Raw genomic sequence first — 115,343 nt, forward strand, 5'->3', positions numbered from 1 at the left:
GTCAACGCCGAGGTCGTCGGGCTGCTCGCCACCATGGTGGCCGGTTCGACGCTCGTGCTCGACAAGCGGTTCCGACGCACCGGCTTCTGGGAGCTCCTGGCCGAGCGTCGCATCACCTGGCTCAACGCCGTGCCGGCGGTCCTCGCCGTCCTCGCGAAGACGGGGCCGCTCGACCTCCCCGCGGGTCTCCGGTTCGTCCGGAGCGCCTCCGCCCCACTTCCCGACCCGGTCCGAGCGGCCCTCGGTGCGACGCCGCTCGTCGTGAGCTGGGGGATGACCGAGGGTGCCAGCCAGATCACCGCGACCCCCCTCGGTTCAGCGCCCCGACCCGGTTCCGTCGGCGTCCCCGTCGGCTCCGAGGTCCAGGTCCGTGGAGAGGACGGCGCGCTCCTCCCGGCCGGCGACGTCGGTGCGCTGTGGATCCGCGGACCCGGGGTCGTGAGCCGGTACCTGTTCGGCCGGGCCTCCGAGCGGTTCGACGCCGAGGGCTGGTTGTCCACCGGCGACCTCGGCTCGATCTCCGCAGACGGGTGGGTGTCGCTCGCCGGCCGATCGGACGACGTCATCAACCGCGGAGGCGAGAAGGTCTACCCGTCCGAGGTCGAGGACGTCCTGCTCGGCGACGCGCGCGTGCTCGAGGCCGTGGTCGTCGGGCGCCCCGACCCGATCCTCGGGCACGTTCCGGTCGCCTACGTCATCCCGCAACCGAGCGAGGACACGGCGGCCGCGTCGCTCGTCGCCGACCTGACCGCCCGCTGCGCGGCGCAGCTGACCCGGTTCCGCCGGCCGGTCGAGATCATCGTCGTCCCGGACCTGCCCCGGGCGCCGACCGGCAAGGTGCAGCGCGCGCGCGTGCGGGCGATGGCCTCGGTGGAGTAGTCACCGCCTGCGGGACCTTCATCGGATCACGCCGTAGCCTTGAGCGGTGCAATCCGCCCCCGCCGCCACCGACACGAACGTCACCACACCGACACGGCAGAACGGCCGCCCGCGTCACCTGTACGAGGTCGACGTCCTGCGGATCCTGACCTTCGCGTGTGTGATCGGCGTCCACACGACGAGCCACACGACCGCGTCGGACAACCACTTCTACTACGCCCTGCTCGCGCTGTTGCACTTCACCCGCCTCGTGTTCTTCTCGCTGACGGCGTTCGTCCTCGTCTACAGCTACACACTGCGACCGAAGCCGATGTCGCAGTTCTGGCCGAAGCGGTTCCTGCTCGTCGGTGTGCCGTACCTGGCGTGGTCCCTCGTGTACGTCGGGTCGGCGTGGCTCCTCAGCGCGACCGAGCGCGGGGACGTCCCGCTCCTGGTGACGGACCTCGCGCACGGGATCGTGACCGGCACGGCGATGTACCACCTGTACTTCCTGCTCGTGACCATGCAGGTGTACCTGCTGCTCCCGGCGATCATGTGGCTGGTCCGACGCACGCGCCGTCATCACGTGCTGCTGACGGTCGTCGCGCTCGTGGTCAACCTGGTCGTCTACGGCGCGTACAAGTACTGGCCGCACTCGTTCGACTGGATGCACGGGTACAGCAAGCAGTTCTTCTTCATGTACGTCTTCTTCATCGTCTCGGGTGCCGTCGCCGCGGACCACGCGGAGGCGTTCCTCACCTGGATCCGGGTGCGTCGGCGACTCATCGGCTGGGGGGTCACCGGGGTCGGCGTGCTCACCCTCGCCGTGTGGGCGGGGCAGGTGCTCCTCGGCCAGTCCCTGTACGCGGCCGGCACCCCGCTGCAGCCGATCGAGGTCGTCTGGAGCGCCGCGATCGGGATGGGCTTCCTCGCGCTCGGCGCGGCGTGGGCCGACCGACGCGACCCCTCGACCCTCCTGGCGCGCGTCATCGACTACGGGTCCGACCGGTCGTTCGGCATCTTCCTGAGCCACCCGTTCGTGATCTTCCTGCTGCTCTACGGCGACAGCTGGCTGGAGCGGCATGTCGCGCAGCCGTGGCTCACGCCGGTCACGTACGTGCTCGTCATCGTGCTCGCCGTCGCGATCACCGAACTGTTCCGCTGGACGCCGCTCAGCATCCCGCTCACCGGGCGTCCGTCGCTCGGGTCCCGGAGCGCTCGGGAGGCCCGGCGCCGCGGACGGGAGCGGCTCGCGTCCGCGGGCGGTACGACCACGACGACGGCTCGTGCCGTCCGCGACGCGGGACGCGAGCCCTCGAGCGAGGCCGTCGAACCGGATGACGCGCTCGTCGGCGAGACGGACGACGTCGGCGGGTCGCACGTCGAGCGGTGATCCGCGAACGGGCCGTCCCACCCAGGTGGGACGGCCCGTCCGTCGTGGTCTCAGGCGATGCGTTCCGCCGCCGGGACGCCGATCTCGAGCACGCCGTCGGTGACCGTCAGGCGCCTCGGGTTCATGAACCAGGCGACGATCGCGGCGCCGAGGAGGAGTGCGACGGACAGGGCGAACGGCCACTGCCACCCGGACACCCCGACGAGCCACCCGAACACGATGGGGGAGAACACGCCGGCGAAGCCGTAGCCGGTGTTCATCATGCCGCTCGCGGTGCCCGACCACTGGGGGGCGACGTCCATCGGGATGGCCCACAGGTTGGCGTTCGTCAGCTCGAGGAAGAAGAACGAGAGCATGAGCGAGGCGGACGCGAGCCAGAGGTGGTGCGAGAACAGCAGCGGGAGCAGGCACACCGCGGAACCCACGAGCCCGATCAGGAGGACCGTGCGACGGGCCTTGCGCGCGTCACCGGCACGACGGATGAGTCGGTCCGAGACGATGCCACCGACGGTGTCGCCGATCACGCCGGCGAGGAGGATCACCGACGTGTAGCCGGCGTACGTCGTGAGCGGGAGGTGGTAGGAGTCGGCGAGGAATGACGGGATCCAGGTGAGGAACACCCAGAGCGTCCAGCCGTAGCCGAAGTCGACGAACGAGACCGGCAGGATCTGCTTGATGAGCTGGCGCCACGGGACCGGCGGACGCGTGGCGCGCACCTGGGCGGGCGGGAGTTCGTCCAGCTCCCGCTGCGAGATGCCGGGTGCGGTCTCCGGACGATCGCGGAAGAGGAACCACCAGAATCCCGCCCAGATGGCGCTGAGCAGGCCGACGTAGATGAAGGACTCGCGCCAGCCGGCGGCGGCGATGATCGCCGCGACGAGGAGCGGGGCGAGGGCGTTGCCGAGCCGCGAGGCGGAGTGCACGATCCCCTGGGCGAACCCGTTGCGGTCCCGGGGGATCCACCGGCTCATCGCCTGCGTCGCGGTGGGGAACGCGGATCCCTCGGTGAGGCCGAGGAGTGCGCGAGCGAGGAAGAGACTGAGGACGCCGCCCGCGAGGCCCGTCCAGATCGTCGCGACGCCCCAGAGGACACCGATGGCGAGGAGCGACCGACGCGGGCCGATCTTCTCGCCCAGCCAGCCGCCGCCCATCTGGACGAAGGCGTAGGGGAGCGCGAACGCGGACACGATCGCACCCTGCGCCGTCGTCGACAGGTCCAGGTCCTTCGCCATCTCGGGGAGGGCGGTCGAGATGTTCGTCCGGTCGATGTACGAGATCGCGTACATGACGCAGAGCAGGAGCAGGACCCGTCCGCGGAGGCGTCCACGGAAGGGGCTCGCCTTGACGGGTACGGGGGCCGCGGCCGGTTTCGCTGCGGTGGTCATCGCGGGTCCTGTTCTTCGGAGTGAGCGGGGGAGCGGTGGAGCCGGCGACCTGAGCGCCTCCCCACGGTCGATCACGGTATCGCCGGTCCCTATCAGCCATCTTGGAGCGTGATCACACCAGGATACGCGCGAGCGATCAGCCCGCCGCGAACCAGTCGGGCCGCTGTCGGTCGTCGCGCTTAGCATCGACGGCATGACCACGATGATCGAACCCACCCGAGCCCTCCGTCGGTTCGAGGTCATCTCCGAGTACGAGCCCAGCGGTGACCAGCCGGCCGCCATCGCGGAACTCGCGGGGCGGATCAACGCGGGCGAGACGGACGTGGTCCTGCTCGGCGCCACGGGGACGGGCAAGTCGGCGACCACCGCGTGGCTCATCGAGCAGGTGCAACGGCCGACCCTGGTGCTCGCCCACAACAAGACGCTCGCCGCGCAGCTCGCCAACGAGTTCCGCGGTCTGCTCCCGAACAACGCGGTCGAGTACTTCGTCTCGTACTACGACTACTACCAACCCGAGGCGTACGTCCCGCAGACCGACACCTTCATCGAGAAGGACTCGTCGATCAACGCCGAGGTCGAGCGGCTCCGGCACTCGACGACGAACTCCCTGCTGAGCCGCAGGGACACCGTGGTCGTCTCGACGGTGTCCTGCATCTACGGCCTCGGTACGCCGGAGCAGTACATGAACGCGTCCCTCGCGCTGCAGGTGGGACAGCAGATCTCTCGGGACACCCTCGTGCGCCGCTTCGTGGCGATGCAGTACCAGCGCAACGACGTCGACTTCGCCCGGGGCACGTTCCGCGTGCGTGGCGACACGATCGAGATCATCCCCGTGTACGAGGAACTCGCGATCCGCATCGAGATGTTCGGCGACGAGATCGAGGCCCTGACGGCGCTGCACCCGCTCACGGGCAACGTCGTGAAGGAGCTGCCCGCGGTGACCGTGTTCCCCGGCTCGCACTACGTCGCCGCCACCGACGTGATGCACCGCGCGATCGGCACCATCAAGGAGGAACTGGCAGAGCGCCTGGCCGAACTCGAGCAGCAGGGCAAGCTGCTCGAGGCCCAGCGGCTGCGCATGCGCACGACGTTCGACATCGAGATGATGGAGCAGATCGGGTTCTGCAGCGGCATCGAGAACTACTCGCGTCACATCGACGGCCGCGCCCCCGGCGAGGCGCCCCACTGCCTGATCGACTACTTCCCGGACGACTTCCTCGTCGTCATCGACGAGTCGCACGTCACCGTGCCGCAGATCGGCGCCATGTACGAAGGCGACGCGTCACGCAAGCGCACGCTCGTGGAGCACGGATTCCGGCTGCCGAGCGCGATGGACAACCGCCCGCTGACGTGGGAGGAGTTCCTCGACCGCGTCGGTCAAAAGGTCTACCTGTCGGCGACGCCCGGCCGCTACGAGCTGGGTGTGACCGACAGCGTGGTGGAGCAGATCATCCGGCCGACGGGGCTCGTCGACCCGCAGATCGTGATCAAACCGAGTGAGGGGCAGATCGACGACCTGCTCGAGGAGATCCGCATCCGTGTGGACCGGGACGAGCGCGTCCTCGTGACCACCCTGACCAAGCGCATGGCCGAGGAGCTCACGGACTTCCTCGGGAACGCGGGCGTGCGTGTCCGCTACCTGCACTCGGACGTCGACACGCTGAAGCGCGTCGAGCTGCTGACCGAACTGCGGCAGGGCGTGTACGACGTGCTCGTCGGCATCAACCTGCTGCGCGAGGGGCTCGACCTGCCCGAGGTGTCGCTCGTCGCGATCCTCGACGCCGACAAAGAGGGCTTCCTCCGGTCGTCCACCTCGCTCATCCAGACGATCGGTCGTGCCGCCCGCAACGTCAGCGGTGAGGTCCACATGTACGCCGACAAGATCACGGACTCGATGCGGCAGGCGCTCGACGAGACCGAGCGGCGTCGCGAAAAGCAGATCGCCTACAACACCGAGCGTGGGATCGACCCGCAGCCGCTCCGCAAGAAGATCGCGGACATCACCGAGGTCCTCGCGCGCGAGGGCGCCGACACCCGCGAGCTCCTGGAGCGCCGCGGGGCCGGCGACGCCCGTCGCTCGCCCACGCCGAACCTCCGCCGCGAAGGCCTCGCGGCCGAGGGTGCGAGCCAACTCGAGTCGACGATCGCGGACCTCAACGAGCAGATGCTGCAGGCGGCCGGCGAGCTGAAGTTCGAGCTGGCCGCGCGGCTCCGTGACGAGGTCCAGGACCTGAAGAAGGCCCTGCGACAGATGGAGGCCGCCGGACATGTCCGGTGATCCGGCGGTCCGGCGCACCGTCGTCGTGACGGGGGCGAGTGCGGGCCTCGGGTACTTCACGGCCGAGCAGCTCGCCGTGGCGGGGCACCGCGTCGTGCTCGCGTGCCGCGACCGGGAGCGCGCTGCGCGAGCCGAGCAGGCGATCCGTCGTGCGGCACCGGACGCATCGATCGCGCAGGTCCTCGTCGACCTGGCCGACCTCAGGAGCGTCACGGAGGCGGCCGACGCCATCGCCGGTCTCGGACCGGTCGACGCCCTCGTGAACAACGCGGGGGTCGTGGGGTCGCGCCGGGAACGTCGCACCGCCCAGGGGATCGAGCTGCAGATCGGGACGAACCACCTCGGGCACTTCGCCTTGACGGCGCAGGTGCTGCCGCTGCTCGAGCGGACGGCGGGTCGCGTGGTGCACGTCGGGAGCATCAGCCACCGGTGGGTCCGGCTCGACGGACGGGACCCCTTCCGGGCGGATCCCTACGTGAACTACCTCCAGTACGCGCGGAGCAAGCTCGCCGTGATGCTGTTCGGGTTCGAGCTCGCCCAGCGTCTCGCGGACAGCGGCTCCTCCGTGCGGAGCGTCGTGGCGCACCCGGGTCTCGCGCTCGACTCGCTGTCGCCGTCGCGTCCGGGGGTCGTGCCGTCCGGACCCGGAGCACCGTGGCTCCGCGTCGGGGGCCGTCTGGTCGCGCAGGGCAAGGACGCCGGGGCCGTCCCGCTCGTGCACGCCGCGGTGGGCGATGACGTCCGATCCGGCGCGTACTGGGGCCCGGACGGATGGTTCCAGTTGCGCGGAGGGGCGACCGTCGTCCCCGCGGAACCCCATGCCCACGATCGCACCGCGGCAGCGCGCCTCTGGGAGGCCTCGGCGGCGGTCGTGGGGTCGCGAGCCCGCCGTCACGTCGGTCTGACCCCGGGCGTGTGCCGGGCCGGCCGCCGCTGTCCGCGAGGGGCGAACCCCGTGGGACGCGCGGGGCGGGCCGGATGTCAGACGGGCTTCGTAGAATCGAGGTGATGACCATCACCTCCGACCGCGGTACTCCTTCCTCCGATCTGGCGGCCTTCGGGCAGCCCGGCGAGCCGCACGTCCCCGGCGCCAGCATCTCCGGGACATCGACCTCGACGCTCAGCGTCCGGGGTGCGCGCGTGCACAACCTGCGGGACGTCGACCTCGAGATCCCGCGGAACTCCCTCGTCGTGTTCACGGGTCTGTCCGGCTCGGGCAAGTCCTCGCTCGCGTTCGACACGATCTTCGCCGAGGGGCAGCGTCGGTACGTCGAGTCGCTGTCGGCGTACGCGCGCCAGTTCCTCGGGCAGGTGGATCGTCCCGACGTGGATTTCATCGAGGGACTCAGCCCCGCCGTGTCGATCGACCAGAAGTCGACGAACCGCAACCCGCGCTCGACGGTCGGGACGATCACCGAGGTCTACGACTACATGCGGCTGCTGTGGGCGCGCATCGGCGTTCCGCACTGCCCGGTGTGTGGCGAGGTGATCAGCAAGCAGTCGGTGCAGCAGATCGCCGACCAGTTGATGACGCTCGAGACCGGTACGCGGTTCCAGGTGCTGGCACCCATCGTGTCGAAGAAGAAGGGCGAGTTCGTCGATCTCTTCCAGGAACTCGCGGCCTCCGGGTACGCGCGGGCCATCGTCGACGGCGAGCGCGTGCAACTGAGCACACCGCCCACGTTGAAGAAGCAGGTCAAGCACGACATCGCGGTCATCGTCGACCGCCTCGTCGCGTCGGACGACGTCCTCGGGCGCCTGACCGACTCCCTCGAGACCGCACTCCGGCTCACCGGCGGCACCGTCTCGATCGACCTCGTCGACCACGAGGGCCCCGGTGCGGTTCGGACCTACTCCGAGAACCTCTCGTGCCCGAACAACCACCCGCTCGCCCTCACCGAGATCGAGCCCCGGACGTTCTCGTTCAACGCGCCGTTCGGAGCATGCCCCGAGTGCTCAGGCCTCGGTACACGGATGTCGGTCGATCCGGACCTCGTGCTCGGCGATCCCGAGGCGAGCCTCGCCGACGGCGTCGTCCTGCCGTGGACGGGGACGGGCGGCCTCTACAGCTACTTCGAGAAGCTCCTGCAGGGACTCGGCAAGGAGCTCGGGTTCCGGCTCGACACCCCGTGGAACCAGCTCGACCCGGCCGTCCAGGCAGCCATCCTGACGGGCAAGGACTTCGAGGTGTCGGTGTCCTGGCGCAACCGGTTCGGCCGTGAGATGCGCTACACCAGTGGTTTCGAGGGCGTGATGCCCTACATCGAGCGCAAGTACGGCGAGGCCGAGACCGACGCGCAGCGCCAGCGGTTCCAGGGGTACCTCCGCGAGGTCCCGTGTCCCGTCTGCGACGGCACGCGCCTCAAGCCCGAGGTGCTCGCCGTGACGGTCGCGGACCGGAGCATCGCCGACGTCTGCGACCTCAGCCTGGAGGACTCCCACGCCTTCATGGAGTCGCTCGCCCTCACCCCTCGGGAGGCCCACATCGCGGCCGCCGTGCTGCGCGAGATCCGCGCGCGCCTCGAGTTCCTGCTCGAGGTGGGGCTGTCGTACCTGACCCTGTCTCGTGGTGCAGGGTCGCTCTCCGGCGGGGAGGCCCAGCGGATCCGCTTGGCGACGCAGATCGGCTCGGGCCTGACCGGCGTGCTGTACGTGCTCGACGAGCCGAGCATCGGCCTGCACCAGCGGGACAACCGGCGTCTCATCGACACCCTGGTCAAGCTGCGCGACCTCGGGAACACGCTGATCGTCGTGGAACACGACGAGGACACGATCCGGACGGCCGACTGGATCGTCGACGTCGGCCCGGGTGCGGGCGTGAACGGCGGTCGGATCGTGCACTCGGGGCCGTACCAGGAGCTGCTCGACAACCGCGGTTCGACGACCGGGGACTACCTCGCGGGGCGTCGTGCCATCGAGCTCCCTGCAGAGCGTCGTCGCGTCGACCGGAAGCGCGTCATCACCGTCCAGGGGGCACGGGCGAACAACCTGAAGGACGTCGAGGTGCAGTTCCCCCTCGGGGTGTTCACGGCCGTCACCGGGGTCAGTGGTTCCGGCAAGTCGACGCTCGTCAACGACATCCTCTACAAGGTGCTCGCCAACCAGCTCAACGGTGCTCGACACATCCCGGGCAAGCACACCCGCGTGAAGGGCCTCGACCAGCTCGACAAGGTCGTGCACGTCGACCAGGCGCCCATCGGCCGGACCCCGCGGTCGAACCCCGCGACGTACACCGGTGTGTTCGACCGGATCCGGAACCTGTTCGCCGAGACGCAAGAGGCCAAGACCCGCGGCTACGGGCCCGGTCGCTTCAGCTTCAACGTCAAGGGCGGGCGCTGCGAGAACTGCGCGGGCGACGGCACGATCAAGATCGAGATGAACTTCCTGCCGGACGTCTACGTGACGTGCGAGGTCTGTGGCGGTGCGCGCTACAACCGCGAGACCCTGCAGGTCCACTACAAGGGCAAGAACATCTCCGAGGTGCTCGAGATGCCGATCAGCGAGGCGGCCGAGTTCTTCGAGCCGATCTCGGCGATCCACCGCTACATGAAGACCCTCGTCGACGTCGGACTCGGTTACGTGCGTCTCGGTCAGAGTGCCACGACGCTCTCCGGTGGTGAGGCCCAGCGCGTCAAGCTCGCGACCGAACTGCAGCGTCGGTCGAACGGGCGGACCGTGTACGTGCTCGACGAGCCGACGACCGGACTCCACTTCGAGGACGTCCGCAAGCTCCTGCTCGTGCTGCAGGGGCTCGTCGACAAGGGCAACACGGTCATCACGATCGAGCACAACCTCGACGTCATCAAGTCGGCGGACTGGATCGTCGACATGGGCCCCGAGGGCGGGTCGGGTGGTGGCACGGTGCTCGCCACGGGGACGCCGGAACACGTCGCGGACGTGCCGGAGAGTCACACGGGCGTGTTCCTCCGCGAGATCTTCGATGCCCAGGACGCCCGAGTGGGCGCGCAGCGTGCGGTCGACCGTCGGTCGGCGGACCACGTGGCCGGACGCAGTCGGGTCGCGGCGGAGGTCCGGTAGGTGGCGGACACCGTCCCGTGGCGACCGAGAGCGAGCGAGATCCCGACCGACCCGGGCGTGTACCGGTGGCGTGACGCCGACGGGCGCGTGTTGTACGTCGGCAAGGCGAAGAACCTCCGTGCTCGCCTCAGCAACTACTTCGCACCGCTGCCGACCCTGCACGAGCGGACCCGGCGGATGGTCCTCACGGCGGCGAGCGTCGAGTGGACCGTGGTGGGGAGCGAGATCGAGGCACTCCAGCTCGAGTACACGTGGATCAAGGAGTTCGATCCGCCCTTCAACGTCAAGTTCCGGGACGACAAGTCGTACCCGTACATGGCGATCACCCTCGGGGACGAAGCCCCTCGGGTCATGGTCACGCGGAACCGGAAGATCCGGGGCGCCAAGTACTTCGGGCCGTACCCGAAGATCTGGGCGGTGCACGACACGATCGACCTGATGATCAAGGTGTTCCCGATCCGCACCTGTTCGGACTCGAGCTACAAGCGCGCGATGCAGACCGGGCGGCCCTGTTTCCCGGGGCAGATCGGCAAGTGCGGCGGTCCGTGCTCCGGTCGGGTGTCGATCGAGGAGCACCGGGCGATCGTCGAGGAGTTCGTCCGCTTCATGGGCAGCTACGACCGGCGGGTCATCAGCGAACGTCGTGCACGGATGGCAGCCGCCGCCGACGCCATGCACTACGAGGAAGCGGCCCGCTACCGCGACCAGGTCGAGGCGCTCGAGGCGGTGCTCGAGAAGAGCGCCGTCGTGCTCCGCGACTCGGTCGACCTCGACCTGTTCGGTGTCGCCGAGGACGAACTCGCGGCCGCGGTCCAGCAGTTCACGGTGCGGGGTGGCCGGATCCGAGGCGTGCGGGGCTGGGTGGTCGACAAGGAGCTCGACATCAGCACCGGCGAGCTCGTCGAGCAGATCGTGCAGAGCGTGTACGCGGGAGCCGAGGAGCCGCCGCGCGAGGTCGTCGTCCCGGCGCTGCCCGAGGACGCCGACGCCCTCGAGACCTGGCTGTCCGAACAGCGTGGTGGCCGCGCGGTACGACTCAGCACAGCCCAGCGTGGGGACCGTGCCGGCCTGGCGAAGACCGCGACGGTCAATGCTGCCCAGGCCCTGATGCTGTACAAGACCAAGCGGTCGGCCGACTACACGACCCGCTCCGCCGCGCTCGCCGACATCCAGGACGCCCTCGGGATGACCGAGGCGCCGCTGCGGATGGAGTGCTACGACATCTCCCACCTGCAGGGCACGAACATCGTCGCGTCGATGGTCGTCTTCGAGGACGGCCTGCCACGGAAGGACCAGTACCGGCGCTACACGATCGCCGAGTCCCGTGACGACACGGACAGCATGTACCAGGTGCTGTCACGACGCCTCGCGCGGCTCGACGAGGACGCCGACCTCCCGACCGTGGCGGACCCGACCAGCGACGAGGTCGTCGAGCAGGGCACACGCACCAAGCGGTTCGCGTACCGACCGCAGCTGCTCATCGTCGACGGCGGTCAGCCGCAGGTCGAGGCCGCTGCCCGGGCGATGGCCGACGCCGGCGTCACGGACATCGCGCTGTGCGGGATCGCCAAGCGCCTGGAGGAGATCTGGTTACCGGGCGATGACTTCCCGGTGATCCTGCCGCGGAACTCCGAGGCGTTGTTCCTGATCCAGCGGATCCGTGACGAGGCGCACCGGTTCGCGATCACCCACCAGCGGACACGGCGCAAGCGCGATGTCCGGAGCCGGCTCGCCGAGATCCCCGGCCTCGGTCCGACGCGCGTCAACGGTCTCCTCAAGCATTTCGGGTCCGTGGCTCGGCTGCGCGATGCGACACCGGAGGAGATCGCCGAGGTCCCCGGCATCGGTCCGGCGACGGCCGCTGCCGTCCGGAGACAGCTCGACGCGTCGGCACCGACGTCAGCGCCCGAACCCGGGTCAGCGCCCGAAGCGCCCGAACCCGGATCAGCGCCCGAAGCGCCCGAACCCGGGTCAGCGCCCGAAGCGCCGGATCTGCCCGCGCTCCATTCGGTGAGCCGCTAGCCTGGGCGGACCAGTCCGATGACGACCACACCGCACGGTGACCACGGAGCGCGCTCACGAATGACCGACCTCAGTAGTCCCTCGCACGACGTGCTCATCGTGACCGGCATGTCCGGCGCGGGGCGGTCCACCGTCGGGAAGGCGCTGGAGGACCTCGGCTGGTACGTCGTCGACAACCTGCCGACGCAGATGCTCGGTCCGTTGACCGACCTGGCCGAGCGGGCGGGGGAGTCGCTGCCGAAGATCGCGACCGTCGTGGACGTCCGCGGTGGGAGGTTCTTCACCGACCCCGAGGGGGCCGTCCGACGACTCCGGGACAGCACCACCGCACGGGTCCGGGTGCTCTTCCTCGAGGCGACCGACGCCGTCCTCGTCCGGCGGTTCGAGCAGGTGCGGCGGCCCCACCCCTTGCAGGGCGAGGACACGCTCCTCGACGGCATCGGTCGAGAGCGGTCGCGTCTGCTCGGACTCCGTGAAGCCTCGGACGTCGTCATCGACACGTCGGACCTCAACATCCACCAGCTCGCCGCCCGGGTCGCGGAGCAGTTCGCCGAGGACCGGTTCGTGGGCGTGCAGGTGACCCTGATGAGTTTCGGGTTCAAGTACGGACTGCCCGCCGATGCGGACATGGTGGCGGACGTCCGCTTCCTCCCGAACCCCTACTGGGTGCCGGAACTCCGCGAGCACACGGGCCTCGACGCCGACGTCGCGGACTACGTCCTGGGCCAGGACGGAGCACGTCCGTTCATCGACCGCTACGCGGCGGCGGTCGAGCCGGTGCTGGCCGGGTACCAGCGAGAGAACAAGAGACACGCTACGATCGCCATTGGCTGCACGGGCGGCAAGCACCGGTCCGTCGCCATCGTCGCCGAGCTGGCGAGTCTCATCCGCGGGATGCCGAACGTGGCCGTGCGCGTCAAGAACCGCGACCTCGGTAGGGAGTGACCGACCCTCCCTTCCCGCGTGCCCCCGAACGTAAGGAATGATGCATTGCCGTTGACTGCCGAGGTCAAGGACGAACTGGCCCGCGTGGCCGTGAACCGCAACACGGTCCGCGCCGCGGAACTCGCGACGGTGCTGCGGTTCGCGGGGGGCCTGCACGTCATCTCGGGCAGGATCGCGGTCGAGGTCGAACTCGACACCCGGATCATCGTGCACCGCGTGCGGAAGGACCTCGCTGAGCTGTACGGCGTGCGCAGCGAGGCGAGCGTCGGCTCGTCCGCATCCGCGCGGCGCGGGACCCGCTACCTGGTCCGCGTGCTCGAGGCGGGCGAGACCCTGGCGCGCCAGACCGGTCTCATGGACGCCCGTCGTCGCCCGGTTCGGGGCCTCCCGAACCGACTGACGACCGGCAACCGTGACGACCTCGCCGCCATCTGGCGTGGCGCCTTCCTCGCCACCGGCACGCTGACCGACCCGGGGCGCGCTGCCGCGCTCGAGGTCACCTGCCCCGGGAACGAGGCTGCGATGGCGCTCGTCGGAGCGGCGTCCCGCCTCGGTGTCGCGGCGAAGGGCCGGGAGGTCCGGGGCGTCCACCGCGTCGTGATCCGTGACGGTGAGGCGATCGGCCAGATGCTCACCGTCATGGGCGCAGCGCGGTGCAGCGCGGAGTGGGAGGAGCTCCGTCAGCGTCGCGAGGTCCGCGCGACCGCGAACCGGCTCGTGAACTTCGACGACGCGAACCTCCGTCGCTCGGCGCAGGCGGCGGTCGCCGCGTGCGCCCGGGTGGAGCGAGCGCTCGAGATCCTGGGCGACGACGTCCCGGACCACCTGAAGTACGCAGGGGCACTGCGGCTCACCCACCGTGATGCGAGCCTCGACGAGCTCGGGCAGCACGCTGACCCTCCCATGACGAAGGACGCCATCGCCGGACGCATCCGGCGCCTGCTCGCGATGGCCGACAAGAAGGCGCTCGACCTGGGTGTCCCGGGCACCGAGGCGAACCTGCCGGACGACCTCGACGAGGCCTGAGCGCTCGGCCACGGACCCGCGGAAGCGTCTCCCGCGCCCGTCCGTGACGTCGCTCGACCTCGTGCGTCGACCGGTCTGTGCCGACTGCTACTGTCGTCCCGACGACGTCTCGGGCGTATCGTCAGCCTCAGGCGCAGGCCCCGACCTGCACTCCGAACACCAGCGTCGAAAGCACGCTCGACAGACACAGGAGTTCCATTGACCGTCAAGATCGGCATCAACGGCTTCGGCCGGATCGGCCGCAACTTCTTCCGGGCCGCCCTGGCCAAGGGCAGCGAGCTCGAGGTCGTCGCGGTGAACGACCTCACCGACAACAAGGCGCTCGCTCAGCTCCTGAAGTACGACTCGATCACGGGCAAGCTCCCGGCTGAGGTCGGGCTCGAGGGCGACAGCATCGTCGTCGACGGCAAGCCGATCAAGGTCCTGGCCGAGCGCGACCCCGCCAAGCTGCCGTGGGGCGAGCTCGGTGTCGACATCGTCATCGAGTCGACCGGGTTCTTCACGAAGGCCGAGGACGCGCGGAAGCACATCGAGGCGGGCGCCAAGAAGGTCATCATCTCGGCGCCGGCCACGGGCGACGACGTCACGATCGTGCTCGGTGTGAACGAGGGCACCTACGACCCGGCGTCGCACCACATCATCTCGAACGCGTCCTGCACGACGAACAGCCTCGCGCCGCTCGCCAAGGTGTTCAACGACGCGTTCGGCATCGAGCGCGGTCTCATGACGACGGTGCACGCCTACACCGCGGACCAGAACCTCCAGGACGGCCCGCACAAGGACCTCCGCCGCGCCCGCGCCGCCGCGCTCAACATCGTGCCGACCTCGACCGGCGCCGCCAAGGCCATCGGTCTCGTGCTCCCGGAGCTCGCGGGCAAGCTGGACGGATTCGCGCTCCGCGTGCCGGTGCCGACCGGGTCGATCACCGACCTCACGCTCGAGACCTCCTCCGACGTGACGATCGACGACATCAACGCGGCGTACAAGGCCGCCGCGGAGGGGCCGCTCAAGGGCATCCTCGAGTACAGCGACGAGCCGCTCGTGTCGAGCGACATCACGACGAACCCGCACTCGTCGATCTACGACTCGGGCCTGACGAAGGTCATGGGCAACCTGGTCAAGATCACCTCGTGGTACGACAACGAGTGGGGCTACTCCAACCGCCTCGTCGACCTGACGGAGTACGTCGGGGAGCGCCTGTAACCCATGGCACTCCGTACCCTCGAGGACCTCGGCGACCTGGCGGGCAAGCGCGTCGTCGTCCGGTGTGACCTGAACGTCCCGCTGGCCGACGGCACCATCACGGACGACGGCCGCGTGCGCGCGTCGCTCGGCACCCTGAATCGACTCATCGGAGTCGGCGCACGGGTCATCGTGATCTCGCACCTCGGGCGGCCCGACGGCGAACGCAAGGCAGAGTTCAGCCTCGCACCCGTCGCGCAGCGGCTCTCCGAACTGCTCGGCAAGCCGGTCGCCTTCTGCGACGAGACCGTCGGTGACGCCGCCACCGCAGCCGCCGAGGCCCTCGAGGACGGCGACGTCCTGGTACTGGAGAACCTCCGGTTCAACAGCGAGGAGACCGCGAAGGACGTCGGCGTGCGCGGCGACTTCGCGGACCGCATCGCCGCCATGGGCGAGGCGTTCGTCTCCGACGGATTCGGCGTCGTGCACCGCAAGCAGGCGAGCGTCTACGAGTTGGCGGGAGCGTTGCCGAGCGCGGCCGGGCTCCTGATCGAACAGGAGCTCGGTGTCCTCGAGCGCCTGACCACCGAACCCGAGCGCCCCTATACCGTGGTGCTCGGCGGCTCGAAGGTCAGCGACAAGCTCGGCGTGATCGCGCACCTGCTCCCGCGGGTGGACACCCTGTGCATCGGGGGCGGCATGCTGTTCACGTTCCTCGCGGCGCAGGGCCACGGTGTCGGGTCGTCGCTCCTCGAACGCGACCAGCTCGACACCGTGCGGGGCTACCTCGACGAGGCAGCGCAGCGCGGCGTCACCATCGACCTGCCCACCGACGTCGTGGTGGCGTCCGGATTCGCGGCCGACGCCGAGCACGAGGTCGTCGCGGCGGACGCGATCGAGTCCGCCCGCTTCGGCCCGGACGGCATCGGTCTCGACATCGGGCCGGAGACCGCGGCGCGGTTCGCCGACGCGGTCCGCGGCTCGCGGACGGTGTTCTGGAACGGCCCGATGGGCGTGTTCGAGTTCCCGGCGTTCGCCGCTGGGACCAAGACGGTCGCCCAGGCGCTCACCGAGGTCCAGGGCCTCGGGGTCGTCGGTGGCGGCGACTCCGCGGCCGCGGTCCGCTCACTCGGCTTCGACGACGACCAGTTCGGTCACATCTCGACCGGTGGCGGGGCGAGCCTCGAGTTCCTCGAGGGGAAGAGCCTGCCCGGCCTCGAAGCCCTCGGGTGGAGCGCATGACCCGCTCGCCGCTCATCGCGGGCAACTGGAAGATGAACCTGGACCACCTCCAGGCCATCGCCACGGTGCAGAAGCTCGCCTGGACGCTCAAGGACGCCCGACACGACCACGACGACGTCGAGGTCGCGGTGTTCCCGCCGTTCACGGACCTGCGGAGCGTGCAGACGCTCGTCTCCGCGGACAAGTTGCGCATCCGCTTCGGTGGACAGGACCTCTCACGGCACTCGTCCGGCGCGCACACGGGCGAGGTCAGCGGGGCGTTCCTCGCCGCCCTCGACGCGACGTACGTGATCGTCGGGCATTCGGAGCGGCGGACCGAACACGGGGAGACCGACGAGATCGTCGCGGAGAAGACGGCCGCGGCGCTCCGGCACGGCCTGGTTCCGGTCGTGTGCGTGGGTGAGACCGCCGAGGACCGGGAGTCCCACGGTGCCGGCAAGGTACCGGTCGAGCAGCTCGAGGTGGTGCTCCGCGCCGTGCCCGCCGCCGAGATCGTGGTGGCGTACGAGCCCGTGTGGGCCATCGGGTCCGGTCAGGCCGCGACGCCCGAGCAGGCGCAGGACGACTGCGCCGCGCTCCGTCGTGCGATCGCGACCGCATGGGGCGACGACATCGCGGCAAGCACTCGGGTGCTCTACGGCGGTTCCGTGAAGTCCGGCAACATCGCGGGGTTCATGCGGGAGCCCGACATCGACGGCGCCCTCGTCGGTGGCGCGAGCCTCGACGTCGCCGAGTTCGCGGCCATCTGCCGCTTCCGGCAGCACGTCGGCCTCTGACCAGCGTCGGTGCGGGCCGCACGTCTCGCCTCGGGCCGCACGTCTCGCCTCGGGCCGCACGTCTCGCCTCGGCCCGCACCTGGGTGCCGGACGCGTTCCTCCGCATGCCGTGGCAGCCGGCCCGCCACCGCCCGGGAGGCTCGACTCCGGCCGGTACCGTGCCTCACGTTCCCGGTCCGGCGCGCTGTTCGGCGTGGCCGTGCCGTTATACTCGTACAGCTGACTGACACGAAAGGGTCCGCGTGGTCATCCTCCAGGTCGTCCTCCAGGTGCTGCTCGCCATCACGAGCCTCCTGCTGACGCTGCTCATCCTCCTGCACCGCGGTCGCGGCGGCGGTCTCTCCGACATGTTCGGCGGTGGCGTGACGAGCAATCTCGGAGCGTCCGGCGTCGCAGAGCGGAACCTCAACAGGATCACGGTGATCCTCGGGCTGGTGTGGATCGTCTGCATCATCGTGCTCGGTCTCATCAGCAAGTTCACGGCGGGGAGCTGAATACATGGCATCCGGAGGCAGTGCAATCCGAGGGTCACGCGTCGGCGCGGGCCCGATGGGGGAGCAGGACCGCGGCATCCAGGCGGACCGAGTGGCGATCTCGTACTGGGACGCGCTCGGCAACGAGACCGTGCGGTACTTCGCCGCGGGTCTGCCGGACGAGGAGATCCCCGAGGTCATCGACTCACCGTCGTCGGGTCTCCCGGCCGGGCGTGACAAGGACAACCCGCCCCTCGTGACCAAGACCGAGCCGTACAAGACGCACCTCGCGTACGTCAAGGAGCGTCGTACCGAAGAGGAAGCCGCGCAGCTCCTGGAGGAAGCGCTCCAGCAGCTCCGAGCTCGTCGCGGGACGCTCAAGTCGGAGTAGCCCGCGCCGTCGCCCGTCGACGAAGCCCCGGCTCCCATCGCGGGAGGCCGGGGCTTCGTCGTCCCGGCCGTCGCCGCGACCGTCTCGCTCATGGGCGACCATCCGGCGGCCTCGAACGGAGCGCTTGGTGCTCGGGGGAACGAGGACGGCCCCGGTGCTCCTCGAGGGAGCACCGGGGCCGTCGGACGACGCTGTGCGGACGTCAGTACGTCGACGCGATGAGGTTCTCCGGCACGTCGCGCGCGGCGTCCTGATCGATGAAGAACACGGTCCGCTTCCGACCCTGCACACCGCCGACCGGGACGTCCTCGACCGACGCGCCGGCCAGGGCGAGCCCCAGAACCGAAGCCTTCTCGGCGCCGGACAGGACCACCCAGACGCGCTGCGAAGCGTTGATCACCGGGTAGGTGAGGGTGAGCCGCTGCGGCGGCGGCTTGGGGGAGTCGTCCACGGGAACGACGCTGCGGTCGGTGATGGCCAGCTGCGGGAACTCCGGGAACAGCGACGCCGTGTGGCCGTCGGGCCCGACACCGAGGAGGGTGATGTCGAAGCTCGGCGCCATCGCGTCGGACGATGCCGAACCGGCCAGCTCCTCGGCGTACTTGGCCGCGGCCTCGTCGATCGTCAGGCCCTCATCGCTCGACGGCATCCGGTGGATGTTGTCGTCCGGGATGGACACGTGGGCGAAGAAGTCCGACTCCGTGCCGGTGTCGTTCCGGTCGGCGTCGCCCTTCGGGACCCACCGCTCGTCGACCCACCAGACGTGGACCTTCGACCAGTCGACGCTCTCGCGGGCGGGAGACTGCCCGATCGCTGCGAGGACCAGCGTCGACACCGAACCACCCGAGATGGCGATGGACGCCTGCCCCTGGTCGTCGATGACGTCGATGATCTTCGTGATGAAGCGAGCGGCGACCGACGCGCCGAGGGCCTGCTTGTCCGGGTGTACCAGCACCCGTCGTTCGTTGGTCACGTGACTCCGTTTCGATTGCGACTGACGCGGTCGATCAGCCGGCGACGGTGTCGCCGAGCTGGCGGACTCCGTGCTTGACGACGTCTCCGAAGAGCACGTCGGGGTCGAGTCTACGGAGTTCCTCCGCGAGACAGTCCCGGAGACTCCGGCGCGGCAGCGACAGGTCGTGGACCGGCTGTCCCGGCTGCGACAGCGTCGCGACGTCGACGAGTGACCGCTCGAGGACGATGTCCCCCGACTCGCGCGTCAACGTCACGCCGTGGATCCCGCTCGAACCCGTCGCCCGCGGCGAGGTCACCTGGGTGACGGGGACCTGGAGCTGCAGCTGCAGCCATCCGGCGAGCAGGTGGGTGGAGGGTGAGTCGCTGGCGCCCGAGACCTCCACAGCGGTCACCGGCTCGTAGGGTGGCTGGTCGAGCACGGCAGCCAGCTGGTTCCGCCAGAGGGTCAACCGTGTCCACGCGAAGTCGGTGTCACCGGGCGTGTACGAGGCTCCGAGCGCCTCGATCGCGACCCGCGGGTCCGGCTGGTTGGCGGCGTCGGTGATCCGGCGCTGGGCGATCCGGCCGAGTGCGGAGTCCGCCGGGGTCTCCGGAGCGCGCTCCGGCCACCAGGCGACGACCGGCGCGTCGGGCAGCAGGAGCCCCGTGACGAGGCCTTCCTCGTCCGACGCCGTCTCGCCGTAGGCCCGGAGGACGATGACCTCGCTCGCACCGGCGTCGCTCCCGACTCGGATCTGCGCGTCGAGGCGCCCCGGGGACTTCCGGTCGCCCTCGTTCCGGGACACGATCACCACTCGCATCGGGTGCTCGCGAGAGGCCTCGTTGGCCGCCTCGATCGCTTCTTCCTCGTGACCGAGCGAGGTCGCGACGATGAGCGTGAGCACCCGTCCGAGTGCGACCGCGCCGCCCTCCTCACGGATGCGGATGAGGGACTTCTGGATCTTCGAGACCGTGGTGTTCGGCAGATCGATCTTCATGGACGCCTCCAACTCCGGCCGTCGCGGGCGAGCAGGGCATCGGCGGACGCCGGACCCCACGTGCCGGGACGGTACTGCTCGGGCTGACCCTGGGTCGCCCAGAACTCCTCGATCGGGTCGAGGATCTTCCAGGAGAGCTCGACCTCCTGGTGACGGGGGAACAGCGGCGGGTCGCCGAGGAGCACGTCGAGGATGAGCCGCTCGTACGCCTCGGGGCTCGCCTCGGTGAACGCGTGCCCGTAGCCGAAGTCCATGGTCACGTCGCGCACGTGCGTGCCGACGCCCGGGACCTTCGAACCGAACCGCAGCGTCACGCCCTCGTCGGGCTGCACACGGATGACCAGTGCGTTCTGGCCGAGGGGCGAGCGCTCACCGATGCCGAAGATCTCCTCCGGTACCCGCTTGAACACGATCGCGATCTCGGTCACGCGTCGGCCGAGGCGCTTGCCGGCCCGCAGGTAGAACGGGACTCCGGCCCACCGGCGCGTCGCGATGCCGAGCTTGATCGCCGCGAAGGTCTCGGTGGTGGAATCCGGGTTCATCCCGGCCTCCTCGAGGAACCCGAGCACCTTCTCGCCACCCTGCCACCCGCCGGCGTACTGGCCGCGCGAGGTCGCCGTCGCGAGGTCGGCCGGCAGCCGTACCGCGGACAGGACCTTCTCCTTCTCGGCGCGGAGATCCCCCGCCTTGAACGAGACCGGCTCCTCCATCGCCGTGAGCGCGAGGAGCTGCAGCAGGTGGTTCTGGATGACGTCGCGCGCCGCACCGATGCCGTCGTAGTACGCAGCCCGACCCGCCACGCCGATGTCCTCGGCCATGGTGATCTGGACGTGGTCCACGTAGTTCGCGTTCCACAGCGGCTCGTACATCTGGTTGGCGAAGCGGAGCGTCAGGATGTTCTGGACGGTCTCCTTGCCGAGGTAGTGGTCGATCCGGAAGACGTCGTCCGGCGCGAACACGGTCTCGACGATCGCGTTGAGTTCCCGCGCCGTCGTGAGGTCCGAGCCGAACGGCTTCTCGATGACCACCCGGCTCCAGGCCTCGTCGGGCTTCTCGGTGAGGCCGGAGCGCTTGAGCTGCTCGGTGACCACCGGGAACGCCTTGGGCGGGATCGACAGGTAGAACGCGTGGTTACCCATGGTCCCGCGCTCGGCGTCGAGTTCGTCGACGGTCTCCTTGAGCTGTCGGAACGCCTCCGGGTCGTCGAACGACCCCTGGACGAACCGGATGCCCTGCGCGAGCTGGTGCCAGACGGCCTCGTCGAACGGCGTCCGCGAGTAGTCCCGCACGGCGTCGTGGACGACCTGCGAGAAGTCCTGGTCCTCCCAGTCGCGCCGGGCGAACCCGACCAACGCGAAGCCGGGCGGGAGCAGCCCGCGGTTCGCGAGGTCGTAGACCGCGGGCATCAGCTTCTTGCGGGAGAGGTCCCCCGTGACTCCGAAGATGATGAGGGCGCTGGGGCCCGCGATCCGGTTCAGGCGTCGGTCGGACGGCAGTCGGAGCGGATTGTGCTCCGGAGTGATGGCCACCGGTGACATGTGTCGGTGAGCTCCTTCGATGTTCTGGGGACGCAGGGCCGCGGCGATGATGGATGCCACGACCTCGACGTCGGAGACGGTCAGCGTCAGGACCGGGCGACCCCGTGCCGCGAGCACGCTCGCGTCACGGGCTGCCTGGACCTGGACGAGCTGACCGAAGGTGGACGGACGGTCCGGGATCGCGACGCCCAGTTCCACGAAGTCCGGGGCTTCCGGCTCCGGGTGCCGTCCGGGACGATCTCGGTCGCGTCCCGGAGGGGATCGGTGCCCGCGAGCACGGCACTCGAGTACTGCCCGCCCACCTCGTACTGCCCGCCCACCTCGGGGTCGGCGGTGGAGACGCGGTCGACAGCCCCTCGTGGGGTCCGCTCGGGCCGCGATCCGTGCTCGAGCGCCGCGCCGACAGCCGATCGCCCCGGTGCGGGATCGGCGGCGTCGAGGACGACGAGCTCGATGTCGTTCGTCCGTTCGATGATCTCGGGCGCGAGCGACGAAGCGCTCATGCCCTCGAGGACGACGTGGTCGACGCCCTCGTCCTGCAGTTCCGACCTCAGTGCCGCGACCTGCTCCACGAGCGGGCGCGACGCCGAGACCGCCTCGACCCAGCCGCGGCGCCGTGACGCCTCGGACTCGGCCTCCGGGCCCCACAGCGGTCCGACCTCGACCGTGATGCCCGAGGCCACCTGATCGGTGACGACTCGGGACACCACGGTCTCGATCGCAGTCGCTGCGTCGCCCGAAGCGGCGATGGAAACCGTCACTTCGCCCCTTCGAGGGCGGTCTTCACGGTGTCGACGAGCTCGCCCCAGGAGACGTCGAACTTGTCCACGCCCTCCTTCTCGAGGAGCGCCACGACGTCGTCGTAGTCGATGCCGACCGCCGCGAGCTGGTCCATCACCTGGTTGGCCGCGTCGTAGGAGCCCGTGATGGTGTCACCGCGGACCTCGGCGTGGTCGAACGTGGCCTCGAGGGTCTTGCCCGGCATCGTGTTGACGGTCTGGGGTGCGACGAGCTCGACGACGTAGAGCGTGTCGGGGAGCGACGGGTCCTTGACACCGGTCGAGGCCCAGAGCGGACGCTGCGGGTTCGCGCCGGCCTCGAGCAGGCCCTTGGCGCGCTCGGAAGCGAACGCCTGCTCGAACACCTGGTACGCGAGCTGCGCGTTGGCGATGCCGGCCTTGCTCTTGAGCGCCTTCGCCTCGTCCGAGCCGATCGCGTCGAGGCGCTTGTCGATCTCGGTGTCGACGCGCGACACGAAGAAGGACGCCACCGAGTGGATCTTCGAGAGGTCGTGGCCGGCGGCCTTCGCCTTCTCGAGCCCACCGAGGTAGGCGTCGATGACGGCGCGGTAGCGCTCGAGGCTGAAGATGAGGGTCACGTTGACGCTGATACCGGCACCGATGACCTCGGTGATGGCCTCGAGGCCCTCGATCGTCGCCGGGATCTTGATGAGGACGTTCTCCTTGCCGACCTTCTCGTGCAGGAACTTCGCCTCCTTGATGGTCTCGGCCGCGTCGTGCGCGTAACCGGGCTCGACCTCGATGGACACGCGGCCGTCGAAGCCGTTCGACGACTCGTAGATCGACCGGAACTTGTCGCTGGCGTCGGCGACGTCGCGCGTCGTGATCTCGAAGATCGCGTCGACGACCGAGGTGCCCGCCGCGGCGAGCTCCTTGACCTGGTCGTCGTACCGCTCGCCCTTGGCGAGGGCCGACGCGAAGATCGTCGGGTTCGTCGTCACACCGACGACGTTCCGGTCGGCGATGAGCTTGTCGAGTCGTCCGGTCTGGAGCAGCTCGCGCGACAGGTCGTCGAGCCAGATGCTCACGCCCGCAGCGGAGAGCGCGGCGGTGGGGGTGGTGTCAGTCATTTCTCGCTTCATCTCTTTCGTCATCGACCCGTTCCCTGGCGAGCTGCCCGGGCGGGTCCGGTCTGGTGGTGTCGTCGTCCGACGAGGAAGGGGCCGGGTCCGGTGAACCGGACCCGGCCCTCCTGGCTCAGGACGCCGCGATGGTCTCCTTCGCGGCGGCGACCACGGCCTCTGCCGTGAGACCGAACTCCTTGTAGAGCGTCTGGTAGTCCGCCGAGGCGCCGAAGTGCTCGATCGACACGCTGCGGCCCTTGTCGCCGACGATGTCGCGCCAGCTCATCGCGATGCCCGCCTCGACCGAGACGCGCGCGGTGATCGCCGACGGGAGCACGCTCTCGCGGTACTCCTCCGGCTGGGCCATGAACCACTCGAGGCTCGGGGCGGACACGACGCGCGCGTTCACGCCCTCGGTCTTGAGCTGCTCGCGAGCCGCGACCGCGATCTGGACCTCGGAACCGGTCGCGATGAGGATCACGTCCGGCGTCCCGTTCGGCGCCTCGGCGAGCACGTACGCGCCCTTGGCGACGTTCTTCGCCGAGGCGAAGGTGTCGCCGGTGGCGTCGCCGTCACCGCGCTCGAAGACCGGGAGGTTCTGTCGGCTCAGCGCGATGCCGGCCGGGCCCTCGCGACGCGACAGCATCGCGAGCCAGGCGTACGCGACCTCGTTGGCGTCGGCCGGTCGCACGACGTCGAGCCCCGGGATCGCGCGGAGCGCGGTGAGCTGCTCGATCGGCTGGTGGGTCGGGCCGTCCTCACCGAGGGCCACGGAGTCGTGCGTCCACACGTAGATGGCCGGCGCCTTCATGAGGGCTGCGAGGCGGACCGCCGGGCGCATGTAGTCGCTGAAGATGAGGAAGGTGCCGCCGAAGGGGCGGGTGTTCCCGTGCAGCACGATGCCGGAGAGGATCGAGCCCATGGCGTGCTCGCGGATGCCGAAGTGCAGGACACGACCGTACGGGTCGCCCTTCCACATCTTGGTCGAGAACTTCGTCGGGACGAACGACTTGGCTTCCTCGATCGTGGTGTTGTTCGACTCGGCGAGGTCGGCCGAGCCACCCCAGAACTCGGGCATGAGCGGGGCGATCGCGTTGATCACCTTGCCGGAGGCCGCACGCGTCGAGACGTCCTTGCCCGGCTCGAACACCGGGAGCGCCTGCTCGAGGCCCTCGGGCAGCTCCTGCGCCTGGACCCGGTCGAACAGCGCCTTCTTCTCGGCGTTCGCCGCGGCCCAGGCGTCGAACGCCTGCTGCCACTCGGCGTGCTCGGCCTGGCCACGCTCGACCGCGCCGCGGGTGTGCTCGAGCACCTCGGGAGCGACGTCGAACGTCTTCTCCGGATCGAATCCGAGGACCTCCTTGAGGCCCGCGAGCTCGTCCGCGCCGAGGGCCGAACCGTGGATCTTGCCCGTGTTCTGCTTCTTCGGCGAGGGCCATCCGATGATCGTCTTGAGGACGATGAGCGACGGCTTGACGGTCTCGGCCTTGGCGGCCTCGACGGCGGCGTACAGCGCCTCGACGTCCTCGGAGTACTCGCCGGTCTTCTTCCAGTCGACGTGCTGCACGTGCCAACCGAGCGCCTCGTACCGTGCCGCGACGTCCTCCGTGAAGGCGATGTCGGTGTCGTCCTCGATCGAGATCTGGTTGGAGTCGTAGAAGACGATGAGGTTGCCGAGCTCCTGGTGGCCGGCGAGCGAGGCGGCCTCGTTCGTCACGCCCTCCTGGTTGTCGCCGTCACCGCTGATGACGTAGGTGAAGTGGTCGAACGGGCTCTGACCGGGCGCGGTGTCGGGGTCGAACAGGCCCCGCTCGAAGCGCTGCGCGTAGGCGAAGCCGACCGCCGAGGCGAGACCCTGGCCGAGGGGACCGGTGGTGATCTCGACGCCGTCGGTGTGGCCGTACTCCGGGTGACCCGGGGTCTTCGAGCCCCACTTGCGGAGGTGCTCGAGGTCCTCGAGCTCGAGGCCGTACCCACCGAGGTAGAACTGCACGTACTGGAGGATCGAGGCGTGTCCGGCCGACAGGATGAAGCGGTCGCGGCCGATCCAGGTGCTGTCACTCGGGTCGCGCCGCATCACCTTCTGGAAGAGCAGGTAGGCGAGCGGGGCGAGGCTCATCGCGGTGCCGGGGTGGCCGTTGCCCGCCTTCTCGACGGCGTCGGCGGCGAGCACGCGGGCCGTGTCGACGGCCTTCTTGTCGATGGAATCCCATGTGAATTCAGCCACTGGTGGATTGACCCTTCTTGATGCGACATGTGCGAGGGCTCGTGCTCCCGCACGGACATGACGCCCACCCGGGTCCCGTGGTCGTCGGGTGGTCCGGCGGCCCTGAGTGCGCTGGTGCGCACGACGTCGGGCACACTGCGGGCAGGCGTCTCCCAGCATAGTGAAGACGCACTCAGTCGGCGTTCAGCCGTCGGCGGAGCCGGTGCAACGCGAGCGTGCCCGCGGGGACCATCGCGAGCGTGCCCGCGGGGACCATCACGTAAAGTGGGAGGCGGCCCGGTCTCCGACGCGGGTGCCCACTCCCCGAGACAGAGGTTCCATGCCGACAGCCGTCGTGACCCGGCCCGAGATCGTCCAACCGACACTCGTCCGCAAACTGCGCGCCTACGTCGCCCTGACCAAGCCGCGCGTGATGGAGCTGTTGCTCGTCACCACCGCGCCGACGATGTTCCTGGCGGCTCGCGGTGTGCCGGACCTCTGGCTGGTCCTGTGGACGCTCATCGGGGGCGCGATGTCCGCCGGCGGCGCCTCGGCGTTCAACTGCTACATCGACCGCGACATCGACAGGGTCATGAAGCGCACGAGCGACCGTCCGCTCGTCACCGGTGCGGTCTCGGACCGCGAGGCCCTCGTCTTCTCGTGGGCGCTCTCGATCGCGTCGACGCTCGAGCTCGGGCTCCTGGTGAACTGGCTCGCGGCGGCGCTCAGCGTCGGGGCGATCCTGCTGTACGTCGTGTTCTACACGCTCTGGCTCAAGCGTCGGACGCCGCAGAACATCGTCTGGGGCGGCGTCGCGGGCTGCATGCCGGTGCTCATCGGCTGGGCAGCGGTGACGGACTCGCTCAGCTGGGCACCGGTCATCCTGTTCGGCGTCATCTTCCTCTGGACGCCGCCGCACTACTGGCCGCTCTCGATGAAGTACCGCGACGACTACGCCGCGGCGCGCGTGCCGATGCTCGCGGTCGTCCGCGGGCGCACGGTCGTCGGGCTGCAGGTCGTGCTCTACGCCTGGGCGACCGTCGTCTGTTCGGTGATGCTCGTGCCCGTGGCGCACATGGGCGTCCTGTACACGGTCGTCGCCCTCGCGGCCGGCGCGTGGTTCGTCGTCGAGTCCCACCAGCTGTACGGCCGGGCGATCCAGCACGTCGAGCAGGTGCACCCGATGCGCGTGTTCCGGAGTTCGATCATCTACCTGACGCTCCTGTTCCTGGCGGTGGGCATCGATCCGCTCCTGCAGAACGCCCTGACGCGGTAGCGGTCGGGATGCAGAACGCCCTGACGCGGTAGCGGTCCGGGCGACGCGGGGCGCGGTCGCGCCCGACGCCGCCGGTGCATCCGGGAGGACCGCCACCGGCTGGCAGCCCCCGTCCCGCCGCGCGTGGCGCAGCCGACGGGAGGCGCGGGACCGGCTGGCAGTGCGCCTCCAGTCCGGCGTGGCGGCCGGGAGGCGGGTCGTCCGCTGGCACCGCTCAGCTGCCAGCGGGCCTCCGGGCCGGGGCGCAGCGCAGCCGGTGCCCCCGCTCAGGACCGGACGGCGTCCCGGCCAGCGCTCGGGCGCGAGGACAGCGACACCGCGGTGGTGGCACCGACGAGCAACCCGGCCAGGACCATGTGGGTCCCGACGAGACCGACGGGGAGCGCGCTGCGGGCCTGCGTGATGCCGACGGCGATCTGCACGAACTCGACGACGAGCAGGAGCAGCACCCAGCGGCTCGAGATGCGGAGTCGCACCGCGGCGACGAGCAGGACCAGCGTCAACGCGAAGACCGCGAAGGCGGGGACCGCGTGGAGGTCCTCGATGACCGCCGGGTCGAAGCCCGTCCGGACGAGCTTGCCGCCCTGCACCGACTCGCCCGCGCCGGCGTGCGGCCCCGATCCCGTCGTGAGGATCCCGAGCAGGACCGTCACCGCGACGGCGCCCATGAGGGCCTTCACGACCGTCCGGTACCAGCGGGGGACGAGTGGGCCGGGGCGCCGCGGACCGTTGAGGGAGCGGTAGACGAGGCGGGCCGTGATGGACACGAGCGCGGTCGAGATGACGAAGTGCAGACCGACGACGTACGGGTTGAGGTTCGTCAGCACGCTGATGCCGCCGACCACGGCCTGGAGGGGGATGCTCGCGCCCTGGGCGAACGCGAGCCAGAAGAGCTCGGGCCGCGTGCGTCGGAGTCGCACGACTGCGAGGAACATGGCGATCGCGATCACGACGAGCACGAACGTCAGGAGCCGGTTGCCGAACTCGATGACCCCGTGGAGGCCCATCTCGGGTGTCGTGACGAAGGAGCCGCTCGTGCACTCGGGCCACGTCGGGCAGCCGAGTCCGGACGCGGTGAGGCGGACGAGCCCGCCCGTGCCGATGAGCACGACCTCGATCACGAACGACGCCCAGGCCAGGACGACGACCCGTGCGTCGACCGTGCGGGGGAGCCCCCACCACCGGGTCGGCGTGGATCGGTCGATCGGGGTCCCGACGCGTGTCACGGAGTGGGTGCCTTCCTGTTGTTCCGGGGGTCGAACCTGTAGACTCAGCGGGTTCGGCACGACGGCCCCGCGGGTCGGCCCGCAGGGGCCGGCGGACGGGGACGGAGCAGTCAAGTGTATTCAGCGGAGCGCTGGAAGTTGACTCCGGGCTTCGAAACCGCCGCACATCGTCGCTGATGGCCGGAGCCGGTGCGACCATCGTCAGACGGCCGGTACCGCGGACGGCGTCCGAGGAATGGTGCCGGAGACCCCGGCGTTGTCGTCCAACGGACCGAACGGCCCGAAGAGAGATAGAGGGAGACCATGTCCGACGTGCTCATCGACCGTCCCGAGCTCGAAGGGCTCGGCCAGTACGAGTTCGGCTGGGCCGACCCCGACGCCGCTGGCGCCTCCGCCCGCCGCGGTCTCTCCGAAGAGGTGGTCACCGACATCTCCCGGCTCAAGTCCGAGCCCGAGTGGATGCTCAAGAACCGGCTCAAGGGCCTGCAGCTCTTCGGCCGCAAGCCGATGCCGACGTGGGGCGCGGACCTCACCGGGATCGACTTCGACAACATCAAGTACTTCGTGCGCTCGACCGAGAAGCAGGCGCAGTCGTGGGAGGACCTCCCCGAGGACATCCGCAACACGTACGAGCGCCTGGGCATCCCCGAGGCCGAGCGGCAGCGCCTCGTGGCGGGCGTCGCGGCCCAGTACGAGTCCGAGGTCGTCTACCACCAGATCCGCGAGGACCTCGAGGCCCAGGGCGTGATCTTCATGGACACGGACACGGCGCTCCGCGAACACCCCGAGTTCTTCGAGGAGTACTTCGGCACCGTGATCCCGGCCGGCGACAACAAGTTCGCGGCGCTGAACACGGCCGTCTGGTCGGGGGGTTCGTTCGTCTACGTCCCGAAGGGCGTCCACGTCGAGATCCCGCTGCAGGCGTACTTCCGGATCAACACCGAGAACATGGGCCAGTTCGAGCGAACCCTGATCATCGCGGACGAGGACTCGTACGTGCACTACATCGAGGGCTGCACGGCCCCGATCTACAAGTCGGACTCGCTGCACTCGGCGGTCGTCGAGATCATCGTCAAGAAGAACGCGCGCGTGCGGTACACGACGATCCAGAACTGGTCGAGCAACGTCTACAACCTCGTCACGAAGCGTGCGATCGCCCACGAGGGCGCGACGATGGAGTGGATCGACGGGAACATCGGCTCGAAGGTCACGATGAAGTACCCGTCGATCTACCTGGCCGGTGAACACGCCAAGGGCGAGACCCTCTCGGTCGCGTTCGCGGGTCCGGGTCAGCACCAGGACGCCGGCGCGAAGATGATCCACATGGCGCCGTACACCACGTCGTCGATCGTCTCGAAGTCGATCGCCCGCGGTGGGGGCCGCGCGGGATACCGCGGTGAGGTCCGGGTCGATCCGGACGCCCATCACGCCGCCAACACGGTCCGCTGCGACGCGCTGCTCGTGGACACGGTGTCGCGGTCGGACACGTACCCGGCGATCGACATCCGGGTGGACGACGTCCAGCTCGGTCACGAGGCCACGGTGTCGCGCGTCAGCGAGGAGCAGCTGTTCTACCTCATGTCGCGGGGCCTGCCCGAGGACGAGGCGATGGCGATGATCGTCCGTGGCTTCATCGAACCGATCGCCCGGGAGCTCCCGATGGAGTACGCGCTCGAACTCAACAAGCTCATCGAGATGAGCATGGAAGGATCCGTCGGCTAGATGTCCGCCACCAGCCCCCAGCCCCAGACCGACGTGCAGCCGCGCATCGACCAGCCGGTCGAGCCTGCGGGCGGGACCGAACAACACGGAGCGCGAGCCCACTCCGACGGCGGGTGGGACACGCGCGTCCCGGTGCAGACGCGGTCCGAGCGGTTCGCGTCGGCAGACGTCGACGCGTTCCCGGCGGTCACCGGTCGCGAGGTCAACTGGAAGTTCGCACCCCTCGCGAAGATCCGGCCCCTCCTCGACGGTGATCTCGACGGTGCGGCGTACCCCTTCCTCGCCCGCGAGTCGGGCGGGACACACATCGACTGGGTCCGGAGCGACGACGAGCGGGTCGGCAGCGCGGGTCTCCCGGAGGACCGGGCGTCCGCGGCGGCGTGGAGTGCACGCGACGCTGTGCTCGCGATCACGGTGCGCGGCGACGAGCCGGGGCACGTCACGATCACGCGGTTGGCGATGGGCCCGGAGCCCCGCGCGGCCCACACGGTGATCACCGCCGAGGCGAACAGCACGGGCATCGTCATCGTGAACAGCACGGGATCGGCGCTCCTCAGCGAGAACGTCGAGATCGTGGTCGAGGACGGCGCGCGGCTCACCGTCGTCGCCGTGCAGGACTGGGACGACGACGCCGTCCACGTCGGGACCCACTTCGCCCAGGTCGGGCGCGACGCCTTCCTCAAGCACGTGGTCGTCTCGCTCGGCGGGGACGTGGTCCGGATCAACCCGTCGACGCGCCTCGGTGCGCAGGGCGGCGACACCGAGATGTACGGCGTCTACTTCGCCGACGCCGGGCAGTACATCGAGCAGCAGGTGTACGTGAACCACGACGCCCCGAACACCCGGAGCCGCGTCAACTACAAGGGCGCGTTGCAGGGCGAGGGCGCGCACACCGTCTGGATCGGCGACGTGCTCATCGGGCGTCCCGCCGCGGGTACCGACAGCTACGAGCAGAACCGCAACCTCGTGCTCTCCGAGGGCACGCGGGCCGACAGCATCCCGAACCTCGAGATCGAGACCGGCGACATCCAGGGCGCCGGGCACGCGAGCGCCACGGGACGCTTCGACGACGAGCACCTGTTCTACCTGCAGTCCCGCGGGATCACCGAGGACGAGGCCCGCCGCCTCGTCGTGCTCGGGTTCCTCGTCGACGTCGTGCAGAAGATCGGGGACCCCGACCTGGAGGAACGCCTCGTCCGCGCCATCGAGCAGGAGCTCGCTGGCGGCCGCACGGAGCACGGGGACCTCGCCTGATGGCCACGAAGGTCTGCTCCGAGTCGGAGATCGCGGTCGACAGCCCGATGCGGGTCGTCGTCGACGGCGCTCCCGTCGCCGTGGTCAAGGACTCGGCGGGCACCGTGCACGCCATCGGTGACACCTGCACGCACGGCGACATCTCGCTGTCCGAGGGCTTCGTCGAGGACGGCGCGCTCGAGTGCTGGGCCCATGGCTCGAAGTTCGAGCTCACCAGCGGCAAGCCCCTCAACTTCCCGGCGTACGAACCGGTGCCCGTCTACCGGGTCTCGATCATCGACGGCGACGTGTACGTCGACACGTCCGACGTCCGCGCCGACAACTGACCACCGAAGGAACACGCATGTCCACTCTCGAAATCCGCGGTCTCCAGGTCTCGATCGACACCGATCAGGGCAAGAAGGAGATCCTCAAGGGCGTCGACCTCACCATCAACGAGGGCGAGATCCACGCGATCATGGGTCCGAACGGATCCGGCAAGTCGACGCTCGCCTACACGATCGCCGGTCACCCCCGCTACAACGTCGACGGAGGGTCGATCCTCCTCGACGGGCAGGAGGTCCTCGAGATGAGCGTGGACGAGCGCGCCCGCGCCGGTCTGTTCCTCGCCATGCAGTACCCCGTCGAGATCCCCGGTGTCACGGTGTCGAACTTCCTGCGCACCGCGAAGACGGCGATCGACGGTGAGGCTCCGGCGCTCCGCGGCTGGGTGTCCGACCTCCGTCGCTCCATGGCGGACCTCAAGATGGACAGCGCCTTCGCCGAGCGCAACGTGAACGAGGGCTTCTCGGGCGGGGAGAAGAAGCGCCACGAGATCATGCAGCTCGAGCTCCTCAAGCCGAAGTTCGCCGTGCTCGACGAGACGGACTCCGGCCTCGACGTCGACGCGCTGAAGATCGTCTCGGAGGGCGTCAACCGCGCAAAGGCCGCGACCGACATGGGCGTCTTGCTCATCACGCACTACACGCGCATCCTCCGGTACATCAAGCCCGACTTCGTGCACGTGTTCGTCGCGGGCAGGGTGGCGGAACAGGGCGGGCCGGAGCTCGCTGAGCGCCTCGAGAACGAGGGCTACGACCGCTACGTCGCCGCCGCCGCGAGGGCCTGATGATCACCACACTGTCACCACAGAAGTTCGACGAGGTCGCCGAGGCGCTCAAGGAGGTCTCGGACCCGGAGCTCGGCGTCAACGTCGTCGACCTCGGTCTGGTCTACGACCTCGCGTGGGACGACGACGCGAACGCCCTCATCATCAGCATGACGCTCACGAGCGCCGGGTGCCCGCTCACCGACGTCATCGAGAACGACACCGCGAACGCGCTCGACGGCATCGTCGACGCCTTCCGCATCAACTGGGTCTGGATGCCGCCGTGGGGGCCGGAGCGCATCACCGACGACGGTCGCGAGATGATGCGGGCGCTCGGCTTCGCCATCTGACGCCAGCCGACATACGAACGGACGGGAGGCCCGGTACCAGCTGGTACCGGGCCTCCCGTCCGTCCGTGTCGGGCCGATCAGCGGGAGCGGCGGCCGATGGCGCGCCACGCCAGGGGGAGGACGCCGGCGGCGATGACCGCCTTGGCGATGCCACCGACGACGAACGGGGCGAGTCCGAGGCGGAACACGGTAGCGAGGTCGTGCGGCGCATCCAGCTGGCCGAGGACCACCGCCAGGTACGGCAGACCGGTCACGAAGGGGATGGCGCTCGCGAGCGTGAAGGCGATCACGCCGCGGACGAAGCGACGGTCCCAGTTCCGGCGCGCGAGCCACCCGATCGCGGCAGCGCTGGGGACGAAGCCGATGACGTACCCGAAGCTCGGCACCGCGAGCGCGTGCAGGCCACCGGTCATGTCGGCGAAGAACGGCGCTCCGGCGAGCCCGGCCACCATGTAGAGCAGCATCGAGATCGCACCGCGGCGGGCGCCGAGGGTCGCACCGACGAGCACCACGGCGAGCGTCTGCCCGGTGATGGGCACCGGCCACATCGGAACCTCGACCTGCGCCATGGCCGCGGTGAACAGCGCGCCGCCCGCGACGAGTGCCGCGTCGGTCGCGAGGCCGCGGGAGCGGATACGGTCCGCGAGCACGGGTCGGCTGGCGCCCGCGTGGACGCGACCGGGAACGGCGTTGGTCATGGAGTCTCCTAGAATGGGTCGGTGGTCGCGGGCGCCGCTCGGAATCCGCCATGGCCTGCGGGCGTTCTCGTCGATGGTCCGCTCCTGTGTCGGGAGCGCGGCGCCGGAGCCGGGTTCCCCTCGATCCTACGGGCCACCCCCGCCTGCACACCGTTGTGACCACCCCACCAACCGATTGGACGTCCGCTGTGCTTGCCGTGCACGATCTCGAGATCCGCGTCGGAGCGCGCCTCCTGATGGAGGGCGTGACCTTCCGCGTCGACAAGGGCGACAAGATCGGGTTGGTCGGGCGGAACGGTGCCGGCAAGACCACGATGACGAAGGCGCTGGCGGGTGAGACCATGCCGACCGGCGGCGAGATCACCCGCTCCGGCGAGATCGGGTACCTGCCGCAGGACCCGCGGTCCGGCAACCCCGAGGACACGGCGCGCAAGCGGATCCTCGACGCCCGTGGACTCGGCGAGATCGTCGAGGGACTGCGCGCCGCCTCGCTCGACATGGGGAGCAGCGACCCGGCCGTCGCCGAGAAGGCGATGGCCAAGTACGCGCGACTCGACGACCGCTTCACCGCGCTCGGTGGGTACGCGGCCGAAGCGGAGGCGGCGTCGATCGCGTCGAACCTGGCGCTGCCGGACCGGATCCTCGACCAGCAGCTGAAGACGCTGTCCGGCGGGCAGCGGCGGCGCATCGAACTGGCGCGGATCCTGTTCTCCGAGGCCGACACGATGATCCTCGACGAGCCGACGAACCACCTCGACGCGGACTCGGTCGTCTGGCTGCGGGAGTACCTCAAGACGTACGCGGGCGGTGTGATCGTCATCTCGCACGACGTCGAACTGGTGGACGAGGTCGTGAACCGCGTCTTCTACCTCGACGCGAACCGCCAGGTCATCGACATCTACAACATGGGCTGGAAGCACTACCAGCGCCAGCGCGTCGCGGACGAGGAACGGCGCCGCAAGGAACGCGCCAACGCCGAGAAGAAAGCGGGGGAGCTGCAGAAGCAGGCCGCCCGGTTCGGCGCCAAGGCGACGAAGGCGGCGGCCGCCCATCAGATGGTGGCGCGCGCCGAGAAGCTCCTGGCCGGGCTCGAGGACGTCCGCGAGCAGGACCGCGTGGCGAAGCTGCGGTTCCCCACGCCGGTCGCCTGCGGGCGCACGCCGCTGATGGCCGAAGGCCTCTCGAAGTCGTACGGGTCGCTCGAGATCTTCGCCGGGGTCGACCTCGCGATCGACCGGGGATCGCGGGTCGTCATCCTCGGCCTCAACGGTGCCGGCAAGACCACCCTGCTCCGCATCCTCGCGGGCGCCGACCGCCCGGACACGGGCGAGGTCCAGCCAGGCCACGGCCTCCGCATCGGCTACTACGCGCAGGAGCACGAGAACATCGACGTCAACCGGACCGTGATCGAGAACATGGTCTCGGCGTCCCCGGCGCTCACCGAGACCGAGGCCCGACGCGTGCTCGGTTCGTTCCTGTTCACCGGGGACGACGGCTACAAGCCGGCGGGCGTGCTCTCGGGCGGCGAGAAGACCCGTCTGTCGCTGGCGATGATCGTCGTGTCCGGGGCGAACGTGCTCCTGCTCGACGAGCCGACGAACAACCTGGACCCGGCATCGCGCGAGGAGATCCTCGGCGCACTGGCGGGGTACGAGGGCGCCGTCGTGCTCGTGAGCCACGACGCGGGTGCGGTCGAGGCCCTCAGTCCGGAGCGGGTGCTGTTGCTGCCCGACGGCGTCGAGGACCACTGGAACAAGGACTACGCGGAGCTCATCGAACTCGCCTGACCGGGGCCGCCGACGCTCGTCGTCCGGGGGCTGTCCGGCTCAGCCGACCCGGACGTCGTCGAGGAGGCCGTCCTCGATCTCCGCGTCCGTCTTCGGACGGGCTTCACGCCGCCGCTTGCGTTCGAGCGCGCGCTCGCGTTCCTCCGGGTCGTCCTGGTTGAGGTTCCGGTACTCCTGGACCATCAGGTAGGCGAGGAACCCGAAGCCGCCGGCGGCGAACATGAACCACTGGATGAAGTACGACAGGTGGAGGCCGGTGTCGGCCGAAGGGCGATCCCAACCAAGGGGCCGGGCCTGTGCGGGCGCCGGGTCCTCGCTCTTGAGCTGACCGTACGCGCCGGTCCAGATCGGCTGGGCGACGCGGCCCGCGACGTCCGACAGGGTGACCGACTGGATCTCGTCGGTGTGGGCCGGGTCGGTCCGACCGGGGATGTGCGGCTCGGTCTGCTGGAGGCGCACCACGACGTCGACGGTGCCCCTCGGCGGTGTGGGCACGGAGTCGGGGTAGTCGTGGTCGTTGCCCGTCGGGACCCATCCGCGGTCGACGATGAACGCGCGCCCCGACGACGTCACCAGCGGCGTCAGGACCTCGAACCCGGGCTGACCGTTGTGGACGCGGTTGCGCACGAGGAGCTGCTCCGCCACGTCGTAGTGCCCGGTCACGCGGACCTGGAGCCACGTCTGGTCGTCGTCGAACGCGGACCGTGTCGGGAGTGCGCGGTCGACGGGCACGGGGGTGTGGTCGTAGTTCTCGGCGATCTGGTCGTTCTCGCGGACCGCCTCGTTGCGGCGGTCCCACTGCCACATGCCGAAGAACGCGCAGAGGATCGCGAAGCCGACCGCGATCGCGAAGTACCCGACCCAACGGCGGCCGATCACGAAGCCCCAACCGACGAAGGGTTCGTCCGGGTCCCGGTCGGTCTCGTGCTCGTCGGCGGTGCCGAGCCGGGCCGCGTGGGCCTCGCGTTCGGCGCGGCGGAGGCGCTCCGCGCCCCGGCGCCCGTAGCGGGCCGTCGGGTCGAAGTCCCGGGGGCCGGCCGTCGGCTCGTCGTCGGTGCGGTCGTGGTCCGTCCGGGGGTCGTGCAGCGTCATCCGAGGGAGCCGCCCTCGGCACCTCCGGAGGTCAGGGAGTCCGCGACGTCCTCGAGCCGCTCGACGTCCTCGTCGATGCCGGTCACGGTCACCGGGAAGGCCCGGGACCGCAGGTAGTCCGCGAGGAAGGCGCAGTGGTCGTCACACGCCGCCCAGATCTTGACGCGGTCGACCGCATGGATCCTCGGGTTGCGCCAGTTGACCCGCCAGGACGCCCTGTTCGAGCATCCGGCCCGCGAGCACACCGGCGCTCCTGGATCGGTGTGGAGGTCGAAGGTCGCCATCAGCGCCGGCTCCGTCCGCCGCTCGCCGCGGCGCGTTCGCGCTCCGCACGCTCCTGCTCGGCGTGTGCCCACGCGGCTCGGGCGCGCTGGTCTTCGCGGTAGCGTTCCTCGCGCTCCTGCTCGGTGCGTTCGCGGTCGTCGTCGGGCAGCACGCGGACGAGTTCGCCGCCCGGTCGGACGAGGTCGTCGGCGCGGCGGTTCCCCGCGTTGGCGACGACCACGGCCACCCACGGGATGACGCCGGCGAGCACGAGCGGGAGGATGCTCCAGACGTCGTGGAGGCAGACCGCCACGACGAAGCACACCACGCGCACGGACATCGTGAACACGTACCGCCTGAGGCGGCCGCGCCGGTCATCGGCGGGCGATGCCGGCAGCGAGGTGATGCTGTTCGTCTTCATGCGATGGTCTCTCCGCTTCCCCGGCTCAAGCCTAAGCCTCACCACCGACGGTAGGCTCGCATGGTCCGTTCGGCGCACCGCGGTGATCCGACGGGCGCCCCGTACCGCCCCCGTTCAGCACCAGGAGCACTCATGACCACGCCCCGTACCGTCCTCGTCACCGGGGGGAACCGCGGGATCGGCCACGCGATCGCCCAGGAGTTCGTCGCCGCCGGGCACCGGGTCGCGGTGACGTCGCGCAGCGGCGACGGCGGCCCCGAAGGCGCACTCACCGTCGCCGCGGACGTCACGGACGCCGCGAGCGTCGACGCCGCGTTCACCGCCGTCGAGGCAGCGCTCGGACCGGTCGAGGTGCTCGTGTCGAACGCCGGCATCACGCACGACACTCTGCTGCTCCGGATGAGCGAAGAGGACTTCACCTCGGTCGTGGACACGAACCTGACCGGAGCGTTCCGCGTCGTGAAGCGCGCCTCCAAGAACATGCTGCGTGCCCGGTTCGGCCGGGTGATCCTGATCTCCAGCGTCGTCGGGACGCTCGGTTCCGCCGGACAGGTCAACTACGCGTCGTCGAAGTCCGGGCTCATCGGGTTCGCGCGGTCGCTCACGCGTGAGCTCGGGGGCCGCGGCCTCACGGCGAACGTCATCGCGCCCGGGTTCATCGAGACCGAGATGACCGCGGCGCTGCCCGAGGATGTCCAGGCGCAGTACAAGAAGCAGATCCCCGCCGGTCGGTACGGGAGCGTGCACGACATCGCCGCGACCACCCTGTTCCTCGCCGGCGACGACGCGGGGTACATCTCCGGGGCGGTCATCCCGGTGGACGGCGGCGTCGGGATGGGCGACTGAGCCCATCCCGGACGCGGCTCCTGCCGGTACCGGTCGGTCAGGAGGCCCGGACGGGCACCCCGAGGCACGCCAGCACGGGTGTGAGGTCCCGCCGGTCGACGACGACGTCCGCGGCGTCGCGGACGCCCGGCCGCGCGACGAAGGCGACGGCGAGCGCGGCCTCGCGCATCATGGACAGGTCGTTGGCGCCGTCGCCGACCGCTACGGTGTGCCGCCGCGCGTCCACGCCGTCCGCGGCCGCCCAGGCCCGGAGCGCGTCGGCCTTCGCGGCCGCGTCGACCACGTCCCCGAGGACCCGGCCGGTGAGCACGCCGCCGGACGCCTCGAGTCGGTTGGCGCGACAGTGGTCGAGCCCGAGTGCCGCCGCGATCGGGCCCAGCACCTCGTGGAAGCCGCCGGACACGACGCCGACGCTGCCGCCGGCGGCGTGGACGCCCTCGACCAGTTCGACGGCGCCGGTCGTGACCCGGACGGCGCGACGGACGTCCTCCAGAACGCTCACGGGCAACCCCGCGAGTGTCGCGACGCGGTCGCGGAGGCTGTCGGCGAAGTCGATCTCACCGCGCATCGCCCGCTCGGTGACGGCGGCGACCCGATCACGCGCTCCTGCGGCGTCGGCGAGCAGCTCGATCACCTCGTCCTCGAGCAGTGTGGAATCGGCATCGAGGACGACGAGGAAACGCGGCACGCGCCAAGGCTAGTGGCGGTCGCGGGCGCGATACGGCGGATGACGCGGACCGTGCCTCGCGGCCTCAGGCCTCGACCCGCACCCCCTTGCCGACCACGGTGATTCCGGAGTCCGTGACCGTGAACCCGCGGGCGAGATCCGCGCCGCGATCCACCCCGACCTGAGCGCCGGCCTCGATCACGACGTCCTTGTCGAGGATCGCGCGGCGCACGACCGCGTCCGGGCCGACCATCGCCCGGTCGAACACCACGGAGTCGACGACCTGGGCGCCGGACTCGATGGTGCACCACGGCCCGATCACGCTGCGCTCCACCTGTGCCCCGGACAGCAGACACCCGAGCGAGACGATCGAGTCGACCGCGGTACCGCTGACGCCCTTGGCGTCACGGACGAACTTGGCGGGCGGCGAGTTGATCTGCTGGTTGAAGATCGGCCAGTCGACGTTGTAGAGGTTGAAGACCGGCAGCGCTGCGATGAGGTCCTGGTGCGCCTCGAAGAACGAGTCGATCGTCCCCACGTCGCGCCAGTAGTACTTGTCGCGCTCGGTGGCACCCGGGACGTCGTTGCGGTTGAGGTCGTAGACGCCGGCGTCGCCCCGGGTCACGAAGTCCGGCACGATGTCACCGCCCATGTCGTGGTTCGAGGACTCGATCTGACCGTCGCGCAGGACCGCGTCGATGAGCGCGTCCGCGTCGAAGACGTAGTTGCCCATCGACGCGAGGACCTCACCGGGGGAGTCGGGGAGTCCCACCGCGTCCTTCGGCTTCTCCAGGAACGCGCCGATCTTCGTCGGGTCCTCGTCGTCGACCTGGATGACGCCGAACTGGTCGGCGAGCGCGATGGGCTGTCGGATCGCGGCGACGGTCGCGCTGCGGCCCGACGCGATGTGCGCCTCGACCATCTGGGAGAAGTCCATCCGGTACACGTGGTCCGCACCGACCACGACGACGATGTCGGGCCGTTCGTCCCGGAGGAGGTTGAGGCTCTGGAGGATCGCGTCGGCGGACCCGGCGAACCACCGCTTGCCGAGTCGCTGCTGCGCCGGGACCGACGCCACGTACGAGCCCAGCAGCCCCTCCATGCGCCAGGTCTGGGACACGTGGCGGTCGAGGCTGTGGGACTTGTACTGGGTCAGGACCACGATGCGCTGCAGTCCGGAGTTCACCAGGTTGCTCAACGCGAAGTCGATCAGACGGAAGTTGCCTCCGAACGGGACGGCGGGCTTGGCTCGGTCGGCGGTCAACGGCATGAGCCGCTTCCCTTCGCCCCCTGCGAGGACGATGCCGAAGATCTTCTTCGATGGCATGCCCCAAGAGTAGGCGTGCGACCGGGCCATTCGTTACGTTGGGGGACGTGCGAGTCGATCTGCTGACGAAGGAATTCCCCCCGGAGATCTACGGAGGTGCGGGCGTCCACGTCGCGGAACTGACGGCGGCGCTCCGATCCGGGACGGACACCGACGTGCGCGTCCGTGCGTTCGGAGCCGATCGGGACGCCGACGGCGTGACCTCATACCGGGCCCCCGCGGGGTTCGAGCACGCGAACGGCGCCGTGACCACGCTCGCCACCGACCTGCAGATGGTGCCCGACATCGAGGGCTCGGACCTCGTGCACTCCCACACCTGGTACGCGAACGCCGCAGGACGCGTCGCGCAGCTCACCTACGACCTGCCCCACGTCGTGACGGCACACAGCCTCGAGCCGCTCCGCCCCTGGAAGGCCGAGCAGCTGGGCGGCGGGTACCGGCTGTCGAGCTGGATCGAGCGCGAGGCGTACACGAACGCCGACGCGGTCATCGCGGTGTCGAAGGGCATGCGCGCCGACATCGCCCGCTCCTACCCGTCGATCCCCGAGGACCGGTTGCACGTCGTGTACAACGGCATCGACATCGACGCCTGGCAGCGCGTGGTGGACCCGGAAGCGGTCCGCGCGCTCGGGATCGACCCCGATCGGCCCACCGTCGTCTTCGTGGGTCGCATCACCCGCCAGAAGGGTCTGCCGTACCTCCTCCGTGCGCTCGACGGGCTGCCGGCGGACGTCCAGGTGGTCCTCTGCGCCGGAGCGCCGGACACCCCGGAGATCCTCGCCGAGGTGACGGGCCTGGTCGAGGACCTCCGGACCCGCCGCTCGGGCGTGGTGTGGATCGACCGGATGCTCTCCCACGACGAGATCGTCCGGGTGCTGTCGGCGGCGAATGTGTTCGTGTGTCCGTCGGTGTACGAGCCGCTCGGGATCGTCAACCTCGAGGCCATGGCGTGCGGGCTGCCGGTCGTCGGCACGGCCACGGGCGGCATCCCCGAGGTCGTCGCCGACGGACTGACCGGGCGCATCGTGCCGATCGAGCAGGTGCAGGACGGGTCCGGGACGCCGGTCGACCCGGACCGCTTCGTGGCGGACCTCGGCGCGACGCTGCGCGAGGTGCTCGCCGACCCCGGGCTCGCCGCCCTCATGGGTCGGGCCGGGCGTCTGCGTGTCGAGGGCGAGTTCACCTGGTCCGCCATCGCGACCCAGACCCGTCGGGTCTACGACGCCGTCCTCGCCGGTCGCTGAGGACGCCGGCGGCGGCCGTCCACAGGACGTGTGCCGCGCCTCCTCCCCGACGGCCGACCGCGTAGGCTGAGGGCATGCCCTCGGTTGTGCGCTTGCAAGACGTGTCCGTCGTCCGGAACGGGGTCAGCATCCTCGACCAGGTGTCGTGGCAGGTCGACGAGGCGGACCGTTGGGTCGTCCTCGGCGCGAACGGCGCGGGGAAGACGACCCTGCTGCAGGTCGCCGGGGCGCAGTCGTTCCCGACCTCGGGCACGGTCGAGGTCCTCGGCACGGAGGTCGGTGGCGCCGACCTGTTCGAACTCCGTCCGCGCATCGGGTTCGCGTCCACCGCGCTCGCCCGGCGGATCCCGGTCACCGAGCAGGTGCTCGACGTCGTGCTCACGGCCGCCTACTCGGTCACCGGTCGGTGGAACGAGCAGTACGACGACATCGACGTCCGACGTGCCCATCGGGTCCTCGACGAGTGGGGCCTCGGCGGCTTCGCCGACCGGACCTTCGGTGAACTGAGCGACGGCGAGCAGAAGCGCGTCCAGATCGCCCGGTCCGTCATGACCGATCCCGAGGTCCTGTTCCTCGACGAGCCGGCGGCGTCGCTCGACCTCGGGGCACGCGAGAGTCTGGTCCGGACGCTCGGCGGGTATGCCGAGAGCGCCGAGGCTCCTGCCATCGTGGTCGTCACCCACCATGTGGAGGAGATCCCGAAGGGCTTCACGCACGCGCTCGTGCTCGCCGAGGGGCGCGTGCACACCGCCGGACCGATCGCTGACGTCGTGACGAGCGAGGTGCTCTCGGACGCGTTCGGGATCGGCCTCGTCGTGACCGCGGACGCGGGTCGCTACACCGCCCGCGCCAGCTGAGGTGACGACCGAGCCGCCGGTGCCGGACACGAGCGGTGCCTCCCGTCCGCGCTGACGGTCTGCTAAACTCGGTCGCTGGCGTACGCCACAGTTTTCCGCGCGCTCGCGCACTCCGAACCACCACATCCACGACGAGGAACACCATGAAGACCGACACGCACCCCGAGTACAACGCCATCGTCTTCCGCGACCTGGCCTCCGGTGAGACGTTCCTGACGCGCTCCACCGCGACCAGCGACAAGACCATCGAGCTCGACGGTGTCACCTACCCGGTGATCGACGTCGAGATCTCGAGCGCCTCGCACCCGTTCTACACGGGCAAGCAGCGCATCCTCGACTCGGCCGGTCGCGTCGAGAAGTTCAACCAGCGCTTCAAGGGCTTCGGCAAGTAAGTCCGAGCCCTCGGTCGCGGCGGCAACGCTGACGCGACCTCGTCGGGAACGGCGAGCGAGCAACGGGCGGTCCACCTCCGGGTGGCCGCCCGTTGCTGCGTCTCCGGGGCAGCCGTTGCGAGGACCGCCTGGTTCAGGTCTGTGCCTGTGCCTGTGCCTGTGCCTGTGCCTGTGCCTGTGCCTGTGCCATGCCCCGTGCGCGCGTGCCGACCCCGGGGCCGGGGACGATCAGGCGGGGTTGCGGTGCGGCCAGCGGCCGTCCGCGACGAACTGCGGATTGCGCTCACGCCGCATGTAGTCCTGGAACGACGCCGCCTGGTCGGAGCACCAGGCCACCTGCAGTCGGTGGAGCTCCTCGGCGCTGATGCCGAGCTGGTCCGGGTAGCGGCTCGCGATCGCCTGCGCGACCCGTCCGGCGGCGATCGCGTCGGCACCGGCGTCGTGCGCGTCCGCGAGGGTCACGCCGTACAGCGCGGAGCAGACCTCGAGCGTGCGCTTGCCCTTGCGGTAGGTGTCGACGGCCTTGTCGATGACGAGCGGATCGACGACGTTCCCGATCACGGGTGCCGCCAGGCCGTGGCGCTTGGCCTCGCGGTCGAGGACGGTGAGGTCGTACGGCGCGTTGTAGACCACGAGCGGGATCCCGCGGGCGAACACGGCCTCGACCGCGGCGATGATCTCGGCGACGACGACGCCGGCGGCACGCCCCTCGGCACGGGCGCGCTCGGTCGTGATGCCGTGCACCGCAGCGGCCTGCTCCGGGATGGGGACGCCCGGGTCGGCCAGCCACGAGCCGGCGGCGATGCTCGCACCGGTCATGTCGATGAGCCCGACATGGGCGCTGACGATCCGTGCTGTCTCGACGTCGATCCCCGTGGTCTCGAGGTCGAACACGCCGAGCGCGTGCCACCAGGGGCGTTCCGCAGGGGAGCGGGGTGCCGCCGAGGGGGCTCCGAGGGTGGCGTCGATCGGCGCTGCGAGCGGAGAGCTGGTCACGCGGTCAGGCTAGCGGCGGCCGCCGACACCGCGGACGCGACACGGCCGACCGGGCGACCAGACGCGGCCGTCCGGGCGACCCGACGCGGCCGGACCGGGCGACGTGACTCGGTGCCGATCCCGAGACCCCTACGGACCGTCAGTCCCGCGGCCGTCCCACGTGCAGCCAGTAGAACGCCTGCGTCCCGAGGGTGATCGTCACCGTGCCGTCCTCGTCGAACGACGGGAACGACCCGCCGCCGAAGAGGTCGTACAGGGGCAGACCGGCGTGCTCGGGCGCCGTGATCGTGACCGCGGTGGGGTTGTGCGCGAACGAGAAGACGCAGAGGACGTCCTCGGCGGAGTCACCGAACTGGGTGCCCGTGCCCTCGTACGACCGCATGAACGTGAGCACCGAGTCGTTGTCGCTCTCGAGCACGGTGAGCGTGCCGAGCCCGAACACCGGGTGCGCCTTCCGCACGTGGATGACGTTGCGGATCCAGTGCAGCAGGGAGCGGGACTGCGCCAGCTGCGACTCGACGTTGACGAGGTTGTAGTTGTAGACGAGGGACTGCACGACCGGCAGGTACAGCTTGCCGGGGTCGGCCGTCGAGAACCCGGCGTTGCGGTCCGGCGTCCACTGCATGGGGGTGCGGGACGAGTCGCGGTCGGGCAACCAGATGTTGTCGCCCATGCCGATCTCGTCGCCGTAGTACAGGAACGGCGAGCCGGGGAGCGAGAACAGCAGCGCGTGCACGAGCTCGAGCTCCGCCCGGGAGTTGTCGAGGAGCGGCGCGAGGCGTCGACGGATGCCGATGTTCGACCGCATCCGCGGGTCGTACGCGTACCAGCCGTACATCGCCTGGCGGTACTCCTCGCTCACCATCTCGAGCGTCAACTCGTCGTGGTTCCGCAGGAACACACCCCACGCCGCGCTCTCCGGGACCTCGGTGGTCTCCGAGAGGATCCGCTGGAGCTCCGTCGCGTGCTGCGCGCGGAGCGAGTAGTAGATGCGGGGCATCACCGGGAAGTCGAAGGCCATGTGGCACTCGGGCTCGTCGTCGGTGCCGAAGAACGCCGCCGTCTCGCGCGGCCACTGGTTCGCCTCGGCGATGAGCACGCGCCCGGGGTACTCCTCGTCGACCATCGCGCGGAGGCCCTTGACGAACTCGTGCGTCGCGGGCTCGCCCTCGCCGTTGCCCTCCTCGGACTCGAAGAGGTACGGGATCGCGTCGAGCCGCAGCCCGTCCACGCCCATGTCGAGCCAGTGCCGGACGACGTCGTAGACGGCCTCGACCACGGCGGGGTTCTCGAAGTTGAGGTCCGGCTGGTGCGAGAAGAACCGGTGGAAGAAGAACTGCCGTCGGATCGGGTCGAACGTCCAGTTCGACTCCTCGGTGTCGACGAAGATGATGCGGATGTTCTCGTACTTGTCCGGGCTGTCGCTCCAGACGTAGAAGTCGCCGTAGGGCCCGTCCGGGTCCTCGCGGGACTGCTGGAACCACTCGTGCGCGTCGGAGGTGTGGTTGATCACCATGTCGATGACGATGCGCATGTTCCGTTCGTGCGCCTTCGTCACGAGGTCGCGGAACTCGTCCAGGGTGCCGAACTCCGGCAGGATCGCCTTGTAGTCGGAGATGTCGTAGCCGCCGTCGCGCATCGGCGACTGGAAGAACGGCGGCAGCCACAGCGCGTCGACGCCGAGCCACTGCAGGTAGTCCAGGCGGCTGATGAGTCCGGACAGATCGCCGGTGCCGTCCCCGTTCGAGTCGACGAACGAGCGGATCATGCACTCGTAGAACACCGACCGCTTGTACCAGAGCGGGTCCAGGGTCAGTCCGGGCAGCTGGATGGGGGCAGTGAACGTCACCGTGCTCCTCGTGGATCCGTCGGGCGTCGGGGCCGACATGGCGCCCGTCGGCCCACTCTATGTCGCCCCGGGTATCCGTGTCCGGAGGGAACGGACGACCGCACGGCCCGCCGACCGGGAGGCGCGGCATCCGTCCGGCGCGACGGGTCCGGCCCGTAGACTCGGCGGGATGCGTGCCCCGATCGTCTCCCCGTACCAGCGGCTCATGGCCGGGCTGCCCGTGGTGCACCGGTCGGTCCTCGTCGACGGTCGCGCGACGCACTACTGGGTGTACGGCCCCGAGGACGCGGACACCACCATGCTCGCCGTGCACGGCTTCCGTGGCGACCACCACGGGCTCGAGTCGCTCGCCGCGCACCTGCCCGAGGTCCGCACGATCGTGCCGGACCTCCCGGGCTTCGGGGTGTCCGACGCGCTCCCGCGGTCCGACATGGACGGCTTCGTGCGGTGGCTCCGAGCGTTCCACCGTGCCCTCGGGCTCGACGGACGGGCCGTCGTGCTCGGGCATTCCTTCGGGAGCATCGTCACCGCAGCCGCGGTCGCCGACGGGCTCGACACCCGGCGCCTGGTCCTGGTCAACCCGATCGCCGCTCCCGCGCTGCAGGGCCCGCGCGCCGTGGGTACCGCGATCGCGATCGCCTACTACCGGCTGGGTGCGGTCCTGCCCCGGGCGCTCGGGCTCGCCCTCCTCCGGAACCGGGGGATCGTCCGGGCGATGAGCGTCGCGATGCTCAAGTCCCGCGAACCGCGGTTGCGCCGATGGGTGCACGACCAGCACGACCGGTACTTCTCGGCGTTCGCCGACCGCCACGTCGTCCTCGACGCGTTCCGGACGTCGGTGACGCACGACGTCGCCGCGTACGCGGACCGCATCGACGTACCGGTGCTCCTCATCGCCGCCGAACGTGACGACATCACCGCGGTGCCCGAACAGGAAGCGCTGGCGGACCGGCTGCCCGACGCGACCCTCGTCGTGATCCCCGGCGTCGGCCACCTCGTGCACTACGAGACGCCGGCCGCCGCGGCGGACGCGATCCGTGCCTCCCTGGCGACGCCCGAACCGGACCGCGGCGGGATGCGCCGATGAGCCGTCTCCGCATCGGCATCGACTGCCGCTACGTCCGGGTGGGGCGCCATGACGGCATCAGCCGGTTCACGGCCGGTGTCGCGGCACATCTGCCGGACCGGCACGACTACGTGCTCCTGGTGAGCGAGGACGGACAGCGGGACTCGCTGCCGGACGGGATGCCCTGGGAGCGCATCAGTCCACCGACGAGCGCCGCGGAGCCCCTGGTCGCGCGGCAGGTGAACCGGCTGGGGCTCGACGCCGTGTTCTCGCCGATGCAGACCATGGGATCCCGCGGACGCCACTACGCGCTCGTGCTGACGCTGCACGACCTCATCTACTACCGCAACCGCACACCGCCCCGTGAGTTCTCGTGGCCGCTGCGGCTGGGGTGGCGTGCGTTCCACCTCGCGTGGTGGCCGCAGCGGATGCTGCTCGATGGTGCCGACGGCGTCGTCACGGTGAGCGAGACGACCGCCGGACTCATCCGGGACCACCGGCTGACGCGTCGGCCCGTGACGGTCGCGTACAACGCCGCGGACCCGGTGGCGCCGCGCGCGGCGGACGGCCTGCGGACGCGGGACCTCGTCTACATGGGCACGTTCATGCCCTACAAGAACGTCGAGACCCTCGCCTCCGCGATCCCGCTGCTCCGCGGGCCCGGGGAGGCCGACTGGCGGCTGCACTGCATGTCGCGCGTGCGAGCTGCGGACCGGGAGCGGCTCGAGCGGCTCGCCCCCGCGGGTTCGCTCGTGTTCCACGACGGAGCGTCGGACGAGGAGTACCGCGCGGTGCTCCGGACCGCGACGGCGCTCGTCAGCGCCTCGCACGACGAGGGTTTCGGGATCCCGCTCGTCGAGTCGATGGGCGTCGGCACGCCCGTCGCGGTGAGCGACATCCCGATCTTCCGCGAGATCGGCGGCGCGGCCGCCGAGTACTTCGACCCGGCCTCGCCCGCCGCGGTCGCGGCCGCGGTGCGACGGGTCGAGGCGCGCTGGGACGACCTGCACCGGGCCTCCCTCGAGCGGGTCCGCCGCTTCGACTGGACCACGTCCGCCGAGCACGTCGTCGCGTCCGTCGAGCGCGCCGTCGCCGACCGCCGCGCCTGACCGACGCCCCGTTCGGCGGACATGGAGGACCGCCGGACCGAGGTGGGAGCGCCAGCCCGGCGGCCGTCAGTCGCCCTCGGCCTCGAGCGGGTTCTGGTACGCGAACTCGTACCGCCCGGGGGCCTCGGACTGGTCCTCGATCGGGTCGTCGAACCGGACGAGTTCCCCCCGGAAGCGCTCGGGGTCCCAACGGAACGAGTGGATCGACCCGTTTCGGATCGGCGTCGTGAAGGAGTCGGCGGTACCCGGGGCGAGCTCGTTCACCACGGCACGGATCACCGCTCCGTGCGTCGCGACGACGACCGCGCCGGCGTCGAACCGGATCGCGATCTCGCCGAGCGACTCGAGCACGCGGGCGAGCAACGCCGAGCGCGACTCGCGGCCGGGCACCGATCCGTCCGGGAACCGTTCGCGGATCTCGACGTCCGTCAGGCCCTCGGCCTCGCCGTACGACCGCTCGACGAGACCGTCGTCCGTCGACGGAGTGGGCAGTCCGAGCCGGGAGGCGATGATCGCGCCCGTCTCGAACGCCCGGGACAGCGGGGACGCGAGCACGGCGTCGAACCGGCGACGCACGAGCAACCCACCGGCGGCGGCTGCCTGTCGGCGCCCGGTCTCGTTCAGTGGGATGTCGGTCGACCCCTGGATGCGGCGCTGCTTGTTCCAGTCGGTCTCGCCGTGCCGCACGAGGTACAGGAGGGTCGTCACCGTTCGTCCCTTCCGCGGCGATGCGCCGTCCGTGGTGGCGTCGGCGACGCGGTCAGTGCAGGAGTCGGTGGCGCAGCGCCGTCAATGTCTCGGTGGTGCCTGCGTCGAGCCTAGCCACCGCCCGACGGTCACTGCGCGTGGCACCCCGGTTCACGATGACGACGGGCTTGCGGCGACGAACGGCGTGGTCGACCAGCCGGACGCCCGAGTTGACGACGAGGGACGACCCGACCACGAGGAGCGCGTCCGCGCCGGCGACGATCGAGACGGCCTCGTGGAACTTCTCGACCGGCACGAACTCGCCGAAGAACACGACGTCGGGCTTGAGCACGCCGCCGCACACCGAGCACGCGGGGACACGGAACCGGTCGGCGCCCGTGATGTCGACGTCGCCGTCCGGCGCGAGCGTCACCGTGCCGGGTTCGTCGATCCAGGCGTTCTCCCGGTCGAGCACCGCTGCGAGATCCGAGCGTGCGAACGCCTGCCCGCAGCGCAGGCACACCACGCGGTCCATGGACCCGTGGAGCTCGACCACGCGGCGCGACCCGGCCCGGAGATGGAGACCGTCGACGTTCTGCGTGACGATCCCGCTCACGACACCGGCCGCCTCGAGGTCGGCGAGCGCCCGGTGCCCGTCGTTCGGCCGGGCGGACGAGAACGTGCGCCAACCGAGGTGGCTCCCGGCCCAGTACCGCCGGCGCCTCGCCGGGTCGGCGGAGAACTCCTGGAACGTCATCGGCGTGCGCGCCACGCGGCCCGCACCCCGGTAGTCGGGGATCCCGGAGTCCGTGCTGATCCCGGCCCCGGAGAGCACTGCGATGCGCTTGCCCCGCAGCGTCTCGACGACGCGGTCGAGGTCGTCACCCTGCTCGGGTGCGCCTCGCTCGAGGTCGCCCGCCTCCACCCGCTCCATCGGCTCCACGGTACCCTCGACAGCCCACGACCCCGATCGCTTCCCGGAGGACCATCCCGTGCAGACGGTGCGCATCGACGCCCTCGACGACCCGCGACTCGACGACTACGCCCGCCTGACCGACGTCGCGCTCCGACGCGTGCGGGAGCCGGAGGGTGGGCTGTACATCGCCGAGTCGAACACCGTGATCGAGCGTGCCCTCGCCGCTGGGCATGTGCCTCGGAGCGTGCTCGTGCAGGAGAAGTGGCTGCCCGAGGTCCTGCCGATGCTGGCCGAGCACGACGGTCCGGTGTTCGTCGGTCCCGACGCCCTGCTCGAGGAGCTCACCGGGTTCCGCATGCACCGCGGTGCGCTCGCGGCGATGCAGCGACCCGCCGAGCCCGCACTGGCGGACGTCGTCCGGGACGCGCGTCTCGTCGTCGTGCTCGAGGACATCGTCGACCACACGAACGTCGGTGCGGTCTTCCGGTCGGTGGCCGGACTCGGGGCGGACGCCGTCCTCGTCTCGCCGCGCTGTGCCGACCCCCTCTACCGCCGCAGCGTGCGCGTGAGCATGGGGACGGTCCTCCAGGTCCCGTGGACACGGATCGGCGAGTGGGCGGACGCCGGGCCCGCGCTCCGGGCCGCGGGGTTCCACCTGGCCGCGATGGCCCTGACGGACGACTCCGTCCCACTCGACGCGTTCGTCCAGGACGTGCCCGAGCGCGTCGCACTCGTCATGGGCACCGAGGGTGACGGCCTGAGCGCGCGTGCCGTGGCCACCGCCGACACCGTGGTGCGGATCCCGATGGCGCACGGGGTCGACTCGCTCAACGTGGCGGCGGCGAGCGCCGTGGGCCTGTGGGCGGTCGCACACGCCCAGCGCGCGGCGCGCAGCTGATCCATCGCCGCCCACCCCTAGGCTGCTGTGCCGTGTCACGTGTCGTCCACCGGCCCCGCTCCGCGGTCCGGCGTCCCGTCCTGATCACCGTGGTCGCCGTGGTGCTCGTCGCGGTCGCGTACCTGGTCGCGGCGGCCGTCGTGCCCTTCGCGCCGGCGACCGTCTCGCGCGCGACCTACGCCGCACCCACGGCGACGCTGCCGGCGCTGTCGTTCCCGGGCTACGGCGCGACCGCGGTCGAGGCCCCGGGCTTCGCCGGGAGCCTGCAGACGAGCGGCGACACCGGTCAACGCTCGATCGCGAGCATCAGCAAGGTGGTGACAGCCCTCGTGGTGCTGCAAGCGCACCCACTGACGACCTCGGACGACGGGCCGACGATCACGTTCACGGCCGCGCAGCACGCCCTGTACGACCAGTACCTCGCCCTGGACGGCGAGGTCGCGGCCATGCCGGTCGGTCTCCGGTTGAGCGAGCGGCAGGCGTTCGAGGTCATGCTCATGAAGTCCGCGAACAACTACGCCGGGGCGCTGGCCCTGTGGTCGTTCGGGTCGATGGACGCGTACCGCACGGCCGTCCACGCCTGGTTGTCGGCGCACGACCTGGACCACACGACCATCGAGGAGCCGACGGGACTCGACCCGCACAACACCGCGACCGCGTCGGACCTCGTGCACCTCGGCGAGCTGGCGATCGCGAACCCCGTGGTGAAGCAGATCGTCGGCACGCAGCGCACGACCATCCCCACGGTCGGTCCGATCGAGAACTCGAACAAGCTGCTCGGGATGGACGGTGTCGAGGGCATCAAGACCGGGACGCTCGACCAGGCCGGTGCGTGCTTGCTGTTCGCCGCGACGTACCAGCGCGGCGGACGCACCGTCACGGTCGTGGGAGCGATGCTCGGCGGGAGGGACCACGACTCGCTCGACGTCGACGTGCGGCGGCTGCTCGACTCGGTCGCGGACAACTTCCACGTCGTGACCCTGACGAACCGCGGGCAGACGTTCGGCCACTACGCCACCCCCTGGCGGCCACGGACGGACGCGGTCGCCGCCTCGGCGCGGTCGGTGCTCGTCTGGGGGCGGACGACGGTGACGGCACGCACTCGCCTCGAGCAGGTGACCTTCGGCCGTCGGGGCGAGCGGGTGGGCACCGTGCGGTTCACGATCGACCACCACGCCCCCGTCACGGTGCCGCTCGAGCTCGACGCGTCGATCACGGAGCCCGACCTGTGGTGGCGCTGGACGAACCCGTTCCAGGGGGCCTGAGGCCGTCAGCGCGTCAGGGCGTGTCGGAGCGGTGCTCGAGCACCGTCTGGAGTTCGGGCCGCTTCGGCTCGACTCCGTCGCCCGAGGACGTGTGCCGGATCCGCCGGACGACCCACGGCACGAGGTACTCCCGCGCCCAGCCGAGGTCCTCGACCCGCGCCTCGCGCCACGGCCGAGCCGCCAAGGGCTCCGGCTGCCACGGCGCCAGCTCGTGTTCGACCCCGAGGGTGTCGAGCACGGCCGCGGCGACGGTGGCGTGCCCGACGGGGGAGTGGTGGAGGCGGTCGGGCGCCCACATGCGCGGGTCCCGGAGGACGCGGAGCGCCCACATGTCGGCCACGAGTGCGCCGTGCTTGAGCGCGATCGCGTGCAGGTGCTCGTTGTAGATCGCCGCCTTGCCGCGGACGAGTCCGAGCACCGGCGTGGTCCCGACGTCGGGCCCGGTGAACAGGACGACGGTCGCGCCGTCCCGCCGCAGGGTGTGGATGAGCCCGTCGAAGCGCTCGGCGACCTCGTCCGGGTCGCTGCCGGGACGGATGATGTCGTTGCCGCCCGCCGAGACCGTGATCAGGTCGGGCCGCAACGCCAACGCGTGTTCGGCCTGTTCGTCGATGATCTGCTGCAGGAGCCGCCCGCGGATCGCCGTGTTCGCGTACGCGAAGTCGACGGTCTGGTTCGCGAGCACCTCGGCGACGCGATCCGCCCACCCTCGATGGCCACCGGGGACGCTCGGGTCAGGATCCCCGATGCCCTCGGTGAACGAGTCACCGATGGCGACGTACCTGGACCACGGATGCCGATCTGTCACGACCACAAAATAGTCTCGTCCTCGTGACCGACACCACCGCGTCCAGTCCGGGCTGGGAGCTCGACGACGCCCTGCTCGCCCGCATCGCCGCCCGCGCTCCCGGGTACGACCGTGACGGCCGGTTCTGCACGGAGGACCTGGCCGAGCTCCGCGACGCGGGGTACCTGCGCGTGGGCGTGCCGGTCGGCTCGGGAGGCGCGGGGCTGGGTCTCCGGGACACCGCGCGGATCCAACGACGGCTCGCCGCGGCGGCACCGGCCACCGCGCTCGGACTCGGCATGCACCAGGTGTGGGTGCAGGCCGCCCGCGCCGTGGGCGCCAGGGGCGAGTCGTTCCTCCAGATCGTGACGGACGCGGCGGCCGCCGACCGGCTGCTCGCCTTCGGCGTCAGCGAGGCGGGGAACGACGCGGTCCTGTTCGACTCGACGACGCGTGCCGAGTCCGACGGTGCCGGGGGATGGCGGTTCACCGGTCGGAAGTCGACGGTGTCCCTCGCGCCGGCGTGGGACCTGCTCAGCGTGTTCGGCCGGGACGACAGCGACCCGGCCGCCCCGGTGCTCGTGCACGGGTTCGTCGAGCGGGAGCAGCCCGGGCACCGCGCGCTCGGGGACTGGGACACGCTCGGCATGCGGGCCACGCGGAGCGACGCCACCGAGCTCGACGGCGTCCACGTGCCCGCCGACCGGATCGTCCGCGTGCTGCCCGTCGGGCCCTCCGCCGACCCGTTGGTCTTCGGGATCTTCGCGGCGTTCGAACTGCTCGTCGCCGCGGTCTACGCCGGCATCGCCGAGCGGGCGCTGGCCCTCGCCGTCGAGGGCGTCGGGCGACGGACCGCGCTCGACGGCACGCCCCGGTCGTCCGATCCGGACCTCCGTCGGGCGTTGGCCGATGCGCAGGGCGCGGTGGACGCGGTGGTCCTGCAGATCGATGCATTGACGCGGGACGTCGACGACCTCGTCGACCACGGACCCCGGTGGTTCCCGCTGCTCGTCGGCACGAAGGCGCGCTCCGTCGACACCGCGGCTCACGTCGTCGACGAGGCCATGCGCGTCGTCGGCGGGGGCGCGTACCGGGCCGGGGCGGAACTCGCGCGGCTGGCGCGGGACGTCCGCGCGGGGCAGTACCACCCGTCCTCCCGGGACTCCGCCGCCCGGACGATCGCGGCGGCCCTGCTCGGGCCGGTCCCGGCGCCGCACTGAAGGTCGTTCCGCTCCGGTACCATTGGCGGGGGACCACGACAGGAGGCGGCACCGGGTGACGAGCGCGACCGACCGATCCCGGGCCTCCCGGCTCGCACCCGAGCGGATCGCGCGTCCCGGTCGCCGACGGCGGGTCGTCGACCGCGTCCTCATGCTCGACGTCGGCCTCGTCCGGACCCAGAGCGCGCTGCGGACCCTGCTGTGCGTGCCCGCCGGGATGGCGGTCGGTCTCGCCCTCGCCTCCGCGGTCGGCCTGCCCGGCGTCCTCGGCGTGCTCATCGGGGCGATGCCCGCCTTCATCAGCTGCCTCATCATCAACGACGTCAGTGCTGGGCGCATCGCCGCGCGGACGGGTGCGGTGGTCGTGCCGTTCGTCGTCGCCTTGTTCGCGAGCGTCGCGCTCGATCGGTTCCACGTGCTCGAGCTCGCGCTGATCGTGGTGCTGTTGTTCGTGCAGTTCGCCGCGATGGGCTGGGGACCGTGGGCGACCGACGCCGCCGCGGTGGTGTTCTCCGGGTACCTCTGCGGGCTCCTGACCCCGTTGCCAGCGGCGAGCGTGGCCGGTCTGGCACTCATCGGTGCCGGTTCCCTCGCGGTCACCGTCGTGATCCGCGGTGTGTTCCTGCGGCCCATGCCGTTCCGGTCCCTGCTGTGGACCCGGCGTGCCCTGCTCGCCTGGGCGACCGCCGTCCTCCGTGCCGCCGTCGACCTGCTCGCGGTCGGACCCGACCTGTCCCGGGAGCGGGTCCGGGCCGCCCGTCGCCTGCGCCGACGGCTCGACCGGTTCCAGGAGGTCGCGCTCACCGCCGACGGCATGCTCGCCGCTCCGGGTGTGGGACCGACGGGCGCGACCGCCGAGACGCTGCACCGGCTGCTGTTCGACACCCACCTCGCCGTCGACGGACTCGGCCGGACCGCCGAGACGCTCGCCGGGAGCGGGGCGCCCGACGACGTCCGAGCCGCGGTCGCGGAGGCGATCCGCACGGTCGTCGTCGGCGGCGGCGCGCAGGGGGCGACGGCGGCTGAAGGGATGCTCGCCCGGTTCGGGGTCACGCCGTCCGCCCGGGCGGACGGGTCGACGCTGGCGCACGTCGTGCACCGCGCCGCCCTGCAGCTCGCCGACCTCGCCGCCGCCGCCCGCGCTTGGGGGACACTGCGCGCCGCGCTGCCGCGTGAGGGCGACGCGGTCCCGTTCCGGACACCGGTCGTCCTGGTCGGCGGACGTCCGTCCGGCGCGGTCCCCGTCCTCGACGACGCACTCGCCGACGGCATGACCGGCCCCTGGCGGCGGTGGCACGTCTCGGCGTCCCTCCGCACCGGCATCCAGGCGGCGGTCGCGGTCGCGGTCGTGGAGCCGCTCGCGCTCCTGCTCGACGGCAGCCGGTTCTACTGGGGCGTGATCGGCGTCATGATCGTCCTCGCCGGCACGAACTCGACGCACGAGCGGGTGCGGAAGGCACTCCACCGCGGGGTCGGGACGGTGCTCGGCGGCGCGCTCGGGATCGTCCTCGTGCACCTGCTCGGCACGCACCACCCGTGGTGGACCGCCGGCATCGCGGTGTTCGCCCTCGCGGTCGGCACCTACGGCTTCGGCGGCGTCTACGCGATCTGGGTCACAGCGCTCGTGGTCGTGCTCTGCCAGGTGTACGCGTACGGCGGCAGTTTCACGGACACGCTGATCCCGTTCCGGCTCGCCGAGAACCTGCTCGGCGCCGCGGTCGCCGTTCTCGTGAGCGTGGTCGTCCTCCCGGTGGCGTCGGGCAGGATGGTCCGGAGCGCCGTGCGACGCCAGCTCGCGGCCGTGCGCTCGTTCGTCCTGTCCGCGGGTCTCGTCGATGTCGGTGGGGACGGTCCGCGCGACGCCGACCCCTCGGATCCGGATGCCTTCGACCTGCGGCGCCGGTCACGCGCCGTCGACGCCGCGACCTACCAGCTCGACGCGGTCATGAAGCCCATGGTGCGGTTCCCGTCCGGCGGTGCGGCCCGCACCGACGCGCGCACACGGGCGGCGCTGCAGTCGGTCGCCGTGTTCGCGCGCGAACTCGCCGGGAGGCCCGCTCCGATCGCGCGACCACCCGTCCCGGTCGTCGAGGCCCTCGCGCACGCCGCGGGGGTGCTCGCCACCTCGATCGACGCGCTCTCCGGCGCCGTGGGCAGCGGTCGTCAGCGCGGGGAGATCCGACGCGGCGACGACGCGTGGGTGCGTGCGAGCGACGCGCTCGACGCCGCCGTCGCGGCGACGCCACCCGGACCCGCGCACGAGTGGGTGCACGACCGGGTCCTGGCGCTCGGTCGTGTCGACGACGCGCTCGCGGTCCTGGCCGAGCGGAGCGGACTCCCGGTCGCCGGCGTCGCCTCCGGAGCCACGAGCACGAGCGCCCGAGCACGCCGGGCCGCGGCGCTCGTCGAACGACACCTGCTCGCCACCGACCGCTGAGCGCTGAGCGCTGAGCGCTCCGGTGTTTGTCGGCGGCGCATGCCACCATGGTCGCGCGTTCGGCCGATGTCGATCGCGGAAGGACGTGGCGTGAGCAAGCAGGACGGCAGCACCCGCCTCGTCACGGAGGCCCCGACCGACGACACGACCGCGTCGGTCCTGCACGTCGACATGGACGCCTTCTTCGCCTCGGTCGAGTTGCTGGACCGTCCCGACCTCGTCGGCAAGCCGGTCATCGTCGGGCACGACGCCGAGCGCTCGGTCGTCACGGCCGCCACGTACGAAGCGCGTCGGTTCGGGGTGAACTCCGCGATGCCGATGGCGATCGCCCGCCGCCGCTGCCCCCAGGCGATCGTCGTCGAGCCGCACTTCGAGAAGTACCGGACGAACTCGCGACGCATCATGGAGATCCTCGATCGCTACACGCCGCGGGTCGAACGCCTCGGGATCGACGAGGCATTCCTCGACGTCCGGGGGGCGCTCCGCCTGCACGGCACCCCGTGGCAGGTCGGCACCGCCATCCGCGCCGAGGTCCACCGCGAGACCGGCCTGCGCTGCTCCGTCGGCGCCGCCGCCACCAAGTTCGTGGCGAAGCTCGCGTCGAGCCGCGCGAAACCGGACGGGATCCTCGTGGTCCCGGAGGCCGACACCGTCGCGTTCCTGCACCCGCAGCCGGTGTCCGCGCTCTGGGGTGTGGGCGGCAAGACAGCCGAGGTGCTCGAGCGGCGGGGCATCCGCACCGTCGGGGACCTCGCGACGACCCCGGTCGCGTCGCTCGTGTCCGCCGTCGGGCCCGCGATGGGCAACCGCCTGCACGAGCTCGCGTGGGGACGCGACCCGCGGGTGGTCGAGAGCGGCTCGGTCGAGAAGTCCGTGGGCCACGAGGTCACCTTCCCGACCGACGTCACCGACCGCGACGAGCTCGCCCGGGAGCTCCTGCGCCTCGCCGACCGGGTGGCCGCTCGCCTGCGGGCGGCGGGCCTGCGCGCGCGGACGATCGCGCTCAAGGTGCGGTACACGGACTTCACGACGCTCTCACGGTCGCGCACGCTGCCCGAGCCCACGGACGTCGCGCGCCGCATTCACCGCGAGGCCGTCGACCTCTACGACGCCCTGCACCGGCCCGGACACCGGATCCGGCTGATCGGTGTGCGGGGCGAGAACCTCGCGCCCGCAGGCGAGAGCAACGCGCTGTGGGACGACGACGCGCCGTGGCGCGAGACCGAGACGACCGTCGACGCGGTGGCCGCGCGGTTCGGCGCGGGGATGGTCCGGCCCGCCTCCCTCGTGCGTCCGCAAGCGGCGCCCCACGCTCCGCACGCCCGACAGGACGGCGAGGCGTGACGGCACGGCCGGTAGACTCCCATGGAGTGAGTGCAGGGGAGTCGAGCCAGGAGGCCGCGGGCAACGCAGCGGCCGAGCACCTGTCGCCGGCGTTCCCGGACCGTGCCGCCTGGGGCACCGCGTCGAAGCTTCGCGCCTGGCAGGTCGAGGCGTTGACCAAGTACTTCGAGACCGAGCCGCGTGACTTCCTCGCCGCCGCGACACCGGGCGCAGGCAAGACGACCTTCGCCCTCCGACTCGCCACCGAGCTCCTGGCGCGGAACACCGTCGACCGGATCGTGGTCGTCGCCCCGACGGAGCACCTGAAACGGCAGTGGGCGGACGCGGCCGACCGCGTGGGCATTCGGCTCGACCCGATGTTCAAGAACGGCGACGGCATGTTCGGTCGGCACTACCAGGGCATCGCGATCACCTACGCCCAGGTCGGTATGAACCCCGAGGTCCACCGCCGGATCACCGAGGGTGGGCGCACGCTCGTCGTCCTCGACGAGGTCCACCACGGCGGTGACGCCCTCACCTGGGGCGACGGCATCCGCGAGGCCTTCGGAGCCGCGACCCGACGACTGTCGCTGAGTGGCACGCCGTTCCGCTCGGACACCAACCCGATCCCGTTCGTGAGCTACGCACCGGACGACGAGGGCATCCGGACCTCCATCGCCGACTACAGCTACGGCTACGGCCGAGCGCTGCAGGACGGCGTCGTCCGCCCCGTGTTGTTCATGGCCTACGCGGGCCAGATGCGCTGGAAGACCCGCATGGGGGACGAGATGTCGGCCTCGCTCGGCGAGCAGGTCACGAAGGACATCACCGCGCAGGCCTGGCGCACGGCACTCGCCCCCGACGGCGAGTGGATGACCGCCGTGCTGTCGGCCGCCGACAAGCGGCTCACCGAGGTCCGGCGTGGGGTCCCCGACGCCGGCGGTCTCGTCATCGCCACCGACACGACGACCGCCCGGGCCTACGCCCGGATCCTCCAGCGGATCACCGGCGAGCGACCCACCGTGGTGCTCTCCGACGAGGCCGCGGCCTCCAGCCGCATCGGTGCGTTCGCGGCCGACGAGACCCGGTGGATGGTCGCGGTCCGGATGGTCTCCGAGGGTGTCGACGTCCCGCGTCTGTGTGTCGGCGTGTACGCCACGAGCGCGAGCACCCCGCTGTTCTTCGCTCAGGTGATCGGTCGTTTCGTGCGGGCACGTCGTCGTGGTGAGACGGCCTCGGTGTTCCTGCCGAGCGTGCCCGGGCTCATGGCCCTCGCGGCGAGCCTCGAACTCGAGCGTGACCACGCCCTCGACCGCCCCAAGGGCACGGACGACGGCATGTACAACCCCGAGGACGCCATGGTGGCCGAGGCGAACCAGGACGCCAAGGCCTCGGACAGCCTCCTCGACCTGCAGCCGTTCCAGGCCCTCGACTCGCAGGCGTCGTTCGACCGCGTCCTCTACGACGGCGGCGAGTTCGGGTCGGGCGGCGAGATCGGCAGCCTCGAGGAACTCGACTTCATCGGGATCCCCGGGCTCCTCGAGCCGGACCAGGTCCGCGAACTGCTCCGCCAGCGTCAGGCGACGCAGGCCAAGCGCGCGCGACGGGGGAAGGACGGCCAGCCGCGACCCCCGGAGCCCGAGCACCGACCGATGTACATGACGATCAAGGAGCAGCGGTCGGAGCTCCACCGGCTCGTGTCGATCTGGGCCCGGCACAGCAACGAGCCGCACGGCGCCGTGCACGCCGAGCTCCGTCGGATCAGCGGGGGACCGGCAGTGGCCCAGGCGAGCACCGAGCAGATCCAGAAACGCATCGACATCCTCCGGTCCCGGATCGGCAACCGCCGGTGATCGAGCCCGTCGACGAGCGCACCTGGTTCGTCAAGCGCGAGCCGGACGCCTCGCCCGAGGCCATCATCGACCGGTTCGGCGGCGGGTACCGACTCCGTCGCTTCTCGCTGACCGAGGCACGACGGACCGCGCACGGCGTCTACACCGGCCTCGACATCGCCGAAGCGGCCTGGTGGCGACTCCGTCAGCGGCGCGGGTGACACAGGTCGACCACGGCTCGGCGGCGACGCGCGCCGACGACGCGATCCGAGCCTCCCGGGACGGACGCCGGGCCGTCGGAAATGGTGACCGTCCGAGCCGATCTGGCGTAGACCGTATGCATGGCTGACTCGATCCCACACGTCCTCGTCCTCGGCGGCGGTTCCGGCGGTTACTCCACCGTCCTGCACCTGCAGAAGCAGGCCACCACGGTCCCGATGCGGATCACCCTCGTCGACCAGAACACGTACTACACGTACCTGCCGTTCCTGCCCGAGGTCGCCGGCGGGCACATCGCACCCCGCGACGTCACCGTGGAGCTCCGCCGTGCGCTGCGGCGCACCCGGGTCATCCAGGGCAAGGTGACCGGGATCGACAGCACGGCGAAGACCGTCTCGGTCGCCACGGCGGGCGGGGACGACCGCACGCTCGGCTACGACCACGTCGTCGTCGCCCTCGGTTCGGTCACCCGCGTGTTCCCGACCCCCGGTCTCGAGGAGCACGCCGTGGGGTTCAAGAGCGTCGAGGAGGCCGCGTTCGTGCGTGCCAAGCTGCTCGACAACATCGCCAAGGCCGCGGCCACGCGTGACGAGGAGGAGCGCCGCAAGCTCCTCACCAGCATCTTCATCGGCGGTGGCTACACCGGTGTCGAGGCGATCGGGGAGCTGTTCGACGTCTCGCAGGCCGCCATCGCGACCTACCCGTCACTCGCCGGCGAGCAGCCCCGATGGGTGCTCATCGACGCGCTCGACCGCGTGGCGCCCGAGGTCGGCCCCGACCTGTCGAAGTGGACGCTCGAGTCGCTCCGCGCCCGCGGGATCGACGTCCGCCTCAAGACCACGATGCCGAGCTGCGAGGGCGGGGTCGTCAAGCTCAGCGACGGCGACGAGTTCGCCGCCGGCCTCATCGTCTGGACGGCGGGCGTCAAGCCCAACCCGGTGCTCGACAACACCGATCTGCCGCGCGGGCCGAAGGGCCACCTGGCGTGCAACGCGAAGCTCCAGGTCGAGGACGAGCAGACCCACGAGGTGGTCGAGGGGGCCTGGGGCCTCGGCGACGCCGCACAGGTGCCCGACCTGACGGCGGAGAAGCAGCCGGCGTACTACCCGCCGAACGCGCAGAACGCGGTCCGGCAGGCGGTCGTCGTCGCGGACAACATCGTCGCGACGATCACCGGGCAGCCCATCCGCGAGTACCGCCACGTGTCGATCGGATCGGTCGCCTCGTACGGCATCGCGAAGGGCGCGGCCAACATCAAGGGCATCAAGATGACGAACCTCCCGGCCTGGGCTGCCCACCGCGCCTACCACGTGTACGCGATGCCGACCCTGAACCGGAAGGCGCGCATCGTCATCGGCTGGCTCACCGGCGCCGTGTCGGGTCGCGACTCGACGTCGCTCATCAAGGAGACCGACCCGCGGCGCGAGTTCGTGGACGCCGCGAACAGCTGAGTCACGCTCCGCTGACGCGGGAGACGGACGGGAGGGACGGTGCCGGTCGGCGCCGTCCCTCCCGTCCGTGGGCGGGGTACGTTCCTGGATCGCCGCCCAGCGGGCGTGGGGTGGACTCGGGACGTCGAGAGGAGACGCATGCGCGCCATGACCTACCGGGGGCCCTACCGGATCCGAGTCGAGGACAAGGACGTCCCTCGGATCGAGCACCCGAACGACGCGATCGTCCGCGTGACCCGAGCCGCCATCTGCGGCTCCGATCTGCACCTGTACCACGGCCTCATGCCGGACACGCGCATCGGGCACACCTTCGGTCACGAGTTCATCGGCGTCGTCGAGGAGGTCGGCTCCTCGGTCGAGCGGCTCCAGCGTGGCGACCGGGTGATGGTCCCCTTCAACATCTTCTGTGGCACCTGCTGGTACTGCGCCCGCGGCCTGTACTCGAACTGCCACAACGTCAACCCCAACGCGACCGCGGTCGGCGGCATCTACGGGTACTCCCACACGACGGGCGGCTACGACGGCGGCCAGGCGGAGTACGTCCGGGTGCCCTTCGCGGACGTCGGTCCGCAGGTCATCCCCGATTGGCTCGACGACGAGGACGCGCTCATGATGACCGACGCGCTCGCCACCGGGTACTTCGGTGCACAGCTCGGCGACATCGCGGAGGGCGACACGGTCGTCGTGTTCGGCGCGGGCCCGGTCGGTCTGTACGCCGCGAAGTCCGCCTGGCTCATGGGTGCCGGCCGGGTGATCGTCATCGACCAGCTCGAGTACCGGCTCGAGAAGGCCCGCACGTTCGCGCAGGCCGAGACCATCAACTTCGCCGAGGTCGCCGACGTCGTGCTCGAGCTGAAGCGCACGACCGACTTCCTCGGTGCGGACGTCTGCATCGACGCCGTCGGAGCCGAAGCCGACGGCAACCTGCTGCAGCACGTCACCGCGACGAAGCTGAAGCTCCAGGGCGGTTCGCCCATCGCGCTCAACTGGGCGATCGACGGCGTCCGCAAGGGCGGCACGATCTCGGTCATGGGCGCGTACGGGCCGATCTTCAGCGCGGTGAAGTTCGGTGACGCGATGAACAAGGGCCTGACGTTGCGCATGAACCAGACCCCGGTGATCCGCCAGTGGCCGCGGCTGCTCGAACACATCCGCGCCGGGTACCTCAAGCCGAGCGAGATCATCACCCACCGCATCCCGCTCGAGCACATCGCCGAGGGCTACCACCTGTTCTCGGCGAAGCTCGACGACTGCATCAAGACCGTGATCGTGCCGGAGAGCGCGTGAGCGGCGGCGACCGGACATCGCCGAACACGAGGAGGACCGCATGACCGACGACGAACCGCTCGCCTACCTGCCGGACAAGCCCCGCGACGTCCCCACGCCAGAGGAACTGCGTGCGCGGATCCCAGGCTGGGGCGCCGACCTCGACCCCGCCGACCGGCCGGCCGTGCCGCGCCTCCGGTTCGACCCGTCCGCCACCGGTGCGCACTGGACGTTCCCGGAGCGACAGCCGGGTGCCGAGGGCCGCGAGCGCTCGATCGAGCACGCCTTCGTGACGCCCGTGTTCGGGACGGCGCAGCCGCTGTCCGGTGTCTCGGGTCTGATCCGCCGCGCTGCGTACGGGTTCTTCAGCGAAGGGCGTGCGGCGCACTGGCTGCTCCTCATCGCCGGGGACCGCGTCAACGTCGCGGAGGCGCGGATCGCCGCAGCCCTGCAGGGGTCGCCGGACCGGGTCGTGCACGAGACCGGGATCGCTGCCGAACGGGGCGGCCGGGGGATCGCCGAACGGCTGCGCTCGTCGCGGTCGGACACGCACCACACGTGGATCGACCCGCTGCTGACGATGGGGCCGTACGTGCTCGTGGGCCTCGTCGCGACCTCGCTGGTCCGGGGCCTGGTGCGCCGGCGCTGAAGCCGGGTCCGCCAGCGGCGGAGCCGGGGTGCGGTCCACGAGCGGGGACGGCCACCGGACGAAGAAGCGGCTGGTCCCGATGGGACCAGCCGCTCGTCGTGTCCGAGGGGGGACTTGAACCCCCACGCCCTAATACGGGCACTAGCACCTCAAGCTAGCGCGTCTACCAATTCCGCCACCCGGACAGGGTGTCGACGCGGGTCCCGGGCCTTCCGGCCGGTCCCGCTGCCGAGGAACGACAGTAGCACGGATCGGCGGCGCGACCGCACACGGGCGCGCATCCCGGGCGCGCCCGCCCGGCCTGCCCGCACCGGCGGGCACCGTGGTCGTACGCGGACGGTACCGTTGGGGACATGACCGATGTGCAGCGACCGGCGGACGTCGACACGGAGCTCGAGGCCACCGCCGCCATCGCCCGTGACCTCATCCGGTTCGACACCACGAACCACGGCGAGGGGCGTTCGAACGGCGAGGCCGACGCGGCCGAGTACGTCGAGGCGCATCTCCGGGACCTCGGGCTGGAGCCGCAGCTGTTCGAGTCGGAGCCGGGCCGGGTCAGCGTCGTCGCACGGGTTCCCGGGCGCGACCGCGACAAGCCGGGGCTCGTCGTGCACGGGCACCTCGACGTCGTCCCGGCCGATCCCGCGAACTGGTCCGTGGACCCGTTCGGTGGCGTCGTCCAGGACGGCGCGCTCTGGGGTCGCGGCGCGGTCGACATGAAGGACATGGACGCGATGATGCTCACCGCCCTGCGGGACGTCATCGAGCGGCAGGGCGCACCCGAGCGCGACCTGGTGATCGGCTTCTTCGCGGACGAGGAGGCTGGCGGCGTCCTCGGCGCGCACCACGTCGTCGCGGAACACCCCGAGGTCTTCGCCGGGGCGACGGAGGCCATCAGCGAGGTCGGTGGTTACTCGATCACCCTCGGCGATCGCCGGGCCTACCTGCTGCAGACGGGCGAGAAGGCGCTCATCTGGATCAAGCTCGTCGCGCGGGGCACCGCCGCGCACGGGTCGCACGTGATGCGCGACAACGCCGTGACGAAGCTCGCCGCGGCCGTCGCGCGCATCGGGAGCCGCGAGTGGCCGGTCCGGATGTCCGACACGACCGACGCGATGGTGCGCGAGGTCGCCCGGTTCCTCGGGGTGGACCCCACGCGGACGGGGCCGGACGAGGTCGCGCTGGCGACCGGTTCGGCCTCGCGCTTCATCCACGCGGCCCTGCACACGACGACGAACCCGACGCTCCTGCACGCCGGCTACAAGCACAACGTGATCCCCGACACCGCCGAGGCGCTCGTCGACATCCGGTGCCTGCCCGGCGACGAGGAGCAGGTGCTCGCCGAGGTCCGTGAACTCGCCGGGGACGACGTCGAGGTGCTGACGACGCACCGGGACGTCGGTCTCGAGACCGCGTTCGCCGGTCCGCTCGTCGACACCGTCCGCGCGGTCCTCGACCGGCACGACCCCGGCGCGCCGGTGCTGCCCTACCTGCTGTCCGGCGGGACCGACAACAAAGCGCTGTCGACCCTCGGCATCGCCGGGTACGGGTTCGTCCCGTTGCAGCTCCCCGGTGACATGGACTTCCCCGCGATGTTCCACGGCGTCGACGAGCGGGTCCCGCTGGCGTCGCTCGCGTTCGGGCGCCGCGTCCTCGCCGATCTCCTGGCGACCTACTGATGCGGGCCTGGGAGCACCCCGACGTCCCCGAGGTCACCGGCGTCGGGAGCCGGCCTCGCGTGCACGACACCGCCACCGGCAGCCCGGTCGACCCGACGGGCGGCGGCGAGCGCGCGACCATGTACGTGTGCGGCATCACGCCGTACGACGCGACCCACCTCGGGCACGCGGCCACCTACCTGGCCTTCGACACCCTGAACCGGGCCTGGCGGGATGCCGGGCTCGACGTCGAGTACGTGCAGAACACGACCGACGTCGACGACCCGCTCCTCGAGCGCGCCGCGGCGACCGGCGTCGACTGGCGCGAGCTCGCCGCCTCGCAGATCGCGTTGTTCCGGCGCGACATGGAGGCGCTGCGGGTGCTCCCGCCGGACGAGTACGTCGCGGTCACCGACGAGGTCGAGCGCATCGGCGAGGCCGTCGCGTTCCTGCTCGAGTCCGGCCACGGCTACCGGGTGCCGACGGAGGGCGCGGACGGCGACGACGTGTACTTCGACGTCCAGCGCGCGACCGACGCCTGGTCGCTCGGTGCCGAGAGCGGCCTCGACCGCGACACCATGCTCGCGCTGTCGGCGGAGCGCGGTGGCGACCCGGATCGACCCGGCAAGCGTGACCCGCTCGATCCGCTGCTGTGGCGTGCGGCACGACCCGGCGAACCGACCTGGGACACCGCTGTGGGCACCGGGCGGCCCGGATGGCACATCGAGTGCAGCGTCATCGCGGGTGACCGCCTCGGTGCGCCCGTCTCGGTGCAGGGCGGGGGGAGCGACCTCGTGTTCCCGCACCACGAGATGAGCGCGGGCCACACGGCGGCGCTCGCGCACGCACCACTCGCACGCGCCTACGTGCACACCGGGATGATCGCCTACCAGGGCACGAAGATCTCGAAGTCGCTCGGCAACCTCGTGACCGTCCGCGGCCTGCTCGAGGACGGCGCCGACCCGCGGGTCGTCCGCCTCGCGCTCTTGTCCCACCGCTACTCGGACGACTGGGAGTGGTTCGACAGCGAGCTGACGAGCGCGACCACGCGGCTCGCCTCGTGGGACGCCTGGGCTCGCGGAGTCGATCTGGAGGACCGGGGCGACGCCGACACGTCGGTGGCCGTCGCGAGCATGGCTCGGATCCGCGAGCGGGTCGCGGACGACCTCGACACGCCGGGGGCGGTCGCCGCGGTCGACACCGCGATCGCGGCGGGCGGCACGTGCACGGGCGAGCTCGTCGACCTCGTCGACGCCGTGCTCGGGATCCGGATCGGACAGCGCTGACGGAAGACCCGGCCCGGGGGTCCGGGGTCCGTCGGCCGTCCCGCCTTCAGGACTGGGGTGGGCGCCAGGGACCCTCGCCGGGGCCACCCGGGGCGCCGTCCTTGCCGTCGCGTCGGCGGAGGTACTGCTCGAACTCCTGGGCGATCGCGTCGCCGCTGGCCTCCGGGGAGTCGACCGTGTCGCGCGCCTGTTCGAGCTGCGTGATGTAGCTCGCCATGTCCTCGTCGTCGGCTGCCAGCGCGTCGATGCCCTGCTCCCAGTTCGCGGCGTCGTCGAGCAGGGACCCGCGCGGCACCGTCACGTCGGTGAGGTCCTCGATGCGGTCGAGGAGCGCGAGGGTCGCCTTCGGCGAGGGGGCGTTGTGGACGTAGTGCGGGACCGAGGCCCAGAGGGAGATCGTGGGCACGCCGGCGGTGTCCATCGCGTCCGACAAGACGCTGATGATGCCGACCGGGCCCTCGTACGTCGAGTGATCGACGCCGAGCGCGGTGCGGACGTCCTCGTCCTCACTGGACACGAAGACCGAGATCGGGCGGGTGTGCGGGACGTCCGCGAGCATGGCGCCGACGAACACGACGGCGTCGATCGCGTGCACGTCCACCAGGTCCACGATCTCCGCCGCGAACCCGCGCCACGTCCGCGACGGCTCGGGACCGACGAGCACGTACACCCCACGCTCACTCGTGGTGCCGCCGGCACCGACGACCTGGGAGACGGCGGGCGTGGTCCCGGTGGACGCCGGACCATGGAGCACGATCCGCGGCCAGATGACGCCGCGCACGCCGTCGTCGTCGCTGCCGATCGTCGGGCGGTTGAACTGGTAGTCGACGTACCGTTCACCGTCGAGCTCCCGGAGTTCCTCCAGGTCGAGCGCGTCGACGATGCGTCGGGCGAGTCCGCTCGCGGCCTCGCCCGCGTCGTTCCATCCCTCGAACGCGACGACGAGCAGGCGCCCGTCGCTGAAGGGGGAGTGCTGTGGCACGGAGGGGACCTCCTGGTCGATCTGCCGAGGGACGCGGGGCGCCGCGACCTGCACACCAACAATAGGACGTGCGTCCTCGCGGGCACCGCGGCCCGCGCTCCCGGCGTCGTGCCCGGAGCGAACGGGCGTTCGGGTGCCCGCCGCTACACTCGGGGGCCGTGACCTCCGAACTCCCCGCCGCGGTCCTCTGGGACATGGACGGCACCCTCGTGGACACCGAGCCGATCTGGCAGCGGTCCCAGATGGTGCTGACCGCGCAGTACGACGCCCCGTGGACCCACGAGGACGGCTTGTCCCTCGTCGGCAGTGGCCTCGAGCGCTCCGGCGAGATCCTCCGTGAGCACGGCGTGGACCTGACCGTGGAGGAGATCGTCGAGTGGATGACGACCTACGTGGTCGAGCACATGCACGACGCCATGCCGTGGCGTCCCGGGGCCCGCGAGCTCGTCGAGGAGCTGCACGACCGCGGCGTCCCGACCGCACTCGTGACGATGTCCCGGCGACGGATGGCGGTCGACGTGGCCGAGTTGCTCGGCGCGAGGGGATTCCGCGTGGTCGTCGCGGGCGACGACGTGGAGCACGCCAAGCCGCACCCCGAGGCGTACCTCCGTGCTGCGGCAGAACTCGGCGTCGACCCGGCCCGCTGTGTCGCGATCGAGGACTCGCCGACGGGTGTCGCCGCGGCGCTCGCCTCCGGGGCCGTCACGGTCGCGGTCGAGCACGTCGTGCCGATCGCCGAGGGCAGCGCCGACGTCCGGCTCGAGTCGCTGGAGGGCGTGGACGTCGACCGGCTCGTCGCACTGACGGCGCCCGCGTTCTCGGCGCACGCCGCCGCGGCGACCACGGCGTCCTCCGGGGCGGCGGCGGCGCAGCTCCCGGGCGAGGGCGCCTGATGACCGGCGCGCCAGCCCGCGGTCCCTTCCGTGCCGGCGACCGCGTCCAGCTCACCGGCCCGAAGGGCAAGCTGACCACGCTCTCGCTCGAGACCGGCGGCGAGTACCACACGCACCGCGGCGTCCTCCGCCACGACGACGTGATCGGCCAGCAGGACGGCTCCGTGATCGCCTCGTCGAGCGGCGACGAGTACCTGGCCCTCCGCCCCCTGCTGAACGACTACGTCATGTCCATGCCCCGCGGGGCCGCGATCGTCTACCCGAAGGACGCGGCCCAGATCGTCGCCTTCGCGGACGTGTTCCCGGGGGCCCGGGTCGTCGAGGCCGGCGTCGGCTCGGGCGCGCTCTCGCTGTGGTTGCTCCGGGCGATCGGCGCCGAGGGGACCCTGCACTCGTTCGAGCGTCGTTCCGAGTTCGCGGACATCGCCCGCGGCAACGTCGCCACGTTCCTCGGGGCCGATCCGGACAACTGGACCGTCACCGTGGGCGACCTCGTCGAGGAGTTGGCGCAGCACGTCGACGCCGGATCCGTCGACCGGGTCGTGCTCGACATGCTCGCGCCGTGGGAGTGCGTGGACGACGCCGCCGACGCACTCGTGCCCGGCGGACTCATCGTCTGTTACGTGGCGACCGTGACGCAGCTCTCCCGCGTGTGCGAGGCGATCCGCGACACCGGCCGCTACACCGAGCCGGAGCCGAGCGAGACGCTCGTCCGCACCTGGCACGTCGACGGACTCGCCGTGCGTCCCGACCACCGGATGGTCGGCCACACCGGGTTCCTGGTGACGGCCCGACGGCTCGCGGACGGCGTCGTGCTGCCCGACCACCGACGCCGTCGCAAGCCCGAGTTCGCCGACGAGGACGTCGAACTGTGGACGCCCGGCGCCGTGGGCGAGCGGGCGACGAGCGACAAGAAGCTCCGGAAGGTCGCCCGGCAGGCGGCCGCGCAGGCCCGGAAGGTCGCCGCGGCGGACGGGCCCCGGGCGGACGAGGCGCCAGCGGACGACCGCTAAGCTCTACCGGAGTCGTCCGGCGTCATCCGGGCGCGAACCCCCGAACGAGTGGAAAGAGGGTCCGTGCGCACCATCCCCGCACTCCTGGTCACGGTCGGCCTCGTCGCGTCGCTCACAGCGTGCGCGTCGGGCTCGGCGTCCGCGGGGGGATGCACGGCACCCGCGCCCGGCAACGCGTCCGAGGCCGTGTCGGCGTCCGGCGCGATCGGTGCGAAGCCGACGGTCCACGTCCCGTCGCCGCTCACCACGAAGCGGACCGAGGTCTCCGTGCTCCACCAGGGGTCCGGCCGTGTCCTCGGCGAGGGTTCCCCGGCGGTCATCGAGTACACGGTGGTGGACGGCGCGACCGGCAAGACCCTGCAGACCAGCGGGTACAAGGGGACGACGAGTCCCATCACCGTCGGGTCGACGAACGGCGGTGCACTGGGCAACGCGCTCGAGTGCGCGCGGGTCGGTGACCGCCTCGCGATCGTGGTGTCGAAGAAGGCGCTCCAGAACGGCAGCACCACCACGGCGAAGGTCCAACAGGACGCCGCGGTCGTCGTTGCGGACGTCGTGGACGGCTTCGCCTCGCGTGCCGACGGACGGCCACAGGTCGCCGCCGACGGCATGCCGGCCGTCGTGCTCGCCCCGAACGGTGCGCCCGGGATCACCGTGCCCGCCACCGCTGCACCGTCGAGTGACCAGGTGCACCTGCTCCGCAAGGGGTCCGGCCGCGAGATCACCGCGAAGGACACGGCAGTGGTCAAGTACACCGCGGTCAACTGGGGCACGAACTCGACTGTCGCCGGGTCGAGCTGGACCGACGGATCGGGTGCAGTGACGGTCCCGCTGGCGCCCGGCAACCAGATCGCGGCATCGATCCGCAAGGCCCTGATCGGCAAGCAGGTCGGCGACCAGGTGCTCGCCGTCGTCAAGCAGAACGGCACGACGTACGCGTACGTGTTCGACCTGCTCGGCGTGATGCCACGCTGATCCCGGGGGTACGCCCGCTGCCGTAGGATCAGCCTCGTGCCAGCGACCCGATCCCCGCGTGTCCCGGCAGAGGAACGGCTGTTCAGCCTCGTGCTCGCGCTTCTGTCGACGGAGTCGGGGCTCACGAAGGGCGAGATCCTCGCGAACGTGCAGGGATACCGCCAGCGGTACACGCCGGGTGGTGACAACGCCTCGCTCGAGCGTCAGTTCGAGCGCGACAAGGACGACGTCCGCGAACTCGGTGTCCCGCTCGAGACCATCGAGACGCCCGGTGCGACCGGCAACAACCAGACGCTGCGCTACCGGATCCCGAAGGGCGAGTACGACCTGCCCGAGGACGTCCGGTTCACCCCGGACGAGTCGGCGCTGCTGTCCCTGGCGGCGATGGCCTGGCGTGAGGGCGCGCTCTCGGCCGACTCCCGTCGCGCCCTGCTCAAGCTGCGGTCCGTCGGCGGTACCGACGACGACGGCGAGGACGCGCTCGCGGACGGCCGCGCCGTGGACGCCTACGCTCCTCGGCTCCGGGCCAGGGACGCTGCGTTCGAACCACTGCGCGCCGCGCTCGACCGCGCCGCCGCCGTCCGGTTCGACTACATCACACCGGGCAGCACCAAGGCTCGGACCCGGCAGGTCGCGCCACTGGCACTCGTGCAGCACGGCGGACGCTGGATGCTCGCCGCGCACGAGTTCGCGACCGACTCCGACAAGAACTACCTGCTCTCCCGCGTCGTCGGTCCGGTCTCGACGTACGAGGTCGGCCAGCACGAGGCGCCGGCAGACGCCGGGGAGCGTGCCCTCGCGGAACTCGACCGGGTCTGGGCGAACCGCACCGCCACGATCCAGGTCGCCACGGGCAGTGACGCCGAGCGGCGACTCGCCCGCCGACGCGGCACCACCACGGACGCCGACGGTCGGCTCGTCCTGCACTTCGTGGATCCCCAGATCCTGGCCGAGGAGCTCGCCGCCTTCGGGCCGGAGGTCCGTGTCGTGGAGCCGTCGGCCGTGCGGGACCTCGTGTGTGCCCGTCTCGAGCGACTCGTGCAGGACCACGACGACACCCCGGGGGAGGCTACCCGTGGCTGAGCAGCCGCTCCAGGCGCAGGACAAGCTCGCGTTCCTCCTGTCGCTCGTGCCGTACCTCATCGACCGCGAGCGCGTGTCGGTTACCGAGGCAGCACGACACTTCGGGGTCCCCGCGGCTCGGATCCGCCGCGCCGTCGAGCTCATCGCCGTGTCGGGGGTCCCGGGCGAGACCATGCAGTACCAACACGGTGACCTGTTCGACATCGCCTGGGACGACTTCGAGCAGAACGACATGATCGTGCTGACCAACCTCGTCGCGATCGACGACTCCCCGCGGCTCTCGGCCCGCGAGGCCTCGGCGCTCATCGCCGGCCTGCAGTACCTGTCGGCGCTACCCGAGGCCGGGGACCCGGAGGCGATCCACGCGCTCATCGCGAAGCTGTCCCGTGGGGCGGGTGGCGCCTCCAGTTCGGTCGCGGTCGGGCAGGACGCGCACGACGTCACCCTCGAGGTGATCCGGCGGGCGATGTCGGCCGGTCGGGGTCTCCGGTTCGACTACGCGGGGCCGCGGGCGCCCCGCGGTGAACGCCGCGTGGACCCGCTCCGGGTCGAGTCCATCGACACCGACTGGTACCTGCGCGCCTGGGACCTCGATCGCGATGCGCTCCGGACCTTCCGACTCGACCGCATGTCGGGCGTCGCCGTGGACGACCGTCCGGCGACGAAACGGATCGAGGACGTCGAGATCCCCGACACGCTGTTCCAACGTGGGCCCGAGGACACGATCGTCACCGTGGAGCTCGACTCCTCGTCCCTGCCGCTCGTCGCGGATTACCTCGCCGACACCGCGGACGACCCGGACGACCAGGGCCGCGTCCGCATCCGGCTCGCCGCGACCGGGTTCGACGGTGTCGTCCGCCTCGTCGCCGGGCTGCCCGGCCGTGCGGTCGTGCTGCACCCGCCCGCCGCGCGCGCGGCCCTCCGCGCCTTCGCCGCGGCAGCGCTCGCCCCCGCGGACTGAGCCGCCCCCGGCGTCGTCCGCCATGTCGGTCCACGGCGGAGAGGACGTAGGATCACAGCCATGGCCTCGACGACTGCGCGCGGACGCCAGCCTCGCCCGGGGATGCCGAAGAAGGACCCCGAGGGGCGGATGTCCCTCGGACAGCACCTCGTCGAGCTCCGCAAGCGCCTGTTCCGCGCCGTGCTCGCCATCGCCGTGTGTGCCGTGGCGGGGTGGTTCCTCACGCCGTGGGTGCTCGACGCCCTCCGCGCGCCGGTCCGCAACCTGGCCCGTGCCGGCGGCGGGCACGTCGCCGAGCTGAACTTCCCGGTGATCACCGGTGCGTTCGACCTCCGTCTGCAGATCGCGATCACGATCGGCATCGTCATCTCGAGCCCCGTGTGGCTCTACCAGGTGTGGGCCTTCATCGTGCCGGCGCTGGTCCGCCGCGAGAAGCTCTACGTCATCGGCTTCTTCGGCTCGGCGATCCCGCTCTTCCTCGGCGGCTGCTTCTGCGGGTGGTACGTCCTGCCGCACATCGTCGGGATCCTCGGCAGCTTCGTGTCGCACGAGGACGCCTCGATCGTGGACGCCAAGACCTACTACGACTTCGTCATCAAGCTCGTCCTCGCCATCGGCATCGCGTTCGTGCTCCCGGTGTTCCTCGTGCTCCTCAACTTCGTCGGGGTGCTCTCCGCCGCGGCCATCATCGGCTCCTGGCGCATCGCGATCCTCTGCATCCTCGTGTTCACCGCTCTGGTCACGCCGTCGGCCGACGTCATCTCGATGTTCCTGCTCGCCGTGCCGATGGTCGTGCTGTACATCGCTGCCTGCGCGGTCTCGTGGTTCCACGACCGGCGCGCGGCGCGACGTCAGGCAGCGGTGGACGCGGAGTACGGCCTGTGACCGACACGGGACTGACCCCGGCCGCCCGGTTCGCCGCCGCCCGCGCGCGGGCGCGGTCACGGAATCTCGAGCTGTTCCGCACCGAGCTCCGATTCGACCTCGACCCGTTCCAGATGGCGTCGTGCCTGGCGCTCGACGAGGGCCGCAGCGTGCTCGTCGCCGCGCCCACCGGTGCCGGGAAGACGGTCGTCGCCGAGTTCGCGGTGTGGCTCGCGATGCGTTCCCCGACGGCGAAGGTGTTCTACACCACGCCGATCAAGGCGCTGTCGAACCAGAAGTACGGCGAACTCGTCGACGCGTACGGCGAGTCGGAGGTCGGGCTGCTCACGGGCGACACCAACGTCAACCCGAGGGCGCGCGTGGTCGTGATGACGACCGAGGTGCTCCGCAACATGATCTACGCGGAGTCCGATCTGCTCGACGACCTGGCCTACGTCGTGCTCGACGAGGTCCACTACCTCGCCGACCGGTTCCGCGGGCCGGTGTGGGAAGAGGTGATCCTGCACCTGCCGAGTGAGGTCCGGCTCGTCTCCCTGTCGGCGACCGTGTCGAACGCCGAGGAGTTCGGCGACTGGCTGCAGGCGGTGCGCGGGGACACGGACGTCATCGTTTCGGAGGAGCGTCCGGTGCCGCTCGAGCAGCACGTGCTCGTCGGTCCGAAGCTCGTCGACCTGTTCGACTCGTCGGGTGCGGCGGCGACCAACCGTGTCAACCCGGAACTCATGCGACTGGTCGGTGGGGCCTCGCGGGGTGGCGACCGCAACGGCGGTCGAGGCCGCGGCCGCGGACGCGGTCCGGCGTACGACCATCGCGGGCCGCGCCAGGAACGCATGCACCGCGAGGGCATCGTCCACATGCTCGACGAGCGGCGGTTGCTGCCGGCCATCTTCTTCGTGTTCAGTCGGAACGGATGCGACCAGGGCGTGCGCCAGGTCCTCCGCTCCGGGATCTCGCTGACGACCGCCGCTGAGCGCCGCGAGATCCGCGAGACCGCCGAGTACCACTGCCGCACGCTGCTCGACGAGGATCTCGCGGTGCTCGGCTACTGGGAGTGGCTCGAGTGCCTCGAGCGGGGCGTCGCGGCGCACCACGCGGGTCTGCTGCCGGCGTTCAAGGAGGTCGTCGAGGACCTGTTCCAGCGCAAGCTGCTCAAGGTCGTGCTCGCCACCGAGACCCTGGCGCTCGGGGTCAACATGCCCGCTCGCACGGTGGTGCTCGAGAAGCTCGAGAAGTTCAACGGCGAGGCGCGCGTCCCGATCACGCCGGGGGAGTACACGCAGCTGACCGGCCGCGCCGGTCGCCGCGGGATCGACGTCGAGGGCCATGCGGTCATCCAGTGGACCGACGGCCTCGAACCACAGGCGGTGGCGTCGCTCGCCTCGCGCCGGACCTACCCGCTGAACTCCGCGTTCAAGCCGACGTACAACATGGCCGTCAACCTCATCGAGCAGTTCGGGCGGGAGCGGACGCGCGAGGTCCTCGAGACGTCGTTCGCGCAGTTCCAAGCGGACCGCTCGGTCGTCGATCTCGCCCGGAAGGCCCGATCGCAGCAGGAGTCGCTCGACGGCTACCGCCGGTCCATGGAGTGCCACCTCGGGGACTTCACGGAGTACGCGGCGCTCCGACGCGAGCTCTCCGACCTGGAGCGGTCGACGATCCCGGGCGGCCGCGAGTCCTCACACGGTGCGCGCCAGGAGCGGCAGGCCGCGATCAGCGAGGTCCGGCGACGCATGCAGCGGCATCCCTGCCACGCGTGTCCCGACCGCGAGGCGCACGCGCGCTGGGCCGAGCGCTGGTACCGCCTGTCCCGCTCCACCGACAAGCTGCTCGCGCAGATCCGCTCGCGCACCGGTGCGGTGGCGATCGTGTTCGACCGGGTGACCGACGTCCTCCTGGCACTCGGCTACCTGACCCGCGACGCGCCGGAGGACGTGGACGGCGTCCCGGTGCCGACGTCCGAGTCCGCGGGGGCCCGACGGGACGAGGTGCGCGTCGCCGCCGGTGGGCGCCGGTTGCAGCGCATCTACGGCGACCGCGACCTGCTCGTCGCGGAGTGCATCGAGGCGCACGTCTGGGACGAGTTGACACCGGCGCAGCTCGCGGCGATGGCGGCGACGATCGTCTACGAGCCCCGCCGCGAGGACGCTCCCGGCACGGAACACGCGCTGCCCCGCGGCGCCTTCCGTCCGGCCCTCGACGAGACGCTCACGATCTGGGCGCGCCTCGACGACCTCGAGCGGGACCACCGCCTGGCGGGATCGATGCCGCCCACGCCCGCGATCGCGCTCGGCGTCTTCCGATGGGCGTCGGGGTCCTCGCTCGACGACGTCCTCCGGACCCTCGACCTCGCCGCAGGCGACTTCGTCCGGTGGTCCAAGCAGGTGATCGACCTGCTCGACCAGCTCCGCAACGCGGCGGACGCGCCGTTGTCGCGCACCGCCTCCCGTGCCGCCGACGCCATGCGCCGTGGCATCGTCGCCTACGCGACGGTCTGAGGGACGATCCCATGACGACGACCGAGGACCGTCCGACGCGCCTGCCCGCCGTCGGCGCGGAGGCCGTGCAGTCGCCCCGTCCGACACCGCGGCGGCGCCGTCCCCGGCACCCCCTGCCGGTCTGGAGGCACGGCCCCGGTCACGACGCGGGCGCGGTCGGTGTCCTCCCGCGCTCCGTCGCGTACCCGCTGGCAGCGCTCGGCGGACTCGTCCTCGACCTCGCGTTCCCCGGGGCGGGCGTCTGGGTGCTGGCGTTCCCCGCCGTCGCGATGATGCTCCTCGCGGTCCGAGGACAGCGGTTCTGGGTGGCGTTCGGGCTCGGCTACGTCTTCGGCGCCGCGTTCTTCCTGGTCGACGTGGACTGGGCGGCGAAGTACCTCGGCCCGGTGCCCTGGCTCGCGCTCGCGCTGTTCGAGGCGCTGTTCCCGGCGCTCGGGGGAGCGGCCATGGCGCTCGCGTACCGGTGGGTGCCGCGGGCGGTTCCGACCGTCCTCGGTCGAGTGCTCCTCACGCCTGCGGTCGTCGCGGCGCTCTGGACGGGCCGCGAGTGGCTCGGCGGGAACTACCCGTACAACGGGTTCTCCTGGGGTCGCGTCGCCCTGAGCCAGTCACAGAGTCCCTTCGCACCGCTCGTCGCTTGGCTCGGGGTGCTCGGACTGACGTTCGTGCTCGTGTTCATGGTGGCGGCACTCGTCGCCCTCGCGGTCGAGGTCGGTGTGCGGCCGTTCGTCCGGGCCGTGCTCGCGGTCGGCGTCGTGGTGGTCGTCCTCGCGGTGCCGGCGTGGCCCGCGACGACATCGGGCATGGTCCGCATCGAGAGCGTCCAGGGCGACGGTCCGGCGGGGTACTTCGACGGCGCCGAGCCCGGCGAGGTCCTGTCGTCCCAGCTCGACGCGACGGACACGTCGGCCAAGGGCGTCGACATGGTGGTGTGGCCGGAGGCGTCGGCCGAGTTCGACCCTCGGCGTTCGCCCGGGGTGGCGGCGGCCCTCGACGCCCTGAGCACCGCCACGCACGCGCCGATCGTCGCCGGTGCGATCACCGAGAACGCCCGGGGCCAGTACCACAACACGTCCTTCGTCTGGCAGGCCGGCAAGGGCTGGCTGGGCTCCTACGACAAGGCCCATCCGGTGCCCTTCGGTGAGTACGTGCCCGACCGCTGGTTCTACAGCAAGCTCGCGCCGTCCCTGATCGGGCTGATCGGCCGTGACTACACGCCGGGGACGAAGCCGAACACCGTCAGCGTCGCGGGGGTGCGCGTCGGGCTCGCGATCTGCTTCGACATCGTCGACGACCGCCTGACCGACGAGATGACGGCCGCCCATGCGCAGCTCATCCTCGCCCAGACGAACAACGCCGACTTCGACGGCACCGACGAGAACCTGCAGCAGCTCGCGATCGCCCGGATGCGTGCGATCGAGACGGGGCGCTCACTCGTGAACATCTCGACCGTCGGTGCGAGCGCGGTCGTCGATCCGTCCGGACGCACCACCGACTCGGTTCCGGCCTACACGGCCACGTCGATGGTGACCGACGTGCCGCTGGGGACGAGCACCACGCCGGCGACCGTCATCGGCACCGGTCTGACGACCGTCGTCGTCATCGGTGGCGTGCTCGTCCTGCTCGGCGCGGCGCCGTGGCGCCGGCGCCGCACATGACGGGAGGGCCGCCCTCGTGATGAGGACGGCCCTCCCGGTCCGCAGGCGCTGACGGTGTCAGGCGCCGATCTTCTGTTCGCCACGTCGGGCGCGCAGGTAGGTCAGGCGCTCCTGCAGGAGCTCTTCGAGCTCCTCGCGGGACCGCCGCTCGAGCAGCATGTCCCAGTGGGTGCGCGGCGCTTTCGTGTCGTGTTCCTCGATCGGGACGGGAGCGCCGTCATCACCGAGGAGACGACCCTCCTGCCCGCTCCTGGGGGACTGCCACGTGTCGGGAATCTCCGCCTCGGCGGCGAAGACGACCTCGAACGTCGTGCCCTTGTCGGTCTGGTAGACGGCTCGCCTGCGCTCGGAGAACTCGACGCCCTCTTCGCTCTGGAGACTCTGGCTCCCGAGTCGCATGCCCCGGAGACTGCGATCAGCCATGGTTCGCTCCTTCCGCATCGCTTCCGTGTATGGGAACCGCGCTACCCGCCCGGGTGTTTCCGATGTTCGCGTTTCACAGAGGCTTCCCAGTCCCCGCGCGCCCGTCAGTCGTGCTGCGGCGAGCTCCCGTCGCTCGCGCCGAGGTGCTCGTCGACACTCCGATCCGACTCCGCCAACCGGGCGTCGAGCGCCGCGTCCGCTGCGTCGAGCGCCGCTCCGGGCGCCGACGAGGAGGGCGTCGTGTCGGCGAGGCTCGCCGCGGCGAGGGCCGAGATGCGGTTCATGAGGGCAGGAGCGGCCGACCCGCCAGCCTCGGTTCCGCCTGCGCGGCGGACCGGAGCGTTCCCGGAGTCTTGGTTGCGGGCGTCCTGGCCGGCGTCGCCGCTGCCCGCGCTCCCGACATGGGGTCGGCCGCCGCCTCCGAGCGGACCCGCCCCGAAGCCGCGCGCGATGCCCTGCAATGCCTCGGTGAACTCGCTCGGGATCATCCAGAGCTTGTTGGCGCTGCCCTCGGCGAGCTTCGGGAGGGTCTGCAGGTACTGGTACGACAGCAGCTTGTCGTCTGGGTCGCCCGCGTGGATGGCGCCGAACACCGTCGCGATCGCCTGGGCCTCGCCCTCGGCCTCGAGCACACGGGCCTTCGCTTCGCCCTCGGCACGGAGGATGGCGGACTGCCGCTGGCCCTCGGCCTCGAGGATCTGGGACTGCTTCGTCCCCTCGGCCTGCAGGATGGCGGCACGACGGCTCCGTTCGGCACGCATCTGCTGCTCCATGGAGTCCTGGATCGACGCGGGCGGATCGATCGCCTTGAGCTCGACCCGACCGACGCGGATGCCCCACTTGCCCGTGGCCTCGTCGAGGACGATGCGGAGCTGACCGTTGATGTTGTCGCGGCTGGTGAGCGCCTGCTCGAGGTTGAGGCCGCCGACGACGTTGCGGAGGGTCGTGGTCGTGAGCTGCTCGACCGCGCCGAGGTAGTTCGCGATCTCGTACGTCGCGGCCCGGGCGTCGGTCACCTGGAAGTACACGACCGTGTCGATCGACACGACGAGGTTGTCCTCGGTGATGACGGGCTGCGGCGGGAACGAGACCACCTGCTCGCGCATGTCGAGCAGCGGGCGGAGTCGGTCGATGAAGGGCACGAGCAGGTTGAGACCCGGTGTGAGCGTCTTGTGGTAGCGGCCGAGCCGTTCCACGACGCCGGCCCGCGCCTGCGGGATGATCCGGATCGCCCTGCTGAGCACGACGATCACGAAGATGACCACCACCACGATGAGCGCGATGAGCAGGATCGTCCCGGTGGAGACGGTCATGGTGTTGTCCTTTCGGTGAGGCGGACGACCGCCGTGGAGCCCTCGACGCCGGTCACGACGACCGGCGTGCCGAGGGGCGGGCGGACCGGGACCGCGGCGCCGGTGTCGGCGGCGATGCGCGCGCTCCAGGTCTCGCCGTTCGCCAGACGGACCTGGCCGGGGGCGGAGGCCGTGAACGCGACGACGACCTCGCCCGACATCCCGGTGAGTGCGTCGACGTTCGTGCGGTGCGGATCGGCACCCCGACCCAGCGCGTGGATGACGCGCGGTCGGACGAGGGCGATGAGCAGGAGGGACAGCGCCGCCGCGATGAGCACGGAGGCCCACCACGGGAGTCCGAGCAGCGAGGCGACGAGACCGCCGGCCGACCCTGCTGCGAGCATCACGAACACGAAGTCGAGCGTGAAGACCTCGACCACGAGGAACACGAGGACGAGGGCGATCCACACGACCACCCAGGTCCACATGACACCGTCCACGCGATCTGCCCTCCCTCGGGTCGCGTTCCGACGGCGCGTGCGTCGCACCGTCCGATCCAGGTGCCGCTCACGCTAGCAGCGCGGGGTGACAGCGGGACGGGAGGCCCGCGTTGCTAGGCTCGGACCCGGTCACGCGCGGTCCAACCGACGGCGGCGCGGGCCCGTATCCGAGGAGACACCACACGTGAGCAACCCCCTGGCCGCCGGTCGACTCGCCGGTACCCGCGCCCTCGTCACCGGGTCGTCCCGGGGGATCGGGGCGGACACCCTCGGTTACCTGGCGGAGGCGGGCGCCCGTGTGGTCGTGAACTACCGGAACAAGGCCAAGCGCGCCGACCAGATCGCGGAGCGCATCACCGCCGCGGGCGGCGAGGCCATCGCCATCGGCGCCGACCTCACGGACCACGACTCCGTGCAGGCGATGTTCGACACGATCGCCGAGCGCTTCGGCGGGCTCGACCTCCTCGTGCTCAACGCCTCCGGCGGCATGGAGGCCGGCATGGGCGACGACTACGCGCTGCGCCTCAACCGGGACGCCCAGGTCGACGTCCTCACGACGGCCGTGCCGCTCATGCCGGCGGGGTCGCGCGTCGTGTTCGTGACGAGCCACCAGGCGCACTTCGTCGAGACCGCCGAGACCCTGCCCGAGTACGTGCCGGTCGCCAAGAGCAAGCGGGCCGGGGAACTCGCGCTCCGTGACCTCATCCCGCAGCTCGACGCAGCCGGGATCGAGTTCGTGGTCGTCTCGGGCGACATGATCGAGGGCACGATCACGGCGACCCTGCTCGAGCGCATCAACCCGGGTGCGATCAGCGGGCGTCGCGAGTCCGTCGGCAAGCTCTACAACGTCGCCGAGTTCGCGGCCGAGGTCGCCCTCGCCGCGGTCGAGCCCATCCCGGCCGATCACACGAAGCTCGTCGGCGACGTGTCCGAGTTCGTCGGCTCGGCTTCCTAGCGGACCGCGGTCGTGACCGCGCTGCCGGGCCTGCGCCGCACCTCCCGGATCCTGCTGCTCGACGCCGACGGCCGCGTGTTCCTCATGGACACGCGCGCCCCGTCGAGCGACGGGTTCCACCGCTGGATCACCCCGGGCGGCGGTGTCGACCCGGGGGAGTCGCACCGCGACGCCGCGATCCGGGAACTCCGCGAGGAGACCGGCATCGTCATCGAGGACCCGGGGGAGTCCGTCTGGTCGTGGGACTTCGCGGTGGACTTCGACGAGGCGGACCACGACCGCGGCCACTCCGAGTTCTACGTCGTGCGGACCACCGGGTTCACCCTGTCGAACGCGGAGTGGACCGACGAGGAGCGCGTCGACATCCTCGACGCGCGCTGGTGGACGGCCGACGAGCTCGCAGCGACGACCGAGCCGTTCGAACCGCCGGAGCTGCCCGCACTCGTGCGCCGCTTCGCCTGACGCGGTCAGTCGCGCGGGGAGAGCACGCAGAACTCGTTGCCCTCGGGGTCGCGCAGGACGACCCAGGAGACGTCGTCGTCCTGACCGACGTCCGCGCGGGTCGCGCCGCGGTCGAGCAACGCCTGCACGTCGGTGGCCTGGTCGTCCTCCGGTCCTGGCGCGAGGTCGATGTGGAGTCGGTTCTTCACCGTCTTGCCTTCGGGGACCGGGACGAACACGAGGCCCGGACCCCGCTCGTGCAGGGGCACGAGACGAGAGGGATCGAGTGCGTGAGGCGGCACGATCACCGCCTCGTCGTCGGCTTCGTACACGAGTCGCCAGTCGAGCGTGTCCGCCCACCACCGCGCTTGCGCGTGCAGGTCCTGACAGTCCACGACGACGCTGTACCACCGAACGGTCATGTCCTGAGTCTGCCGAGCACGGCGGGCGACGACAAGCGCTGGCGGCGGCTCTCCGCCCGCGCCCGTCACTCGCCGACGAGTCCGTCCACGGCCTCCCGGATCAGGTCGGCGTGCCCGTTGTGCCGGGCGTACTCCTCGATCATGTGGCAGAGCACCCAGCGGAGGCTCGGCCGTCGCCCGTCCGGCCACGCCACGGCCGACGCCCGGTCGAGTCCGCCGTCCGCGAGCGCGGTCGCGACGGCGCCGCGAGCGCGCCCCACCGCCTCGGTCCACAGCGACCGGAGGGCGTCGGGGTCGTCGTCCGCGGCGGTCCGCCACTCCCAGTCCGGGTCGACGTCCCAGTCGACGGCGTCCCAGGGAGCGCGGTCGGGGTGCCCGAGCACGACGTGGTCGAACCAGTCGTCCTCGACGAGCGCGAGGTGTTTCAGCATCCCCCCGAGCGTCATGGTCGAGACGCCGACGCTCGTCGGGAGACCCGCGGCGTCGAGGCCCGAGGTCTTCCACGCGAATGTCGCTCGCTGGTACTCGAGGAACCCGACGAGTGTCGCGACCTCGTCGGCCGCGACCGGCGGCTCGGGGCGTCCCACCGCATCGACCATGACGTCGTCCATGGCGCGATGGTACGCGGTCCCCGGCGTCAGGACACCGTCGTCACGGCACCGGCGTTCCGGCGCAGCTCGGCGGGGAGGCGCCGGTGTCCGGGCCCGAAGAACCGCTCGCGCAGGGTGTCACCGACGTACTCGTCCCGGGCGAGACCGCGGGCACGGAGCACCGGCAGCAGGTACTCGATGAGATCCTCGTACGTGCCCGGTGTCATGTGGGGTTGGATGAGGAACCCGTCCGCATCCGTCGTCCGCACGAACTCCTCGACCTGGTCCGCCACGCTCGCGCCGGTTCCGACGAAGACGCTGCCGTTGATGCCCGTCACCCGGAAGTCCTCGATGATCTCGCGCACGGTGGGGCCGGGGCGACCGTCACGGCCGAGGTACCGCTGCAGGTTCGACAGCCCGAGCTCGGTCCGCTGCTGCGCCAGAGGCTGGTCCGGGTCGAGCGCCAGGAGGTCGACACCGGTGTTCCCGGCGAAGATCGCCGCGGCCCCCTCGGGGGTCGACATCGCGAGCATCTCCCGGTGCGTCCGCTGCGCCGCCTCCTCGGTCGGTCCGACGAGGAACAGCGCGCCGACCAGGACCTTCACGGCGCTGGGGGAGCGGCCGGCCTCGACCGCGGCCTGCCGGATCGCGGCGATGTTCCGTGCGACCCGCTCCGGTGCCCCGCCGGCGACGAACACGGCTTCGGCGTGCTCACCGGCGAACCGCATCCCGCGCCCCGATGTCCCGGCCTGGACGAGGAGCGGCGTTCGCTGCGGCGACGGCGGCAGGTTGAGGATGCCGCGCGAGCGGAAGTACGGCCCGTCGTGCGTGATCATCCGGACCCCGGCCGGGTCCGCGTACGTGTTCGTCGCCTTGTCCCGGACCAGCGCGTCGTCGGCCCACGAGTCCTCCCACAGCGCCAGGTCGAGCGCCAGGTAGTCGTCGGCCATGTCGTAGCGCTCGTCGTGCGGCACGAGGGCCTTGCCCATCAGGTCCGCCGCGGTCGCGCCCGAGGACCCGGTGACGATGTTCCAGCCGATCCGGCCCTTGGTGAAGTGGTCGAGCGTGGCGAACCGGCGGGCGTTCGCCGCGGGTGGTTCGACCGTGGTGGAGGCCGTGAGGATGAACCCGAGTCGCTCGGTCGCCGCGGCCAACGCGGTCACGAGCGGCATCGGATCGCCGCCCGGGATCCCACGACCCTCCTTGACCGAGGCCGGGATGAGTTCGCCGTCGAGCGCCGGGAACCCGTAGCTGTCGGCGAGGAACAGGAGGTCGAGCCGTGCCTCCTCGAACATCCGTGCCAGACGGATCCAGTGGTCGAGGTCGGTGAAGTCGGCCGAGCGGTCGTCGGGGTGCTGCCACGCCGACCCGACGGTGCCGTTCGGGCTGAGGCTCTGGAAGATGCCGAGGATGAGCGGGTCCATGTCCCATTGATGCCATGGATCGTATTTCGTGCGCATGAACACCGGCGGTTCGTCGGCACGGTCGGGAAGCACGGAACGCGTCCGGCACGGACGTCGGCGTTCCGAGCCTCTGACGAACCGGTGACCGCGCGTCTTCTACCCTCCGGGGTTTGGAATGCAGGACCCGCTCAACGGAGCACATGTCTTGGCCGGAGTAACCGTCTGCAGATCAGGTCGCGCACTTGTGGCGCCTCCTTGCGATTTGGCTTGAGCACGGGACAGGCCCCCGCAGCGGCGGCTGACTTCAATCCTCCCGTCGCGCTGTCAAGTGTTCCGTTCGGCCACTCCTGGCCCGACCGAGGAACTTCAGGAGCCGAGCTCTGGCGCAGCACCGGCGAGTCATCAGCATCCGACTCCTAACGGCATGATTTGACAGCACGATTCACGAGGGAAACGCACGTTCAGCTTCGACCGCTGCAAGGCGCTTTCTGTCCAAGCCGGCCGCTAGCCGCAGGTGGACCGGCTCCAACTGAACGCAAGGAGAAGCACTGGCTCTCTCGAAACTATTGGCACACATCGCATGCGGCCGTGTCCTCAGGCAGTCCGCACAATACGTCAGAAAAACCCTCGATGCGGTCATCGCTGCGAGCGTGAAGGGCGATTGCGTTGTCAAGCAGCCGCAGAGCGGTGCCGATGGACCAACGGTTGTCGACAGCTTAATCTGCTCGCAACGCGGGAGCTCGACTTCCTGCTGATGCCGAACCCATTGAACCTTGCGATCTCGGCGAAGCAGGTGGCTACGTGGTGTTCTCGCCGGGGCATAAGCGGTCGATATCGGTGTCGTTAGTCCCTGATGTTCCGATCCATCCCTGGTCTAGCCGAGCTGTCGCCCTCAGTTAACGACCTGTGCGAGATCGAGGGCGGACGGTGTGAGATTAAGCTCACTATTCGACGAGGCGACCGATGACTCCAGCCACGGCAAGATGTGGGTCGCGATCGCTCTGGCGAGGCCGACCGGCACCGCGTTCCCGATTTGCTTCGCTATTTCGGTCTTGCTTCCGTACCAGAGGAAGTCGTCTGGAAAACCCTGGATCCGCGCAGCCTCGAGGTGGGTGATTGGTCGATGTTCGGTCGGGTGAAGGTATCGACCCTTCTCCGGCTTGAAGAACTCAGTTCGAATGGTCACGGACGGTCGATCGAGCCAAAGACGGCCCATCACGTCACCCGAACCGGTCTTGTGCTTGCGCCAGCCCGGTGTCGACAGCTCGTCGGGCAGATCCCTCCGGTTGCCTCCCGGTGGAATAGCTCGGTAGCGGCGGATTGACGTGTCGGTGGGATTGCGCGTCACGTGGAGCTCGGTCGTCCGATAGGGACCTCGTCCCATCGCTCGGTCCGGCGGGAGTTCCGTGTCGACGACACTCCTTATCAAACCCTCGAACGCGTCCTCGACGGTAGCCCGACGAGTCGTCGTTGGCGGCTGGCCGAGCGGCGGAAGTTCGCGCTTGCGGCCTATCACGAAGCCCCGTCGGCGTGTCTGTGGGACGCCGTACTCGGCAGCGTTCAGAACGAATGGCTCGATTTCGTAATCCGCGAGACCGCCACCCGGCCGCACCTCGTGCTTCAGATCCTCGAACTGCGGTGAGCGGAAGAACTGAGGGACGTTCTCGATGATGAACGCCGTCGGCTGCAGGCGTTCGAGCGCATTTACGAATTCGCGCCAGAGCACGTTTCTCGGATCGAGCGGGTTCTGCTTCCCGAGGGCGGAGAAACCCTGGCACGGAGGTCCACCGATCACGACGTCGGCGGACCCGGGGAGTTCGCCTCGGAGCCAGTCGCGGATGTCACCGCTGAACACGTGGTCGCCGAAGTTTGTGGCGTAGGTCTTCGCTGCCATCCGGTCGATCTCGACGGCAGCGATGGGTGAGTAGCGGCCCACCTCCACGAACCCTTGAGTCATGCCCCCGCATCCCGCGAAGAGGTCCACGAGATCGAAGTTTCTCATGCGGTGATACTAGATCGAGCGGCCGACGGTGCAGCGGCTGGCGCGCCGTATCAGCACCAGCGCCTCGATCGCGTCGGTCGCAGCTTCCGGGTCCTCGTGCTCCCAAACCCGTATAACTGCCCACCCTGCTTCTTCGAGCGCGTGGCGCGTGTCCAGATCCCGTGCTGCGTTCGTGGCGAGCTTGCGCTCCCACCAGTCGTGATTCGTGCGCGGCGACGTTCGGTGCAGTGGGCAGGCGTGCCAGAAGCACCCGTCGACCAGGACCGCGACCCGTTCGCGAGCGAAAGCGAGGTCGATGGACCTGCGTGGTCGCCCCGGAACCGGGGCGACCAGCCTGAAGCGGAACCCGTGAGCGTGCAGACGCCTCCGGATCCTGACCTCGATGCCGGTGTCGCGACGACGTTGCCGGGCAAGACGCGTGCTGACCATGTCGTCGCGCGGCACAGGACGCATGCCGAACACCCTACGTCTCGTTCGACCACACTTCGGGTCCCGGCGTGTTCGATGACCGAGCGCGACGTGAGCTCATGTTATGAAGGACCGTTGGCATCACGGAGGAGTCATGGTGGACCTGTACCCGCTGTTCGGAACCTGGGCTAAGCAGTTTGGGCTAGACGCTGCAGTCGCGAAGTTCACGGCGGTCGGCGGACCGGAGCTCGCGGCAACGTACAAGGAGCAGTTCGAGGCCGACCTCGAGACCGTGCAACTCGGCGGTCCTGCGATCGTCGCGGCGGGCAACGAATCCTGGTACTCGGGCTCGTCCGACGGGTCGATGTTTTGGCCACCGCTCCGGGCACACTTCCGGGATGACCAGAATTGGGCGCCGGAACGCCTGGACGACCTCGAGAAGGCAGCGAACAAGGTCGTCGCGCACACCCCGCGACCTGATCGTCAGCGCTACCAGGCTAAGGGTCTGGTCGTGGGATACGTTCAGAGCGGTAAGACCACGAACTTCACCTCGGTGATCGCGAAGCTCGCCGATGAGCAGTACAAATTCGTCATCGTACTTTCGGGCATCCACAACGGACTGCGAAAGCAGACGCAGGCGCGCTTGAACAGCCAACTTAAGGGCCTGAACAACGAACACTGGATCACGCTGACCGACGAGGATCGCGACTTCGGCCCGCAGGCCTCCGATGCAGTTAGCCTGCTCAAGTCAACGGAGAAGGTCGTACTCGCGGTCGTCAAGAAGAACGCGACCGTGCTCGAGCGACTCATCAGTTGGCTGAGTGCTCATGGGGCGCGCGGCGCGCTCGAGAATCTTCGGGTTCTCATCATCGATGACGAGGCCGACCAGGCGTCCGTCGCCACCGGGCGAATCAACCCCTTGATTCGTGACCTGCTCGCCCTCTTCCCGAGGAACACCTACATCGGCTACACCGCAACGCCGTTCGCCAATGTATTCATCGACCCCGCATCGGCAGACCTTTACCCCAAGGACTTCATTCTCAACCTGCGTCGACCGGACGGATACTTCGGGACTGAGATGATCTTCGGAACCGATGTCGTCGAGGGAGAGAATCAGGGTCCGGCGCCGGATGGTTACGACATGGTGCGGATCGTCCCTGAGGACGACGTCCAGTTGCTGAGACCGGCGGGAAAGACGAACGCAGTGGGCTTCGTGCCCACAATGACGCCGGATCTCGTGGACGCAGTCAACTGGTTCTGGCTCGCCACCGCCGCCCGGCGCGCGCGGGGTGATCGCTCCCACAGCACCATGCTCATTCACACCTCGGTGAAGATCGATGTCCAGGAATCGTTCAAGGATCCTCTCGAAGGCATGCGTTCTCAAGCCCTCGCTGCGATCCGCACCGGAGACGAGCTCTTCATCGGCACGCTCCGAAACCTCTGGGACCGGGAGACAGCGCGAGTCGATTCGGTGAACTGGAATGGACGGCAGCAAAACTCGTTCGAGTCCGTGCTCCGTGAACTCGGCGACGTGCTGAAAGCACAGCGGGTAGTGCTCGACAATTATCGAAGTGCAGATCGGCTCGATTACTCCTCAGGGCCGGTGGTCGCCATCGCGGTCGGCGGCAACACCCTCTCCCGGGGGCTGACGCTCGAAGGTCTCGTTGTCAGCTTCTTCGTCCGTACGGCGTCGGCGTACGACACACTGCTGCAGATGGCACGATGGTTCGGCTTCCGGCCCGGATACGAGGACCTGCCTCGGATCTGGATGACTCACGCGCTCGAACGGGCGTTTCGGCACCTCGCGACCGTCGAACGCGAGATGCGGGACGACATCGACCAGTATCAACGCCAAAATCTTCGGCCGACCGACGTCGCCGTCAGGATCAGAACACACCCGTCGTTAGCGATCACGGCGAAGATGGGCGCTGCGGCCCCCGCGGAGGTGTCATATGCAGGACGGCGACTCCAGACCAGGTACTTCCTCCGTGAGGATCGCACCTGGCTCGAGAACAACGTTGCTGCCGCCGCCGATCTCATTCAGGACATCTCCCCCGGCGGCCGCGAGCCGGAGCAGCGCGGTTCGGCGGAGCTCTACCGTGACGTGCCCGCGCACCTGGTCGTTGCCTTTCTTCGTCGTTACAACGTGCACGAAGATTCAGCCGACCTGACGCCTCGTCAGCTCATCCGGTACATCGACGGCCAGCGGAACGGTGGGCAGCCAGCGCTCCAGAAGTGGACCGTAGCCGTCGTTCAGAGCTCCGGGGCTAAAATCCTGCTCGGCGGGCGATCGTTCGGATCCGTCATTCGATCGCGACTCGACACAGGCGTCGACTCCATTGCCGACATCAAGACGCTCATGAGCAAGCAAGACCGCGTGCTCGACTTGAGGACTTGGGACAGCTACGACGCCGCCAAGCCCGAGCACGAACTCGTGCAGCAGCGCGAGCGCGACACGGAGTACCGCTCGCGCGGTCTGCTCGTGCTGTATCCCATCGACGCGCGCAGCGAGCCCGTGGCGCCCGCGCGTGGGAGCGTCGCCCGAGTCCCGATGGACGCGGTCGTTCCCGTGATCGGATACGGCATCGTCTTCCCCGGCAGCGTCGGAGGTGGCACGTCGGTCGAGGTGACCCACATGGCGGTCGACCTCGCCGGGGCTTCGGGGAGCGCTTGGGACGAGGACGGGGAGCAGCGAGAAGATCTACAGGAAGCCCTTTACTCGGAGGAGGGCGACGAGTCGTGACGACGGAATTGCGCTCGGTGTCGACGCTCGTGCGCGCCTGGGCCGTCCTTGTTCCGCCGCGCATCGCAGAACTGTCGTCCTTCGTGCTCGACCCGAGGGCGGGGGAATCTGCACCACGCGCTGCGGTGGATCGTGAGGGGCGCCGGCATCTGCTCGTCCCGCACACGGACGATGCCTCGATTCTCGTCGCCGAGCCCAACTCGGCGCTTACCACGAGGTCACGATCGCTGGCGTTCGGGTCCAGTCCTCTCGACTACGTGGACATCACGTGTCACGACTCGTCCCTGCGCCGGGAGTTCGATCAAATTTGTGCCGACATTTTAGAGGCGTTCGACGAAGACGGCGCGTCGCGGGCCGCGGCGCGTAGCGCACAGGTGATCGGTCGGTGGAGACGACTCCTCCGGACCGTGAGATCGCGCGCCTTAAGCCCGGAGCAGCGGATCGGGCTGTTTGCGGAACTGAACGTCCTGCGAGCACTGGCGTCGGAGGGCCTGGCGGATGCGAACAGCTGGACGGGTCCAGAGGCGACGCCCCACGACTTCGAGTTCGACCTCGCTTCAATCGAGGTCAAGGGCGTCGGAGCGGACGCGGATCACATCGTGATTCACGGCGCCGAACAGTTGGACGAACTCGATGGGAAGCCCTTACACCTCGTCATCGCCGAGGTCCACGAGGACGTCGGCGGCGAGCGACTGGCCGACGTCCTCGCCGAAGCCGAATTGGCCGTCGCGACGCCGAGCGCGCTCCGAGCCAAGGTCAACAAGCTCGGGTACAGCTCCGCCGACGATGAAACCCGGTTCTCGCTCGGACAGGTGTTCATGGTCTTGGTAACCCCCGGATTCCCTCGAATCATCGCCGATGACCTCGTCGGCGGTATACCCGATGGCCTTTCCCGTGTTTCGTACCACCTCGACCGTGCAGTAGTCATCGGGCAAATGCAACCCGCCGGTCTGGACGAGATCAAGGGCGCGATTGCATGAGCGCCCGGTGGTGGTCGCAGCCGTTCGCCGAGGAGGGGTCCGCCACGGCGGAGGGCATCATCAATCAGCTCGGTCGCCCCACGCTCGACGAATTGACGGTACTCGTTCGCGAGGCGGCGCAAAACAGCTGGGACGCGCGCACTGGCACGGATACAGTGGACTTCTCCGTCCGCGTCACGCGCCTCGGTGACTTTGCCTCCGCATGGATCAGGCGACTGATGCCTGCTCCCGAGGGAGGCGCCGTCGCCGACCTGGCGGAATACCTGCAGCCCGAGTCCGTGATCGTGACCGTTTCGGACCGGAACACTCGTGGCCTCGGCGGACCCGTGCGGGCAGGATCCAAGGCGCCCGAGGGAACGAGGAGTGATTTCGTCCAGTTCCTGCGCAACGTTGGAGAGGCGCGCGACAACGAATTCGGTGGCGGTACGTACGGATTCGGGAAGGGCATTTTTTACAGGCTCAGCGGTGCCTCGACGATTCTCGTGGACAGCTACATCGCAGACGGCTCCGACTCGGAACGTCGGCTCATGGGAGCAGCCCTCGGCGCGAGCTTTTACAACAACGAGGAGCGGCGCTTCACTGGTCGGCACTGGTGGGGTGATGTCCGCGACGGCATTCCCGACCCCGTCCTCGGAGAGAATGCCGCGTCGCTCTCCGATGAGCTCGGCTTGCCCGGATTCGCCGACGGGCGCACGGGGACCGACATCGTGATTGTCGGAGCGCAGCTCGATTCCCGGGACTCTGGGATCAACTCCTTGAACGCGGCCGGAGAGTTCATCGCGTCGTCCATCCTCTGGAATCTCTGGCCCAAACTTGTCCGATCCGAGGCGGAGACGGCGCCAATGCGATTCTCCGTCGAAGTGAACGGCCGTCCGATCCAGGTCCCGGATCCCTCGAACGTGCCCCATCTCCGACCGTTCGCGGAGGCCCTTCGGATTGTCCGGGCCGATGGTGGTACCCCGCATACGAGGAAGTCCGCACCGCGCCACGTGGGACGGCTTGCCACCGAGCTTGGTGCAGCCGAGGCGCCGTCGTCGCCCGTCGTCGACCTTGCACGACCCTTTGTCGGAGCTCCGCATCATGTCGCGCGCATGCGTCTAGCGGAGCTGGTGGTCGACTATCTTCCGGGTCCCGAACATCCAGATCCGTTCTTTTCGTACGGCGGAGTGTTCCGGTCCACGGTCGAGTCCGACGAGCACTTCGCAGCAGCCGAACCCCCGACCCACGACGATTGGGTCGAGGCTGGGCTCCGCGGTACCAGTCGGGGCGTCGTGCAGAACGCGCGACATTTCGTCCGTCGCGCACTCGAGGAGAAGTTCGGCGTCGCCGTCAGGGCGCAGGCGCGAGGCGCCGCGGGACTCGGAGTCGTCGCGGCGCGACTCGCTCGGCTAACCCCAGGCATCTCCGCCGGCGGCGCGACTCGGGACTTCAGTCGGCCCGTCTCCGCACGTGGTAGAAGGAGTGAGGGTACACCGTCGAGAAGCGCGCGAATTCTCGAGGGTCCCGCCCTTCACGTGTTCGGTGACCGTCCGTTTGTCGTTACGCGAGTGTCGATCCCGGGTGGCGCGTCGGGGAGCGTCTGGCATGCCGAGACATCGGTCGTGCTCGATGGTGGTGGTCGCGAATCGGCAACGTTCGCCGGAGCGCGGATACCGACCGTCCTCGAGTGGCGGCCCGTGGATGGGGGGCCGTCGGTCGCCGGCAGCGCGATCATGATAGGGCCCGGCGCGGACTCGGAGTGGTGGGTGTACGCAACGTACGTCGAGGATGCCGTCGTGCGTGTGACCATCAGGAGGTCGAACGGTGCCGCATGAGGTCAAGCCGTTCCGAGTGCCTTCGTCGGAGAGCTGGCGCGTAGGGGAGTGGCAGCTCCTCAGAGACGGCGACTGGCGGGCGTTGCCGGACGTGATCGAGGATTGGGATGCCGACACCGATCTGCACATTCGTCAGATGATCGACGTCGACCGCGAAGTTATCGTCGAGCAGTCCGGTCTTGCCCTGAACGCCGCGCTCGTGGTCACCGCGTCATGGTCGAGCTCGAGCAATCAGATGACCGATTTGATCGACCGTGTGTCCGTGACCGCACGCGTCGTGACGCTGGAGGCGACGCTCCCAGCGGGACGCGTCGGGGGCGTGCTCACCATCACCACATCGCTCGCGCTCGGGGAGTCGGGGAACGCGGGAGCCGTCGCATCGCCTCAGGAGCCCGGATCGGTTCTGCTGGAGTCGACCAGCACGGTGGCGCTCCAGGGCGACGGCGCGATGTTCCCGGTCGCGGTGATCGATTTCGCGGCGACGCCGTTCGACGTCGACTCGAGCTGGGTTCTCGAAGTCTCGAGCGACCTCGATGCACCGTTCCTGGGAGTCTTTCAGTTGCTTGTCAATGAGCGTGACGAGGAGCTCGTTGGAGCAATTACCCGGCCGTCGTCCGACGCCGCGGATCGGCAGCTGTTGTTTGCATTGGAGGAAGGCGTGGCCGGGGTCCTGGCCGAAGCGGCCCTGGCGGTGCGTACCGAGCTTCGCGACGGTGAACCATGGGAAGCAGGAACGGTCGGTTCGGTGCTCGTTTCGATGCTCGACGACGTCGAAAGCCGAGGACTCTCGCTTCCGGGCTCGGGCCCGGAGGCGGCGTCCGACTTTAGGAGTCGCCTGAGCGGCGTCGTCCGCTCTCTTGGATACGGCAGGAGTTTCACATGAGCGTGTTGTGGCCACGATTGACGGCTTCGGTGGCCTCAGCCATGTACGCCGAGGCACGTCGAGGAGCTCTCCTGCCTGCGGACAATCACCCGGCACAGATTTTCGCTCCCGTTGGCGGACGGCGCGCGACATCAAGCGAGGTTGCGGACCTAGCCTCCTGTATGCGGCAGCTCGCCGAGCGGTTCGGATTTCCGAATCGGAGCGAGGCGGCCGCGCGGATCGCCTTTGACCGCGCGGCGGCTCCGCTCATCGCGGCGAAGTTGGATCTCAGCTGGTCCGAGGCCGCCGCCCGGGACGTCTGGTCATTCCTCGCGCTCGTCGCTTTGCCTGACGTTACCTCGTGGCGGTTCGGGACGGACAACGCGGAGCGATGGGTCGCGTCGGATCCGAGCCGTCACACATGGTCGCGACTTTGGTGGCAGGCGATCGTGTTTGAAGGAGATTTTGCCCTCCTCGCCGAGCTCACTGAGAGCGACCTCAATCAACTCTTCGAGCGCCGTCGAATCGGCGGTAATCCGCGTCTGGCACGGGCCATCGCACGCGCGGTCGTTTCACGGACGGCTGGCGGCGGAGGGCGGCGCGACATCATCCGCGATGTCACAGCGCGAGTTCGCCGACGCCTAGCCTGGGCGGACATGTACTCGCTCGAGTCGAACGTGCTGGACTACGTAATGTCCGGATTTGTCGATGAGTCGATCCGGAGGATCGGGGAGTCCTAGTCGTTCCGCACGGCGCCCTTCCGCCGGGGAGACTCTACTCCGCGACGCACACGGAGGCGGGGTCAACAGCTGCTGATCGCGTCGTACGGGAAATCACCTACTACCGGTGAGGTGCGCTAGATGTACTGGGCCATCAGGTTGGTGACACTCGGGCTGCGGGCGTGAGCCCGTGGCTCGAGTGGATCCGGCCAGTGTTGTAGTGCTCGATCCATGGCGCAAGCGCGTCGGCTCGGTGCTGGTTGCTGGTGAAGGGTTGCCGGTAGGCCCACTCGGTCGCGAGGGTCCGGTTGAACCGTTCGACTTTCCCGTTCTGCCACGGGCAGTGCGGCTTGATGAACTTCTGCTTTGCGCCGAGCGCCGCGACCGCGTTTTTGAATGGCTGTGATCGGCGGTAAGCGAGCGCGTTGTCCGAGATGACCCGCTCGATGCGGGTGACGCCGTGCTCGGCGAAGTAGGCCGCCGCGCGGGTCAGGAATCCGGCAGCGGTTGCACCCTTCTCGTCGGGATGGATCTCCGCGTAGGCGAGCCGGCTGTGGTCATCGACTGCCGCGTGGACGTAGTCGAATCCGATGCCGCGTCCCCGGAACTCCTCCCGGCGGCCATGGACGCGTCACCCGCCGCCGTCCGGGATGCGGCCGAGCTTTTTCACGTCCACGTGCACCAGATCGCCGGGATGCTGGTGCTCGTATCGGTTCGCGGTCGTGGGGGTTGCTCGGATCAGTGCTCCGGTGATCGGGTCCAACCACGCTAACGGCGGTACCTGGTGACGGACGAGGATCCGGGAGATGGTCCGGGCGGAAACCCCGGTCTCGGCGGACAGCCGGGCGGGCCGAACCGGAGCCGGACCCGAGCAGCGAGGACCAGGGCTTCGCGCTCTGATGTCGTCTTCGTCGGCATCCGGACCGGCCGACTCGACCGATCCGAGAGGCCGGCGACACCTTCCGCTCGGTAGCGACGCACCCATCGGTGCGCGCACTGGCGTGAGACGCCAAGCTCGCGACATGCGCGACGGGACGATGGTCGTCGATGACACGGGTGACGAGCAACCGTCGTCCGTGCGGCGTGAGTCGGGCGTTAGCGTGGACCACAGAGGCCTCCTGGTAGTGGCAGAACTAGACAGCTCCACTAAGCCAGGAAGCCTCGCTCGTTCACAAGCCCCGCAGTGTCACCAACGTCATGGCCAGGTACAGCTAGCCCCTTCAGCGCTCCCTCGTGACTGCGTCGAGTCCCGTCAGGCGTATGTGAGGGCAGTTAAGGGAGTTGACGCCGACCGCGATCAATTGCTTAGCGCAGGAACGCACCGGGGGGCAAACCCTGAGCAAACAGTAGGTGCAGCGTCACTAAAACGGAGCGGTTGCGCCCTCAACTCGCGCCTTGATCAACGCCGATAATGCATATTATGTCAGGTAAGCGCCATCGCTGGGCCGGCTTGGAACGGCAGACGGCCCCTGCTCGGAACGGCGGATGGCCCCGGCGTTCTGCCGAGGCCATCCGTCGATCCGCAGGAGTGTCACATGTGCTGCGAGATGATCGACGCCGCGACGATGATGTTCACGATCGCCGCGACGATGGCGATGGCCCCCAGGATGACGCCAGCCAGTGCCATGCCGCGCCCGCGCCCAGGGGCAGCGCCGCGTCGACGCGCCACGAGGCCGAGCACGAGCGCCAGGACGCCGCAGATGATCCCGATGATGGGGACGAGGAGCGCGAACACGACACCGATGACCCCGAGCACGAGGGCGGCGATCGTGAGACCGTTCGAGCGCGACGGAGCGGTGACGGGACCGCCGGGCTCAGTCGGTGCGGGCGGGTAGTTCTCGGACATGCGGGGTCCCTCTCGAACGGGACGCGCCCAGGGGCCGTCGGAGTGCGGCGTCGCGCGTCACCGCGGACGCTAGTCGCCGGACCCAGCCGTTGTCCGATTTTCGCTCACGGTTACTCGGCGTCCCGCTCACCGAACCCGGAAGCCGTGAGCGCGACGAGCGCCTCGACCGCGTCTCGCGCGTCCTCCCCCGTCGCGTCGATGGCGACGGTCGCGCCCTGGGGCAGTGCGAGCGCCATGATCGCCAGCAGGCTCTTGGCGTCCACGCCGTTCACGGTGACCGAAGCGTCGTACTTGGCGGCGGTCTTGACGAACTCGGCCGCGGGTCGGGCGTGGAGTCCCGAGGCGTTCACGAGCTCGACCGTCGCCGAGACGACGCCCGTGGTCGGTCCGGCCGGGGTGTCACCGTCCGGTACGGACTCCGGCCCGTCCGGTGTGTCCGCTCCCCCGGCGGACTCCGAGGCCGCGACCACCGTGTGGGTGTCGCCTCCGGTCTGCGCCGCGACCGCGGCTGCGACGGTCCCCTCGACCAGCGGCGCGTGCGAGACGTGCACCCGACCACGGTCGTCGTCCGTCAAGAAGTCGAGTGCGGTGTCGGTCGTCAGGTAGGCCGAACCGAGGTCACACAGGACGACGACGCCGTCGGTGTCGCCGAGCGCGGCGATGCCGTCGGTGACGGCCTCGAAGCTCGTCCCGATGCCGCCGTCGTCGGTGCCGCCCGCGGTCGCGAACCGGACGTCCGGGGCCATCTGTGCCGCGAGTTCGACGACGCCCTCGGCGATCTTGGCGCTGTGCGAGACGACGAGGATCCCGACGCTCACGCCGGGCCGCCCGATGCGTCCACCGCTGCCCGGAGGAGCAGCGCGGTCGACTGCGCGCCCGGATCGCGGTGCCCCACGGCGCGCTCCCCCAGGTAGCTCGCCCGGCCCTTGCGCGCGACGAGCGGCTCGGTCGCCGCCGCGCCCTCGGCCGCCGCGTCGGCCGCCGCCACGAGCACGGCCTCCGGGGTCGCTCCCCCGGCCGCCGCGGCGGTGCCGGCATCGACGGCCGGCGTCCACGCGTCGATCATGGTCTTGTCGCCGGGCTCGGCCTTGCCGCGGGCGACGATGCCGTCCCGCGCGGCGGTCAGCAGGGCGACCACGGCGTCGGCGTCGAGCGTCTCACGATCCCCCAGCGCCTGCGACGCGCGCAGGAACGCGGTGCCGAAGAGCGGTCCCGACGCGCCGCCGACCGTGCTGATGAGCCGCGTGGCGACGAGCTTGAGGACCGCGCCGGGGGTCGCCAGGTCGCCGTCGTCGAGGGACTCGACGACGGCGTGGAACCCACGGTCGAGGTTCTCCCCGTGGTCGCCGTCCCCGATCTCGCGGTCGAGGGCGATGAGGTCGGTGCGGTTGTCCCGGATGACGTCGGCGGTCCTGCGGATCCACTGCGTCGCCCAGTCGGTGTCGAGCGGCATGTCGTTCCTCTCTGTCGGGGCGGTCAGCGGCCCCAGCGGAGCGCCGGGGTCTCGACCGGGGCGTCCCAGAGTGCGGTGGAGTCGTCATCGAGCACCGTGACGGTGATCGAGAACCCCTGCATCTCGAGAGACGTGACGTGGTTCCCGACCAAGCTACGCGACAGCTCGAGTCCCTGGTCCGACAGGATCTCGGCGGCGCGGCGGAACACGATGTACAGCTCGGACAGTGGAGTGCCGCCCATCCCGTTGACGAACAGAAGCACGCGGGAGCCGCGCGGTGCGTCGAGGTCCGCGAGCACCGGTTCGATCACCTGCTCGACGAGGACGTCGGCCGGGGCCATCGGGATGCGCTCGCGCCCGGGTTCGCCGTGGATGCCGATGCCGAGCTCGACCTCGTCGTCCCCGAGGGTGAACGACGGCTCCCCCGCGTGCGGCACCGTGCACGGCGCGAGCGCCAGCCCCATGGACCGTGTCGACGCGATCGCGCGTCGGGCGACGTCCGCGACCGCGTCGAGGTCGTCGCCGCGCTGGGCAGCGGCCCCTGCGAGCTTCTCCACGACGACGGTGCCGGCGACCCCGCGGCGCCCTGCCGTGTAGAGGGAGTCCTGCACGGCGACGTCGTCGTCGACGAGCACCGACACGACGCGGATCCCCTCGGCCTCGGCGAGTTCGGCGGCCGTCTCGAAGTTGAGGACGTCGCCCGTGTAGTTCTTGACGATGTGGAGCACACCCGCTCCCCCGTCCACCGCCTTCGTCGCGTCGACGATCGGGTCGGGCGTCGGCGACGTGAAGACCGGTCCCGGTACCGCGGCGTCGAGCATGCCGTACCCGATGAACCCGGCATGCAGCGGCTCGTGGCCACTCCCCCCACCGCTGACGATGGCGACCTTGCCGGCGACCGGCGCGTCGGCGCGGCGGAGGTGGACGGGGTCCTCCTGCAGGACGACGGCCCCGGCGTGGGCGAGCGCGAACCCGCGGACCGTCTCGGTGACGACCTCGCGCGGATCGTTGACGAGCTTCTTCATGCGGTGCCTCCCGTGGTCGGCCCGAGACGACGAGGGTGGTCACGGTCGGCGTCGTCCGGTGCTGGTCGTCAATGTAGCGCGAGGGGTGCGGCGGACCGCGTGCACGAACGTGCATGCTCAGCGGACCCTCGTGCGGGCGGACGCGCGGAGCGGTCCGCGCGCTGCTCTGCACGTTCGTGCAACGTGCCCGCACGGCCGCGGATCCGCCGTCCGGCCAGCCCGGACCCGCCGCTATGCTCGGCGACAATCACTCAACGGGGAGTGGCGGGTCGCCCGCACCTCCTCCTCATGACAAGGAGGTCGCCGATGGACGGCATCGGGATCAAGTTCCTCTCCGAGGTGGTGGGCACGGCGGTGCTGGTCCTCCTCGGCACCGGCGTCGTGGCGAACGTCGCCCTGACGAAGACCAAGGGGTTCGCGGCCGGCACCCTGATGGTCACGATCGGTTGGGGCCTCGCCGTGTTCGCCGGCGTCACGGTGTCGTACAAGTCGGGTGCGCACCTCAACCCGGCGGTGAGTCTGGCGCAGTTCATCCTCGGGAACATCTCGTTCGGCACGATGCTGCTGTACTGGCTCGCGCAGATGATCGGTGCGGTCATCGGAGCGGCGCTGTGCTGGCTCGCATACCGGCAGCACTTCGACCAGGAACCGGACCCGGCAGCCAAGCTCGGCGTGTTCTCCACCGGTCCTGCCATCCGCAACTACGCCTGGAACCTCGTGACCGAGATCATCGGCACGTTCGTCCTCGTCTTCGTCATCATCGCCTTCACGAACGGCAAGACCCCGGCGCAGCTCGGCGCCATCCCCGTCGCCTTCCTCGTCATCGCGATCGGTGTGAGCCTCGGCGGTCCGACCGGGTACGCGATCAACCCGGCACGTGACCTCGGTCCGCGCATCGCCCACGCCATCCTGCCGATCCGCGGCAAGGGCTCGAACGACTGGGCCTACGCCTGGGTCCCGGTCGTCGGCCCGCTCGTCGGAGGCGCACTCGCGGCGGTGCTGTCCGTGGCACTGCTCCCGATCGTCAGCTGACACGGGACCACGGGCCTCCACGACCACGTCCCCGTCCCGGGCCCTGAGCGGACCCGCCGACCGGGCCCCGTCCCTCCCGGACCGGTCCCAACCGAACCGTCGCGCCGCACCAGCGGCCGGCACCGACAACCCAGAGGAGCACACACCAATGGCCGACTACATCGTCGCCATCGACCAGGGCACCACGAGCACGCGAGCGATCGTCTTCGACCACTCCGGGTCCATCGTGTCCGTCGGGCAGAAGGAACACGAGCAGATCTTCCCCCGCGCGGGCTGGGTGGAGCACGACCCGACCGAGATCTGGGACAACACGCGCGAGGTCATCGGTCAGGCGCTCTCGCGGGCGGACATCACCCGGCACGACGTCGCGGCCGTGGGCATCACCAACCAGCGTGAGACCGCCGTCGTGTGGGACAAGACCACGGGCAAGCCGGTCTACAACGCGATCGTCTGGCAGGACACCCGCACGCAGTCCATCGTCGACCGCCTCGCGGACGGTGACACCGACCGCTTCAAGTCGATCGTCGGCCTGCCACTCGCGACGTACTTCGCCGGCACCAAGATCATGTGGATCCTCGAGAACGTCGAGGGAGCCCGGGAGAAGGCCGAGGCGGGTGACCTGCTCTTCGGGACGACCGACACCTGGGTGCTCTGGAACCTCACCGGCGGCACGGATGGAGGCGTCCACGCGACCGACGTGACGAACGCGTCGCGGACCCTCTTCATGGACCTCGAGACGCTCGAGTGGCGCGACGACATCCTCGAGCAGTTCGGCGTGCCGAAGTCGATGCTGCCGAAGATCTGCTCGTCATCCGAGGTGTACGGCACGGTCGAGCCGTCGAACCTGCTGCGCGAGGTCCCGATCGCGGGCATCCTCGGCGACCAGCAGGCCGCGACGTTCGGTCAGGCGGCGTTCGACCAGGGCGAGTCGAAGAACACCTACGGCACCGGCAACTTCCTCATCTTCAACACGGGAACCGACATCGTCCGGTCGGAGAACGGGCTCCTCACCACGGTCGGGTACAAGCTCGGCGACCAGCCGACGCACTACGCGCTCGAGGGCTCCATCGCCGTCACCGGGTCGCTCGTCCAGTGGCTCCGCGACAACCTCGGCCTGATCGGGAGCGCGCCGGAGGTCGAGGCGCTCGCGACGACCGTGGAGGACAACGGCGGCGTGTACGTCGTCCCGGCCTTCTCCGGGTTGTTCGCGCCGTACTGGCGCTCGGACGCCCGTGGTGCGATCGTCGGGCTCACCCGCTACGCGAACAAGGGCCACATCGCCCGCGCCGCGCTCGAGGCGACCGCGTTCCAGACGCGCGAGGTCCTCGACGCCGTCAACGCCGACTCGGGCGTCGACCTGACGGAGCTCAAGGTCGACGGCGGCATGGTCGCGAACGACGCCCTCATGCAGTTCCAGGCGGACATCCTCGACGTGCCCGTCGTGCGGCCGGTCGTCGCGGAGACCACCGCGCTCGGTGCGGCGTACGCGGCCGGTCTCGCTGTCGGGTTCTGGCAGAACCTCGACGAGCTGCGGGCGAACTGGCAGGAGGACAAGCGGTGGGAGCCCCAGCTCGACGAGACCGAGCGGGCGCGCCAGATCCGGCTCTGGAAGAAGGCCGTCACGAAGACCTTCGACTGGGTCGACGAGGACGTCCGCTGAGCCGCTGACGCCCGCCGACGGACGGCCCCGACCACGACCGTGGCCGGGGCCGTCTGCGTGTCGGTCGGGAGGACCGGCCTCCCCCGCCGCACGGCCCGCCTCGTCCCCGAGCGGTCCGGACCTGACGGGGATGGACGACGCGCGTCGTCGACACGCCCGTGCTCCGTGAGGAACGCCTCAGGCTCGATGCTCGCCCACCCAGGCCGCGAGCTTCGCTTCCGCCGCTCCGGAGTCGACGGCGTCGGCCGCGACCACGAGTTCCTCGCGGAACCGCTGTAGCAGCGGCCGCAACACCTGTGTGGGATCGGCGGCGAGCCGGAACGCGACGAGGCCGGCGGCGGCGTTGAGGAGCACGATGTCGCGCACCGCCCCGGTCTCCCCCGCCAGCACGCGCCGCACGATCGCGGCATTCTCGGCGGGCTCGCCGCCCAGGAGGTCGGTCGTTCGGGCACGAGGGATGCCGAGGTCCCGGGGATCGAGATCGTGCTCGGTCACGGAGCCGCCGCTGACCTCCCAGATGTGGCTGTGGCCCGTCGTGGTGAGCTCGTCGAGACCGTCGTCCCCCCGGAACACCAGGGCCGTCGCACCCCGTGTCTGGAACACGCCCGTGATGATCGGCACGAGGTCGAGCTGCGCCACGCCGACGGCGTTCGCCTCGCACCGAGCCGGGTTCACGAGGGGTCCGAGGAAGTTGAAGACCGTGGGGACGCCGATCTCGCGCCGGACCGACGCGGCGTGGGCGAACCCCGGGTGGAAGGCACTCGCGAACGCGAACGTCAGGCCGACACGACGGAACGTCTCGGCGACACGCGCGGCGTCGAGGGTGAGGTCGAGGCCGAGTGCCGCGAGCACGTCGGACGACCCCGAACGGGAACTCGATGCGCGGTTGCCGTGCTTGACGACGGGCACCCCGGCGGACGCGATGACGATCGCCGCCATGGTCGAGACGTTCACCGTCCCGACGACGTCGCCACCCGTCCCGACGATGTCGAGCGCCATGGGGTCGACGTCGAGTGGGACGGCGCTCTCGAGGATCGCGTCACGGAACCCGACGACCTCGTCCACCGTCTCGCCCTTCGCGCGGAGCGCGACGAGGAACCCCGCGATCTGGGCGGGTGTGGCACGCCCGGCGACGATCTCCTCCATGGCCCATGCCGATTCGCTGATCGACAGGTCCGTGCCGGCCATGAGGGAGCCGATGACCGACGGCCAGGAGAACGAGTCGTGCATGCCCCCGATCGTACTGATTTCGAAGGACCCGCCAGTTGCCTGCGAAAACACTGTCCGTGGTTCGGGCCATAATGGACGACGTGACAAGCACCCCTCTCTCCAGACCAGCCCAGGGCGCGGTCCTGAACCGGCCGAACCCCGTCGCCGTGGGGACCATCGTGTGGCTGGGCAGCGAGGTCATGTTCTTCGCCGGCCTGTTCGCGATCTACTTCACGCTGCGCAGCACGTCCCCGAAGCTCTGGGCGACCGAGACCGCGCACCTCGACGTGCCGTACGCCGCCACGAACACGATCGTCCTGGTCCTGTCGAGCTTCGCCTGCCAGTTCGCGGTGTTCGCCGCCGAGCGCTTCCAGGTGCACCGCACGAGCTGGAAGCCCCGCGACTGGGGCATGACCGAGTGGTTCTTCGTCACCTACTGCATGGGCGCGGTGTTCATCTGCGGCCAGGTCTACGAGTACTCGAACCTCTGGCACGAGGGCGTCACGCTGTCCTCGAGCGCCTACGGGTCTGCCTTCTTCATGACCACGGGCTTCCACGGCCTCCACGTCACCGGCGGCCTCCTCGCGTTCCTCCTGACCCTCGGCCGCGGCTTCGCCGCGAAGAACTTCGGTCACAAGGAAGCGACCACCGCGATCGTCGTGTCGTACTACTGGCACTTCGTCGATGTCGTCTGGATCGGCCTCTTCGCCGTCATCTACCTTCTCAAGTAGGAATCGGATAGCCCCACGCGCATGTTCTCTCGAAGCAAGTCCGAGCGCCGCACCGGCGCCAAGAAGGGCCGCCGCTCCCCGCTGGCGACCGTGTCGCTGATCGTCGTCGGCCTGATGACGACCGGTGGCGCGTACGCCCTGTTCACCTCATCGGCCAACGCGGACTCCTCGCAGTCGACGACGGTCGCGGCCACCAGTCAGTCGCGGGTCAACGAGGGGCAGAAGCTCTTCGCGTCGAACTGCGCCACGTGCCACGGGCTCAGCGCGCAGGGCACGAAGTCCGGTCCGTCGCTCATCGGCGTCGGCGCCGCCTCGGTCGACTTCCAGGTCGGCACGGGTCGCATGCCCGCGGCGTCGAACGGCCCGCAGGTCGAGGAGAAGCCCGCGCAGTTCACGGATGAGCAGGTCGCGGACATCGCCGCCTACGTGTCGTCGCTCGGCCCGGGCCCGTCCATCCCGAAGGCGAGCCTCACCAACGGCAACGCCAACGCGGCCAAGGGCGCCGAACTGTTCCGGGTGAACTGCGCGATGTGCCACAACGTCGCGGGTGCCGGCGGTGCCCTGACCGAGGGCAAGTACGCGCCGAACCTCAAGACGGTGTCGGGCAAGCACATCTACGAGGCCATGCTCACCGGTCCGCAGAACATGCCGGTCTTCAACGACCTGAACATCACGCCGAAGCAGAAGGCGGACATCATCACCTATCTGAAGTACATCCAGGACACGAAGTCCCCGGGCGGGTTCGCCCTCGGTGACATCGGCCCGGTGGCAGAGGGCCTGTTCCTCTGGATCTTCGGACTCGGTGCGGTCGTCGCGGTGACCGTCTGGCTCACCGCGAAGACCAACTGATCGACCCGTGTCGCACGACACCACTGAAGGGAACACCATGACAGAGCGCGACGACGACGTACTGTCCGCGTCCTCCGCTGTCGAGAAGCACGACACGCCCTCGATCCCCGCCGGTACCGCGGTCCTGCCCGCCGAGCCGTTCCAGAACCCGGGTGAGCCGCCGCACCGCCCGCGGCGGACCGACGTCGACCCGAAGAAGGAGCGTCTGGCCGAGCGTCAGGTCGCGACGTTCTTCTACGTCTCGATCATCGGCAGCATCCTCGCGATCGCGTCCTACGTCGCGTTCCCCGTCCGCGCCGGCGACCTGTCGACGGTCCGCTTCGGCAACCTGTTCCTCGGTCTGTCGATCACGCTGGCGCTCCTCGCCCTCGGGTTCGGTGCCGTCTACTGGTCCAAGACCCTCGTCGTGGACCGCGAGATCTCCGAGCAGCGTCACGCGACCCGTGGCTCCGAGGAGACCCGTGCGAAGGCCGTCGAGGCCTTCCGGCTCGGCGACAAGGAATCGGGCTTCAACCGTCGAACGGTCATCCGCAACAGCCTCATCGGTGCGCTCGTGGCGTTCCCGCTCCCTGGTGTCGTGCTGGTGCGCGATCTCGCGCCCGCTGCCGACCCCAACAAGCTCCTCAGCTACACGATGTGGAAGCAGGGCACACGCCTGACGAAGGACCCGACCGGCCTGCCGATCAAGGCGTCCGACGTCACCCAGGGCTCGGTCTTCCACGTGATCCCCGACGGTCTGCTCGACAAGTCGGACATGCTCGAGGAGAAGGCCAAGGCGGCCGTCCTGCTCATGCGCCTGGACCCGTCGGAGCTCCATCCCCGCAAGGGCCAGGAACACTGGGGGTACGACGGCATCGTCGCCTACTCGAAGATCTGCACCCACGTCGGATGCCCCGTCGCGCTCTACGAGCAGCAGACGCACCACCTGCTGTGCCCGTGCCACCAGTCGACGTTCGATGTCGCGCACAGCTGCGAGGTCATCTTCGGCCCGGCGAGCCGGCCCCTTCCCCAACTTCCCATCACGGTCGACTCCGAGGGCTACCTGGTCGCACAGAGCGACTTCCACGAGCCCGTCGGCCCCAGCTTCTGGGAGCGTGAGCGCGTTTCATGAGCACCACCACCACACGGACCACCGGTCCCACGCCGGCGGCGGCCACACCGCCGCAGAACGCGCCGACGCCGACGTCCCGGCTGGTCGGCGCGGCCGCGAACTACATCGACGAGCGCACGAGCATCTCCGGGCTGGTCAAAGAGGTCGGTCGCAAGATCTTCCCCGACCACTGGTCGTTCATGCTCGGCGAGGTGGCGCTCTACAGCTTCGTCGTCGTGCTGCTGTCCGGCACCTTCCTGACGTTCTTCTTCCAGGCGTCGATGGCGGACGTCTCGTACGACGGCTCGTGGGTCCCGCTCAAGGGCATCGAGATGTCGGCGGCGTACCAGTCGACGCTCAACATCTCGTTCGACATCCGCGGCGGTCTGTTCGTCCGGCAGATCCACCACTGGGCGGCGCTGCTGTTCGTGGCCTCGATCATGCTGCACATGCTCCGGGTGTACTTCACGGGCGCGTTCCGCAAGCCGCGTGAGCTCAACTGGGTGTTCGGCTTCCTCCTCTGGGTCCTCGCCATGGCCGAGGGTTTCACGGGGTACTCGCTGCCCGACGACCTGTTGTCCGGCAACGGCCTCCGCATCATCGTCGGCATGATCGAGGGTGTCCCGGTCATCGGCGTGTGGATCGCCTACCTGCTGTTCGGCGGGGAATTCCCGGGGACCGCGATCGTCGGCCGCCTGTACACGCTGCACATCCTGCTGCTGCCGGCGATCCTGGTCGCCGTGCTCGGTGTGCACCTCGTGCTCGTCGTCATCAACAAGCACACGCAGTACGCGGGCCCGGGCCGCACCAACGAGAACGTCGTCGGTGTCCCGATCCTCCCGGCCTTCGCCGCGAAGGCGGGCGGGTTCTTCTTCATCGTCGCGGGCATCCTCGCCCTGATCGCGTCGCTGTTCACGATCAACCCGATCTGGACGTACGGTCCGTACGACCCGTCACCCGTGTCCGCGGGGACCCAGCCCGACTGGTACATCGGCTTCGCCGACGGCGCCTTGCGTCTGGTCCCGCCGCACTGGGAGTTCGTGATCTGGGGCAACTACACGCTCTCGATGAACATCCTCGCGCCGATCATCGTGCTCGTGCTGCTCATCAGCGCCATCCTGCTGTACCCGTTCCTCGAGGCGTGGGTCACGGGCGACAAGCGCGAGCACCACATCGCCGACCGCCCGCGGAACGCGCCGACCCGCACGGCCATCGGTGCCGCCGGCATGACGCTGTACGGCAGCCTCTGGGCCGCTGCGAGCTCGGACATCATCGCCACGCACTTCATGGTCTCCCTGAACCACGTCATCCACGTGGTGCAGGCGATGGTCGTCCTCGGCCCGTTCTTCGCCTTCTGGATCACGAAGCGCGTCTGTCTCGCGCTGCAGAAGAAGGACCGCGAGATCGTGCTGCACGGGTACGAGTCGGGCCGCATCGTGCGCCTGCCGCACGGCGAGTACATCGAGGTCCACGAGCAGCTCGACGAGTACGAGCGGTGGCGTCTGCTGCAGTTCAACGAGTACCAGCCGCTCATGCTCCGTCCGAACGCACGCGGCAAGATCAGCCCGGTCGAGCGGGTCCGCGCTCGGATGTCGAAGTTCTTCTTCGAGGATCGCATCGCCCCCGTCTCCAAGCCCGAGCTCGACGCCGCGCATGCGGCGCACCACGGGCCGGACCTCGAGGGCACGCACCAGGCGCCGCAGGTCGGCAGCGGCGGTCACTGAACCGACACACGGGAGCGCCCGACCACGATGGTGGTCGGGCGCTTCGTCGTTCGTCGTTCACCTGGGGACGATCGGACACGCCCACCCAGTTCAGGGCACGTTCACGCGCGGGTGCTGGACTGGTGTACGTGGCTGTGACAACGTTGGCCGCGCTGTTCCTCGACGAGTGATTGATTGCGAGCTCCATGGACATCCGGACGGCCGAACACCCCAGGCCGAACCACTTCCTGCTCCACCTCTCCGACACCCACCTCATCGCCGCTGACGGCGAGCTGTACGGAGACGTCGACTCGGCTGCGCGGTTGCAGCAGATCGTCGACGAGATCGAGGCGTCGGGTTCGCACCCCGAGGCCATCGTCGTCACGGGCGATGTCGCGGACCGCGGTGAGCCAGGAGCGTACGCACGGGTCCGCCGCATCCTCGAACCGGCGTCGGAACGACTCGGTGCCCAGCTCATCTGGGCGATGGGCAACCACGACGAGCGTGGCGCGTTCCGGCGTGAGCTGTTCGGTCTGCAGCCCACCGACCGGCCCGTGGACTTCGTGTACGACGTCAACGGGCTCCGGGTGATCACGCTCGACACGAGTGTCCCTGGCCACCACTACGGGGAACTGACCTCCGCGCAGCTCGACTGGCTCGCCGAGGAACTCAGCGTGGCGGCGCCGCACGGCACCATCCTCGCGCTCCACCACCCGCCCGTGCCGAGTGTCCAGGACCTGACGGTCCTCGTCGAACTGCGCGACCAACAGGCACTCGCCGAGGTGGTGGAGGGCTCCGACATCATCTCGATCATCGGTGGCCACTTGCACTACTCGACGACGTCGCAGTTCGCCGGGATCCCCGTCTCGGTCGCCAGCGCGACCTGCTACACGCAGGACCTGGTCACCGAGGGCGGTGGCACCCGCGGGCGCGACGGTGCGCAGTCGTTCAACCTCGTGCACGTGTACGGATCGACCGTGGTCCACTCGGTCGTTCCGATCGGGCACTACGCGACCGTGGGCGAGCGCGTCGCGCCGGTACAGGTTGCCGAACGGCTCGCTGCGGCAGGCGTGGTCATCCCGGCCGCGGTCGAACCGCAGCCGGTCACCTCGAGCATCCCGGTGTTCCGCGACGAGGTGGTGCCGGCCTCCCCCGTCAGCCGGCGGTAGCGGCTCCGGCGGGAGCGATCCCATCGGTGGGCCGCTCCCACGGGGCCGGGAACGGGAAGTACTTCTCGAGGAAGTCCGTCACCCGGGCGGTGCGCTCGTCGTCGGAGACCTCCGGGAAGCTCCCGTCGTTGAGGCAGAAGAAGTCGACGTTGCGCCGGCGGAGCAGCTCGTCGAGCGCCGTGAGGCCGGACACCATGGTCGTGTCGACGTACTGCACCACCGCGTTCTCCTGGACGATGGCGCGCCCGGTCATGAGTGCGTAGTAGTGGTACAGCGAGTTGGTCACGGAGATGTTGTCGGCGGCGCGGAACCGTGACGCTGCGGTGCGCGCGAACTCGTCGGCGAACTCGTGCTCCATCTCGGACATGACGCTCTTGCGGAGCGGGGTGGCGGCGTGTTCGAGGTGCCGCGTGGTGATCGCGCCGAACCGCTGCTGGAGGAGCTGCCGGTTCACCCGTGCCGAGTTCTCGAAGCCGCTGCGCTGGGCATTGTTCGTCCCCAGGCCGATCCGGGTGGTGGCGAGGATGAACTTCGTGATCGAGCCGGGCGAGAAGAACATCGACGGGTCGACCCAGCGGCCGAAGAACATGTCGTCGTTCGAGTAGATGAAGTGTTCGCTCAAGCCGGGGATGTGGTGGAGCTGTGACTCGACGGCCTGCGAGTTGTGCGTCGGCAGGACCGACGGATCGGCGAAGAACTCCTCGCTCCGGACGATCCGCACCCGTGGGTGATCCGCGAGCCAAGCCGGGGCGGGGGAATCGGTCGCGATGTAGATCGTGCGGATCCAGGGCGCGAACGTGTGCACCGACCGGAGTGCGTACTTGAGCTCGTCGATCTGCCGGAAGCGGGCCGGGGCGTCGTCGCCCTCGCCCAGGACGGCGCCGGCCTGCTGTGCTTGCCGGGCGCGCTGGTACTCGATCGCGTTGCCGTCGACCCACGAGAAGACCATGTCGATGGGGAACGTGATGTCGCTGACGTGGTCGTCGAACATGTGCTCGATCGTCTGCCACGTGCGGCCGTAGCGCTCCACCTCGGTCCGGACGAACTCGTCGAGCGGCAGACTGCGGCGCATCATCGCGTTCTCGACGGGCGCGAGGACCTCGGTGTCGGTGACGCGCCAGAACTCGACCTGGACCGCGGTGTCCGCGCCGTAGCGGAGGCGACCGATCGGCTCCAGACGGGGACGGAACAGCCGCAGCACGTCCCTCCCGGACTGCCCGAGACCGTCGTCGGCGATCAGGACCGCGCGCTCCCCCGGTGGCTTCGCGTAGAACGGCTCGTTCGCGCAGGCGTCCATGAGCGTGCTCTCGGCGCGCTGTCGGTCACGCTCGTCGAGCGCGAGGACGGGCCGGGTGTCGTTGCCGCGGATGAGCATGTGGTCGACGTCGGCGGCCGTGAGCGCGTCGTCGATGAAGAGCAGGTCCTCGATCATCGACTGCTGCGGGGTGAGGTGCCCGTTGAGGAGCGTCAGCCGGCCCTTCCGGACCACGACGTCGGATCGTTCGAGTCCGCCGGAGGACGGATGAGGGTTCAGCAGCGGACTCTCGGTCTCCGGTGCGGTCTCGTCGGCCATCCACGCCCTTCTCGATGCGGTCGGGCACGGTGCCCGCCATCCGAATCCTATCGGTCCACGGTGGCGGCGTCAGTGCGGTCGGTCGGCGGCGTGAGGGCGCGCGTGACCGTCCGTCAGGTGCGGTCGTCGGGCACCTTCACGACGATGCCCACCGCGACGAACGCCGCGGCCGCGACGATCTGGAGGGCCGCCCACAGCTGGCCGGGGATCGGCACCGTCACGACGGGGTTCCAGCACACGGCGATCGCCAGCGTGACGGCGGCGGCGACCCACGCTCGCGCCCGGAACGCGAACACGATGACGACCAGCGCCAGGAACGTCACGCCGACACGCACGAACACGAAGCCGGACGAGCCGACGAGCGCGATGCAGGCCAGGAGGCCCACCGCGGCCAGGAGGCCGGGCGCGAGAGCGGGACGTGTGAAGTCCGGTTCCGCCTGTCGGCGGGAGCCGGACGGCATCAGCGCTGGAGGTCGCGGAGGTCCGCCAGGTTGATCGGACGCGACATCGGCGGCAGGTCCCGGAGCCGCTCGAGCGCGGGGAGGAGCTCGCCCACCACGGCGCGGTAGCCGTCCTCGTTGAGGTGCAGGTCGTCCTCGGTGAACCGGGGGTCGATCCGGTCGCCCTCGGCGAGTGCCGGCCACAGGTCGAGGAACTGTGCGCGGCAGGTCGCGACGAACTGCCGGAGGTGCCGGTTCGCCTCCTCGATCCGGGGTGTGAACGACGCTGCGCGGGGCAGGATCGACACGAGCAGCAGCCGGACGCCCGGCAGGTCGCGGCGCAGGTCCACCAGGATGGACTCGACGTTGCGCACGACGTGCTCCGCGGTCGCCCGGTGGTTGCCGAAGTCGTTCGTACCGATGAGCAGCACGATGACGTCGGGCTGTGCCGCGACGACCTCGTCGAGGCGCGCGAGCACGCCGTCGGTGGTGTCCCCGTTCACCCCGAGGTTCCGCACCCGCTCCCCCGGCAGCCACGACTGCCAGTCGCCGCCTGCCGTCAGGCTGTCGCCCACGAACAGCACGAGTTCGCCGTCGTGGTCCGAGGACGACGGCCGCTGGCGTGGGGCCGGGGTGGCGGACGAGTCCGCTGCTGCTTCCCCCGCGGGAGCCTCGTGGGCTTCGTCCGCGCCGCCTTGTTCGATTCCGGTCTGCTCGTCGGTCATGACTGCCTCCTCGACGTCGTGGTCCATTCTGCCGTGGGCGGGCTTCCGGTGCGACCCGGGGACCTCATCCGGCCGCCGAGCGTTCGCTCGCGGCGGTCTCGCGATGTGGTGTGCCGAGCGGCGCCTCGTGTGGGAGGTCCTGGCGCCCGCCGCCGCGTTCCGCACGCGCCGTGATGCGCTCGACCATGCCGGGGAAGATGATCCCGTGGAACGGGAGGATCGACCACCAGTAGAGGCGTCCGGCGAGTCCCTGCGGGAACCAGATCGCCCGCTGGTGGTACTCGGAGCCGTCCTCGGTGGGCCGCACGGACAGCTCCAGCCAGGCGCGGCCCGGGGCCTTGAACTCCGCTCGCAACCGGAGGTAACGGCCCCGGTCGAGCTCCTCGACCCGCCACCAGTCCAGGACGTCCCCGGTCTCGAGTCGATCCGGGTTCCGTCGGCCGCGGCTCAGACCGACGCCACCGGCGATGCGGTCCATCCACCCGCGCAGGGCCCAGGCGAGGGGCAGCGAGTACCAGCCGTTGTCGCCACCGATCGACTCGATGACACGCCAGACGTCCTCAGCCGAGGCCGTCGTCCGGCGCGTTCGATCGTCGACGTCCACGACGTGGCCGGCCCACTCCGGGTCGCTCGGCAGCGGGTCGCTCGGCGCGCCGTCCATGCTCGCGTTGCGCCAGCTCGTCTCGACCTCGCCCTCGCGCGTCTTCTGCAACGCGAGTCGGACGGCCGTCCGGTACGGGGTCAGGCCGCCGTCGGGATGCGGGATGAACGCGTCGATGTCGTGTTCCCGCTGCACGCACTCGTACTGCAAGGACTCGATGATCGGCTTGGCGAGGGCACGCGGGATCGGCGTCACCAGGTTGAACCAGTGGGCCGCCAGTTCGGGCGTCAGGACCGGGAGGGTCGAGATCGGTCGCTGGGGCAGGCCCGCCTCGACCGCGTACGCGTTGAGCATCTGTCCGTAGCGGAGGACGTCGGGGCCGCCGATGTCGAAGGTCCGGTTGACGTCCGCCGGTAGCTCGATCGCCCGGACGAGGTAGTACAGGACGTCGCGGACGGCGATCGGCTGGATGCGGTTCCGGACCCACCGCGGCGCCGGCATCCATGGCAGCACGTCGGTGAGGTGCCGGATCATCTCGAACGAGGTGCTGCCGGACCCGATGACGACCCCCGCCTGCAGGGCGACGGTGGGGACGCCCGAGTCGAGGAGGACCTGCCCGACCTCGGCCCGGCTGCGGAGGTGCTTGCTCGTCGCACCGTCCGGGTGCAGCCCGCCGAGGTAGACGAACCGTCGGACACCGGCGGCGCGTGCGGCCGAGGCCATCGTGCGGGCGGCACGGCGCTCGGTCTCCTCGAAGTCGCCGCGCGTCCCCATGCTGTGCGCGAGGTAGTACACGGCCTCCATGCCGTCGACGGCGCGAGCGACCGCGTCGGCGTCGGTGAGGTCGCCCTGCACCACCTCGACGCGATCCCGCCACGGCACGTCGTCGAGCTTGCGCGGGGTCCGGGCGAGGACACGGACGTCGTGGCCCGCCTCGAGCAGGCGCGGGACGAGGCGGCCGCCGATGTACCCGGTGGCTCCGGTGACGAGGAGACGCATGTCCGGGACGGTACGCTCGGATGCTGTGGAATCCGCACTGTTCCCCGCGTCCGCCGACGACGTCCGTCGTCTCATCGATCACGCGATCCTCAAGCCCGAACTCGACCGCGCCGCCGTCGACACCCAACTCGACGAGGCGGCGACCCACCGGGTCCTCAGCGTGTGCGTCCGTCCCAGTGACGTCCGACACGCCGTCGAGCGCCTCACCGGTACCGGCGTGGGAGTCGGCACCGTCATCGGGTTCCCGCACGGCACGACGACCACGAGCACCAAGACCGCGGAGGCCCGTCAGGCGATCGCCGATGGCGCTTTCGAGCTCGACATGGTGCAGCAGATCGGCGCGGCGAAGAGCGGCGACTGGGCCGCGGTCGAGGCCGATGTCCGCGCGGTGGTGGAGGTCGCGGGCGACGTCCCCGTCAAGGTGATCCTCGAGACCGCGTTCCTGACCGACGACGAGATCGTCGCCGCCTGCCACGCGGCGGTCCGCGCGGGAGCCTCGTTCGTCAAGACGTCGACGGGCTTCGCGGGCGGCGGCGCGACCGAGGACCACATCCGGCTCATGCGGGCGACGGTCGGACCGGACGTCGGAGTGAAGGCGTCCGGCGGGGTGCGCGGTCTCGACGCCGTCATCGCCATGGTCGCCGCCGGGGCGGACCGCATCGGCACGAGCGCATCGGCGCGGATCATGGACGAGTACACCCATCGGGCTCGTACCGGTGCGGCGTCCGGCCTCGGGGACGACACCAGCTCGTACTGAGCGGCCCCAGATCGCCCGGTCGGGCGACTCCTCCACAGGGCGGGATGCACCGACGACGTCGGACCGACGGCCGCGCCAGACTCGTCCGGTGCGCCGCATCCACACCCCTGACGACCTCGCCCTCGCGGAGCTCTGCGCCGCGCGGCTGGACGGCGAGCTCTACGAGGTCGACGCCTGCTTCGCGTCCGTCGCGCTCCCCGACGACGCCCTGACGCGGGCGAGTGCGTTCGCGTGGTCCGTGTCCGACTCGCGCATCGTCGCCGAGCGGCTCACGGCGGCGTGGATCTGGGGTGCGCGGTCACGCGCCCCCGCCGTGCTGCAGGCCTGCGCCGGCCCCGGGACGCGCGCCCGGGCCTCCCGGCCGCGGCTCCGCGTGCGCGAGACCCGGCTCACTCGGTCCGACGTCGTCGTCGTCGGTCCGGCACGTGTCACCGCCCCCCTCCGGACGGCCGTCGACCTCCTGCGCGTCGGTGAGCGGTGGGAGCGGGACGACGCCGAGGCGGTGCGACGGTTGACCGCGCTCGTGCATCCGGACGCGATCCGGACCGCGCTGGCGGCGACGCGGTCCGCGCCACACTCGCGACAGGCGGTCGGCCGGCTCGAGGAGGCCCTGCGATGACCGTCCCCCGCCGGCTCAGCCCGCGCTGACCCGGTAGACGTCGTACACGGCGTCGATGCGGCGTACCGCGTTCAGCACGCGGTCGAGGTGGGTCGTGTCACCCATCTCGAACACGAACCGGGACAGTGCCAACCGCTCGGACGAGGTCGACACCGTCGCCGACAGGATGTTGACGTGGTGTTCCGAGAGCACCCGGGTGACGTCGCTGAGGAGGCCAGCGCGGTCGAGTGCCTCGATCTGGATCTGCACGAGGAACACGCTCTTCGACGACGGGGCCCACTCGACCTCGATCATCCGGTCGGGCTCCTGCATGAGCGACTGCACGTTCGAGCACGTCGCCTGGTGCACCGACACGCCCTGTCCGCGCGTGATGAACCCGACGATCTGGTCCCCCGGCACCGGGGTGCAGCACTTCGCGAGCTTCACGAGGATGTCCGGTGCGCCGCGCACGAGCACGCCACTGTCGCTGTTCCGGAGCACCCGACTCGACACCCGGGCGGGGAACGTCAGCTCGGGTTCGTCGGTCTCGGTCTCGGTCTGGACGCTCGCGAGGATCTTCTCGATCACCGACTGCGTCGAGACGTGTCCCTCGCCGATGGCGGCGTACAGCGCCGAGACGTCCTCGTACCGCATGCTCGACGCGACCTCGGCGACGGTGTCCTGGCTCATGAGTCGCTGGAGCGGCAGGTTCTGCTTGCGCATCGCACGGGCGATGGCGTCGCGGCCCTGCTCGATCGCTTCCTCGCGGCGTTCCTTGGTGAACCACTGCTTGATCTTGTTGCGGGCCCGAGGACTCCGGACGAAGGCGAGCCAGTCCTGGCTCGGGCCGGAGTCGGGGTTCTTCGAGGTGAAGATCTCGACGACGTCGCCGCTCGACAGCTCGCTCTCGAGCGGCACGAGCCGACCGTTCACCTTCGCACCCATCGTGCGGTGGCCGATCTCGGTGTGCACCGCGTACGCGAAGTCCACGGGGGTGGCTCCGGCGGGCAGCCCGATCACCTTGCCCTGCGGCGTGAAGACGTAGGTCTCCTTCGCACCGATCTCGTACCGCAGCGAGTCGAGGAACTCGGTCGGGTCGCTCGTCTCCGCCTGCCAGTCCGAGATGTGCGCGAGCCAGGCCATGTCGGCGTCGGAGTGGCTCGTCGTGTCGACGTCGCGGCCGTTCATCCGCTGCTTGTACTTCCAGTGGGCCGCGACCCCGAACTCGGCACGGAGGTGCATCTCGTGCGTGCGGATCTGGATCTCGACCGGGCGACCCTGCGGGCCGATGACGGTCGTGTGCAACGACTGGTACAGGTTGAACTTCGGGGTCGCGATGTAGTCCTTGAAGCGTCCCGGGAGCGGGGTCCACCGCGCGTGGACCGACCCGAGCACGGCGTAGCAATCGCGGACCGTCGGCACGAGGACCCGGATGCCGACGAGGTCGTAGATCTCGTCGAACTCCCGCCCTCGCACGATCATCTTCTGGTAGATCGAGTAGTACTGCTTCGGGCGGCCCATCACGTCGCCGCGGATGCGCGCGGCCTTGAGGTCCTTCTTGACCAGGCCGATGACGTTCTGCACGAACTGTTCGCGCTTCGGGGTGCGCTCCTTGACGAGGCTGTCGATCTCGACGTACAGCTTCGGATGGAGGACCGCGAACGACAGGTCCTCGAGCTCGAGCTTGATCATCTGGATGCCGAGACGGTGCGCCAGGGGCGCGTAGATCTCGAGCGTCTCCTTGGCCTTCCGGGTCGCGGAGGCGGACTCGACGAAGCCCCATGTCCGCGCGTTGTGCAACCGGTCGGCGAGCTTGATGACGAGGACGCGGATGTCCTTCGACATCGCGACGACCATCTTGCGGACCGTCTCGGCTTGCGCGCTGTCGCCGTACTTGAGCTTGTCGAGCTTGGTGACGCCGTCGACGAGCATCGCGATCTCGTCACCGAAGTCGTCGCGGAGTTCGTCGAGTGTGTACTCGGTGTCCTCGACGGTGTCGTGGAGCAGCGCCGCCGCGATCGTGATGGACCCGATGCCGAGGTCGGCCAGGATCTGCGCGACCGCCACCGGATGGGTGATGTACGGCTCGCCCGACTTCCGGCGCTGTCCGTCGTGGGCGCGTTCGGCCACGGAGTAGGCGCGCTCGATGAGCGTCACGTCCGCCTTCGGGTGGTGCGCGCGGACCGTCCGGATGAGGGTGTCCACGGCCCCGGCCGGTTGGGCGCGCGAGAACAGTCGCGGGAGCAGGGAGCGCAACGACCCGATCGAACCGGTCGTGTTGGCACCGGTCGGGGCGCTCGACGGCATCGTCGCCGGATCGGGTCGCGCTGCGGCGCCCTCGGCCGCCGCGGATTCCCGTGTGTCGGTCATGCGTCGCCTCCGGCCCCGGCACGTCGCTCGGAGCGTCGTCCCACTGATGTCCCTCGGCCGCGGTCGCGGTCGTCCGCACGCGGACTGCCCGACACTCGTGGTGCAGGCAACGCCGGGTGCTGTGCGTTCAACACTACGCGCGCGGACTCAGGCGTCCGAACCCGGTTCGCCCACGGCGTCGTGGTGCCCGCTCGCGTCGTCAGCGGCCGTCGTGACCGCTCCCCCGGCCTGCGCCCAGGCGACCATGCCACCGGCCACGCTCACGGCCGGCACACCCGACCGCTCGAGCGCGTCGGCGACCATCCCCGACCGGTGGCCGGAGTGGCAGATGATCAGTGCCGGTTCATCGTCGGTGGCGATCTCGGTCCACCGCTCCTGCAGGGCCGACATCGGCAGCAGGCGCGCGACCGGGGCGTGGCCCGCGTCCCATTCGTCCTGCTCGCGGACGTCGATGAGTCGCGCTCCGCCCTCGACGCGGCGCATGGCCTCGTGGACGTCGATCTCCTGCATGCGGTCGCCTCTCGGTGGTCAGGCCGGCTGTCGTGCCGCGGCCTGCAGCTTCTTCTGGTCCGACTTGCGGATCTTCTCCTCGCCGATCCGCAGGTGTGCGTAGAGCGGCGACGCGATGAAGATCGTCGAGTAGGTGCCCACGATGATGCCGATGAACAGCGCGAGCGAGATGTCCCGCAGCGTCCCGGCGCCGAGGACGTACGACCCGATGAAGAGGATCGCCGCGACGGGCAGCAACGCGACCACCGAGGTGTTGATCGAGCGGACGAGCGTCTGGTTCACCGCGAGGTTCACCGACTGCGCGAAGGTGCGCCGCGAGCCCTCGGCGTCCTGGGCGGTGTTCTCGCGGACCTTGTCGAACACCACGACCGTGTCGTACAGGGAGTACCCGAGGATCGTCAGGAACCCGATGACCGCGGCGGGCGTGACCTCGAAGCCGACGATGCCGTACACCCCGGCCGTGATGAGCAGGTCGTGGAGCAGCGCCGCCATGGCCGAGAGCGACATCTTCCAGGTGCGGAAGTAGATGGTCATGAACGCGGCAGCGAGGATCAGGAAGATCACGAGACCGCGGATGGCCTGGTCGAGGACGTCCGCACCCCAGGTCGCACCGATGTAGGACGACGCGACCTTGGTGTCCGACACGTCGTACGCCTTGGCGAGCGCGGCAGCGACGTCGTCGTTCTGCGCGGTCGTCAGCTGCGAGGTCTGGACCCGGATCGAGTCCCGGCCGAGCTGGGACACCCGCGGGACGACGTCCGGGACGACCCGCTCGACCGCAGCGGTGGCCGGGTCCTGATCGAGGGTGGACACGTCGGAGATGGTGAACTCCGACCCGCCGGTGAACTCGATGCCGAGGTGGTAGCCACCGCGGAGCCACGGCACGACGACGGAGATGACGATCGCGGCGATGGCGATCGTGTACCAGAGGCGTCGGCGCCCGACGATGTCGTAGGAGCGCTTGCCGGTGTAGAGGTCGCTGCCGAACTGGCTGAAGCTGGCCATCAGGAGTCCTTCCCGTCGGTCTCAGGGCGTTCGGAGTCCGTGGTCGTCGTCGTGCCCTGCGCCTTGCGTTCGGCGATCGTCTGTCGTCGCGCGGCCTCACGTGCGCTCCGCTGGCGCTTGCCGTCCACGACGGGGGCACGGAACTGCGCGCGGCCCCGGTACACCGCACCGAGTGCGGTCGGGTCGAGCCCGCTGAAGCGGTGTCCCTCGTTGAAGAACCGGGTGCGCGCGATGAGCCGGAGCATCGGGTGGGTGAACAGCGTCACGACGATGATGTCGATGATCGTCGTGAGCAGCAGGGTCAGCGCGAAGCCCTTCACGTCGCTCACCGCGAGGATGTAGAGGGTCACGGCCGCGAGGAAGTTGACCGAGTCGGACGCCAGGATCGTGCGGAAGGCACGGCGCCACCCCGCCTCGACCGCGCTCTCGAGCGCGCGGCCCTCGCGGAGTTCATCGCGAATGCGTTCGAAGTAGACGATGAACGAGTCGGCCGTGATGCCGATCGC

103 protein-coding genes, 1 tRNA gene and 1 pseudogene (2 of these 105 running past the window's edge) are annotated in these 115,343 nt (G+C 70.1%); 62 read left to right on the forward strand and 43 right to left on the reverse strand.

The window, feature by feature from the left end; translation table 11 throughout:
- Together DEI92_RS09210 and DEI92_RS09215 are read left to right on the forward strand one after the other, a co-directional pair.
- A protein-coding gene (locus DEI92_RS09210) for a class I adenylate-forming enzyme family protein (RefSeq protein ID WP_111013271.1) crosses the window boundary here: on the forward strand, positions 1 to 879 show its 3' portion. The gene continues 663 nt to the left of window position 1, outside the view; the window shows 879 of its 1,542 coding nt (coding positions 664-1,542); the start codon falls outside the window, past its left edge; its stop codon occupies positions 877 to 879.
- A 46-nt stretch (positions 880 to 925) separates the two neighbouring features.
- Positions 926 to 2,251: an acyltransferase gene (locus DEI92_RS09215; protein ID WP_111013272.1), complete on the forward strand. Its 1,326-nt coding sequence runs from the start codon at positions 926 to 928 to the stop codon at positions 2,249 to 2,251.
- 50 nt (positions 2,252 to 2,301) lie between these two features.
- Here DEI92_RS09215 and DEI92_RS09220 read toward each other — a convergent pair whose 3' ends face one another.
- Entirely contained in the window at positions 2,302 to 3,636 is a 1,335-nt protein-coding gene (locus tag DEI92_RS09220) for an MFS transporter (protein WP_111013273.1), read from the reverse strand.
- A gap of 193 nt (positions 3,637 to 3,829) precedes the next feature.
- Here DEI92_RS09220 and uvrB point away from each other — a divergent pair, with 193 nt between their 5' ends.
- From uvrB to DEI92_RS09275, 11 genes are all read left to right on the forward strand, one after another.
- Positions 3,830 to 5,914 carry an excinuclease ABC subunit UvrB gene (uvrB, locus tag DEI92_RS09225; protein ID WP_181434794.1) on the forward strand — a complete coding sequence of 695 codons (2,085 nt, stop codon included), beginning with the start codon at positions 3,830 to 3,832 and terminating at the stop codon, positions 5,912 to 5,914.
- Positions 5,904 to 6,923: an SDR family NAD(P)-dependent oxidoreductase gene (locus tag DEI92_RS09230; protein ID WP_111013274.1), complete on the forward strand. Its 1,020-nt coding sequence runs from the start codon at positions 5,904 to 5,906 to the stop codon at positions 6,921 to 6,923. Before uvrB ends, DEI92_RS09230 begins: the two co-directional genes overlap by 11 nt.
- Positions 6,923 to 9,952 (forward strand): excinuclease ABC subunit UvrA, encoded by a 3,030-nt coding sequence (uvrA, locus tag DEI92_RS09235; RefSeq protein WP_258370149.1) that lies wholly within the window; start codon positions 6,923 to 6,925, stop codon positions 9,950 to 9,952. Before DEI92_RS09230 ends, uvrA begins: the two co-directional genes overlap by 1 nt.
- Positions 9,953 to 11,974, forward strand: a complete 2,022-nt coding sequence (gene uvrC, locus DEI92_RS09240; RefSeq protein WP_111013275.1) for an excinuclease ABC subunit UvrC — start codon at positions 9,953 to 9,955, stop codon at positions 11,972 to 11,974.
- 60 nt (positions 11,975 to 12,034) lie between these two features.
- Complete coding sequence (rapZ, locus tag DEI92_RS09245) at positions 12,035 to 12,919, forward strand: RNase adapter RapZ (RefSeq protein ID WP_111009122.1); 885 nt, start codon at positions 12,035 to 12,037, stop codon at positions 12,917 to 12,919.
- Positions 12,920 to 12,964: 45 nt separating this feature from the next.
- Positions 12,965 to 13,945, forward strand: coding sequence for a DNA-binding protein WhiA (gene whiA / locus DEI92_RS09250; RefSeq protein WP_111013276.1), 981 nt, complete (start codon positions 12,965 to 12,967; stop codon positions 13,943 to 13,945).
- Positions 13,946 to 14,143: 198 nt separating this feature from the next.
- Positions 14,144 to 15,148, forward strand: coding sequence for a type I glyceraldehyde-3-phosphate dehydrogenase (gene gap / locus DEI92_RS09255; protein WP_111009120.1), 1,005 nt, complete (start codon positions 14,144 to 14,146; stop codon positions 15,146 to 15,148).
- 3 nt (positions 15,149 to 15,151) lie between these two features.
- The gene (locus tag DEI92_RS09260; protein WP_111013277.1) at positions 15,152 to 16,369 is read left to right on the forward strand and encodes a phosphoglycerate kinase; all 1,218 of its coding nucleotides are present in this window, start codon (positions 15,152 to 15,154) and stop codon (positions 16,367 to 16,369) included.
- On the forward strand, positions 16,366 to 17,145 hold the full coding sequence (gene tpiA / locus DEI92_RS09265) for a triose-phosphate isomerase (RefSeq protein WP_111009348.1): 780 nt from the start codon (positions 16,366 to 16,368) through the stop codon (positions 17,143 to 17,145). The genes DEI92_RS09260 and tpiA overlap by 4 nt, the downstream gene beginning before the upstream one ends.
- A gap of 242 nt (positions 17,146 to 17,387) precedes the next feature.
- Positions 17,388 to 17,639 (forward strand): preprotein translocase subunit SecG, encoded by a 252-nt coding sequence (gene secG, locus DEI92_RS09270; protein WP_111009118.1) that lies wholly within the window; start codon positions 17,388 to 17,390, stop codon positions 17,637 to 17,639.
- Positions 17,640 to 17,643: 4 nt separating this feature from the next.
- Positions 17,644 to 18,009 (forward strand): RNA polymerase-binding protein RbpA, encoded by a 366-nt coding sequence (locus DEI92_RS09275; RefSeq protein ID WP_111009117.1) that lies wholly within the window; start codon positions 17,644 to 17,646, stop codon positions 18,007 to 18,009.
- A gap of 202 nt (positions 18,010 to 18,211) precedes the next feature.
- Here DEI92_RS09275 and pgl read toward each other — a convergent pair whose 3' ends face one another.
- The 6 genes from pgl to tkt form a co-directional block, all read right to left on the reverse strand.
- On the reverse strand, positions 18,212 to 18,982 hold the full coding sequence (gene pgl, locus DEI92_RS09280) for a 6-phosphogluconolactonase (RefSeq protein WP_111013278.1): 771 nt from the start codon (positions 18,980 to 18,982) through the stop codon (positions 18,212 to 18,214).
- Positions 18,983 to 19,016: 34 nt separating this feature from the next.
- Positions 19,017 to 19,961, reverse strand: a complete 945-nt coding sequence (locus tag DEI92_RS09285; RefSeq protein WP_111009115.1) for a glucose-6-phosphate dehydrogenase assembly protein OpcA — start codon at positions 19,959 to 19,961, stop codon at positions 19,017 to 19,019.
- Positions 19,958 to 21,499 (reverse strand): glucose-6-phosphate dehydrogenase, encoded by a 1,542-nt coding sequence (gene zwf, locus DEI92_RS09290; RefSeq protein WP_111013393.1) that lies wholly within the window; start codon positions 21,497 to 21,499, stop codon positions 19,958 to 19,960. Before zwf ends, DEI92_RS09285 begins: the two co-directional genes overlap by 4 nt.
- 86 nt (positions 21,500 to 21,585) lie before the next feature.
- Positions 21,586 to 22,260 (reverse strand): hypothetical protein, encoded by a 675-nt coding sequence (locus DEI92_RS09295; protein ID WP_111013279.1) that lies wholly within the window; start codon positions 22,258 to 22,260, stop codon positions 21,586 to 21,588.
- On the reverse strand, positions 22,257 to 23,369 hold the full coding sequence (gene tal, locus DEI92_RS09300; protein WP_111009113.1) for a transaldolase: 1,113 nt from the start codon (positions 23,367 to 23,369) through the stop codon (positions 22,257 to 22,259). The genes DEI92_RS09295 and tal overlap by 4 nt, the downstream gene beginning before the upstream one ends.
- A 127-nt stretch (positions 23,370 to 23,496) precedes the next feature.
- Entirely contained in the window at positions 23,497 to 25,590 is a 2,094-nt protein-coding gene (gene tkt / locus DEI92_RS09305) for a transketolase (RefSeq protein ID WP_111013280.1), read from the reverse strand.
- 319 nt (positions 25,591 to 25,909) lie between these two features.
- Here tkt and DEI92_RS09310 point away from each other — a divergent pair, with 319 nt between their 5' ends.
- Complete coding sequence (locus tag DEI92_RS09310; RefSeq protein WP_111009111.1) at positions 25,910 to 26,845, forward strand: heme o synthase; 936 nt, start codon at positions 25,910 to 25,912, stop codon at positions 26,843 to 26,845.
- 266 nt (positions 26,846 to 27,111) lie between these two features.
- Here DEI92_RS09310 and DEI92_RS09315 read toward each other — a convergent pair whose 3' ends face one another.
- Positions 27,112 to 28,071, reverse strand: coding sequence for a heme A synthase (locus DEI92_RS09315; protein ID WP_111013281.1), 960 nt, complete (start codon positions 28,069 to 28,071; stop codon positions 27,112 to 27,114).
- A 303-nt stretch (positions 28,072 to 28,374) separates the two neighbouring features.
- Between DEI92_RS09315 and sufB the strand changes: the two genes are divergently transcribed.
- The 5 genes from sufB to DEI92_RS09340 are packed head-to-tail and all read left to right on the forward strand — an operon-like array spanning position 28,375 to position 32,484.
- Positions 28,375 to 29,793, forward strand: a complete 1,419-nt coding sequence (sufB, locus tag DEI92_RS09320; protein WP_111009109.1) for a Fe-S cluster assembly protein SufB — start codon at positions 28,375 to 28,377, stop codon at positions 29,791 to 29,793.
- Positions 29,794 to 31,047: a Fe-S cluster assembly protein SufD gene (gene sufD / locus DEI92_RS09325; RefSeq protein WP_111013282.1), complete on the forward strand. Its 1,254-nt coding sequence runs from the start codon at positions 29,794 to 29,796 to the stop codon at positions 31,045 to 31,047.
- Positions 31,047 to 31,373 (forward strand): non-heme iron oxygenase ferredoxin subunit, encoded by a 327-nt coding sequence (locus DEI92_RS09330; RefSeq protein ID WP_111009107.1) that lies wholly within the window; start codon positions 31,047 to 31,049, stop codon positions 31,371 to 31,373. The genes sufD and DEI92_RS09330 overlap by 1 nt, the downstream gene beginning before the upstream one ends.
- A gap of 17 nt (positions 31,374 to 31,390) precedes the next feature.
- Positions 31,391 to 32,155, forward strand: coding sequence for a Fe-S cluster assembly ATPase SufC (gene sufC, locus DEI92_RS09335; protein WP_111009106.1), 765 nt, complete (start codon positions 31,391 to 31,393; stop codon positions 32,153 to 32,155).
- A complete protein-coding gene (locus DEI92_RS09340; protein ID WP_111009105.1) occupies positions 32,155 to 32,484 on the forward strand; it encodes a metal-sulfur cluster assembly factor in 330 nt (109 codons plus the stop codon). Before sufC ends, DEI92_RS09340 begins: the two co-directional genes overlap by 1 nt.
- Positions 32,485 to 32,561: 77 nt before the next feature.
- On the opposite strand, the gene DEI92_RS09345 is transcribed toward DEI92_RS09340, so the two are convergent.
- Positions 32,562 to 33,182, reverse strand: a complete 621-nt coding sequence (locus DEI92_RS09345; protein ID WP_111013283.1) for a biotin transporter BioY — start codon at positions 33,180 to 33,182, stop codon at positions 32,562 to 32,564.
- A gap of 188 nt (positions 33,183 to 33,370) precedes the next feature.
- On the opposite strand from DEI92_RS09345, the gene DEI92_RS09350 reads away from it, so the two are divergent.
- Positions 33,371 to 34,969 carry an ABC-F family ATP-binding cassette domain-containing protein gene (locus tag DEI92_RS09350; RefSeq protein WP_111013284.1) on the forward strand — a complete coding sequence of 533 codons (1,599 nt, stop codon included), beginning with the start codon at positions 33,371 to 33,373 and terminating at the stop codon, positions 34,967 to 34,969.
- Positions 34,970 to 35,008: 39 nt separating this feature from the next.
- Here the strand turns inward: DEI92_RS09350 and DEI92_RS09355 are convergent, their stop codons facing one another.
- From DEI92_RS09355 to DEI92_RS09365, 3 genes are read right to left on the reverse strand one after another with little or no spacing between them, the layout of a single operon-like run.
- Positions 35,009 to 36,061 (reverse strand): SURF1 family protein, encoded by a 1,053-nt coding sequence (locus DEI92_RS09355; RefSeq protein ID WP_111013285.1) that lies wholly within the window; start codon positions 36,059 to 36,061, stop codon positions 35,009 to 35,011.
- On the reverse strand, positions 36,058 to 36,345 hold the full coding sequence (locus DEI92_RS09360; RefSeq protein WP_111013286.1) for a hypothetical protein: 288 nt from the start codon (positions 36,343 to 36,345) through the stop codon (positions 36,058 to 36,060). The genes DEI92_RS09355 and DEI92_RS09360 overlap by 4 nt, the downstream gene beginning before the upstream one ends.
- Positions 36,345 to 36,746: a DUF3099 domain-containing protein gene (locus tag DEI92_RS09365; protein WP_111013287.1), complete on the reverse strand. Its 402-nt coding sequence runs from the start codon at positions 36,744 to 36,746 to the stop codon at positions 36,345 to 36,347. The genes DEI92_RS09360 and DEI92_RS09365 overlap by 1 nt, the downstream gene beginning before the upstream one ends.
- 132 nt (positions 36,747 to 36,878) lie before the next feature.
- Here DEI92_RS09365 and fabG point away from each other — a divergent pair, with 132 nt between their 5' ends.
- The gene (fabG, locus tag DEI92_RS09370) at positions 36,879 to 37,592 is read left to right on the forward strand and encodes a 3-oxoacyl-ACP reductase FabG (RefSeq protein WP_111013288.1); all 714 of its coding nucleotides are present in this window, start codon (positions 36,879 to 36,881) and stop codon (positions 37,590 to 37,592) included.
- Between the two features lie 37 nt (positions 37,593 to 37,629).
- Here fabG and serB read toward each other — a convergent pair whose 3' ends face one another.
- Positions 37,630 to 38,280 (reverse strand): phosphoserine phosphatase SerB, encoded by a 651-nt coding sequence (gene serB, locus DEI92_RS09375; RefSeq protein ID WP_111013289.1) that lies wholly within the window; start codon positions 38,278 to 38,280, stop codon positions 37,630 to 37,632.
- 64 nt (positions 38,281 to 38,344) lie between these two features.
- Positions 38,345 to 39,586 (reverse strand): glucose-1-phosphate adenylyltransferase, encoded by a 1,242-nt coding sequence (locus DEI92_RS09380; RefSeq protein WP_111013290.1) that lies wholly within the window; start codon positions 39,584 to 39,586, stop codon positions 38,345 to 38,347.
- A 47-nt stretch (positions 39,587 to 39,633) separates the two neighbouring features.
- Between DEI92_RS09380 and glgA the strand changes: the two genes are divergently transcribed.
- The 3 genes from glgA (at position 39,634) to DEI92_RS09395 (ending at position 42,079) form a co-directional block, all read left to right on the forward strand.
- Entirely contained in the window at positions 39,634 to 40,830 is a 1,197-nt protein-coding gene (gene glgA / locus DEI92_RS09385; RefSeq protein ID WP_111013291.1) for a glycogen synthase, read from the forward strand.
- Positions 40,831 to 40,904: 74 nt separating this feature from the next.
- The gene (locus DEI92_RS09390; RefSeq protein WP_111009086.1) at positions 40,905 to 41,687 is read left to right on the forward strand and encodes an ABC transporter ATP-binding protein; all 783 of its coding nucleotides are present in this window, start codon (positions 40,905 to 40,907) and stop codon (positions 41,685 to 41,687) included.
- Between the two features lie 143 nt (positions 41,688 to 41,830).
- Positions 41,831 to 42,079, forward strand: a complete 249-nt coding sequence (locus DEI92_RS09395) for a type B 50S ribosomal protein L31 (protein WP_111009085.1) — start codon at positions 41,831 to 41,833, stop codon at positions 42,077 to 42,079.
- A gap of 228 nt (positions 42,080 to 42,307) precedes the next feature.
- On the opposite strand, the gene DEI92_RS09400 is transcribed toward DEI92_RS09395, so the two are convergent.
- Complete coding sequence (locus DEI92_RS09400; RefSeq protein ID WP_111013394.1) at positions 42,308 to 43,048, reverse strand: exonuclease domain-containing protein; 741 nt, start codon at positions 43,046 to 43,048, stop codon at positions 42,308 to 42,310.
- 166 nt (positions 43,049 to 43,214) lie between these two features.
- Positions 43,215 to 44,963: a maltose alpha-D-glucosyltransferase gene (gene treS / locus DEI92_RS09405; RefSeq protein ID WP_181434796.1), complete on the reverse strand. Its 1,749-nt coding sequence runs from the start codon at positions 44,961 to 44,963 to the stop codon at positions 43,215 to 43,217.
- Positions 44,964 to 45,093: 130 nt separating this feature from the next.
- Between treS and DEI92_RS09410 the strand changes: the two genes are divergently transcribed.
- A complete protein-coding gene (locus tag DEI92_RS09410) occupies positions 45,094 to 46,011 on the forward strand; it encodes an alpha/beta fold hydrolase (RefSeq protein ID WP_111013395.1) in 918 nt (305 codons plus the stop codon).
- Positions 46,008 to 47,099: a glycosyltransferase family 1 protein gene (locus DEI92_RS09415; protein WP_111013292.1), complete on the forward strand. Its 1,092-nt coding sequence runs from the start codon at positions 46,008 to 46,010 to the stop codon at positions 47,097 to 47,099. The genes DEI92_RS09410 and DEI92_RS09415 overlap by 4 nt, the downstream gene beginning before the upstream one ends.
- A 66-nt stretch (positions 47,100 to 47,165) precedes the next feature.
- Here DEI92_RS09415 and DEI92_RS09420 read toward each other — a convergent pair whose 3' ends face one another.
- Entirely contained in the window at positions 47,166 to 47,807 is a 642-nt protein-coding gene (locus DEI92_RS09420) for a histidine phosphatase family protein (RefSeq protein ID WP_111013293.1), read from the reverse strand.
- A gap of 52 nt (positions 47,808 to 47,859) precedes the next feature.
- Positions 47,860 to 48,720, reverse strand: a complete 861-nt coding sequence (locus DEI92_RS09425) for a Sir2 family NAD-dependent protein deacetylase (protein WP_111009081.1) — start codon at positions 48,718 to 48,720, stop codon at positions 47,860 to 47,862.
- A gap of 58 nt (positions 48,721 to 48,778) precedes the next feature.
- Between DEI92_RS09425 and DEI92_RS09430 the strand changes: the two genes are divergently transcribed.
- Both DEI92_RS09430 and DEI92_RS09435 read left to right on the forward strand, forming a co-directional pair.
- Positions 48,779 to 49,600 carry an RNA methyltransferase gene (locus DEI92_RS09430; RefSeq protein ID WP_111013294.1) on the forward strand — a complete coding sequence of 274 codons (822 nt, stop codon included), beginning with the start codon at positions 48,779 to 48,781 and terminating at the stop codon, positions 49,598 to 49,600.
- 32 nt (positions 49,601 to 49,632) lie between these two features.
- Positions 49,633 to 50,865, forward strand: coding sequence for a D-alanyl-D-alanine carboxypeptidase family protein (locus DEI92_RS09435; RefSeq protein ID WP_181434798.1), 1,233 nt, complete (start codon positions 49,633 to 49,635; stop codon positions 50,863 to 50,865).
- 13 nt (positions 50,866 to 50,878) lie between these two features.
- Here DEI92_RS09435 and DEI92_RS09440 read toward each other — a convergent pair whose 3' ends face one another.
- The gene (locus tag DEI92_RS09440; protein WP_111013396.1) at positions 50,879 to 51,673 is read right to left on the reverse strand and encodes an SGNH/GDSL hydrolase family protein; all 795 of its coding nucleotides are present in this window, start codon (positions 51,671 to 51,673) and stop codon (positions 50,879 to 50,881) included.
- Positions 51,674 to 51,696: 23 nt separating this feature from the next.
- Here DEI92_RS09440 and DEI92_RS09445 point away from each other — a divergent pair, with 23 nt between their 5' ends.
- From DEI92_RS09445 to DEI92_RS09480, 8 genes are all read left to right on the forward strand, one after another.
- Entirely contained in the window at positions 51,697 to 52,872 is a 1,176-nt protein-coding gene (locus DEI92_RS09445; RefSeq protein WP_111013296.1) for an acyl-CoA dehydrogenase family protein, read from the forward strand.
- Between the two features lie 55 nt (positions 52,873 to 52,927).
- On the forward strand, positions 52,928 to 55,309 hold the full coding sequence (locus tag DEI92_RS09450) for an FUSC family protein (RefSeq protein ID WP_111013297.1): 2,382 nt from the start codon (positions 52,928 to 52,930) through the stop codon (positions 55,307 to 55,309).
- A gap of 90 nt (positions 55,310 to 55,399) precedes the next feature.
- Complete coding sequence (gene dinB / locus DEI92_RS09455; protein ID WP_111009076.1) at positions 55,400 to 56,653, forward strand: DNA polymerase IV; 1,254 nt, start codon at positions 55,400 to 55,402, stop codon at positions 56,651 to 56,653.
- A gap of 26 nt (positions 56,654 to 56,679) precedes the next feature.
- Complete coding sequence (locus DEI92_RS09460) at positions 56,680 to 58,485, forward strand: DEAD/DEAH box helicase (RefSeq protein WP_111009075.1); 1,806 nt, start codon at positions 56,680 to 56,682, stop codon at positions 58,483 to 58,485.
- Positions 58,482 to 58,685, forward strand: coding sequence for a hypothetical protein (locus DEI92_RS09465; RefSeq protein WP_111009074.1), 204 nt, complete (start codon positions 58,482 to 58,484; stop codon positions 58,683 to 58,685). The genes DEI92_RS09460 and DEI92_RS09465 overlap by 4 nt, the downstream gene beginning before the upstream one ends.
- 120 nt (positions 58,686 to 58,805) lie before the next feature.
- Complete coding sequence (locus DEI92_RS09470; protein WP_111013298.1) at positions 58,806 to 60,134, forward strand: NAD(P)/FAD-dependent oxidoreductase; 1,329 nt, start codon at positions 58,806 to 58,808, stop codon at positions 60,132 to 60,134.
- Positions 60,135 to 60,272: 138 nt separating this feature from the next.
- A complete protein-coding gene (locus DEI92_RS09475; protein WP_111013299.1) occupies positions 60,273 to 61,421 on the forward strand; it encodes a zinc-dependent alcohol dehydrogenase in 1,149 nt (382 codons plus the stop codon).
- A 40-nt stretch (positions 61,422 to 61,461) separates the two neighbouring features.
- Positions 61,462 to 62,049 carry a hypothetical protein gene (locus tag DEI92_RS09480; RefSeq protein ID WP_111009071.1) on the forward strand — a complete coding sequence of 196 codons (588 nt, stop codon included), beginning with the start codon at positions 61,462 to 61,464 and terminating at the stop codon, positions 62,047 to 62,049.
- Between the two features lie 99 nt (positions 62,050 to 62,148).
- On the opposite strand, the gene DEI92_RS09485 is transcribed toward DEI92_RS09480, so the two are convergent.
- Positions 62,149 to 62,234 (reverse strand) — tRNA-Leu (locus DEI92_RS09485).
- Between the two features lie 168 nt (positions 62,235 to 62,402).
- Between DEI92_RS09485 and DEI92_RS09490 the strand changes: the two genes are divergently transcribed.
- Both DEI92_RS09490 and mshC read left to right on the forward strand, forming a co-directional pair.
- The gene (locus tag DEI92_RS09490) at positions 62,403 to 63,728 is read left to right on the forward strand and encodes a M20/M25/M40 family metallo-hydrolase (protein ID WP_111009070.1); all 1,326 of its coding nucleotides are present in this window, start codon (positions 62,403 to 62,405) and stop codon (positions 63,726 to 63,728) included.
- Positions 63,728 to 64,993, forward strand: coding sequence for a cysteine--1-D-myo-inosityl 2-amino-2-deoxy-alpha-D-glucopyranoside ligase (gene mshC, locus DEI92_RS09495; protein ID WP_111013300.1), 1,266 nt, complete (start codon positions 63,728 to 63,730; stop codon positions 64,991 to 64,993). Before DEI92_RS09490 ends, mshC begins: the two co-directional genes overlap by 1 nt.
- Before the next feature lie 46 nt (positions 64,994 to 65,039).
- Here mshC and DEI92_RS09500 read toward each other — a convergent pair whose 3' ends face one another.
- On the reverse strand, positions 65,040 to 65,975 hold the full coding sequence (locus DEI92_RS09500) for a proteasome assembly chaperone family protein (protein WP_111013397.1): 936 nt from the start codon (positions 65,973 to 65,975) through the stop codon (positions 65,040 to 65,042).
- A gap of 158 nt (positions 65,976 to 66,133) precedes the next feature.
- Between DEI92_RS09500 and DEI92_RS09505 the strand changes: the two genes are divergently transcribed.
- The 8 genes from DEI92_RS09505 (at position 66,134) to lnt (ending at position 75,938) form a co-directional block, all read left to right on the forward strand.
- Positions 66,134 to 66,868, forward strand: coding sequence for an HAD family phosphatase (locus DEI92_RS09505; protein WP_111013301.1), 735 nt, complete (start codon positions 66,134 to 66,136; stop codon positions 66,866 to 66,868).
- Positions 66,868 to 67,881 carry a tRNA (adenine-N1)-methyltransferase gene (locus DEI92_RS09510; protein ID WP_111009067.1) on the forward strand — a complete coding sequence of 338 codons (1,014 nt, stop codon included), beginning with the start codon at positions 66,868 to 66,870 and terminating at the stop codon, positions 67,879 to 67,881. The genes DEI92_RS09505 and DEI92_RS09510 overlap by 1 nt, the downstream gene beginning before the upstream one ends.
- A gap of 63 nt (positions 67,882 to 67,944) precedes the next feature.
- A complete protein-coding gene (locus DEI92_RS09515; RefSeq protein WP_111013302.1) occupies positions 67,945 to 68,856 on the forward strand; it encodes an FKBP-type peptidyl-prolyl cis-trans isomerase in 912 nt (303 codons plus the stop codon).
- A gap of 36 nt (positions 68,857 to 68,892) precedes the next feature.
- Positions 68,893 to 69,939 carry a YafY family protein gene (locus DEI92_RS09520; protein WP_111013303.1) on the forward strand — a complete coding sequence of 349 codons (1,047 nt, stop codon included), beginning with the start codon at positions 68,893 to 68,895 and terminating at the stop codon, positions 69,937 to 69,939.
- Complete coding sequence (locus tag DEI92_RS09525) at positions 69,932 to 70,900, forward strand: YafY family protein (RefSeq protein ID WP_111009064.1); 969 nt, start codon at positions 69,932 to 69,934, stop codon at positions 70,898 to 70,900. Before DEI92_RS09520 ends, DEI92_RS09525 begins: the two co-directional genes overlap by 8 nt.
- A gap of 129 nt (positions 70,901 to 71,029) precedes the next feature.
- Positions 71,030 to 71,785 (forward strand): twin-arginine translocase subunit TatC, encoded by a 756-nt coding sequence (gene tatC / locus DEI92_RS09530; protein WP_111009341.1) that lies wholly within the window; start codon positions 71,030 to 71,032, stop codon positions 71,783 to 71,785.
- Positions 71,782 to 74,280 carry an RNA helicase gene (locus tag DEI92_RS09535; RefSeq protein WP_111013304.1) on the forward strand — a complete coding sequence of 833 codons (2,499 nt, stop codon included), beginning with the start codon at positions 71,782 to 71,784 and terminating at the stop codon, positions 74,278 to 74,280. Before tatC ends, DEI92_RS09535 begins: the two co-directional genes overlap by 4 nt.
- 11 nt (positions 74,281 to 74,291) lie before the next feature.
- Positions 74,292 to 75,938, forward strand: coding sequence for an apolipoprotein N-acyltransferase (lnt, locus tag DEI92_RS09540; RefSeq protein WP_111013305.1), 1,647 nt, complete (start codon positions 74,292 to 74,294; stop codon positions 75,936 to 75,938).
- A 57-nt stretch (positions 75,939 to 75,995) separates the two neighbouring features.
- Here the strand turns inward: lnt and DEI92_RS09545 are convergent, their stop codons facing one another.
- The 3 genes from DEI92_RS09545 to DEI92_RS09555 all read right to left on the reverse strand — a co-directional run bounded on the left by DEI92_RS09545 (position 75,996) and on the right by DEI92_RS09555 (position 78,153).
- A complete protein-coding gene (locus DEI92_RS09545) occupies positions 75,996 to 76,361 on the reverse strand; it encodes an RNA polymerase-binding protein RbpA (protein ID WP_111009061.1) in 366 nt (121 codons plus the stop codon).
- Between the two features lie 104 nt (positions 76,362 to 76,465).
- Complete coding sequence (locus tag DEI92_RS09550; protein ID WP_111013306.1) at positions 76,466 to 77,674, reverse strand: SPFH domain-containing protein; 1,209 nt, start codon at positions 77,672 to 77,674, stop codon at positions 76,466 to 76,468.
- On the reverse strand, positions 77,671 to 78,153 hold the full coding sequence (locus DEI92_RS09555; RefSeq protein ID WP_146242824.1) for an NfeD family protein: 483 nt from the start codon (positions 78,151 to 78,153) through the stop codon (positions 77,671 to 77,673). The genes DEI92_RS09550 and DEI92_RS09555 overlap by 4 nt, the downstream gene beginning before the upstream one ends.
- A gap of 184 nt (positions 78,154 to 78,337) precedes the next feature.
- Here DEI92_RS09555 and DEI92_RS09560 point away from each other — a divergent pair, with 184 nt between their 5' ends.
- Together DEI92_RS09560 and DEI92_RS09565 are read left to right on the forward strand one after the other, a co-directional pair.
- Entirely contained in the window at positions 78,338 to 79,108 is a 771-nt protein-coding gene (locus DEI92_RS09560; RefSeq protein WP_111009058.1) for an SDR family oxidoreductase, read from the forward strand.
- 12 nt (positions 79,109 to 79,120) lie between these two features.
- Positions 79,121 to 79,570: an NUDIX hydrolase gene (locus DEI92_RS09565; RefSeq protein ID WP_111013308.1), complete on the forward strand. Its 450-nt coding sequence runs from the start codon at positions 79,121 to 79,123 to the stop codon at positions 79,568 to 79,570.
- A 5-nt stretch (positions 79,571 to 79,575) separates the two neighbouring features.
- Here the strand turns inward: DEI92_RS09565 and DEI92_RS09570 are convergent, their stop codons facing one another.
- The 5 genes from DEI92_RS09570 to DEI92_RS09590 form a co-directional block, all read right to left on the reverse strand.
- The gene (locus DEI92_RS09570; RefSeq protein ID WP_111009056.1) at positions 79,576 to 79,971 is read right to left on the reverse strand and encodes a VOC family protein; all 396 of its coding nucleotides are present in this window, start codon (positions 79,969 to 79,971) and stop codon (positions 79,576 to 79,578) included.
- A 65-nt stretch (positions 79,972 to 80,036) separates the two neighbouring features.
- Positions 80,037 to 80,582: a DinB family protein gene (locus DEI92_RS09575; RefSeq protein ID WP_111013309.1), complete on the reverse strand. Its 546-nt coding sequence runs from the start codon at positions 80,580 to 80,582 to the stop codon at positions 80,037 to 80,039.
- Between the two features lie 26 nt (positions 80,583 to 80,608).
- Complete coding sequence (locus DEI92_RS09580; RefSeq protein WP_181434800.1) at positions 80,609 to 81,985, reverse strand: NtaA/DmoA family FMN-dependent monooxygenase; 1,377 nt, start codon at positions 81,983 to 81,985, stop codon at positions 80,609 to 80,611.
- A gap of 871 nt (positions 81,986 to 82,856) precedes the next feature.
- Complete coding sequence (locus tag DEI92_RS09585) at positions 82,857 to 83,966, reverse strand: DNA cytosine methyltransferase (protein ID WP_111013311.1); 1,110 nt, start codon at positions 83,964 to 83,966, stop codon at positions 82,857 to 82,859.
- A 9-nt stretch (positions 83,967 to 83,975) separates the two neighbouring features.
- The gene (locus DEI92_RS09590) at positions 83,976 to 84,419 is read right to left on the reverse strand and encodes a very short patch repair endonuclease (protein WP_111013398.1); all 444 of its coding nucleotides are present in this window, start codon (positions 84,417 to 84,419) and stop codon (positions 83,976 to 83,978) included.
- A 112-nt stretch (positions 84,420 to 84,531) separates the two neighbouring features.
- Between DEI92_RS09590 and DEI92_RS09595 the strand changes: the two genes are divergently transcribed.
- The 5 genes from DEI92_RS09595 (at position 84,532) to DEI92_RS09615 (ending at position 91,513) form a co-directional block, all read left to right on the forward strand.
- The gene (locus DEI92_RS09595) at positions 84,532 to 87,117 is read left to right on the forward strand and encodes a Z1 domain-containing protein (RefSeq protein WP_181434802.1); all 2,586 of its coding nucleotides are present in this window, start codon (positions 84,532 to 84,534) and stop codon (positions 87,115 to 87,117) included.
- A complete protein-coding gene (locus DEI92_RS09600) occupies positions 87,114 to 88,097 on the forward strand; it encodes a PD-(D/E)XK motif protein (RefSeq protein WP_181434804.1) in 984 nt (327 codons plus the stop codon). The genes DEI92_RS09595 and DEI92_RS09600 overlap by 4 nt, the downstream gene beginning before the upstream one ends.
- Complete coding sequence (locus tag DEI92_RS09605; RefSeq protein ID WP_111013314.1) at positions 88,094 to 89,911, forward strand: hypothetical protein; 1,818 nt, start codon at positions 88,094 to 88,096, stop codon at positions 89,909 to 89,911. Before DEI92_RS09600 ends, DEI92_RS09605 begins: the two co-directional genes overlap by 4 nt.
- Positions 89,901 to 90,794, forward strand: coding sequence for a hypothetical protein (locus tag DEI92_RS09610; RefSeq protein WP_111013315.1), 894 nt, complete (start codon positions 89,901 to 89,903; stop codon positions 90,792 to 90,794). The genes DEI92_RS09605 and DEI92_RS09610 overlap by 11 nt, the downstream gene beginning before the upstream one ends.
- Before the next feature lie 161 nt (positions 90,795 to 90,955).
- Positions 90,956 to 91,513, forward strand: a complete 558-nt coding sequence (locus DEI92_RS09615) for a hypothetical protein (RefSeq protein ID WP_111013316.1) — start codon at positions 90,956 to 90,958, stop codon at positions 91,511 to 91,513.
- A 133-nt stretch (positions 91,514 to 91,646) separates the two neighbouring features.
- Here DEI92_RS09615 and DEI92_RS09620 read toward each other — a convergent pair.
- The 5 genes and pseudogenes from DEI92_RS09620 to dhaK all read right to left on the reverse strand — a co-directional run bounded on the left by DEI92_RS09620 (position 91,647) and on the right by dhaK (position 95,816).
- Positions 91,647 to 92,601: pseudogene (locus DEI92_RS09620) on the reverse strand (IS481 family transposase).
- A gap of 422 nt (positions 92,602 to 93,023) precedes the next feature.
- A complete protein-coding gene (locus tag DEI92_RS09625) occupies positions 93,024 to 93,338 on the reverse strand; it encodes a DUF4190 domain-containing protein (protein WP_111013317.1) in 315 nt (104 codons plus the stop codon).
- 110 nt (positions 93,339 to 93,448) lie between these two features.
- Positions 93,449 to 94,156: a dihydroxyacetone kinase phosphoryl donor subunit DhaM gene (gene dhaM, locus DEI92_RS09630; RefSeq protein WP_111013318.1), complete on the reverse strand. Its 708-nt coding sequence runs from the start codon at positions 94,154 to 94,156 to the stop codon at positions 93,449 to 93,451.
- Positions 94,153 to 94,791 (reverse strand): dihydroxyacetone kinase subunit DhaL, encoded by a 639-nt coding sequence (dhaL, locus tag DEI92_RS09635; protein ID WP_111013319.1) that lies wholly within the window; start codon positions 94,789 to 94,791, stop codon positions 94,153 to 94,155. The genes dhaM and dhaL overlap by 4 nt, the downstream gene beginning before the upstream one ends.
- Positions 94,792 to 94,814: 23 nt before the next feature.
- Positions 94,815 to 95,816 carry a dihydroxyacetone kinase subunit DhaK gene (gene dhaK / locus DEI92_RS09640; protein WP_111013320.1) on the reverse strand — a complete coding sequence of 334 codons (1,002 nt, stop codon included), beginning with the start codon at positions 95,814 to 95,816 and terminating at the stop codon, positions 94,815 to 94,817.
- A gap of 306 nt (positions 95,817 to 96,122) precedes the next feature.
- On the opposite strand from dhaK, the gene DEI92_RS09645 reads away from it, so the two are divergent.
- Both DEI92_RS09645 and glpK read left to right on the forward strand, forming a co-directional pair.
- A complete protein-coding gene (locus DEI92_RS09645; RefSeq protein ID WP_111013321.1) occupies positions 96,123 to 96,848 on the forward strand; it encodes an MIP/aquaporin family protein in 726 nt (241 codons plus the stop codon).
- A gap of 148 nt (positions 96,849 to 96,996) precedes the next feature.
- Positions 96,997 to 98,508, forward strand: coding sequence for a glycerol kinase GlpK (glpK, locus tag DEI92_RS09650; protein ID WP_111013322.1), 1,512 nt, complete (start codon positions 96,997 to 96,999; stop codon positions 98,506 to 98,508).
- Positions 98,509 to 98,685: 177 nt separating this feature from the next.
- On the opposite strand, the gene trpD is transcribed toward glpK, so the two are convergent.
- On the reverse strand, positions 98,686 to 99,738 hold the full coding sequence (trpD, locus tag DEI92_RS09655; RefSeq protein ID WP_111013323.1) for an anthranilate phosphoribosyltransferase: 1,053 nt from the start codon (positions 99,736 to 99,738) through the stop codon (positions 98,686 to 98,688).
- 71 nt (positions 99,739 to 99,809) lie between these two features.
- Here trpD and DEI92_RS09660 point away from each other — a divergent pair, with 71 nt between their 5' ends.
- The 5 genes from DEI92_RS09660 (at position 99,810) to DEI92_RS09680 (ending at position 105,259) form a co-directional block, all read left to right on the forward strand.
- Complete coding sequence (locus DEI92_RS09660; RefSeq protein ID WP_111009046.1) at positions 99,810 to 100,448, forward strand: heme-copper oxidase subunit III; 639 nt, start codon at positions 99,810 to 99,812, stop codon at positions 100,446 to 100,448.
- Positions 100,449 to 100,469: 21 nt separating this feature from the next.
- Positions 100,470 to 101,297, forward strand: coding sequence for a c-type cytochrome (locus DEI92_RS09665; protein ID WP_111013324.1), 828 nt, complete (start codon positions 100,470 to 100,472; stop codon positions 101,295 to 101,297).
- Between the two features lie 37 nt (positions 101,298 to 101,334).
- The gene (locus DEI92_RS09670; protein WP_111013325.1) at positions 101,335 to 102,408 is read left to right on the forward strand and encodes a ubiquinol-cytochrome c reductase iron-sulfur subunit; all 1,074 of its coding nucleotides are present in this window, start codon (positions 101,335 to 101,337) and stop codon (positions 102,406 to 102,408) included.
- The gene (locus DEI92_RS09675; RefSeq protein ID WP_111013326.1) at positions 102,405 to 104,111 is read left to right on the forward strand and encodes a cytochrome bc complex cytochrome b subunit; all 1,707 of its coding nucleotides are present in this window, start codon (positions 102,405 to 102,407) and stop codon (positions 104,109 to 104,111) included. Before DEI92_RS09670 ends, DEI92_RS09675 begins: the two co-directional genes overlap by 4 nt.
- 185 nt (positions 104,112 to 104,296) lie before the next feature.
- Entirely contained in the window at positions 104,297 to 105,259 is a 963-nt protein-coding gene (locus DEI92_RS09680; protein ID WP_111009042.1) for a phosphodiesterase, read from the forward strand.
- Here DEI92_RS09680 and DEI92_RS09685 read toward each other — a convergent pair.
- From DEI92_RS09685 to DEI92_RS09700, 4 genes are all read right to left on the reverse strand, one after another.
- Positions 105,246 to 106,832 (reverse strand): stealth conserved region 3 domain-containing protein, encoded by a 1,587-nt coding sequence (locus DEI92_RS09685; protein ID WP_111013327.1) that lies wholly within the window; start codon positions 106,830 to 106,832, stop codon positions 105,246 to 105,248. The two genes, DEI92_RS09680 and DEI92_RS09685, sit on opposite strands and share 14 nt — an antisense overlap.
- 113 nt (positions 106,833 to 106,945) lie before the next feature.
- On the reverse strand, positions 106,946 to 107,293 hold the full coding sequence (locus tag DEI92_RS09690; protein WP_111013328.1) for a DUF6804 family protein: 348 nt from the start codon (positions 107,291 to 107,293) through the stop codon (positions 106,946 to 106,948).
- Complete coding sequence (locus DEI92_RS09695) at positions 107,293 to 107,997, reverse strand: GDSL-type esterase/lipase family protein (protein ID WP_111009340.1); 705 nt, start codon at positions 107,995 to 107,997, stop codon at positions 107,293 to 107,295. Before DEI92_RS09695 ends, DEI92_RS09690 begins: the two co-directional genes overlap by 1 nt.
- A 64-nt stretch (positions 107,998 to 108,061) precedes the next feature.
- Positions 108,062 to 109,597 (reverse strand): SDR family oxidoreductase, encoded by a 1,536-nt coding sequence (locus tag DEI92_RS09700; protein WP_111009039.1) that lies wholly within the window; start codon positions 109,595 to 109,597, stop codon positions 108,062 to 108,064.
- 25 nt (positions 109,598 to 109,622) lie between these two features.
- Between DEI92_RS09700 and deoC the strand changes: the two genes are divergently transcribed.
- Together deoC and DEI92_RS09710 are read left to right on the forward strand one after the other, a co-directional pair.
- Positions 109,623 to 110,354 carry a deoxyribose-phosphate aldolase gene (gene deoC / locus DEI92_RS09705; protein WP_258370150.1) on the forward strand — a complete coding sequence of 244 codons (732 nt, stop codon included), beginning with the start codon at positions 109,623 to 109,625 and terminating at the stop codon, positions 110,352 to 110,354.
- A gap of 88 nt (positions 110,355 to 110,442) precedes the next feature.
- Positions 110,443 to 110,973, forward strand: a complete 531-nt coding sequence (locus DEI92_RS09710) for a hypothetical protein (RefSeq protein WP_111009037.1) — start codon at positions 110,443 to 110,445, stop codon at positions 110,971 to 110,973.
- Positions 110,974 to 110,988: 15 nt separating this feature from the next.
- On the opposite strand, the gene DEI92_RS09715 is transcribed toward DEI92_RS09710, so the two are convergent.
- The 4 genes from DEI92_RS09715 to secD all read right to left on the reverse strand — a co-directional run.
- Complete coding sequence (locus DEI92_RS09715; protein ID WP_111009339.1) at positions 110,989 to 113,259, reverse strand: bifunctional (p)ppGpp synthetase/guanosine-3',5'-bis(diphosphate) 3'-pyrophosphohydrolase; 2,271 nt, start codon at positions 113,257 to 113,259, stop codon at positions 110,989 to 110,991.
- Positions 113,260 to 113,469: 210 nt separating this feature from the next.
- Entirely contained in the window at positions 113,470 to 113,832 is a 363-nt protein-coding gene (locus DEI92_RS09720) for a rhodanese-like domain-containing protein (RefSeq protein ID WP_111013330.1), read from the reverse strand.
- An 18-nt stretch (positions 113,833 to 113,850) separates the two neighbouring features.
- On the reverse strand, positions 113,851 to 114,837 hold the full coding sequence (gene secF, locus DEI92_RS09725; protein WP_111013331.1) for a protein translocase subunit SecF: 987 nt from the start codon (positions 114,835 to 114,837) through the stop codon (positions 113,851 to 113,853).
- Positions 114,837 to 115,343, reverse strand: partial view of a protein translocase subunit SecD gene (secD, locus tag DEI92_RS09730; RefSeq protein ID WP_111009034.1) — the 3' portion only. 1,251 nt of this gene lie beyond the right edge of the window; 507 of the gene's 1,758 nt are visible here — the last part of the coding sequence; its start codon lies off the right edge, out of view — the gene reads right to left on this strand; it ends in the stop codon at positions 114,837 to 114,839. Before secD ends, secF begins: the two co-directional genes overlap by 1 nt.

The organism is Curtobacterium sp. MCBD17_034 (assembly GCF_003234515.1).
GTDB lineage: Bacteria > Actinomycetota > Actinomycetes > Actinomycetales > Microbacteriaceae > Curtobacterium.

Coding starts and splice junctions, on each gene's coding strand:
- DEI92_RS09665 (WP_111013324.1), top strand. CDS start 100,470: ATGTTCTCTCGAAGCAAGTCCGAGCGCCGCACCGGCGCCAAGAAGGGC.
- DEI92_RS09685 (WP_111013327.1), bottom strand. CDS start 106,832: ATGGCCGACGAGACCGCACCGGAGACCGAGAGTCCGCTGCTGAACCCT.
- tatC (WP_111009341.1), top strand. CDS start 71,030: ATGTCCCTCGGACAGCACCTCGTCGAGCTCCGCAAGCGCCTGTTCCGC.
- fabG (WP_111013288.1), top strand. CDS start 36,879: ATGACCACGCCCCGTACCGTCCTCGTCACCGGGGGGAACCGCGGGATC.
- DEI92_RS09410 (WP_111013395.1), top strand. CDS start 45,094: ATGCGTGCCCCGATCGTCTCCCCGTACCAGCGGCTCATGGCCGGGCTG.
- glpK (WP_111013322.1), top strand. CDS start 96,997: ATGGCCGACTACATCGTCGCCATCGACCAGGGCACCACGAGCACGCGA.
- DEI92_RS09545 (WP_111009061.1), bottom strand. CDS start 76,361: ATGGCTGATCGCAGTCTCCGGGGCATGCGACTCGGGAGCCAGAGTCTC.
- trpD (WP_111013323.1), bottom strand. CDS start 99,738: ATGCACGACTCGTTCTCCTGGCCGTCGGTCATCGGCTCCCTCATGGCC.
- DEI92_RS09345 (WP_111013283.1), bottom strand. CDS start 33,182: ATGACCAACGCCGTTCCCGGTCGCGTCCACGCGGGCGCCAGCCGACCC.
- DEI92_RS09715 (WP_111009339.1), bottom strand. CDS start 113,259: ATGCCGTCGAGCGCCCCGACCGGTGCCAACACGACCGGTTCGATCGGG.
- DEI92_RS09355 (WP_111013285.1), bottom strand. CDS start 36,061: ATGACGCTGCACGACCCCCGGACGGACCACGACCGCACCGACGACGAG.
- zwf (WP_111013393.1), bottom strand. CDS start 21,499: ATGTCACCGGTGGCCATCACTCCGGAGCACAATCCGCTCCGACTGCCG.
- sufB (WP_111009109.1), top strand. CDS start 28,375: ATGTCCGACGTGCTCATCGACCGTCCCGAGCTCGAAGGGCTCGGCCAG.
- DEI92_RS09605 (WP_111013314.1), top strand. CDS start 88,094: ATGAGCGCCCGGTGGTGGTCGCAGCCGTTCGCCGAGGAGGGGTCCGCC.
- uvrB (WP_181434794.1), top strand. CDS start 3,830: ATGACCACGATGATCGAACCCACCCGAGCCCTCCGTCGGTTCGAGGTC.
- DEI92_RS09550 (WP_111013306.1), bottom strand. CDS start 77,674: ATGACCGTCTCCACCGGGACGATCCTGCTCATCGCGCTCATCGTGGTG.
- DEI92_RS09260 (WP_111013277.1), top strand. CDS start 15,152: ATGGCACTCCGTACCCTCGAGGACCTCGGCGACCTGGCGGGCAAGCGC.
- DEI92_RS09330 (WP_111009107.1), top strand. CDS start 31,047: ATGGCCACGAAGGTCTGCTCCGAGTCGGAGATCGCGGTCGACAGCCCG.
- tpiA (WP_111009348.1), top strand. CDS start 16,366: ATGACCCGCTCGCCGCTCATCGCGGGCAACTGGAAGATGAACCTGGAC.
- DEI92_RS09695 (WP_111009340.1), bottom strand. CDS start 107,997: ATGACCGACGAGCAGACCGGAATCGAACAAGGCGGCGCGGACGAAGCC.
- DEI92_RS09380 (WP_111013290.1), bottom strand. CDS start 39,586: ATGCCATCGAAGAAGATCTTCGGCATCGTCCTCGCAGGGGGCGAAGGG.
- DEI92_RS09585 (WP_111013311.1), bottom strand. CDS start 83,966: ATGAGAAACTTCGATCTCGTGGACCTCTTCGCGGGATGCGGGGGCATG.
- tal (WP_111009113.1), bottom strand. CDS start 23,369: ATGACTGACACCACCCCCACCGCCGCGCTCTCCGCTGCGGGCGTGAGC.
- sufD (WP_111013282.1), top strand. CDS start 29,794: ATGTCCGCCACCAGCCCCCAGCCCCAGACCGACGTGCAGCCGCGCATC.
- DEI92_RS09570 (WP_111009056.1), bottom strand. CDS start 79,971: ATGACCGTTCGGTGGTACAGCGTCGTCGTGGACTGTCAGGACCTGCAC.
- DEI92_RS09510 (WP_111009067.1), top strand. CDS start 66,868: ATGACCGGCGCGCCAGCCCGCGGTCCCTTCCGTGCCGGCGACCGCGTC.
- DEI92_RS09480 (WP_111009071.1), top strand. CDS start 61,462: ATGACCGACGACGAACCGCTCGCCTACCTGCCGGACAAGCCCCGCGAC.
- DEI92_RS09425 (WP_111009081.1), bottom strand. CDS start 48,720: ATGGAGCGGGTGGAGGCGGGCGACCTCGAGCGAGGCGCACCCGAGCAG.
- DEI92_RS09675 (WP_111013326.1), top strand. CDS start 102,405: ATGAGCACCACCACCACACGGACCACCGGTCCCACGCCGGCGGCGGCC.
- secF (WP_111013331.1), bottom strand. CDS start 114,837: ATGGCCAGCTTCAGCCAGTTCGGCAGCGACCTCTACACCGGCAAGCGC.
- DEI92_RS09590 (WP_111013398.1), bottom strand. CDS start 84,419: ATGCGTCCTGTGCCGCGCGACGACATGGTCAGCACGCGTCTTGCCCGG.
- DEI92_RS09360 (WP_111013286.1), bottom strand. CDS start 36,345: ATGGCGACCTTCGACCTCCACACCGATCCAGGAGCGCCGGTGTGCTCG.
- DEI92_RS09365 (WP_111013287.1), bottom strand. CDS start 36,746: ATGAAGACGAACAGCATCACCTCGCTGCCGGCATCGCCCGCCGATGAC.
- DEI92_RS09645 (WP_111013321.1), top strand. CDS start 96,123: ATGGACGGCATCGGGATCAAGTTCCTCTCCGAGGTGGTGGGCACGGCG.
- DEI92_RS09490 (WP_111009070.1), top strand. CDS start 62,403: ATGACCGATGTGCAGCGACCGGCGGACGTCGACACGGAGCTCGAGGCC.
- mshC (WP_111013300.1), top strand. CDS start 63,728: ATGCGGGCCTGGGAGCACCCCGACGTCCCCGAGGTCACCGGCGTCGGG.
- lnt (WP_111013305.1), top strand. CDS start 74,292: ATGACGACGACCGAGGACCGTCCGACGCGCCTGCCCGCCGTCGGCGCG.
- sufC (WP_111009106.1), top strand. CDS start 31,391: ATGTCCACTCTCGAAATCCGCGGTCTCCAGGTCTCGATCGACACCGAT.
- DEI92_RS09470 (WP_111013298.1), top strand. CDS start 58,806: ATGGCTGACTCGATCCCACACGTCCTCGTCCTCGGCGGCGGTTCCGGC.
- DEI92_RS09395 (WP_111009085.1), top strand. CDS start 41,831: ATGAAGACCGACACGCACCCCGAGTACAACGCCATCGTCTTCCGCGAC.
- DEI92_RS09575 (WP_111013309.1), bottom strand. CDS start 80,582: ATGGACGACGTCATGGTCGATGCGGTGGGACGCCCCGAGCCGCCGGTC.
- DEI92_RS09310 (WP_111009111.1), top strand. CDS start 25,910: ATGCCGACAGCCGTCGTGACCCGGCCCGAGATCGTCCAACCGACACTC.
- DEI92_RS09680 (WP_111009042.1), top strand. CDS start 104,297: ATGGACATCCGGACGGCCGAACACCCCAGGCCGAACCACTTCCTGCTC.
- DEI92_RS09475 (WP_111013299.1), top strand. CDS start 60,273: ATGCGCGCCATGACCTACCGGGGGCCCTACCGGATCCGAGTCGAGGAC.
- DEI92_RS09700 (WP_111009039.1), bottom strand. CDS start 109,597: ATGCGTCTCCTCGTCACCGGAGCCACCGGGTACATCGGCGGCCGCCTC.
- DEI92_RS09690 (WP_111013328.1), bottom strand. CDS start 107,293: ATGCCGTCCGGCTCCCGCCGACAGGCGGAACCGGACTTCACACGTCCC.
- DEI92_RS09670 (WP_111013325.1), top strand. CDS start 101,335: ATGACAGAGCGCGACGACGACGTACTGTCCGCGTCCTCCGCTGTCGAG.
- DEI92_RS09625 (WP_111013317.1), bottom strand. CDS start 93,338: ATGTCCGAGAACTACCCGCCCGCACCGACTGAGCCCGGCGGTCCCGTC.
- DEI92_RS09230 (WP_111013274.1), top strand. CDS start 5,904: ATGTCCGGTGATCCGGCGGTCCGGCGCACCGTCGTCGTGACGGGGGCG.
- DEI92_RS09615 (WP_111013316.1), top strand. CDS start 90,956: ATGCGGCAGCTCGCCGAGCGGTTCGGATTTCCGAATCGGAGCGAGGCG.
- uvrA (WP_258370149.1), top strand. CDS start 6,923: ATGACCATCACCTCCGACCGCGGTACTCCTTCCTCCGATCTGGCGGCC.
- DEI92_RS09275 (WP_111009117.1), top strand. CDS start 17,644: ATGGCATCCGGAGGCAGTGCAATCCGAGGGTCACGCGTCGGCGCGGGC.
- DEI92_RS09720 (WP_111013330.1), bottom strand. CDS start 113,832: ATGCAGGAGATCGACGTCCACGAGGCCATGCGCCGCGTCGAGGGCGGA.
- DEI92_RS09220 (WP_111013273.1), bottom strand. CDS start 3,636: ATGACCACCGCAGCGAAACCGGCCGCGGCCCCCGTACCCGTCAAGGCG.
- dhaL (WP_111013319.1), bottom strand. CDS start 94,791: ATGCCGCTCGACACCGACTGGGCGACGCAGTGGATCCGCAGGACCGCC.
- dhaK (WP_111013320.1), bottom strand. CDS start 95,816: ATGAAGAAGCTCGTCAACGATCCGCGCGAGGTCGTCACCGAGACGGTC.
- DEI92_RS09415 (WP_111013292.1), top strand. CDS start 46,008: ATGAGCCGTCTCCGCATCGGCATCGACTGCCGCTACGTCCGGGTGGGG.
- DEI92_RS09285 (WP_111009115.1), bottom strand. CDS start 19,961: ATGAAGATCGATCTGCCGAACACCACGGTCTCGAAGATCCAGAAGTCC.
- DEI92_RS09660 (WP_111009046.1), top strand. CDS start 99,810: ATGGACGACGTGACAAGCACCCCTCTCTCCAGACCAGCCCAGGGCGCG.
- rapZ (WP_111009122.1), top strand. CDS start 12,035: ATGACCGACCTCAGTAGTCCCTCGCACGACGTGCTCATCGTGACCGGC.
- DEI92_RS09580 (WP_181434800.1), bottom strand. CDS start 81,985: ATGGACCCGCTCATCCTCGGCATCTTCCAGAGCCTCAGCCCGAACGGC.
- DEI92_RS09340 (WP_111009105.1), top strand. CDS start 32,155: ATGATCACCACACTGTCACCACAGAAGTTCGACGAGGTCGCCGAGGCG.
- DEI92_RS09390 (WP_111009086.1), top strand. CDS start 40,905: ATGCCCTCGGTTGTGCGCTTGCAAGACGTGTCCGTCGTCCGGAACGGG.
- treS (WP_181434796.1), bottom strand. CDS start 44,963: ATGTCGGCCCCGACGCCCGACGGATCCACGAGGAGCACGGTGACGTTC.